Origin of the sequence: Campylobacter gastrosuis, assembly GCF_030249845.1 — a bacterium.
GTDB classification, from domain to species: Bacteria; Campylobacterota; Campylobacteria; order Campylobacterales; family Campylobacteraceae; genus Campylobacter_A; species Campylobacter_A gastrosuis.
In genome coordinates, this window is record NZ_JANURM010000002.1 from 1 (window position 1) to 113,925 (window position 113,925).

At 37.7% G+C, this 113,925-nt stretch carries 121 protein-coding genes, 2 tRNA genes and 4 pseudogenes (1 of these 127 only partly in view); 73 read left to right on the forward strand and 54 right to left on the reverse strand.

Annotated features, from left to right (window positions below):
- From NYG85_RS01930 to NYG85_RS01990, 14 genes are all read left to right on the forward strand, one after another.
- A partial coding sequence (locus tag NYG85_RS01930) for a TnsB C-terminal domain-containing protein (RefSeq protein WP_489752956.1) occupies positions 1-1,181 on the forward strand: 1,181 nt, incomplete at its 5' end.
- An 89-nt stretch (positions 1,182-1,270) separates the two neighbouring features.
- Entirely contained in the window at positions 1,271-2,137 is an 867-nt protein-coding gene (locus NYG85_RS01935) for an AAA family ATPase (RefSeq protein WP_284936779.1), read from the forward strand.
- A gap of 3 nt (positions 2,138-2,140) precedes the next feature.
- Entirely contained in the window at positions 2,141-2,329 is a 189-nt protein-coding gene (locus NYG85_RS01940) for a sigma factor-like helix-turn-helix DNA-binding protein (RefSeq protein WP_284936781.1), read from the forward strand.
- A gap of 218 nt (positions 2,330-2,547) precedes the next feature.
- The gene (locus NYG85_RS01945; protein WP_284936783.1) at positions 2,548-2,862 is read left to right on the forward strand and encodes a YfdP family phage-associated protein; all 315 of its coding nucleotides are present in this window, start codon (positions 2,548-2,550) and stop codon (positions 2,860-2,862) included.
- A 16-nt stretch (positions 2,863-2,878) separates the two neighbouring features.
- Positions 2,879-3,649, forward strand: coding sequence for a DUF2303 family protein (locus NYG85_RS01950; protein WP_284936784.1), 771 nt, complete (start codon positions 2,879-2,881; stop codon positions 3,647-3,649).
- Between the two features lie 58 nt (positions 3,650-3,707).
- Complete coding sequence (locus NYG85_RS01955; protein ID WP_284936786.1) at positions 3,708-4,073, forward strand: DUF7768 domain-containing protein; 366 nt, start codon at positions 3,708-3,710, stop codon at positions 4,071-4,073.
- A gap of 132 nt (positions 4,074-4,205) precedes the next feature.
- Positions 4,206-4,691 (forward strand): host-nuclease inhibitor Gam family protein, encoded by a 486-nt coding sequence (locus tag NYG85_RS01960; protein ID WP_284936787.1) that lies wholly within the window; start codon positions 4,206-4,208, stop codon positions 4,689-4,691.
- A gap of 91 nt (positions 4,692-4,782) precedes the next feature.
- Positions 4,783-5,013 carry a transcriptional regulator gene (locus tag NYG85_RS01965; protein WP_284936788.1) on the forward strand — a complete coding sequence of 77 codons (231 nt, stop codon included), beginning with the start codon at positions 4,783-4,785 and terminating at the stop codon, positions 5,011-5,013.
- Between the two features lie 393 nt (positions 5,014-5,406).
- Positions 5,407-6,063, forward strand: coding sequence for a Rha family transcriptional regulator (locus tag NYG85_RS01970; RefSeq protein ID WP_284936790.1), 657 nt, complete (start codon positions 5,407-5,409; stop codon positions 6,061-6,063).
- Positions 6,060-6,269 carry a hypothetical protein gene (locus NYG85_RS01975; RefSeq protein ID WP_284936792.1) on the forward strand — a complete coding sequence of 70 codons (210 nt, stop codon included), beginning with the start codon at positions 6,060-6,062 and terminating at the stop codon, positions 6,267-6,269. The genes NYG85_RS01970 and NYG85_RS01975 overlap by 4 nt, the downstream gene beginning before the upstream one ends.
- 64 nt (positions 6,270-6,333) lie before the next feature.
- On the forward strand, positions 6,334-6,549 hold the full coding sequence (locus tag NYG85_RS01980; RefSeq protein ID WP_284936794.1) for a hypothetical protein: 216 nt from the start codon (positions 6,334-6,336) through the stop codon (positions 6,547-6,549).
- Positions 6,550-6,999 (forward strand): phage protein GemA/Gp16 family protein, encoded by a 450-nt coding sequence (locus NYG85_RS01985; RefSeq protein WP_284936796.1) that lies wholly within the window; start codon positions 6,550-6,552, stop codon positions 6,997-6,999. It begins immediately after the preceding gene.
- A 52-nt stretch (positions 7,000-7,051) separates the two neighbouring features.
- The gene (locus tag NYG85_RS12095) at positions 7,052-7,246 is read left to right on the forward strand and encodes an NrdR family transcriptional regulator (RefSeq protein ID WP_432264838.1); all 195 of its coding nucleotides are present in this window, start codon (positions 7,052-7,054) and stop codon (positions 7,244-7,246) included.
- Positions 7,218-7,688 carry a phage virion morphogenesis protein gene (locus NYG85_RS01990; RefSeq protein ID WP_284936797.1) on the forward strand — a complete coding sequence of 157 codons (471 nt, stop codon included), beginning with the start codon at positions 7,218-7,220 and terminating at the stop codon, positions 7,686-7,688. Before NYG85_RS12095 ends, NYG85_RS01990 begins: the two co-directional genes overlap by 29 nt.
- Before the next feature lie 665 nt (positions 7,689-8,353).
- Here NYG85_RS01990 and NYG85_RS01995 read toward each other — a convergent pair.
- The 4 genes from NYG85_RS01995 to NYG85_RS02010 form a co-directional block, all read right to left on the reverse strand.
- Positions 8,354-9,547 carry a phage head morphogenesis protein gene (locus tag NYG85_RS01995; protein ID WP_284936798.1) on the reverse strand — a complete coding sequence of 398 codons (1,194 nt, stop codon included), beginning with the start codon at positions 9,545-9,547 and terminating at the stop codon, positions 8,354-8,356.
- Positions 9,537-10,937, reverse strand: a complete 1,401-nt coding sequence (locus tag NYG85_RS02000; RefSeq protein WP_284936799.1) for a phage portal protein family protein — start codon at positions 10,935-10,937, stop codon at positions 9,537-9,539. The genes NYG85_RS01995 and NYG85_RS02000 overlap by 11 nt, the downstream gene beginning before the upstream one ends.
- Positions 10,937-12,484, reverse strand: a complete 1,548-nt coding sequence (gene terL, locus NYG85_RS02005) for a phage terminase large subunit (protein WP_284936801.1) — start codon at positions 12,482-12,484, stop codon at positions 10,937-10,939. The genes NYG85_RS02000 and terL overlap by 1 nt, the downstream gene beginning before the upstream one ends.
- Before the next feature lie 121 nt (positions 12,485-12,605).
- Positions 12,606-13,076 carry a DUF1804 family protein gene (locus NYG85_RS02010; protein ID WP_284936802.1) on the reverse strand — a complete coding sequence of 157 codons (471 nt, stop codon included), beginning with the start codon at positions 13,074-13,076 and terminating at the stop codon, positions 12,606-12,608.
- A gap of 260 nt (positions 13,077-13,336) precedes the next feature.
- On the opposite strand from NYG85_RS02010, the gene NYG85_RS02015 reads away from it, so the two are divergent.
- The 8 genes from NYG85_RS02015 (at position 13,337) to NYG85_RS02050 (ending at position 17,344) form a co-directional block, all read left to right on the forward strand.
- The gene (locus tag NYG85_RS02015) at positions 13,337-14,140 is read left to right on the forward strand and encodes a phage protease (protein WP_284936803.1); all 804 of its coding nucleotides are present in this window, start codon (positions 13,337-13,339) and stop codon (positions 14,138-14,140) included.
- 48 nt (positions 14,141-14,188) lie between these two features.
- Positions 14,189-15,076, forward strand: a complete 888-nt coding sequence (locus NYG85_RS02020) for a Mu-like prophage major head subunit gpT family protein (protein WP_284936804.1) — start codon at positions 14,189-14,191, stop codon at positions 15,074-15,076.
- A gap of 8 nt (positions 15,077-15,084) precedes the next feature.
- Positions 15,085-15,336, forward strand: coding sequence for a hypothetical protein (locus NYG85_RS02025; RefSeq protein ID WP_284936805.1), 252 nt, complete (start codon positions 15,085-15,087; stop codon positions 15,334-15,336).
- Complete coding sequence (locus tag NYG85_RS02030; protein ID WP_284936806.1) at positions 15,266-15,595, forward strand: hypothetical protein; 330 nt, start codon at positions 15,266-15,268, stop codon at positions 15,593-15,595. The genes NYG85_RS02025 and NYG85_RS02030 overlap by 71 nt, the downstream gene beginning before the upstream one ends.
- Entirely contained in the window at positions 15,592-15,936 is a 345-nt protein-coding gene (locus tag NYG85_RS02035) for a hypothetical protein (RefSeq protein WP_284936808.1), read from the forward strand. Before NYG85_RS02030 ends, NYG85_RS02035 begins: the two co-directional genes overlap by 4 nt.
- A gap of 9 nt (positions 15,937-15,945) precedes the next feature.
- The gene (locus tag NYG85_RS02040; RefSeq protein WP_284936810.1) at positions 15,946-16,638 is read left to right on the forward strand and encodes a hypothetical protein; all 693 of its coding nucleotides are present in this window, start codon (positions 15,946-15,948) and stop codon (positions 16,636-16,638) included.
- Positions 16,635-17,099: a hypothetical protein gene (locus NYG85_RS02045; RefSeq protein WP_284936811.1), complete on the forward strand. Its 465-nt coding sequence runs from the start codon at positions 16,635-16,637 to the stop codon at positions 17,097-17,099. The genes NYG85_RS02040 and NYG85_RS02045 overlap by 4 nt, the downstream gene beginning before the upstream one ends.
- Before the next feature lie 74 nt (positions 17,100-17,173).
- Positions 17,174-17,344, forward strand: coding sequence for a hypothetical protein (locus NYG85_RS02050; RefSeq protein ID WP_284936813.1), 171 nt, complete (start codon positions 17,174-17,176; stop codon positions 17,342-17,344).
- On the opposite strand, the gene NYG85_RS02055 is transcribed toward NYG85_RS02050, so the two are convergent.
- Positions 17,341-17,526 carry a hypothetical protein gene (locus tag NYG85_RS02055; RefSeq protein ID WP_284936814.1) on the reverse strand — a complete coding sequence of 62 codons (186 nt, stop codon included), beginning with the start codon at positions 17,524-17,526 and terminating at the stop codon, positions 17,341-17,343. The two genes, NYG85_RS02050 and NYG85_RS02055, sit on opposite strands and share 4 nt — an antisense overlap.
- Before the next feature lie 172 nt (positions 17,527-17,698).
- Here NYG85_RS02055 and NYG85_RS02060 point away from each other — a divergent pair, with 172 nt between their 5' ends.
- The 17 genes and pseudogenes from NYG85_RS02060 to NYG85_RS02140 all read left to right on the forward strand — a co-directional run bounded on the left by NYG85_RS02060 (position 17,699) and on the right by NYG85_RS02140 (position 31,771).
- Positions 17,699-20,392 (forward strand): hypothetical protein, encoded by a 2,694-nt coding sequence (locus NYG85_RS02060; protein WP_284936815.1) that lies wholly within the window; start codon positions 17,699-17,701, stop codon positions 20,390-20,392.
- Positions 20,389-20,757, forward strand: coding sequence for a hypothetical protein (locus NYG85_RS02065; protein ID WP_284936817.1), 369 nt, complete (start codon positions 20,389-20,391; stop codon positions 20,755-20,757). Before NYG85_RS02060 ends, NYG85_RS02065 begins: the two co-directional genes overlap by 4 nt.
- Positions 20,738-21,073 carry a hypothetical protein gene (locus NYG85_RS02070; protein ID WP_284936818.1) on the forward strand — a complete coding sequence of 112 codons (336 nt, stop codon included), beginning with the start codon at positions 20,738-20,740 and terminating at the stop codon, positions 21,071-21,073. Before NYG85_RS02065 ends, NYG85_RS02070 begins: the two co-directional genes overlap by 20 nt.
- On the forward strand, positions 21,070-21,687 hold the full coding sequence (locus NYG85_RS02075; protein ID WP_284936819.1) for a DUF1833 family protein: 618 nt from the start codon (positions 21,070-21,072) through the stop codon (positions 21,685-21,687). The genes NYG85_RS02070 and NYG85_RS02075 overlap by 4 nt, the downstream gene beginning before the upstream one ends.
- Positions 21,684-25,385, forward strand: a complete 3,702-nt coding sequence (gene gpJ, locus NYG85_RS02080) for a TipJ family phage tail tip protein (RefSeq protein ID WP_284936821.1) — start codon at positions 21,684-21,686, stop codon at positions 25,383-25,385. The genes NYG85_RS02075 and gpJ overlap by 4 nt, the downstream gene beginning before the upstream one ends.
- A 1-nt stretch (position 25,386) precedes the next feature.
- Entirely contained in the window at positions 25,387-26,319 is a 933-nt protein-coding gene (locus tag NYG85_RS02085; RefSeq protein WP_284936822.1) for a hypothetical protein, read from the forward strand.
- 77 nt (positions 26,320-26,396) lie between these two features.
- A complete protein-coding gene (locus NYG85_RS02090) occupies positions 26,397-26,633 on the forward strand; it encodes a hypothetical protein (RefSeq protein WP_284936823.1) in 237 nt (78 codons plus the stop codon).
- Positions 26,634-26,643: 10 nt separating this feature from the next.
- Entirely contained in the window at positions 26,644-27,150 is a 507-nt protein-coding gene (locus NYG85_RS02095; RefSeq protein ID WP_284936825.1) for a hypothetical protein, read from the forward strand.
- Between the two features lie 117 nt (positions 27,151-27,267).
- Entirely contained in the window at positions 27,268-27,630 is a 363-nt protein-coding gene (locus NYG85_RS02100) for a DUF1353 domain-containing protein (protein WP_284936827.1), read from the forward strand.
- Positions 27,631-27,651: 21 nt separating this feature from the next.
- On the forward strand, positions 27,652-28,005 hold the full coding sequence (locus NYG85_RS02105; RefSeq protein ID WP_284936829.1) for a hypothetical protein: 354 nt from the start codon (positions 27,652-27,654) through the stop codon (positions 28,003-28,005).
- A 77-nt stretch (positions 28,006-28,082) separates the two neighbouring features.
- Positions 28,083-28,232, forward strand: coding sequence for a hypothetical protein (locus NYG85_RS02110; protein WP_284936830.1), 150 nt, complete (start codon positions 28,083-28,085; stop codon positions 28,230-28,232).
- Positions 28,225-28,383: a hypothetical protein gene (locus tag NYG85_RS02115; protein ID WP_284936831.1), complete on the forward strand. Its 159-nt coding sequence runs from the start codon at positions 28,225-28,227 to the stop codon at positions 28,381-28,383. Before NYG85_RS02110 ends, NYG85_RS02115 begins: the two co-directional genes overlap by 8 nt.
- Positions 28,380-28,730 (forward strand): phage holin family protein, encoded by a 351-nt coding sequence (locus NYG85_RS02120; RefSeq protein ID WP_284936833.1) that lies wholly within the window; start codon positions 28,380-28,382, stop codon positions 28,728-28,730. Before NYG85_RS02115 ends, NYG85_RS02120 begins: the two co-directional genes overlap by 4 nt.
- Positions 28,705-29,127: a DUF5675 family protein gene (locus NYG85_RS02125; protein WP_284936834.1), complete on the forward strand. Its 423-nt coding sequence runs from the start codon at positions 28,705-28,707 to the stop codon at positions 29,125-29,127. Before NYG85_RS02120 ends, NYG85_RS02125 begins: the two co-directional genes overlap by 26 nt.
- Before the next feature lie 95 nt (positions 29,128-29,222).
- Positions 29,223-30,046, forward strand: a pseudogene (locus NYG85_RS02130) (DNA adenine methylase).
- Between the two features lie 96 nt (positions 30,047-30,142).
- The gene (locus NYG85_RS02135) at positions 30,143-30,799 is read left to right on the forward strand and encodes a S24 family peptidase (RefSeq protein ID WP_284936835.1); all 657 of its coding nucleotides are present in this window, start codon (positions 30,143-30,145) and stop codon (positions 30,797-30,799) included.
- Positions 30,800-30,913: 114 nt separating this feature from the next.
- The gene (locus tag NYG85_RS02140; protein WP_284937133.1) at positions 30,914-31,771 is read left to right on the forward strand and encodes a DUF8810 domain-containing protein; all 858 of its coding nucleotides are present in this window, start codon (positions 30,914-30,916) and stop codon (positions 31,769-31,771) included.
- A 63-nt stretch (positions 31,772-31,834) separates the two neighbouring features.
- Here the strand turns inward: NYG85_RS02140 and NYG85_RS02145 are convergent.
- From NYG85_RS02145 to NYG85_RS02155, 3 genes are all read right to left on the reverse strand, one after another.
- Positions 31,835-31,921, reverse strand: a tRNA-Leu gene (locus NYG85_RS02145).
- Positions 31,922-31,960: 39 nt separating this feature from the next.
- Positions 31,961-32,263, reverse strand: a complete 303-nt coding sequence (locus NYG85_RS02150; RefSeq protein WP_284936836.1) for an HU family DNA-binding protein — start codon at positions 32,261-32,263, stop codon at positions 31,961-31,963.
- A gap of 112 nt (positions 32,264-32,375) precedes the next feature.
- Positions 32,376-33,107 carry a YaaA family protein gene (locus NYG85_RS02155; protein WP_284936837.1) on the reverse strand — a complete coding sequence of 244 codons (732 nt, stop codon included), beginning with the start codon at positions 33,105-33,107 and terminating at the stop codon, positions 32,376-32,378.
- A 108-nt stretch (positions 33,108-33,215) separates the two neighbouring features.
- Between NYG85_RS02155 and NYG85_RS02160 the strand changes: the two genes are divergently transcribed.
- Together NYG85_RS02160 and NYG85_RS02165 are read left to right on the forward strand one after the other, a co-directional pair.
- Positions 33,216-35,609 carry a flagellin N-terminal helical domain-containing protein gene (locus NYG85_RS02160; protein WP_284936838.1) on the forward strand — a complete coding sequence of 798 codons (2,394 nt, stop codon included), beginning with the start codon at positions 33,216-33,218 and terminating at the stop codon, positions 35,607-35,609.
- A 722-nt stretch (positions 35,610-36,331) separates the two neighbouring features.
- Positions 36,332-37,795: pseudogene (locus NYG85_RS02165) on the forward strand (DNA translocase FtsK); the annotation flags it as partial.
- 14 nt (positions 37,796-37,809) lie between these two features.
- On the opposite strand, the gene NYG85_RS02170 reads toward NYG85_RS02165, so the two are convergent.
- Complete coding sequence (locus tag NYG85_RS02170; RefSeq protein WP_284936840.1) at positions 37,810-38,019, reverse strand: hypothetical protein; 210 nt, start codon at positions 38,017-38,019, stop codon at positions 37,810-37,812.
- 145 nt (positions 38,020-38,164) lie between these two features.
- Between NYG85_RS02170 and NYG85_RS02175 the strand changes: the two genes are divergently transcribed.
- The 9 genes from NYG85_RS02175 to NYG85_RS02215 are packed head-to-tail and all read left to right on the forward strand — an operon-like array spanning position 38,165 to position 43,039.
- Positions 38,165-38,482: an HMA2 domain-containing protein gene (locus tag NYG85_RS02175; RefSeq protein ID WP_284936841.1), complete on the forward strand. Its 318-nt coding sequence runs from the start codon at positions 38,165-38,167 to the stop codon at positions 38,480-38,482.
- Positions 38,479-39,069, forward strand: a complete 591-nt coding sequence (locus NYG85_RS02180) for a ferritin-like domain-containing protein (RefSeq protein WP_284936842.1) — start codon at positions 38,479-38,481, stop codon at positions 39,067-39,069. Before NYG85_RS02175 ends, NYG85_RS02180 begins: the two co-directional genes overlap by 4 nt.
- Positions 39,059-39,346, forward strand: coding sequence for a hypothetical protein (locus NYG85_RS02185; protein WP_284936843.1), 288 nt, complete (start codon positions 39,059-39,061; stop codon positions 39,344-39,346). The genes NYG85_RS02180 and NYG85_RS02185 overlap by 11 nt, the downstream gene beginning before the upstream one ends.
- 2 nt (positions 39,347-39,348) lie before the next feature.
- Positions 39,349-39,636 carry a Cys/Met metabolism pyridoxal-phosphate-dependent enzyme gene (locus tag NYG85_RS02190; RefSeq protein ID WP_284936844.1) on the forward strand — a complete coding sequence of 96 codons (288 nt, stop codon included), beginning with the start codon at positions 39,349-39,351 and terminating at the stop codon, positions 39,634-39,636.
- Positions 39,637-39,644: 8 nt separating this feature from the next.
- Positions 39,645-39,929 carry a YtxH domain-containing protein gene (locus NYG85_RS02195; protein ID WP_284936845.1) on the forward strand — a complete coding sequence of 95 codons (285 nt, stop codon included), beginning with the start codon at positions 39,645-39,647 and terminating at the stop codon, positions 39,927-39,929.
- Complete coding sequence (locus NYG85_RS02200; RefSeq protein ID WP_284936846.1) at positions 39,913-41,982, forward strand: heavy metal translocating P-type ATPase; 2,070 nt, start codon at positions 39,913-39,915, stop codon at positions 41,980-41,982. The genes NYG85_RS02195 and NYG85_RS02200 overlap by 17 nt, the downstream gene beginning before the upstream one ends.
- Positions 41,972-42,232 carry a helicase gene (locus NYG85_RS02205; protein ID WP_284936847.1) on the forward strand — a complete coding sequence of 87 codons (261 nt, stop codon included), beginning with the start codon at positions 41,972-41,974 and terminating at the stop codon, positions 42,230-42,232. Before NYG85_RS02200 ends, NYG85_RS02205 begins: the two co-directional genes overlap by 11 nt.
- Positions 42,222-42,560 carry a beta/alpha barrel domain-containing protein gene (locus NYG85_RS02210; RefSeq protein WP_284936848.1) on the forward strand — a complete coding sequence of 113 codons (339 nt, stop codon included), beginning with the start codon at positions 42,222-42,224 and terminating at the stop codon, positions 42,558-42,560. The genes NYG85_RS02205 and NYG85_RS02210 overlap by 11 nt, the downstream gene beginning before the upstream one ends.
- 11 nt (positions 42,561-42,571) lie before the next feature.
- Positions 42,572-43,039: a beta/alpha barrel domain-containing protein gene (locus tag NYG85_RS02215; protein WP_284937134.1), complete on the forward strand. Its 468-nt coding sequence runs from the start codon at positions 42,572-42,574 to the stop codon at positions 43,037-43,039.
- A 141-nt stretch (positions 43,040-43,180) separates the two neighbouring features.
- Here NYG85_RS02215 and NYG85_RS02220 read toward each other — a convergent pair whose 3' ends face one another.
- Complete coding sequence (locus NYG85_RS02220) at positions 43,181-45,217, reverse strand: ATP-dependent helicase (RefSeq protein ID WP_284936849.1); 2,037 nt, start codon at positions 45,215-45,217, stop codon at positions 43,181-43,183.
- A gap of 78 nt (positions 45,218-45,295) precedes the next feature.
- Here NYG85_RS02220 and pbpC point away from each other — a divergent pair, with 78 nt between their 5' ends.
- The gene (gene pbpC, locus NYG85_RS02225) at positions 45,296-47,440 is read left to right on the forward strand and encodes a penicillin-binding protein 1C (protein WP_284936850.1); all 2,145 of its coding nucleotides are present in this window, start codon (positions 45,296-45,298) and stop codon (positions 47,438-47,440) included.
- Position 47,441: 1 nt separating this feature from the next.
- Complete coding sequence (locus NYG85_RS02230; protein WP_284936851.1) at positions 47,442-52,211, forward strand: alpha-2-macroglobulin family protein; 4,770 nt, start codon at positions 47,442-47,444, stop codon at positions 52,209-52,211.
- A gap of 23 nt (positions 52,212-52,234) precedes the next feature.
- On the opposite strand, the gene argJ is transcribed toward NYG85_RS02230, so the two are convergent.
- From argJ to rpmB, 3 genes are read right to left on the reverse strand one after another with little or no spacing between them, the layout of a single operon-like run.
- Positions 52,235-53,419: a bifunctional glutamate N-acetyltransferase/amino-acid acetyltransferase ArgJ gene (argJ, locus tag NYG85_RS02235; RefSeq protein ID WP_284936852.1), complete on the reverse strand. Its 1,185-nt coding sequence runs from the start codon at positions 53,417-53,419 to the stop codon at positions 52,235-52,237.
- Positions 53,412-54,542 carry a potassium channel family protein gene (locus NYG85_RS02240; RefSeq protein WP_284936853.1) on the reverse strand — a complete coding sequence of 377 codons (1,131 nt, stop codon included), beginning with the start codon at positions 54,540-54,542 and terminating at the stop codon, positions 53,412-53,414. The genes argJ and NYG85_RS02240 overlap by 8 nt, the downstream gene beginning before the upstream one ends.
- Positions 54,543-54,563: 21 nt before the next feature.
- The gene (rpmB, locus tag NYG85_RS02245) at positions 54,564-54,755 is read right to left on the reverse strand and encodes a 50S ribosomal protein L28 (protein ID WP_284936854.1); all 192 of its coding nucleotides are present in this window, start codon (positions 54,753-54,755) and stop codon (positions 54,564-54,566) included.
- 134 nt (positions 54,756-54,889) lie between these two features.
- On the opposite strand from rpmB, the gene NYG85_RS02250 reads away from it, so the two are divergent.
- Genes NYG85_RS02250 through NYG85_RS02260 form a run of 3 tightly spaced genes read left to right on the forward strand, consistent with a single transcriptional unit; the run spans position 54,890 to position 57,661 of the window.
- Positions 54,890-56,224, forward strand: a complete 1,335-nt coding sequence (locus NYG85_RS02250; protein WP_284936855.1) for a hypothetical protein — start codon at positions 54,890-54,892, stop codon at positions 56,222-56,224.
- 7 nt (positions 56,225-56,231) lie between these two features.
- A complete protein-coding gene (rpe, locus tag NYG85_RS02255; protein WP_284936856.1) occupies positions 56,232-56,879 on the forward strand; it encodes a ribulose-phosphate 3-epimerase in 648 nt (215 codons plus the stop codon).
- Positions 56,873-57,661 carry a 3'-5' exonuclease gene (locus NYG85_RS02260; protein WP_284937135.1) on the forward strand — a complete coding sequence of 263 codons (789 nt, stop codon included), beginning with the start codon at positions 56,873-56,875 and terminating at the stop codon, positions 57,659-57,661. The genes rpe and NYG85_RS02260 overlap by 7 nt, the downstream gene beginning before the upstream one ends.
- Before the next feature lie 36 nt (positions 57,662-57,697).
- Here NYG85_RS02260 and ppk2 read toward each other — a convergent pair whose 3' ends face one another.
- Positions 57,698-58,495, reverse strand: coding sequence for a polyphosphate kinase 2 (gene ppk2, locus NYG85_RS02265; protein WP_284936857.1), 798 nt, complete (start codon positions 58,493-58,495; stop codon positions 57,698-57,700).
- A gap of 89 nt (positions 58,496-58,584) precedes the next feature.
- On the opposite strand from ppk2, the gene dsbD reads away from it, so the two are divergent.
- The 4 genes from dsbD (at position 58,585) to NYG85_RS02285 (ending at position 63,115) form a co-directional block, all read left to right on the forward strand.
- Complete coding sequence (gene dsbD / locus NYG85_RS02270) at positions 58,585-60,291, forward strand: protein-disulfide reductase DsbD (protein ID WP_284936858.1); 1,707 nt, start codon at positions 58,585-58,587, stop codon at positions 60,289-60,291.
- Between the two features lie 103 nt (positions 60,292-60,394).
- Complete coding sequence (gene aldA, locus NYG85_RS02275) at positions 60,395-61,834, forward strand: aldehyde dehydrogenase (protein WP_284936859.1); 1,440 nt, start codon at positions 60,395-60,397, stop codon at positions 61,832-61,834.
- Between the two features lie 131 nt (positions 61,835-61,965).
- Entirely contained in the window at positions 61,966-62,535 is a 570-nt protein-coding gene (locus tag NYG85_RS02280; protein WP_284936860.1) for an outer membrane beta-barrel protein, read from the forward strand.
- 244 nt (positions 62,536-62,779) lie between these two features.
- Positions 62,780-63,115: an SMR family transporter gene (locus NYG85_RS02285; RefSeq protein WP_284936861.1), complete on the forward strand. Its 336-nt coding sequence runs from the start codon at positions 62,780-62,782 to the stop codon at positions 63,113-63,115.
- Between the two features lie 27 nt (positions 63,116-63,142).
- On the opposite strand, the gene NYG85_RS02290 is transcribed toward NYG85_RS02285, so the two are convergent.
- Complete coding sequence (locus NYG85_RS02290) at positions 63,143-64,204, reverse strand: tyrosine-type recombinase/integrase (RefSeq protein WP_284936862.1); 1,062 nt, start codon at positions 64,202-64,204, stop codon at positions 63,143-63,145.
- 75 nt (positions 64,205-64,279) lie between these two features.
- Here NYG85_RS02290 and murI point away from each other — a divergent pair, with 75 nt between their 5' ends.
- Positions 64,280-65,044 carry a glutamate racemase gene (gene murI / locus NYG85_RS02295; protein WP_284936863.1) on the forward strand — a complete coding sequence of 255 codons (765 nt, stop codon included), beginning with the start codon at positions 64,280-64,282 and terminating at the stop codon, positions 65,042-65,044.
- Complete coding sequence (locus NYG85_RS02300; protein ID WP_284936864.1) at positions 65,041-65,916, forward strand: hypothetical protein; 876 nt, start codon at positions 65,041-65,043, stop codon at positions 65,914-65,916. Before murI ends, NYG85_RS02300 begins: the two co-directional genes overlap by 4 nt.
- On the opposite strand, the gene NYG85_RS02305 is transcribed toward NYG85_RS02300, so the two are convergent.
- Genes NYG85_RS02305 through NYG85_RS02330 form a run of 6 tightly spaced genes read right to left on the reverse strand, consistent with a single transcriptional unit; the run spans position 65,906 to position 70,707 of the window.
- A complete protein-coding gene (locus NYG85_RS02305; protein WP_284936865.1) occupies positions 65,906-66,577 on the reverse strand; it encodes a lysophospholipid acyltransferase family protein in 672 nt (223 codons plus the stop codon). The two genes, NYG85_RS02300 and NYG85_RS02305, sit on opposite strands and share 11 nt — an antisense overlap.
- The gene (locus NYG85_RS02310; RefSeq protein ID WP_284936866.1) at positions 66,558-67,799 is read right to left on the reverse strand and encodes an SH3 domain-containing protein; all 1,242 of its coding nucleotides are present in this window, start codon (positions 67,797-67,799) and stop codon (positions 66,558-66,560) included. Before NYG85_RS02310 ends, NYG85_RS02305 begins: the two co-directional genes overlap by 20 nt.
- A complete protein-coding gene (purQ, locus tag NYG85_RS02315) occupies positions 67,793-68,458 on the reverse strand; it encodes a phosphoribosylformylglycinamidine synthase I (protein WP_284936867.1) in 666 nt (221 codons plus the stop codon). Before purQ ends, NYG85_RS02310 begins: the two co-directional genes overlap by 7 nt.
- Complete coding sequence (gene purS, locus NYG85_RS02320; RefSeq protein ID WP_284936868.1) at positions 68,455-68,691, reverse strand: phosphoribosylformylglycinamidine synthase subunit PurS; 237 nt, start codon at positions 68,689-68,691, stop codon at positions 68,455-68,457. Before purS ends, purQ begins: the two co-directional genes overlap by 4 nt.
- A gap of 8 nt (positions 68,692-68,699) precedes the next feature.
- A complete protein-coding gene (gene purC / locus NYG85_RS02325; RefSeq protein WP_284936869.1) occupies positions 68,700-69,410 on the reverse strand; it encodes a phosphoribosylaminoimidazolesuccinocarboxamide synthase in 711 nt (236 codons plus the stop codon).
- Position 69,411: 1 nt separating this feature from the next.
- Positions 69,412-70,707, reverse strand: coding sequence for a S41 family peptidase (locus NYG85_RS02330; RefSeq protein ID WP_284936870.1), 1,296 nt, complete (start codon positions 70,705-70,707; stop codon positions 69,412-69,414).
- 177 nt (positions 70,708-70,884) lie between these two features.
- On the opposite strand from NYG85_RS02330, the gene NYG85_RS02335 reads away from it, so the two are divergent.
- A complete protein-coding gene (locus NYG85_RS02335) occupies positions 70,885-73,458 on the forward strand; it encodes an ATP-dependent Clp protease ATP-binding subunit (RefSeq protein WP_284936871.1) in 2,574 nt (857 codons plus the stop codon).
- 10 nt (positions 73,459-73,468) lie between these two features.
- Here the strand turns inward: NYG85_RS02335 and NYG85_RS02340 are convergent, their stop codons facing one another.
- From NYG85_RS02340 to pta, 4 genes are all read right to left on the reverse strand, one after another.
- Positions 73,469-74,479 (reverse strand): UDP-N-acetylglucosamine--N-acetylmuramyl-(pentapeptide) pyrophosphoryl-undecaprenol N-acetylglucosamine transferase, encoded by a 1,011-nt coding sequence (locus NYG85_RS02340; protein WP_284936872.1) that lies wholly within the window; start codon positions 74,477-74,479, stop codon positions 73,469-73,471.
- Positions 74,476-75,636: an FtsW/RodA/SpoVE family cell cycle protein gene (locus tag NYG85_RS02345; RefSeq protein ID WP_284936873.1), complete on the reverse strand. Its 1,161-nt coding sequence runs from the start codon at positions 75,634-75,636 to the stop codon at positions 74,476-74,478. Before NYG85_RS02345 ends, NYG85_RS02340 begins: the two co-directional genes overlap by 4 nt.
- 85 nt (positions 75,637-75,721) lie before the next feature.
- The gene (locus tag NYG85_RS02350; protein ID WP_284936874.1) at positions 75,722-76,912 is read right to left on the reverse strand and encodes an acetate kinase; all 1,191 of its coding nucleotides are present in this window, start codon (positions 76,910-76,912) and stop codon (positions 75,722-75,724) included.
- 3 nt (positions 76,913-76,915) lie between these two features.
- Complete coding sequence (pta, locus tag NYG85_RS02355; RefSeq protein ID WP_284936875.1) at positions 76,916-78,283, reverse strand: phosphate acetyltransferase; 1,368 nt, start codon at positions 78,281-78,283, stop codon at positions 76,916-76,918.
- 67 nt (positions 78,284-78,350) lie between these two features.
- On the opposite strand from pta, the gene flgH reads away from it, so the two are divergent.
- The 4 genes from flgH (at position 78,351) to lpxD (ending at position 82,276) form a co-directional block, all read left to right on the forward strand.
- A complete protein-coding gene (gene flgH / locus NYG85_RS02360) occupies positions 78,351-79,058 on the forward strand; it encodes a flagellar basal body L-ring protein FlgH (protein ID WP_284936876.1) in 708 nt (235 codons plus the stop codon).
- Positions 79,059-79,171: 113 nt separating this feature from the next.
- A complete protein-coding gene (locus tag NYG85_RS02365) occupies positions 79,172-80,851 on the forward strand; it encodes an acetolactate synthase large subunit (protein ID WP_284936877.1) in 1,680 nt (559 codons plus the stop codon).
- Between the two features lie 7 nt (positions 80,852-80,858).
- Positions 80,859-81,320, forward strand: a complete 462-nt coding sequence (gene ilvN / locus NYG85_RS02370; RefSeq protein WP_284936878.1) for an acetolactate synthase small subunit — start codon at positions 80,859-80,861, stop codon at positions 81,318-81,320.
- Positions 81,320-82,276, forward strand: a complete 957-nt coding sequence (gene lpxD, locus NYG85_RS02375) for a UDP-3-O-(3-hydroxymyristoyl)glucosamine N-acyltransferase (protein WP_284936879.1) — start codon at positions 81,320-81,322, stop codon at positions 82,274-82,276. Before ilvN ends, lpxD begins: the two co-directional genes overlap by 1 nt.
- A gap of 14 nt (positions 82,277-82,290) precedes the next feature.
- On the opposite strand, the gene NYG85_RS02380 is transcribed toward lpxD, so the two are convergent.
- Entirely contained in the window at positions 82,291-82,809 is a 519-nt protein-coding gene (locus NYG85_RS02380; protein WP_284936880.1) for a DUF1523 family protein, read from the reverse strand.
- 63 nt (positions 82,810-82,872) lie between these two features.
- Here NYG85_RS02380 and NYG85_RS02385 point away from each other — a divergent pair, with 63 nt between their 5' ends.
- Complete coding sequence (locus NYG85_RS02385) at positions 82,873-83,433, forward strand: LemA family protein (protein WP_284936881.1); 561 nt, start codon at positions 82,873-82,875, stop codon at positions 83,431-83,433.
- Positions 83,433-84,311 (forward strand): DUF3137 domain-containing protein, encoded by an 879-nt coding sequence (locus tag NYG85_RS02390; RefSeq protein ID WP_284936882.1) that lies wholly within the window; start codon positions 83,433-83,435, stop codon positions 84,309-84,311. Before NYG85_RS02385 ends, NYG85_RS02390 begins: the two co-directional genes overlap by 1 nt.
- Before the next feature lies 1 nt (position 84,312).
- On the opposite strand, the gene NYG85_RS02395 is transcribed toward NYG85_RS02390, so the two are convergent.
- The 3 genes from NYG85_RS02395 to NYG85_RS02405 are packed head-to-tail and all read right to left on the reverse strand — an operon-like array spanning position 84,313 to position 86,119.
- Positions 84,313-84,603, reverse strand: coding sequence for a metal-sulfur cluster assembly factor (locus NYG85_RS02395; protein WP_284936883.1), 291 nt, complete (start codon positions 84,601-84,603; stop codon positions 84,313-84,315).
- Positions 84,581-85,771, reverse strand: coding sequence for a peptidase M50 (locus tag NYG85_RS02400; RefSeq protein ID WP_284936884.1), 1,191 nt, complete (start codon positions 85,769-85,771; stop codon positions 84,581-84,583). Before NYG85_RS02400 ends, NYG85_RS02395 begins: the two co-directional genes overlap by 23 nt.
- Positions 85,772-85,774: 3 nt before the next feature.
- On the reverse strand, positions 85,775-86,119 hold the full coding sequence (locus tag NYG85_RS02405; protein WP_284936885.1) for a hypothetical protein: 345 nt from the start codon (positions 86,117-86,119) through the stop codon (positions 85,775-85,777).
- Positions 86,120-86,756: 637 nt separating this feature from the next.
- On the opposite strand from NYG85_RS02405, the pseudogene NYG85_RS12100 reads away from it, so the two are divergent.
- Both NYG85_RS12100 and NYG85_RS12105 read left to right on the forward strand, forming a co-directional pair.
- A pseudogene (locus NYG85_RS12100) lies at positions 86,757-87,014 on the forward strand (HAMP domain-containing protein); the annotation flags it as partial.
- Between the two features lie 363 nt (positions 87,015-87,377).
- Positions 87,378-87,507: pseudogene (locus NYG85_RS12105) on the forward strand (methyl-accepting chemotaxis protein); the annotation flags it as partial.
- Positions 87,508-87,882: 375 nt separating this feature from the next.
- On the opposite strand, the gene NYG85_RS02415 reads toward NYG85_RS12105, so the two are convergent.
- The 19 genes from NYG85_RS02415 to murA all read right to left on the reverse strand — a co-directional run bounded on the left by NYG85_RS02415 (position 87,883) and on the right by murA (position 106,853).
- A complete protein-coding gene (locus tag NYG85_RS02415) occupies positions 87,883-89,289 on the reverse strand; it encodes a hypothetical protein (protein ID WP_284936887.1) in 1,407 nt (468 codons plus the stop codon).
- Between the two features lie 67 nt (positions 89,290-89,356).
- Entirely contained in the window at positions 89,357-89,896 is a 540-nt protein-coding gene (locus NYG85_RS02420; RefSeq protein ID WP_284936888.1) for a HyaD/HybD family hydrogenase maturation endopeptidase, read from the reverse strand.
- Positions 89,893-90,579, reverse strand: a complete 687-nt coding sequence (gene cybH / locus NYG85_RS02425) for a Ni/Fe-hydrogenase, b-type cytochrome subunit (protein ID WP_284936889.1) — start codon at positions 90,577-90,579, stop codon at positions 89,893-89,895. Before cybH ends, NYG85_RS02420 begins: the two co-directional genes overlap by 4 nt.
- Before the next feature lie 10 nt (positions 90,580-90,589).
- The gene (locus NYG85_RS02430) at positions 90,590-92,308 is read right to left on the reverse strand and encodes a nickel-dependent hydrogenase large subunit (RefSeq protein ID WP_284936890.1); all 1,719 of its coding nucleotides are present in this window, start codon (positions 92,306-92,308) and stop codon (positions 90,590-90,592) included.
- A gap of 1 nt (position 92,309) precedes the next feature.
- Positions 92,310-93,458, reverse strand: a complete 1,149-nt coding sequence (locus tag NYG85_RS02435; RefSeq protein WP_284936891.1) for a hydrogenase small subunit — start codon at positions 93,456-93,458, stop codon at positions 92,310-92,312.
- A gap of 205 nt (positions 93,459-93,663) precedes the next feature.
- Positions 93,664-94,632 carry a putative transporter gene (locus tag NYG85_RS02440; protein WP_284936892.1) on the reverse strand — a complete coding sequence of 323 codons (969 nt, stop codon included), beginning with the start codon at positions 94,630-94,632 and terminating at the stop codon, positions 93,664-93,666.
- A gap of 66 nt (positions 94,633-94,698) precedes the next feature.
- Positions 94,699-95,544 (reverse strand): sulfur carrier protein ThiS adenylyltransferase ThiF, encoded by an 846-nt coding sequence (thiF, locus tag NYG85_RS02445; protein WP_284936893.1) that lies wholly within the window; start codon positions 95,542-95,544, stop codon positions 94,699-94,701.
- A complete protein-coding gene (locus NYG85_RS02450) occupies positions 95,541-96,710 on the reverse strand; it encodes a pyridoxal phosphate-dependent aminotransferase (RefSeq protein ID WP_284936894.1) in 1,170 nt (389 codons plus the stop codon). The genes thiF and NYG85_RS02450 overlap by 4 nt, the downstream gene beginning before the upstream one ends.
- 105 nt (positions 96,711-96,815) lie before the next feature.
- Positions 96,816-98,699: a biosynthetic arginine decarboxylase gene (speA, locus tag NYG85_RS02455; RefSeq protein WP_284937136.1), complete on the reverse strand. Its 1,884-nt coding sequence runs from the start codon at positions 98,697-98,699 to the stop codon at positions 96,816-96,818.
- The gene (locus NYG85_RS02460) at positions 98,683-99,558 is read right to left on the reverse strand and encodes a DNA-methyltransferase (protein ID WP_284936895.1); all 876 of its coding nucleotides are present in this window, start codon (positions 99,556-99,558) and stop codon (positions 98,683-98,685) included. The genes speA and NYG85_RS02460 overlap by 17 nt, the downstream gene beginning before the upstream one ends.
- On the reverse strand, positions 99,555-100,403 hold the full coding sequence (locus NYG85_RS02465; protein WP_284936896.1) for a hypothetical protein: 849 nt from the start codon (positions 100,401-100,403) through the stop codon (positions 99,555-99,557). The genes NYG85_RS02460 and NYG85_RS02465 overlap by 4 nt, the downstream gene beginning before the upstream one ends.
- Before the next feature lies 1 nt (position 100,404).
- The gene (hisS, locus tag NYG85_RS02470) at positions 100,405-101,640 is read right to left on the reverse strand and encodes a histidine--tRNA ligase (protein WP_284936897.1); all 1,236 of its coding nucleotides are present in this window, start codon (positions 101,638-101,640) and stop codon (positions 100,405-100,407) included.
- 2 nt (positions 101,641-101,642) lie between these two features.
- Entirely contained in the window at positions 101,643-102,218 is a 576-nt protein-coding gene (tmk, locus tag NYG85_RS02475; protein WP_284936898.1) for a dTMP kinase, read from the reverse strand.
- Positions 102,202-102,690, reverse strand: coding sequence for a pantetheine-phosphate adenylyltransferase (gene coaD, locus NYG85_RS02480; protein WP_284937137.1), 489 nt, complete (start codon positions 102,688-102,690; stop codon positions 102,202-102,204). The genes tmk and coaD overlap by 17 nt, the downstream gene beginning before the upstream one ends.
- 122 nt (positions 102,691-102,812) lie before the next feature.
- On the reverse strand, positions 102,813-103,460 hold the full coding sequence (locus tag NYG85_RS02485) for a UbiX family flavin prenyltransferase (RefSeq protein WP_284936899.1): 648 nt from the start codon (positions 103,458-103,460) through the stop codon (positions 102,813-102,815).
- Positions 103,457-104,260, reverse strand: a complete 804-nt coding sequence (gene flgA / locus NYG85_RS02490) for a flagellar basal body P-ring formation chaperone FlgA (protein WP_284936900.1) — start codon at positions 104,258-104,260, stop codon at positions 103,457-103,459. The genes NYG85_RS02485 and flgA overlap by 4 nt, the downstream gene beginning before the upstream one ends.
- Before the next feature lie 56 nt (positions 104,261-104,316).
- Positions 104,317-104,391, reverse strand: a tRNA-Gly gene (locus tag NYG85_RS02495).
- A 43-nt stretch (positions 104,392-104,434) separates the two neighbouring features.
- On the reverse strand, positions 104,435-105,592 hold the full coding sequence (locus tag NYG85_RS02500; protein ID WP_284936901.1) for a molybdopterin molybdotransferase MoeA: 1,158 nt from the start codon (positions 105,590-105,592) through the stop codon (positions 104,435-104,437).
- Entirely contained in the window at positions 105,585-106,853 is a 1,269-nt protein-coding gene (gene murA, locus NYG85_RS02505; protein WP_284936902.1) for a UDP-N-acetylglucosamine 1-carboxyvinyltransferase, read from the reverse strand. The genes NYG85_RS02500 and murA overlap by 8 nt, the downstream gene beginning before the upstream one ends.
- Positions 106,854-106,952: 99 nt before the next feature.
- Between murA and NYG85_RS02510 the strand changes: the two genes are divergently transcribed.
- Genes NYG85_RS02510 through NYG85_RS02520 form a run of 3 tightly spaced genes read left to right on the forward strand, consistent with a single transcriptional unit; the run spans position 106,953 to position 108,900 of the window.
- Positions 106,953-107,609, forward strand: coding sequence for an NlpC/P60 family protein (locus NYG85_RS02510; protein WP_284936903.1), 657 nt, complete (start codon positions 106,953-106,955; stop codon positions 107,607-107,609).
- Positions 107,609-108,418 (forward strand): ferritin-like domain-containing protein, encoded by an 810-nt coding sequence (locus NYG85_RS02515; protein WP_284936904.1) that lies wholly within the window; start codon positions 107,609-107,611, stop codon positions 108,416-108,418. The genes NYG85_RS02510 and NYG85_RS02515 overlap by 1 nt, the downstream gene beginning before the upstream one ends.
- Positions 108,415-108,900 (forward strand): SixA phosphatase family protein, encoded by a 486-nt coding sequence (locus tag NYG85_RS02520; RefSeq protein WP_284936905.1) that lies wholly within the window; start codon positions 108,415-108,417, stop codon positions 108,898-108,900. Before NYG85_RS02515 ends, NYG85_RS02520 begins: the two co-directional genes overlap by 4 nt.
- A gap of 260 nt (positions 108,901-109,160) precedes the next feature.
- Here NYG85_RS02520 and NYG85_RS02525 read toward each other — a convergent pair whose 3' ends face one another.
- From NYG85_RS02525 to NYG85_RS02550, 6 genes are all read right to left on the reverse strand, one after another.
- A complete protein-coding gene (locus tag NYG85_RS02525) occupies positions 109,161-109,397 on the reverse strand; it encodes a hypothetical protein (RefSeq protein ID WP_284936906.1) in 237 nt (78 codons plus the stop codon).
- Positions 109,398-109,406: 9 nt separating this feature from the next.
- Positions 109,407-111,122, reverse strand: a complete 1,716-nt coding sequence (locus NYG85_RS02530; protein WP_284936907.1) for an N-6 DNA methylase — start codon at positions 111,120-111,122, stop codon at positions 109,407-109,409.
- 164 nt (positions 111,123-111,286) lie between these two features.
- Positions 111,287-111,841, reverse strand: a complete 555-nt coding sequence (locus tag NYG85_RS02535) for a 2-oxoglutarate:acceptor oxidoreductase subunit OorC (RefSeq protein ID WP_284936908.1) — start codon at positions 111,839-111,841, stop codon at positions 111,287-111,289.
- Positions 111,838-112,683 (reverse strand): 2-oxoglutarate ferredoxin oxidoreductase subunit beta, encoded by an 846-nt coding sequence (locus NYG85_RS02540; RefSeq protein ID WP_284936909.1) that lies wholly within the window; start codon positions 112,681-112,683, stop codon positions 111,838-111,840. The genes NYG85_RS02535 and NYG85_RS02540 overlap by 4 nt, the downstream gene beginning before the upstream one ends.
- A complete protein-coding gene (locus tag NYG85_RS02545) occupies positions 112,673-113,803 on the reverse strand; it encodes a 2-oxoglutarate synthase subunit alpha (RefSeq protein ID WP_284936910.1) in 1,131 nt (376 codons plus the stop codon). The genes NYG85_RS02540 and NYG85_RS02545 overlap by 11 nt, the downstream gene beginning before the upstream one ends.
- A gap of 10 nt (positions 113,804-113,813) precedes the next feature.
- Positions 113,814-113,925: the 3' end of a 4Fe-4S dicluster domain-containing protein gene (locus NYG85_RS02550; RefSeq protein WP_284936911.1), read on the reverse strand. It continues 179 nt past the right edge of the window; the window shows 112 of its 291 coding nt (coding positions 180-291); its start codon lies off the right edge, out of view; its stop codon occupies positions 113,814-113,816.

Consider the following 113,925-nt stretch of genomic DNA (forward strand, 5'->3'; position numbering starts at 1 on the left):
ATTTGATTTGTAGTGCAAGTGATATTTGCGAAATGATAGGTTTTAAGGCCGTAAATAACATATTTAAAGATAAAGAGGAGTTTGAAAGCTATGTTAAAGAGTGGCAAAAACGCTACACGATAATCGCTCTAATTGATACCTATTCGGGCGTGGCGACATTTCATATAACAGACACCGAAAACTCTGTCGGCATAGCAAGAGCGGTGGCTAAATATATCCTAAGATACGGCAAACCGCAAGTAATCAAAGGCGATAACGGCAAGGCGTTTAAGAGCGAATATATAAATAGCGTGATGAATGCGCTTGAGATTGAATACAGAGCCGTAAGGGCTTATAGCGGATGGCTCAAACCTTACGTGGAGCGAAATTTTAGAACACTTCAACATAACTTTACCGCAAATTTAGCCGGCTTTATCGGTCATAACATCACGCAAAGACAAGCCATTGAGTTTTTCTACTCTAAAAAGGAAAGACGCCTTAAAAAGGGCTATAAAACCAATTTAAGAGAGCTTAAAAATTTAAAGCAAGTGCAAAAACTAATGGACCTTTACGCTGAGAAATTTTTAAATACTCGCTATTTGGAGCGTTTAGAAATGAGCGTGGCGGAGGCTTATAATCAAAAAGCTAACGAAGCGGTGGCGATGGACGCACTAAGCCTAAGCGCAAGGCTTGGCAAAAGAGAGCTAAAAAGCGTAAGTAAAAAAGGTATAAGCGTGGGCGGCATCTGGTATCAAAACATCACAATGCACGGATATAACAACGTCTATGCAAATTTAAACATCAACAATCAAAGCGAGTGCTTTTTATGGAACGAAAAGGGCGAATTTATAGATGTAGCCGTAGCAATTGACGATAAGACGAGAACAAGCGTAGAAGTTGCAAAAGCATCACAAAAGCTCTTTAACAGAAGAGTAAAAGAGACTAAGGGGGCTATGCAGATAGCTAGAAGAGAGAGTGAGGCTAGGTTTGAGAGCTTTGTAAGAAGCGTGGAGGCTAGTGGTGCTGCGTGCCCTAAGATAGAGGCGGTAAATGGTGAGGGTATGATGATAAATAGGGCTTTAAAAGTGGCTGGAGGAGTTATGAAAAACGAGGCAATAAGTGATGAGGCTTTAAAAGTGGCTGGAAGTGATATAAAAAGAGGCAAAAAACATAAAGGATGGGAGCATTTCGGAGCTAAATAAAAAGCCTTTTAAAAGCGTATTAAACGGCATTTAAACGCATTTAAACATTTTTAAAAGTCTTTAAAATAAATCAAAAAAGGACAAAAAATATGCAAGAGATCATAGTTAAACTCAATGAGTTTTTAAAAGATACGGGGATAAGTGCTTCGGCACTTGCTCGTGCGATAGGTGTTAGCGGTGCTGTGATAAGTCAGTTTAGGCAGGGTGCATATAAGGGTGATGCTAAAAGCGTTGCTACAAAGATAGAAAAATACATAAGCAACTACCAAAACAAGAGCGAGACAAAAAGTGCCGTGCTAAAAGATGAAGTGTATGCTAGTAAAGATGCAAAGATGGCAAAGTTTGTCATAAGTGAGGCTATAAATGAGCGTGAGATAGCTCTGATATACGGTAGTGCTGGGACTGGAAAGACAACTATACTTAAAGAATTTGCCAAAAATAGCCCAAATGCAGTGCTAATAGAGGCTACTTGTCATACTACGGCTAAGGTGCTTTTAGAGGAGCTTTGTGAGGCGTTAAAGATAGATGGTGTAAGTAGTATCAATGCGAAATTAAAGGCTGTGGCTAGGTTTTTAAAAGATAATGACAAGATAATCTTAATAGATGAAGCAGAGCATCTGCCTTTAAGGGCTTTGGAGGATTTAAGGCGGATATATGACTTTTCTCACACTACGATGGTGCTTTGTGGGACTGAGATACTGCTAAATAACCTAATGGGTAAGAATAAGGAGCTAAGGCAACTTTACTCACGCATATGCGGTAAGTGGTGCATGCAAGGACTGAGCGAGGCGGAGTGTGAGGGCTTTTTCGGTACGGGAATATATGAGTATAGCAAAGGCAACTTTAGAAGTTCTGCAAAGCTATATAAAAAGGCACTAAGACTTGCAGAGCTAAATGGTTGTGAGCTTGATGATGAAATTATCGCAAATGCAACTCAGATGGTAATACTAGGATAAGCGATGACACACGCTGCGATAGCTAAAATTTTAGGACTTAGCACCGAGCGAGTAAGACAGATAGAAAAGCGTGCTATCGCAAAACTCTCTCATCCTAGAAACAAGCAAGCGTGGGAGAGAATAAGGGAAATTTTACAAGAGATAGAGGATGAAAGAGCCAAAAGAGATAGTGAAAGTGAGGTGGTGGGATGATACGAGGGCTAAACGGATTTTATTCACGCAAATTTTATGAGCTTGATGGCGAGTTTATATGCTTTAAAGGCTCTAAGAAAGCCGTTGATACGATAAAAATTTAAGTGTTTAATAAGCCGCTTATGGGCGGTTTAATTAAGTGCTTAATGACGTCAAAAAGACTTAAAAAGAGTGGCGGTGGGATTAAAAATCCCTAAAAACAAAAAAAAGGATAAAAAATGACACAAACAGTAGTAAATAGCGACATAGATGTCTTAATAGATGCTTTAAGAAGCTTAGGTGGTGGAGCTTTTTTAAGCGAAACCTCAAAAAATCTAAAACAAGCAATAAATTCAGTTGTTCAGACCCAAAAGTCAGCAAATGTAACTCTAAAACTAATCATAAAGCCAGACCAGCACGAAAGTGGTCAAATAGTAGTGTTTGGCTCAAACAGCGTAAATCTGCCAAAAGAGCCTATAAAGACTAGATTTTACGTTAGTAACGAGATGTTGCCTAGCAGAAACGCACCAGATCAGCTGGTGTTTGATTTTTAAAAATAAAGGATAAAAAATGCAAAGAGAAAACGAATACATAGTGCCAAGCATAGAGATAGATAGCGATAAAAGAGCCGTCATAGTGCATAAAGACTATATATTAAGAGGCGAGTTGCTTAAAGAGCCTCTAAGAAACAGCTACGACATAAACGCACTTGACGTAGATAGCTTCGTAGGGCTAGTAAATGAGTATAAAGAGCCAAACTCAAAGCTATTTTTTGATGATAAAAGCATAAAGTGCATAGTGGATTTTAACACCAAAGACAGAGCGGAGTTTTGCGAAAAACGCATAGGGCTAAACCTAGCTTATACGCCATTTTATTATAGCTTTAACGAACACTTAGGCGTAAATTTATCACAAAGAGATTTTGTATTTTTACTTAAATCTCTGTTTATGTATATAACCAATATAGACGGCAAACCAAACGACAATATGGACGTAATAGAGCTAGCCCAGAGCCTGCAGGCAGTAAAGAAATTTGACAGCGTGCAAAAGAACACAAGCTCAAAGATAAGCCTTGATGTAGAGATAAAATCGGGTGCGAAAGAGAACTTAACCCTGCCAAACAAGATAACCTTTAAGTTGCCTATTTATGAAGCCGACGTTAGGCTCATGGGCGAGTTTGAAGTAGAACTATTTGTAGATATTAAAAACGATAGCGAGTTTAATATAAGACTTGTGTGTTATACGGCAGAAGCGGTAAGGCGAGAGGTTTTAAACGAACTTGTAAAAAACATACAAGAGCGGTGCGATGAAGTAACGGCTTATAAAGCTAGTTTAAATTGATTTTACAGGGGGCTAAAATTAGCCTCCGATAAAGTTAAATTTTAAGAAAGGAGAAACGATGAGTAAAACGACTATGAGACTTGTCTATGTTGCTACGCCTTATGCGGGATTGCGCGGTGTAAGCGAATCAAATCGCCCATTTTTAGCAAAACGCATAGCTAAAGATACTTGCAAAAGAGTAAAAGAAGCTGGATATACGCCTATTAGCCCCATACTGGCTTTTAGCGAGATATTTGACGAGCAAAAAGATAGAGAGCGTGTGCTTGAAGCTGGACTTGAGCTACTTAGCCACTGCTCTTATGCGTATTTTTACGACTTACACCCGGATAGTCATCTTAGCGAAGGTATGAAAAAAGAGCGAGAATACGCAAGAGAGCTTGGCATAACCGAGCTTGATTTAGACGGCGGATTGTGGATTGATTAATGCCACTACATATCGTAAGAAAAGCTAGTAAGTCTAAGTCCAAAAAAGATAAAGACTACGCCATAGGCTTTCTTTACGGATACGTTTGCAAGCTCAAATTCGCGATGAAATTTAAAATCTTAGGAGGAAAATATGCAAATAAATAGTTTTAGCGATGTTGATGTCGCTTTAAAAAGACTTTGTGAGCTAAGTGTAGGGATTGAGAAAATCAACGGCGAAGTAACGATTGAATGCAACCGCATAAAAGAGGCACGCAAAAGTGAAGTTGAGCGTTTAGAGAGTGAAAAGAACTTTATAGAGCAGCAAATAACGCTATTTTGCGAGGATAATAAGGCTGAGTTTGCTGAGAAGCGAAGCAAAGAATTTACCTTTGGCGAGATAGGCTACCGCATAAGCAAGAGTGTGAGCATACCAAGAGTAAAAGCAAAACTTGAAAGCCTAATAAGCTCAATAAAGGCATTTGGACTAGCCAAAGAGTGCATAACATATACGGAAACACCAAATAAAGAAGCCTTAGCTGAGCTAAAAGATGAAGATTTAGTAAAACTGGGGCTTAAAAGGGTGGTAAAGGATAATTTTAGAATTGTGCCAAAAATTGAGAGTTTAGAGATGAGCTAAACTTTAACAAAAAGCCCTAAAAATGGGCTTTTGATTAAGGTTTTTAAAAGTGGTTTTTAGGTAGAATATCACATCTTTTAAAGGGGAATTTATGGCAAACGACAATCTTATCAAACAAACCTGCAAAGAGCTTGGTTTAACATATAAGCAACTTGGGGAGTTGATAGGGTATAGTGAGAGTGCGTTAAACAACGCTTCAAGGCAAGATAAGATTAGCGAACCGCTAAAATTTGCCATAATGTTATATCTTGAAAATTTAAAGCTCAAAGAGGAGCTTGAAGATTTTAGGACTTTAAAAGCCATATTATCAAAAACACTTTAAAAGTGTTAATTTTCTACATAAAAACACAAAATATAACTTTAAAACCTTGACAATAACACAATAAAAGTGGTATAATCCTTTTATCAAACACAAATAAAGTGTTTGATAGAAAGGAGAGCGAAACGATGGAAAACGCAGAGCAAATCATCAACTTGACCACTGCGGTTGTAGTTTTGATAACGGCAATTATCAAACTATTAAGCCAAAGGCGTTAAAATGTGAGCTAAGGGGGCGGTCGCCCCAACCACCTTGCGTATCGTTTCGCTTGCCTTTATTATATCATAAAGGGGCTATTATGTTACAAAGTGTTTTAACGCTAATTTTAGCGGTGTCTGTTTTAGGTTTGACGATTGAAGTCATCAAAATAAAAAAAGAGATTAAGGAGCTTAAAAAATGAGTGTTTTAATCCCTATAAATAACGTAAATGTAGTTTTTGAAGTGGTTGGCGATGAAATATTCGCCACTTCATTGCAAGTTGCAGAAGTTTTCGAAAAAAGACACACTCATATTTTAGATATTATTAAAGACTATCCAAGCGATGATTTCCGTGAGCTAAATTTTCGGCTCACGGAGCGAACCGCCAAATTTGGGGCTGTCGTGCGAAGTGAGCCGTATTATAAAATTTCACGTGACGGCTTTTCGCTTTTGGTTATGGGCTTTACTGGCGAGAAGGCTTACAGGTGGAAAATAGAGTTTATTGCCGCCTTTAATAAAATGGAGGCGATGATAAAAAATGGCAGCATAGCAAACGATAAATTTACCGAAGTCCTAACCGCTCTAAAAGACAAATCAACCGAAGCAGATAATGCTAAGCTTGAAATTTTAACCCTAAAAGATGAACTTATATCAACTCAAAGAAAGCTTATAGAAAAGCTAGAAAATACAAAAAATAACGAGCTACAAACGATTAAAAAATCTACCCGCCTAAATAAAAGCGAAAAAGACGAAATAGTAAGGCTGTATAAAAGTGGGCTATCTCAGGGTGAAATTTGCCGAAGGATGGATAGAAGTCGCGATGCTGTAAGAAATGCTATAAGGGGTGTGCTATGAAAGAGGTTAGTGTATTTTTCTTAGATGAGGTAGATAATGCCAAAGATCTTTTACTTGGACTTAGCGTTTTACTTGAAGGACTTGGTAGGATTTGTAATGATGACGGAAGCGTAAAAGGATTAACACAGGCTTTATATCTGCTCGATGATGTGTGCTTTGATATGGCTAAAAAGTTGCAAGACACACCGATATACAAAAAAACCTAATAATCAAATAGGGGCGTAAGCCCTTTTTAAAGTATCTTTAAAGATATTTTAAAAAGGATTTAAAATGGCAAAAAAATTAACGACTAAGCAAAGAATTCACATATCTAATTTAGCGGCTATAAAAAGGGCTACCTATAAAGCAAGGCTTGAAGATGTGATAAATTACGACCTAAGCTTTTACCGATTTAAAAACGGAAAGCTAAATCTCTCAAAAATGGCTAGATGCACCGGTTTAAGTTGGGGTTTTTTGCATAAATACTTATGGTTTAAGGGGCTATAAATGACCAAGGCTCAAGAGATTTATAGAAAGCAATTGCTAACCCGCATACATACTCATCCGCAGTATAAAATCATCAAAGAAAATGAGGCTTGGAGCGAGTGGCTAGAGCTTAGATTTGGCGTGAGTAGCAGTAAGGAGCTAAGCATAAAAGAGCTAAATATTGTTATAGACATATTAAATCAAAGATGTAATGATGAAATTGATATAAAGCCTGACTATGCCGGACGAAACATACTAAATCCGGCTAAAATAACCGCCAAACAGATAGAAAAAATCAAAGTCTTAGCTAGTAAGCTCGGCTGGGACGATGCTAGACTAATGAAATTTATAAATAGACAGTGTAAGGCTCTGTTGCTTTATAGTTCATACTTAAATAAATTAAGCAAGAAGCAAGCCACAAGCGTGATAACGGGACTAAATGCTGTCTTAAAAGACAAAGCAAAAGCCTAGAGTATGAAAAAAATTAAAAAAGTGGTAGAATGGGCAAAAAACAGGAGTAAAGATGTTTTGTCCTTACTGCGGATATGAGAAGACTAAGGTGGGAGCTACCATAAAAGGCCTTGAAACTATACGCTTTAGAAAGTGTGATAACTGCAAACAGACTTGGACTACCATAGAGAGTGTAAAGCCAAATGATGAGTATCTTGAAAACTTCATAAAGATTAGATATGAGTGTAATCATAAAAGAGCTAACTAGCCTTGAAGCAAGACTAAAAAATATAGAAAGCAATACCCTTAAAAAGAGTCTATTTGATGATATAGGAAATATGACATCAAATACTATAAAAGATGCCTTTGTAGATGAGAGTTCGCCGTTTGGCGATAAGTGGCAAGAGCTAAGCAATAAGACAAAAGAGTATAAAAAGAAAAAAGGTAAATCAAGTAAAATTTTAAGAGATAGCGGCAACCTATACTCAAAATGGGAAGTAAGAAGCACTGCAAATAGTGTAACCGTATCAAACAACTCACAAAATAACGACTTTGCATACGGTTTATCTCATCAATACGGCTCTAACAAAAGAAATATCCCCGCACGTCCTTTTTTGCCTGTGGATAAAAGCGGAAATTTAGAGAAAAAACTAAAATCAAATATCAAAAAACTAATCATATCAAGAACTACAAAAGAGCTAAATAGATAAAAACGTGGTATATTATGCAGATAAGTTGGGGTGAAGATTGCTAAGTCTTATGACGGGTAATAGCGTGAGGCACATAGTGCTCTTTATGTTGTGGGCTTAAATCCTACCCACCCCTTTTAAATATTAAGGTCAAGTAGCTATGCACCAGTATAAGGCAGGTGAGTGATTTACACGTATGGCGGTTTAAGTCCGCACTGCTTGAATATGTAGGGCAGATGGCAGCAGAGAGTGTAGCTGGACGTCGCCACTAGATGGAACAACGGCGGTTATCGTGGGTTCAAGTCCCACCGCCCTACTTAACCTTTTTAATCTCACCATTTTTTAGTAATGTAAAAAATTCTTGCCTAAAAAACTTATCAAGCGTTATCACGTAATTTTTTACCTTAAATTTTTTATGCATTTTTGAAATTTCTAGTGGGGGCTTTTGTGTAACTAATCATTTTTATTCCTTTTTTTAAATTTTGCTAATTTTTGTTTTTTTGATATAATTCCGCAATAGGTCAAGTAGCTATGCGCCAGTATAAGGTAGGCGAGTGGCTTTACACATATGGCGGTTCGAGTCCGCACTACTTGATTTTTTTTTAAAATGAGACAATAGATGCAACAGAGAGGGCAGTTGGCAGCCAAAAGGGTGTGGATGGTGGATTTCGATTTCCAACGTTGTCTCATTTTATTTTTTCATATCTCTTTTTGTTTTTTAAAATCCCTTTGTAATTAATAATAGGCATTTTGCTAATTGTTGCAATAAAGTTATCTGTTCTAAATTTTTCTAATACATAATTTAGATGTATCGCTGTGTAATTTATCATTTTATCGTCTTGTAAAGAACCATAAAAATATAATAACCTTTTTTCATCTGTATCATAAAACACGTGCTTAGCTTCATCAAATACACCAACAACGCCCCTTATTTCAGCCACGTTTGGCTTTTTATTTTTTGGCTTAGTATCACGCATAATGTGTGAAATGGTGTTTTGATAAATGGCAATACTGCTAGCTTTTAACGCCACGCCTTGCTTGGCTAGGGTGTCTTTGATATTTGGTTTAACTTCGCCAATCTGTGCGATTTGGTAGGCTTTGTTTTTAATGATATTGCCACTAAGCACAGCGTTTAACATATCATCAAGTCCCCTTTGCCAAGTCTTGATTTTTATGGCTTTAAAATCATCAGCGCCGCCGCCTTTTTTTATAAGCAAATCTTGCAAATTTTGGCTTTCATCTTTAAAAGAATACGCCCAGTCAGCGGTGGCTATGTTTGGCAGGGTTTTAATGTTTGTAACGTGATAGCCTTTGCTTTTAATCTCAAATTCGTTTAAAACCTGCACTTCACACCGACAGCCCCAGTCATTTGGCGGATAGTTTTTATCCCAAAATTTATGTGTTTTTGGCAGGATTAAGCCGTGAAGTTTAGCGTGTGTAGGACGCGTCTTACTATCAAGCACTGCAATATAGCGAAAATACTCACCAGTAGCGTTCATCTGGCTTTCATATCTAGATTTTGCATAGCTTACACGCATATTGGTTTCATAAATTCTTTTTAAGCGTTTAGCTCCTACATAAATTTCTTTTACTTCGCCACTTTTTGGATTTGTTACGCTGACATTGCCTAGCCAGCCTTTTTTTGCCAAAGTAGGCTTTAAACTCTCGCTCCACTCTTTAAAGCCTTGTCCATTTTTAAGTGCTATTTCTAAGCTTTGCTTTATGTCATCAAGCAAATCAAGCCTTGTTATTTTTGCTATCGTAAAGGCTCTTAAATGAGCCTCGTGTATAATTTCATCATAATCAAAATGTAGCTCACTTTTTCGCCCAGCTAAAACGTTTAAAGTGTTTATTGGCTTATCAAAAAAATTAATTTTCATAGCCTAAAATCTCGCTGTTTGCAATGGCGTTTATTAAATACGCTTCTAATTTTTCTAATGGGATATCGGTTTTTAACTCATTTAATTTTTTAAAAGCCTCTTCAAAGGTAAAGCTATCTTTTAAAATCTCATTTAACACGCCTTCAATCTCTGTTAAAACGCTTTTTTCTGCGTTTTGATAATCGGTGCTTTGCAGTGCTAAGTCAAACTTATCCAGCGCTAAATTTTGCTTAGTGCTGTTAAGTTCTAAAATGGTGCTTTTATTGTTTTCTTGCTTGTTTTGCTTTAATTTTAACCCCTTAATTTTAAAGGTTTGTTCTAAAAATTCAGCCGGAATTTCATAACCCATATTATTTATCCGCTCATAAACTAGCGATAAAAGCTCCTCATCAGTTTCAAGTCCTGCATCAAGTGCCACCTTAAAAGGTTTAACATTGCTAAAATTTAGACTTAGTATGGCATAAACTAGCTCTTTTAGGCTAGCTGACATTACTCCAGCATCAAAGCGTAAAATATCTTGCCTTACTTCGTTATGCACACGCCCTAGTGCTTGTGTGCCGTTTGTTTGGGAGTTACCAGCTAGAATCTGCCCTGTGATAGACTTTGATATAGCTTCATCGCAGTATCTTATAAAGTCTAAGAAAGTACCTTTATCAACATTACCATTTATAAGATTGACTAAGTCGTCTTTGCCAAATAGTCCAACTCCATTGGCTCTTAAATTTACGGCTGCTTCTATGATGGCTTCACTTTGGTTTTCGTCAGCCACTGCATCTGAGTTTATAACTAGCGGTGGAACAGAGAGTGCGTCAAAGTAGCTCATATACTTTGATATAACTAGATGTTTTAGTGCAGCTATGGTTACTATGCGATACATTAAACTTTGAGTGATTATATCTCCACTATCGGTTGGGTGGTAGTGCAACCAAAAAAGCTCACTATCATCATCAACAAAAACCCTATCAAAGCTCTGTTTTAGATATAGTCTATCATCTTTGTCAGTGTTAAAGTATCTTGGCTCAATGTATTTAAAGTCAGGTAATATCTTGCCGTCATCGTTTTTATACTGCTTTAAAAAAGGTGCAAAACCATAAGCGATAGCTGAGCTCATATCAAAAAGTAGTCTTTTAAATTTAGCATTTTCTAAATAGTTAGATATAAACTCGTTTTGTGTTTTATCTTCACTCTCATAAAAAAGTGGTAAAGAGCAGACATACACTCTTCTTTTAAAAATTTCAGAGCCTATCTGTGTATCGGTGGTCTTAAAATACTCATAAACCTTTACTAAACTTTCTAAATTTTGACCTGTTATAGCTGTTTTTACCAAATCATAACTTACAGAGCCTAGAATATCAGCCTTATCGGTTCGTTTTAAAACTATTTTTTTCATTAACTATACCTTTGTTTTATTGATTTTATTATATTTTTGCTTTTCTTTGTTAGTCTATTTAATGCCCTATAATCAGCCACTCCAACTGATGAGGCTATCCTAAATGCCATTTCAGAAGCGTCTAATAAATCATCGTGCGGCGCTTTTGGATATGTATCAAGCTCCTCAATAAGCAGTGTGTTATCTACACATACCATAATCGTGCCGTCCGTAACATAAGGGGCAAATGAGTCTAGGCGAAGCTCTTTTGCGACTGAGTTTTTAAGCTCACAAACACTTAATGTTATGCCCTTTTTGGCACACTCCTCTTTTAGCTTATCCTTAAAAAACTCTTGAAATGCAATAGTTTCAATTGCGATTTTTATTGGCTTACCTAGCATTAAAAGTCCTAAGTAGAGCTGCATTATCTTTGTTATCATAATATCAGGCTTTAACTTATAGCCCTTTGTGTCTAGATAATACTGCTTATCTTTTTTGCCAAGCAAGGCAACACCAAAATAATCGCCCCTAGTTTTGCCAAGTGCTGGGTCAATGCCTATGTAATAAGCATCGCAAACTGGCATAACGTCAAATGTTTTATACTCGCTAAAAATAGCTCCGTCTTTGCTTAACGGCTCGTTTTGATACTCTGAATAAAAGCTCTCTTTATCATCTAAAAAGTCGGTTAAAATAGCCCTTTTATCAAGGCTCTCATCATCAAGCACCATATTTATAATCTTGGCTTTTTTAATATTGTCTTTATTTAGCTCATCAATATTATCTGGAAATTTAACAACTAATGGGAAGTTAAAGCTAATAAATGAGTTTAGCCGTTTAATCCTAGCAAGTAAGCCGTCGTGATGAAGCCTTGTGCCAACGACGATAATATTATAGGTGCTATCGTGTCTGCTAGGTAGCTTTAAAACAGCTTTTCTAAACCATTTATAGAGCTTTTCACGCTGTTTTAAAGACTCCACGTTTTCATCATTTTCTATATCGTCAGCAATGATGATATCAGGGCGTTTGCCTAAAAAATTCGTGCCTCTTATCTTTTTGCCAGAACCAAAAAATTTAATCTTTTTAGGGGTGCTGTTTGTTAAAAATATAAACTCATCGCCACGCCATTTCTCGCCTAGGCTTATTTTAAAATCGTTAATTAGCTTTGAGTTGTTTTCAAGCTCCACTTTTATCGTGTCTGCACTTTCGGTGGCAATATCAAGCGTTGAGCTTACGACTATGGCGTAATTTTTACGATTTGTAAGCAAAAGCCATAAGGTGTGAAGTCTTGTAATAAGCGTGGTTTTTGCCCCACCCCTGTAAGCTTCTATTAAAATATGCCTGTTTTTTTGGCAGGTTTTTTCAAGCTCGTTATAAACAAATAGCCTAAATTTACTCTGCTCTTTAAAGCTATCTACATTAAAACCGCTCTGTAATCCTAGCTGGTGGCTAAAATATTCAAGCACGAAAAATTTAAAATCATCACAGGCTCTTTTATATCTTAAATCGCCATTGCCATCAAGGATGTTTGGCAGCGATTTTAAATAATTTTCTAATTCTTTAATATTCATCACTCAAAAACCCCTTTTAAAAATGTTTAAACCCCTTTTAAAAACGTTTAAATCCCTTTTGGTAATATCAGAGTATAGGCAAGAGCTAAAACGCTTTAAAATGGCTTGTTTTTGCAAGTTTTTAATTTTTATCACTTTTAACCACTTTTAAGATGATAGCTTCGGCGTTTTGGCTTAGCCAGTTAGCCACTTCGTTTTGTTTGTGAGAAATAGCAAGTTCTGCTATGCTTTTAATGGTAAGCTTTGCTGTTTTTAGCTCAATCTCTTTTTGATTTATTTGGCGTGGAGCTTTTATAGACCAGTATGTTTTTGCAAATTTATGTAGATTTTCTATGTGCTCAGGCGATAGCGTCCCGGCTTCTTGTAAAAATTTCTCGTAATTTTGTATTAGGCTATTTACAAACAACGCCTCTTTATTTTCAAGCTCCTCTTCGCTTCTTAAATTTGAAAGCTTTAAAGCGTCCCAGTCAATGCCTCTTTTAAAATCAGCCTTTTTGTGATAGTAAAATGTTTGCCTTGATATATTTAAAGCAGTGCAAAGCTCATCTATGCTTTTTCCACTTACATATAAATCTTTTACACTATCTTTCATATTTATGGCTTGTCTTTTCGGTGCTTTTTGCGGAGCTAGTTAAAATTTAACTCGATAGACAAAACGTCTTATCTCGCTAAATTTTAACGTCGCAACCACCAAAAATTCTTGAAAATACTTCGCCTTCTCCTTTCTTTTAAATTCATATTTACCAAACAACACTTTAACAGAAATATTTTTTTATCTCACTCTAAATAGCGGTTATTTAGAGTGGATTTATTTTTAAAAATTCTTACAATTGGCAAAACGAAAGGTGAGATATGAAACTTGAAAAAGGCTTATGTTTAGAACTAAATAGCATAAAGGACAATGAGAAGATAAAAATTAGTCCAGTAGGCGAACAGGTGCTTGGGTATGACGGCAGAGTTTTTAAGATAGATGCAAATTTTGTCCTAGCAAATACCAAAGCTGGTGGTGTGGATATCTTGCTTGATAAAGACCATAGAGATAGTGAGGCTATGGGGTGGTTTGATATAAATAGCCTTGAAGCAAGAGATGATGGAATATATGCAAAGCTAGACTATACAGATGTAGGAAAGGAGCTTGTTGATAAAAGGCTTTTTAGGTATCTAAGCCCAGCCTATGAGATAAATTATAGAGATAACGGAGTAAGAGAGGTTGTAAGGATTGCAAGTGTTGGGCTAGTAAATCGCCCAAATTTGCTAAATAAATCACTAAATAAAGAGGAGATAAAAGTGCCAAACGAAGATAAAAACAAAGAGTTAGAGCTTTCAAAACAGCTTAATGATAGCCTTAGCGAAAACAGCAGACTAAAAGGTGAGATTGAAGTGTTAAAAGCTGAAAATGAGAATTTAAAAACTGCTTTAAAAACCGAACAAAACAACTCAAAAGTAGAACGTATAGAAAGTGCTATTAAAAATGGTGAGATGCTACCAAGTCGCAAAGAGACAGCTTTGGGACTTGAAGCAAATGCCCTTAATAGCTACTTAGAAGTTTGTAAGAGCGAAGCAGCAAGTGTGCTAAAAGAGAAAAACATAGAGAAAAATAGCAAGAGCGAAACCGAGAATATAGATCCATCTGTTAAAGCTCAGCTGGGACTATAAGTAAAACGTTCGGCGATAGCCAAAACATATAAAGAAGGAGAATAATAAATGCCAAAAAGAACACTAGATACAGCATATATGAAAGAGGTTTCAAAAGGCTTTAAAGCGGTTTTTAACAACGCTTTAGAAAGCATAAACAACGACTATACTAAGGTTGCAACTGAGATAAAAGCAAACACTATTACAGTTAATTACTCGTGGCTTGCTGATCTTCCTAGTATGAGGGAGTGGGTAGGCGATAGAACACTTAATGAACTTGCGGCTTGGAATTATGCTATTAGTAAAAAAGATTGGGAAGCTAGCATAAAAGTGCATCGCGATGTTATAGAGTATGATAATTTAGGTATTGTAAAACCTCGGATACAAGACTTAGCCTCTGCTGTGCCAGAGCATTATAATACTATGGTGTTTGGACTGCTTGAAAAAAATGGCGACTGCTATGATGGTAAGAAATTCTTTGCAAAAGACCACGAGATAAAGGGTGCAAATTTTTCAAATCTAGCAGAGCTTGAGCTTACTGCACAAAACTATCTAAAAACAAAAGCAGAGATGGGACGGCTCATAAAAGATAATGGCTCACCACTTAGGGTGCGTCCTACGCTTATAGTTGTTCCACCTGAGTTAGAAGCAACGGCAAAAGAGCTATTTTTAGCTGAAAAAAATGAAAACGGAGCAACAAACACACTCTATAAAGATGTTGAAGTCTTAGTTTGCTATGAACTTACCAAGAAAAAGGCGTGGTATCTACTTGATACTTCAAGAGCTATTAAGCCACTGATACTTCAAATTAACAAAAGTGCTGAATTTGTAGCTCAAGATAGCCTAGAAGATGAGGCAGCGTTTATGCGTAAAGAGTTTAGGTATGGTGTAGATACTGAGGATAATGCAGGCTATGGTTTGTGGCAACAAGCATACGCAAACATACCTAGCGAATAGGATAAAAAATGGGTAACTATGAGAGCTTTTTAAAGGCAAGGGGTTTAAGCAAAGATGAAAGTGCTGCGAGTGAAGAAAAGCCTTTGAGTGATGAGGAAAAGCAAGCTGGCGGCGAAATAGAGCTAAGTGATAGCGACAAACCACAAGAAGTGGTATCGCCACCCAATGAGATAAAAGAGAGCGATAAAGATGTCAAAGATGATGGAGCTAGCAAACAAACTACAAGCAAGGGCAAAACAGGCATTAAAAAACCAAAGTGAGATAACAAGCGATCTTTGCGAACGTTGTGCGAGTGATGCCTTAGAGGCTTGTGGTGGTAGGCTGGTGGCTTACTATGTTATGGAGGATTTTGCATACTATCGTTTAAAGCTTTATCTAAAAATAGAGCCAAGCGAAGAGGATATGAAGCTTTATGATATGGCTTTAAAAGCTATACAAAATTCTCCTTTTGTAAAAGAAAGTGGAGATATCAGCTCTGCTAAATTTTATAAGAGCAGAGCAAGAAAAGAGGTTTTATGAGCCTAAACGAGCTTGCTTCGTGTTTAGTTAATGAGTTTGGGCTAATAAGCATAGGCGAATACTCCCAAATAGACCAAAACGGTAACTATCTTATGTTTGATGGACTAAGTCGTCTAAATGATAGCACTGACACTGCTAATTTTAGTATCGTAGTCGCTCACAACTCTTTAAACGGCGATACTAGCTCGTTGCTTGAAGAGCTAGATGAGCTTAGAAAAAAGCTTTTTGACTTTGGTGCGGCAAGAGCAGAACGTATAACAGCAGATGTAAAAACTGCTTTTATCTCAAACTCTCTTTACTGTGCCAAGATAGAGCTTAGGTTTAAAGTTAAAAATTATTAAGGAGTAAGGATGAAACAAGAAAAACTAGCAAGGTTGTCTAGTGGCGAGGTTAGATTTACGCCTATAAATTCAAATGGCGAGTATGGAGAAGAGATAATACTTGGCTACAACCAAAAGGTTAGCCTAAACAGAAGCTCGGAGGTAAAAGAGCTTTTAAGTAACGATACAAGCCTTGGGGCTACGGCATCTGAGATAGAAACTAAGACGACTTATGAGTTTAGCACTGAAATTGGCGATTTAAGCCTTGCAAATTTAGCACTGGCGTTTAAAGGGCTTGTAAAGGATAAGACTTACTCGGTGGGAGATAGGTTTATAAACGGCAAGGCTATACTTGATGGTAGTGCAAATGTAAGTGGCAAGGTAGGTGATGCGGTGCTAAAGGATGGCAAAATCTATATCCTTACTGAAAATGCTACAAATGAAGAGTTTGACGCACTAAGCCTAGCTAGTAAAACATACCCATCAAGGGTAAAAATACTAAATCCAGAAAGCAGAAGCAATAATATGGGTCGCATAGTAGTCGATGGTATAAACCTAGCCACTGGCAAAGCACAAATCCTAATCATACCAAAGGTAAATCTGCGTTATGAGGGGGAGTTTGGACTTGTGGGAGATGACTTTATAAAACTTGCTCTAAGTGGGAAGGCTATAAAGGTGGATGATGAGGATATATTTACACTAATTGACGGAGTGGATGAATGAGAACTAAATTTCCTTTTACGCTAGAGGTTGATGAGGCTAAATTTAAGCTTGTCTATAAAGACCCAAACAAAAAGCAAAGTGATGAGTTTTTGTCTGACTTTAAGACATTAAAGGCTGATATGGACTCATATGATGAGCTAAGGGGCGAGATAGAGCTACTTAATGAGAAAAAAGAGCTTAAAAAAGAGCTTGTAAAAGAGTTAAGTGGCAATGAAAAAAGAGAGCTTACAAATGAGATATTTGCCTTACTTGATGAGATAGCGGATAAAAAAAGCAAGCTAAAAGAGTTTGATGATAAAAGCGTGGATTTAGAGGCTGTGGCTATGAAAAGGTTTGAGCTTTGCGTAGAGGGCGAGGACAAGGACAAACTAAAAGAGTATGTAGCACGAGAGGGCATAAGCTACCACTCTCTTTTGCAAGCAATAGATAGAGCTGTGGGGGTGGAGCGTGAAAAAAAGTAGAGAGGCTTAGGGCTTTTGTAGCCCTTAAAAATCTAAGTCTTGATGAATTTGGGCTTGATGAGTTTGAGAGGGTAATGTATCAAGGCTTTAACCTAGCACTAAATACAAGAAGTGGAATAAAGAGCGTGGAGTATAGCCTTGATAGCTTGGTGCTTAAAGAGTTTTGCAAAGAGTGCGAAATAGATTTTTTGTGGTTTTATGGAGTTTGTAAGCAGTTGATTTTTGGCTTACAAAGCAATGATTAAAGGATGGATGTGCGTTTTTTAGCTTTTTTATTGTCTATAATCTGTGCTATGGCTACAAAGATAGCAGCTACTATGAGCAGTAAAAATCCGTCAAAGTCAGTGGCGATAATATCTACAAACATAAAGAGTATGATGGGTGCAAAAAAGGCTATAAGCAGACATTTTATAAAAAACCAAATCATATTAACTCCTGTGTTTTTTCTACTATTTTACCATAAAAGGCTAGAAATAGAAAGTTTGCTACCGCTAACTACATTATGGCGTAGCGGGGTCGTAGAAGCTAAAGCTTCATACTTCCCCTTTTCGCTCAACCACGAACGCGAAGCAGTTCGCGTTCTCTAAAGGGTTTTGCTCATGGCAAATAACGATGTAAATATAAAAATCGTCATCGGAGCTAGTACTTACGAGGTAAAGGCAGCTAGAAAGGATGTAAATGAGCTGGGTAAAAGCCTAAGCAACACAGACACTATCGCAAATGCGTTAAATAGCAGTTTTGGCAAGATAGCCCTTAGTTTAGGTGTTTTTACCGGTGCTGCTATCAAGATAAAAGATATAGCAAAGAGCGGTATAGAGGCTAACAGGGTATTTGAAAATCTAAAAATCCAACTAACGGGGCTAATAGCTGCAAACTCATCAAACATAAGCACTCTAGGTAATGCCATAAACACACAGCAAAAATGGAGAATGGGCTTAAAAGAGAGCGAGAAGATATTAAAAGAGTTAAACACTACTAATCAAAGGACTAAATTTAGCCTTAGCGAGATAGCTGAGTCTTTTAATATGTTTTACGCAACTTCAGCCAATCAAGGAGATAAAGATAAAGCCGTAGTGGCTATGGACAGCATAGCATTAGCCGCACAGGCTGTTGGTAAAGACTTAAAAGCACTTACGCCTATGATGGATAGCTTAGCTACTGGCACAGTTGTAGCAGCTTCTGAGATGGGAAGCTTTATGAAGATAGTGGGACTTACAAATGAGGAGCTTAAAAAGGCAAATGAGAGTGGCAAGCTATATGACTACCTAATAGAAAAACTAGCAAATTTTAAAGAGCTATCAGGCGAGGCAGCTAAAAGCTATGATGTGGCACTGGGTGGGCTTAAAAATGAGTTAAGTGATATCTTAAAAGAGCTATCTAAACCGCTGTTTGACCGTATCACTAGCTCATTAAGTGATTTTACAAATTTTATCAAAGAAAACAGAGAGTGGCTCACCAAGTATTTTAGACATATAACTGATGGTATAGAGGTGCTAGCTAAACTCGCACTAGCCTTTGGGGCGGTAAAACTTAGTGCTTTTGCTCTTAGCGGTATGGGAGTGGTTATAGCTGGGTTTAAGACGGTCTTTGTAAATTCTCTCACGGCTTCACTGGTGGCTACTGCTGCTTTAAGTAGGGGTTTAAATATACTTAATACAGCGTTTAAAACTCTTTTACCAACGGCTACTATCTATCTTATATACGAGGCAAAAGATGCTATAAAGGCACTAAATAAAGGGCTTGATAGCGGAGCGCAGAAGCTAAATAGCGTGCAACAATGGATATATAGATTTTTAGATGCTTTTGCCACACAGCTACAAATAGCACAGGTTAAAATTTATCAGTTTATAAACGACATAAAGATATCAGGGCTAAAAGCAAAGGAGTTTTTTGCGGAGCTAAACGATAGCTACAATATCTTTTCAAGTGGGGACTCTGCTAAGGGCATCAAAAAACAAATAAACCTACTAACTAGTGAAAACGAAGCACTGCAAGGACTTATAGAAGGATATAAAAAGGCTAGCGTGGAGCGTGAACTTAGCTTGCAGGGCTTTAAAAATGAGCCAAAAGAGCTAGAAAGTGATGGGTTAAAAGATACGATCAAACCAAATCCAGTAGGAGTAGATCAAGGCAATGTAGGCAAAACAAAAGATATCCTAAAACTACAACAAGGCATATATAAGGACTATTACGAGCAAATAGGAGATTATGGCAAGGCTTGGGCTATAAGGGAGCTTGAGCTAAGAGAGCAGCTTAAAAATGCAAATATAAATGCGTTTGATACAAGTAGCATTATAAATTTAAATAAAGATGAGTATTTTAAAAGAGTAAATGAGGAGAGGAAACAAAAGGCGATAGAGGCTCTAAATAAAGAGCTTGAGCTTGAAGATAGGAAATCCCAGCTAAGACGCCGTGAAGCTGAGCTGATAGATACAAATACCACAAAAACACAAACACTGCTAAGTATAGAGTATGAAAAGACACTTATGCAGTATAACGCTATGCTTGAGCGAGAACAGATAACACAAGAATACTACGATAAAGCCATAGCACTAGAAGAGCAACTATATCAAAAACAGCTATTTGATGCCTCAAGTTGGGGGCAAGTGATGCAAAGCGGGCTTAGTAGCTTAGAGAGTTCTATGATGAGCTTTTTTGACTACTCAAGTGATAGGTTTTTAAAATTTGGAGATGTTGCAAAGAGTGTGTTAAACGATATTTATAAGGCTTTGGTTAGGGAGCTTATAATATCTCAAATCATCTCAGCAATACGCGGTGCAATAGGTGGGATGATGGGTGGTGGTGCAAATGAGGCTCTACCAGCTGGAGGTATGCCACAAGTATTAAATTCATCCGCTCAAAACACAAACTATGTTTCAGGCTCTGGGCTGTTTGCTGGGACAAGTTTTGCCAATAGGTTTGCCACTGGAGGTATTTTAAATAGTCCTGATTTGCACCAATACGTAAATAAGGTAGTAAGTAAGCCAACCTACTTTAAATTTGCCAGTGGTGGTGTGCCAAGTCTTGGCGTAATGGGTGAGAAAAACGGCGGAAGCCCAGAAGCCATAATGCCGCTAACTCGCACAAAAAACGGCGACTTAGGTGTAAGAGTGCAAAATGAAAACACTCCAAACAACGTAAAGATAGAGGTAATAAATCAAACCAAAGAGGATGTAAAGGTAACAAACGTGCAAACAAGACAAAATTTAGAAGAGCAAGTAATATCTATAGTGATAAATGCTGTAACAACAAACAAAAGTGGAATGCGTGACATTATGGGAGGTAGTAGATGATATTAAGGGACTTGGTTGGCACTCCGTTTTTTGAACTTGACTGCTTTGCTTTGGTACGCAAGGCATACGAAATAGACCGCGGTATCATCATACCACCAGCTAAAGCGCAGGCGGAGCGTTCGGGTGCAGTGTTTAGTGAGTTTTTGGCTGAAATCTCAACCAACTGGCAAAGGGTGGAGCGACAAAAGGGCGTATGTGTAGCTATAAAATACGACACAAACCACCCTAAAATCGTTACTCACTTTGGGTATATGATAGATGAAAACCACGTTTTACACACGACAAAGGACACCGGAGCAATAGTAGAACCATTTAGAAATTTAGAAAGACTTGTGGAGGGGTTTTATGAATACATATCCAACTAAACCGCCTATGTTTTTAGGCCCTACACGCACGACCATAAACCCAACACAAAGAAGCGAGAGTGAGGCTGGATATATCTTTGCAAGAAAAAAATATACAAGAGATAAGAGCAAATATAGCCTAAACTACCCAAGTTTAACATATGATGAATTTAACATCTTGAATGAGTTTTTTAAAACAAACCAAGGCGAAAAATTTTATTTCACACACCCCATAGAAAACATCCGCAAGGTTTGTGTGTTTGCTATGGATGAGCTAGTGGCAAATGATGATTTTAGCGGACATTGTAGCACCAAAGTGGAGCTTATAGAAATATGAGTTTAAATTTAACAACCATAAAAGATCTAAATAGCCTAGATAGCAAAGGCGTTATACTTGTAGCACTTGAGATATTTTTACCCAGCGGTGAGGTTATCAGAGTAGTCGCCAACAATGAAAATATAACTTTTAAAGGCTATGAATTTATAGCATTTCCGTTTAATATATCAGAGATAACTACCGCAAAAGGAGAAATACCAAAATTTACTCTAAATATAGACAATACAAGTCGCGCTATGCAAAGATATATCTTAGAGTATGATGAGTATGTAAAACGAAGCGGTAGCCAAAATGTGGCCATAGAGGCTAAAGCCTACGTGTTAAACACACTTGATCTAAACTCTGCTATACTTGAAGAGTTCTTTGAGCTTAGTGATTTTAGTTCAAACTCCAAATTTGTAACTTTTAACCTAGGCACCCAAAGCCTATTTAACCTAAGCTATCCACCGCGTAAGATGTATAAGGACTTTTGCTCTTTTAAATTTAAAGATGAGTGCTGTGGATATAAAGGGAGTGATACTACTTGTGATAAGAGCTTAAACGACTGCAGACTAAAGAATAACTCTGTTAGGTTTGGTGGATTTTTAGGTATAAGTGGGGGCTATAAAAAATGAAAAACCAAACAAAAGTAGTAACCTATAACAATGTATTAAATCCACTTGATAGAGTCATAAAAACTAGCGGAAGCTATAAAAATATCGATGAGCTTTTAAGAGATTTAAAATATGACAATACTATTTATGACTTAGTGATTTCAAAAAATAGTGTCATTATGGATGGTTTTTTTGAAATAGATGATGGAGATATAATCAACATAACCATAGTTCCAAAAGGTGGCGGTGGTGGCGGTAAAAATATACTTGGACTAATAGCTATGGTGGTTGTTACCATAGTGAGTTATGGTGCGGCTACTGCGTTTGCTGGGAGTGCTATGGCGGCCAGTATGAGTGCTACTGCTGTAGCTATGACGCAAGGTGCTATTATGGCTGGTATTATGATAACTGGAAGCCTACTTGTAAATGCTATCTTTCCACCGCAAACACCAAGCCTTGATCTAAACAAACAAGACTTTAAAAACTCGCAAACCTACGGCTGGGGAGTGGCTACAAACCACGCCAAGCAAGCACAGGTTATACCTAAAATTTATGGCACCCATAAGATAACACCGCCACTCATCGCTAGCTACATACAAACAAATGGCGACAAGCAGTACTTTAACGGACTGTATGCCCTAAATGATGGCGAGATAAAGAGCGTTAGCGACATACGTATAAATAAAGATGATATTAAAAATTTTAAAGAGGTAAAGTATGAGGTAAGAAACGGCACTACCACGCAAAAGATAATACCTAGCTTTAATGATACACACTATGATAAACCAGTAAATAAAAAACTCTCTGCTAATCAAAGTTATAGTATAAGCGAAACGGACGGCAACGCAGTAAGCAGCCTAAGTGTAACTTTGCTTATGTCAAGGGGTCTATACTATGCAAACGATAAAGGCGCATTAGATAACTACTCTATAAGCGTTAGCATAGAGTACTCGCTTGATAATAAAACGTGGCTAAGCTTTACAGGTATGCCAACTAGCATAAGTGCGGCTTCAACATCGGCATTTAGAAAAACCTATAAGATGGATAATCTATATCCAGCTAAGTACTACATAAGGGCAAGATTTAATAGCACTCCTGCTACTTCAAGTAGATATGGTAGTGAGTGTGTGCTTGAATATATCACGGAAACCACAAAGGATGACTTTGTATATCCAAACACTGCACTTTTAGCCGTGCGTGCTATGGCAACAGATCAGCTAAACGGCGGAGCACCAATCATAACTTGTGTGGTTAGTGCAAACTCAGATAATCCAGCTTATGTGTGTAAACAGATACTAAAAGATAGCGGAGTAAGTGAGGATAGAATAAGCTCAAACTTTAACGAGTGGGCTAAATTTTGCGATGATAAAAATTTAAAGTGCAACATAGTCTTTGATAGTGAGATGAGTGTTAAAAAGGCACTTGATATGGTAAGCACGTTAGGACGTGCTAGTGTTGTTCAAATGGGCTCACGCTTTGACGTGATAGTGGATAAAGCAGAGCTTATACCAGTTCAAAGTTTTATGTTTGGTATGGGTAACATCCTAAAAGATAGCTTCAAACAGACCTTTTTACCACTTATTGATAGGGCAAATTTTCTTGAAATAACCTACTACGATAAAGATAAAGACTATGAGCCGAGCATAGTTTCACTTATGGCACACAACTACAACAAAAGCAGGGTAAGTAATAAAACATCTATAACCTTACCGGGCTGTACAGACGAAGCACAAGCTAGAGCTTATGGTAGGTTTTTACTAAACTGCAACCGTTACTTAACGCAAACAGTGGAGTTTGAAGCCGACAAAGATAGTCTAGTGTGTAGATACGGCGATATCATTAGAGTTAGCCACGACGTGCCGGAGTATGGTTTTAGCGGAAGGCTTGTAGATGTTAGTAGTACGGGTGTGATTACGCTTGATAGAGAGATAGATTTTAGGGACTTTACAGGATATGCCTTGCAACTTAAAAATGATCTAAATGAGGTTAAAGAGTATATGGTGCTTGACATCATAGCACCAAATAAAATAAGAGTAGAGCTAAACGGCGAAAGCTACAAGATGTATGATAACTACGCCATAGGTGAGATAAATAAGATAAGTAAGCTCTATCGCATCATAAAAATATCAACTAGCGGAGAATTTACACGCCATATAACCGCACTTGAATATAACGAGGATGTCTATAACGATAGTGAGCTTATCTCTTCGCAAAATAGTTCAAGTTTGAGTATTAGCAACCTACGTATAAACGAGAGTTTAAGACTTGAAGCAAATAAAAACATTCAAACATATCTAAATTTAGCATGGCGTGGCTCGGCTCTTAGCTATAACGTCCGTCTAAAAGAGATAAAGAGCGGTAAGGTATCTACTGCAATTGTAAATGATAGCTTCTTAGAGATAGCGGTAAAAGACGGGTCGGAGTATGAGATAAGCATAAGCGATAGCTTTGGAAGCAGAATCGATAAAACCCATAAAGTAGTAGGCAAACTATCCCCTCCACCACCGGTAACAAACCTAGCTATGGCTGAGTTTTTAGACGAGTATGAGCTAAGCTGGAGCTATGACGATAAGCCTATCGACTTTAAACACTATGAAATTTATAAAAACGGCTATTTAGTAGATACCACCACAAATCTAAGCACAAAGATAAAAAAAGATGAGGAGCTAAGCTATATAAGTGTCATAGCCGTAGACACAAGCAGCATAAAGAGTAAGCAAGAAAAAATCACTCTAAAAGCGTCGCCGCCAAAAGAGGTAAGGGGTTTTAGCACTATTTATAAAGACAATAAGCTTTATGGCTACTGGGAGAGCAGCGGTAAGGCTTTAGGCTATGAGATACGAAAGGGCGAGGACTGGGAGCTTGGATATAAGGTGGCAGATACAGCACAGCTAACGGCTGGATTAAATTTTAACGGCACGTATCTAATAAAGTCTTACTATGAAAATAGCTACGGACTTAAAATTTACTCAGGACTTGCTACTCGTCTTGTAGTAGATGAGAGTAGGCTTGACGTAAATGTGATGGAGTATATCTCGCACCCGGCTTGGGACGGAGGACATAATAATACTCAGGTGTCAAATAACGGACTATGTCTTTTGGGTGAGTATGAAGAGGCGGATATAAGCAAAAGAAAGCTAAGCACACTTAATGGTATTTATGATATTAAAAAGGTGATTAGGCTAAGTAGAGAAAAGGTGTGTAACATAAATGCCTTTATGGATGTTAGCGGTCTGGTGCTAAACTCAAACTTTGACACGTTTAAAAATATAGACTTAGTAGAAAATATAGACGGCGCTAACGAAAACGACTACATAGCAAGGCTTGAGATTTCAACCTCAAAAGACGGCGTAAGTTGGAGTGAATTTAAGATGTTTGAAAGTGGCGAGTATATCGCTAAGGAGTTTAAATTTAGAGTAGTTATGAGTGCAAAAAATGAGCTTATAACGCCGTTTATAAACGCTTTAAACATACTTGTAGATATGCCTGACGTGATAGAGAGCGAGAGTAGCACAAGTAGCACCACCGGAGAGATAAGCATAAGATACAAAAATGATTTTAGTATAGCCCCAAAGGTGCAAATAACTATCATAAACGCAAAAAGCGGAGATGATGCGGTGCTAACAAACCAAACAAACAAAGGATTTAGTATAAAAATAATAGATAAAAACGGAGTAAGCGTGAAAAGAGAATTTAACTATATAGCAAAGGGGTATTAATATGGCACAGGTATCAAATTTTAACATACCAGCAAATCTAAGCGGAACTGCTTTTAGAGCACAAACTATAAAAAAACTAACAGCTCTGCTTACACAAAATAGTGGGGCTACTGAGCCACCAAATCCACAAGGTGGGATGATATGGCTTGACACTGCGGATACAAAAACACACTATCTAAAACTAAGAAATTCAGAAAATAATGCTTGGGGAGTAATATGTGAGATAGATGTAGGCACAGGAGCTATAAAAAATGGCTACTCAACAAAAGAGATAGATACACTTTTAAAATCAAAACTAAGTAGTAATGATATAGAAACTTCAAACGTGATAAACAAGGGTGTAAAGCGTGATGGTAGTGGTAGAATTTGGACTGGCTACATAAATACAACCATAAATAATGATAGTGCGTCAGCTAGCACCAGTTCGTTCCTGATTTTTAGAAACGCAGATGGCTACTTACGCCAAATGAATCAGGCTAAACTTCGTGAAGTTTTAAATGTGTATACAAAAGCGGAAGTAGACAGCCTAACTGCTAATACAGCTAAAACTAACGAAACAAACACTTTTAGAGTAGCGCAAATCTTTAACGGCGAGCTAAGTGGCTCAGCTCTTAGCAGTGTAAATGGTGCAAACAAGGTAGTAAAACGTGATGCTAACGGCGACTTTGCAGGGCGTCATATAACAGCTAATCACTTTAATATGACACAAGCCGTGCAGGATAGCTTGGCTAACGTAAGCTCTCAGCTAATATTTAAAAATACGGATAACTATCTTAGGGCGATGACACTGAGCAAGTTAAAGGAATTTATAACTGCATCACTGCAGTCATCGGATGGAGTGTTGCTTTTTAGGACGGCATCTTTTCGTGCGGCAGCTGGTACTGCACGTGGAAGCGGAACTAGAAAAAAACTACTGCGGCAACAACTAGGATAGCTTTTGCAAAAGCTTTTCCTACAGCTTGCATAGGATACTGTTTTTTAAGCCTTAATGGTGTTTCACAAAACATATTTGTGCAAGATATTATCACAACAAATGTTACAGAAAACGGGTTTGGAACAGGGTCTAGCTCACTTATGGATGTTTCTACTGGCGCCACAGACCGTGATGGGAGCACAATATATACTTCGGTTGGTTTTAATAATGTAGTAAGAGTGTTTTATAAAGCAAATATGGATAATGCTGGTTTTAGCTTTATAAATACTATGGACTCAACCGTGTCTGGTGTATATTTTGCAATAGGTTATTAAAGGATAAAAAATGAAAGTTCACTATAAACAAGATACGTTAGAAATATGGGGATACTATCCTGAGGGCTACGAAAATATCCCAACACCAAATATGAGTATAAGCGAGAAAGTATGGCAGGAAGCCGTAAAAACACAAGCTACACATATAAATTTAGAAACCAAAGAATTATATAAAAAAGAAGTAGAAGCTACCTTAGAAGAGATGAAGGAAGAGCCACCAAGCATTGGGGAGATTATGATAACTTTAGAATATGAGTTTAAAACCACAGTGCAAAATATCTTAGACACTAAAGCAAAAGAGCGAGGATACGACAACATAGTATCTGCTGTAAGCTATGCAGGATATGAAAACCCATTTAGGGCACAAGCCGAGGCTTACGGAAAATGGAGAGCCAATGTGTGGAGCTGGGGATATGCTCTGCTAGGTAAAATTCAAAGTGGAGAGATAGATATAACAACCCTAAGTATGGATGAAGTGCTAAAAGATATGCCTAAGCTGGAGCTAAGTGATGAGTAAGGCACGAAGTAGGACGATAACTGCTTATCGTCCGTGCCGAAGCGAAAAACCAGGGTATGTCGCCCTGCGATTACGAGCGGTGCTACGCAATAATTTATTTTACGGAGTAAAAGGAATATGAAGATAAGTCGTCCAATACTAAAACCATATGATAAAGATAAATTTGAACTAACGCAGGATTATAAGTATGGTGAGATAATAGTACCTGCTGGATATAAAACAAACGGAGCTAATGTACCACGTCTACTGTGGAGTATCTATCCACCTAATAGCCCTGAATACTTATCGGCGGTAGTCATTCACGACTATCTTTGCGACAAAGAAGAATACAAAAAAGCCGATGAAATTTTAAAAAAGATGATGACGGAACTTGGAGTAGCTAAGTGGAAAATTTACGCTTTTTACTACGCTTGCAGGGTGTATCACCTAATAAGATACGGCGTCGCCGAGAGCGACGGGCTTAGCTCGTTTGCGAAGTAAAAAATATTATGGAGTGTGAAAATGCCATTTTTAAAATCAACTTATGCGTATGTGGCTATGTGTCTTGCTTTTGCTTTGATGGTTGGTCTTTTGTGGTGTATAGATGAGCTTAGAGATGAGATAGCAAGCCTAAAAGACAAGCTAAGCTTACAAAAGGCTAACACTATGCTAGCCCAGGCAAGTGAGGGTGAGTGCAAGTCAAAGATAGAGCTTATAAATTTAAAGCTTGAGAGGATAAGGGCTGATGAGCTAAGAGCAAAAGAGCAGGTAGAGAGCCTAAACGCTAAATTTAAAGCTATAAGCGTGCCTAAAAAAGATGCAAATTGCAGTGCGAAGCTTAGATTTTATGAGGAGCTTTTAGGAGGTAAGAGATGAAGCGTATTTTATTATTTGCAGTGGTTGGGTTGTTTTTTACGGGGTGTAATACAAAGCAAGAGCTGATAACTAAAACAGTGTATCAAGACGTATACATACCTGTAAAATGTCTTGATACTATGCCTGTTAAGCCTGTGTATGATAGTGAAAATTTAGAGAGTGCAAAGGACTTAATGAGATACTACGAAGAGGTGGAGATACTTCTAAAAGGGTGTGTTGATGAGTGAAGTCATTTATAAAACGCTCACTGCTGGGAGGGCGTGGCCAAACGTTCTGTTTGCAGTTACGAGCGTAAGCGAATTAAAAAAGGGGAAGTATGAAGACTCAGCTTCTACAACCCAGCTACGCAATAATTTATTTTACGGAGTTAAAAAATGAGTGATAGAGTTCTTGAGGAGCTATTTAAAATTTCAGTACCTTTGTATGTTATCGTGCTTAGCATATGGGCTGGAACAGTCTATACAGTAAAGAGAGTTAAAAATAAAGAGCTTCCATACTTCTCACTTCGTGAGTGGGTGGGGGACATAGTCATAAGCTCATTCATAGGTATTATAACCTATCTATTATGTAAGTGGGCTAACATAGATGACCTGCTAGGAGCTGTATGTATAGCCATATCAGCACATATGGGGACAAGGGCTATAACTTTGTTTGAAAATTTATTTATAAAAAGAGTAATGAAACTAGCAGGAGAGAAAGATGAAACTAATAATAACGAGGTTTAGAGATATACACGACGGAACTTTGGGGCGGTTTACGCTAATGGACGGCAAAAAGGAGCTTTTAAAGGGTTTTAGTCTTGAGCCAGCCGGAAAGGACGAAGTACGGCGTGGTCTAGATAGACGTGTGCCTGTGGGAGTGTATGATGTGGCGTGGCATAATAGCCCTAAATTTAAACGCTTATTGCCACTTTTGCATAATGAAAATGTGCCTAAAAATAGGTATATCCTAATCCACCACGGCAACTTCCCAAAAGATACCGAGGGGTGTATACTGCTTGGTGGTAGCTTTGATAATAAGGGCGTGTATAACTCAAAGGATATGCTGGATAGATTTTTAGGTTTAACTATAAACCAAAAGCTAACAGTTGAGATAAAAAGTGGGATTTTAAAAGGCGAATAAACGCCTTTTAAACCATCTTTACAGATAAGCAACGTGTGATTATATAACCCTTTACAGATAGGCAACAAATTTATTTTATTCTGTAAGGAGTTTATATGAAACAGACAAAACTAAAAGCACCATTTGGCTGGGTAGGTGGTAAAAGCTTACTAGCTAAGCACATCATCCCTCTTATGTCACCTCACGTAAGATACGTAGAGGTATTTGGTGGAGCATTATCTGTATTCTACCAGAAAGAGCCGTCAAAAGTAGAGATCGTAAATGACATTAATGGTGATCTTATCAATCTACACCGCATCATAAAAACTAAACCGCAGAGCTTATCGGCTGAGTTAAATACAATGCTTAGAAGTAGGGAGTTATTTTATCTCGTAAAACAAGGCAAAATAAAACCAAGAAACGATATACAAAGAGCAGCTTTTTATTTTTATCTGCTTGCTACTAGCTTTTCCAGTTACGCTTCGCTTCACCTAGAAACCTGCCTAACGGCACCGCTGTGCTGGTTTTGGTGCAAAAGGAGATCATTTTGCTATGGGAAAAAGCAGAAGTGGTAAGAGTATTTATAGGGATTTTATAGCTCACTCAAAGAGATTAAAGCGTGCTTTGATTAAAAACCTAAGCTATGAAAAGCTTATTAAAGAGTATGATAGCAATGAAACGCTCTTTTACGTTGATCCGCCTTATGTAGGCACTGAAAACTACTATAAGATGATAAATGGCTTTACTATGATAGATCACGAAAACTTAGCTAAAATTTTAAAGAGCATAAAGGGTAAGTTTATGCTTAGCTATAACGACTGTGAGGTGGTAAGGCATCTATACGGGGGGCTTTAAATTTAAGGAGCTATCAGTAAACTACAGCTTAAACGCAAAGTCAAGCGATAGAGTAAAGAGTGAGCTTTTGATAATGAACTTCTAGGCGGTTAACTCCGCCTTATTACAAAATAAAATAATTTTACGTTTTTAAAGATATTTGGCTAAATTTGCTTATATTTTATAATCAAAGGAAGTTAAAATGGATATGAACGAGATAAATGAGAAGCTAAAGGATATACTAGCAACGGAAGGCAAAAAGAGTATAAAAGACGCAGACGTAGCAAGAGAGCTTGGCATTACTCCAAATGCCTATACTCAAATGAAATTTAGAAACTCAGTCCCATATAAGGAGATTATGGATTTTCTATCAAAGCGTAAAATCTCAATAAATCTATTTTTCTATAATCAGCAAGGAGAGAGTCTTGAAGAGGCAGAGCGCAGATATAAGACACTTAGGTTGTTTAACGCAAAGGCTAGTCTTGGCGGAGGAGCTAATAATGACGAAGAAGAGTTTGACGAGGTGGTGATAGATAAGAGGCTTTTAAGACACTTTGGTAGAGGAAACGCTGGCGAGATGTATCCTGCTGATATAATCTCATGTATGGGTGATAGCATGGAGCCTCATATAATGGAAGGTGATTTATGCATGATAGGTATAAGTATGCCATATAAGGACGGCGAAATATATGCCATAAATACGCCTGATGGGCTTGTGATAAAGGAGTGTTATAAGCAAGGAGATGAGTTTATGTTGGTGTCTTATAATCCTTTATATACACCTATTAGATACTATGCGTGTGAGTGCAAGATAGTGGGTAAGTTTATCGGACTTATGAGGGATGTAAATTGGCTTTAAAGGGTGTTTAAAATATGTAAATTTTGGGTTAGAAATCAAAGTGAGAAAATGCTGCTTTTAACCCACTTTGATTTTAAGCATAAAATGACTTTGATTTGAAAAGCGGTTTTACATATTCAGAGATATTATTTAAATGATAAAAAAGAGTATATCATATATCCTTATGAACTTATAAACGATAAAACACAGCTTATAGATGAGCAAACAATGCAGAAAAATTTTCCACTAACCTACAACGCATTAAGTCAAATTCGCGACCGACTTTTGGCTCGTGGCTCGGCAAATATGGCGTATCCGAGTTGGTATTCGCTATGGAATTTCAGAAATATTAAAAATTTGGGTGCTAAAAAACTATTAACGCCAGATGTTTGCTATGGCTCATCAATGTGCTTTGATGAAAACGGCGATTTTTATCACAACGACACTTCATACGCTCTAATTTTAAAAGAAAATTACAGGCAAGGTTATAAATTTTATTTGTCAATTCTAAACTCATCTCTTATGTGGTTTTTTATTAAAAATACAGGCTCTGAACTTCGTGGAGAATATTTTAGGTTTAAAACGAAATTTATTGAGCCATTTGGTTTGCCAAAGCTTGAAAATTTAGCCGATCAAGAGCCGTTTATCAAAATCGCTGATGAGCTAATATCCTTAAACAAGTCGCTACAAAGGCAGATAGATGACTTCACTCGTGAGCTTGGACTTGATAAGCTACCTACGAAGTTAGCGAAATTTTACGAGCTTGGCTTTGATGAGTTTATTAAGGAGTTTGCTAAGGCTAAGGGGTTGAAATTTAAAGACAAGCTAGATGAGAGGACGTTTAAAAACGAGTGGAGAGCGATTTTTGAAAACGACACGGCTGAAATTTCACGCTTAAAAGCTAGTATCGCAAAATTTGAAAATGAGCTAGATGATATGGTCTTTTTACTTTACGGACTAAGCGATGATGAAATCGCTATCGTAAAAGGTTAATGAAAATTTATTAAAACAAGTCGGAGCGATTTAAAAACGTTTGATTAAAACAATAAATAAAAATGGTGCCTGAGGTCGGACTCGAACCGACACAAGGTCGCCCTTACCAGATTTTGAGTCTGGCGCGTCTACCAGTTTCACCACTCAGGCACAAGGTTCGCCAAGCGACGAACCTAAATGTGCTAAAAATTACTTTTTCTTAGATTTTTTAGCGTTTGTAGCAGCAACAGCTTCTTTAAGCTTTTTGCCTACTTTAAATTTCACAGCTTTGCTTGCTGGGACATCAATAGTTTTGTTTGTACCCGGCACTCTTGCTTTTCTAGCGGCTCTATCAGCAGTGCTAAATGTGCCAAAACCAATAAAGCTAATGCTATCACCCTTAATAAGTGCAGCAGAGATCGCTTCTAGCGTAGCATCAACAGCTTTTGTTGAGTCTTTTTTTGAAAGTCCAGCCTTCTCAGCAACAGCTTGAATAAAATCAGCCTTTTTCATTGTAAATATCCTTTAAAAGAAGTAATGTAGGGGCTATTCTACAATTTTTTTTAAAAAAACACAATAGATTTTTACGAATTTTTGCAAAAAAACGCCAAAAATTCGCTATTTATCAAAAAATTTCAAACAAAAGCTCGTTTTTTAAGCCAATTTTTTTAATATCAACGAGCTTTAAGCCGTCTATTTGTAGTGCTAAAAGCTCATCTTTGTTTGAGATTAAGCTGTTTGCGACGCATTTTAAAACCAATCCACGATAGGCTTTTGCGTAGTGGCTTACGACTTTTTTATTTTTTGTGAATTTAAAGGCAAAATGCTCCTGTTTTAGCGTGTAAAATTTCTCGTAAAAACTCGCCCTTAAATCCAAAACAAGCTCATCTTTTAAAAATTCATCAATTTTATGACTAAAATTTTCTTTATAAAATTTTTCTATATCAAAATTTTTAATTTTTTCGCCCTGTTTTAGTTTGTATTCTGGGATTAAATCCTTTGCTAAAATAGCTCCAAAGAGATTTGAGAAAATCAGCACATTTTCATCTATGAAATTTTTAGCATTTTGGCTTAAATCATCGTATTTTAGGTGCGAGTAAGCCACGCCAGTGTAGCGTCTAATCGCCTTTATGCAACCCTTTTTAAACAGACTAACTCTAAAATTTTCATCATAATTTTTCACGCCAAAAAGGGCTAAAATCTCATCATTGCTTGCATTTTGTAAAAATTCATCGTATAAATTTATAATGTTTAGGCGTTTTTGGTATAAATCGCTAAATGTAAAATTCTTGCTACTTAGCAAAATATCGCTACTTAAACTGCTTTTTGCTTCGCTTGGCGAAAATAAAATTTTCATTTTTACCCCTTTTTAAATCTGATTATAGTATAAATTTTTATCCATTTTGTCCGATATTAGCACAAGTGGAACTTTTTTTGCTAGTTTTATGAAAATTTAGGGGTTAAGATGAGAATAACAAATCAATGGAAATACGCTCAAACTATGTATGATTATCAGCGTGGTATGCAGGGCGTTCAAAAGCACAATATGCAAATTTCAAGCGGTTTAAAGATACAAAATTCATTTGAAAATGCAAGTATTTATAACGACGCTATGAGACTTGATTATGAGATCACTTCGCTTGATCAGGTGGTTACTGCTACTTCAAAATCTCAAAATTTTGCAAAAAATAGCGATAAATCATTGCAAGAATTTAGCAAACAGCTTGAAAATTTTAAGGTAAAGCTAGTCCAAGCTGCAAGCGACGTGCATAACACGACCTCTCTTGGTGCTATCGCAAACGACTTAGAGGGCATAAAAGATCACCTAATGAATATCGCAAACACATCGCTAAATGGGCAGTTTTTATTCTCTGGTTCAGCCGTTGATACAAAGCCGATTAGCCAAAATGGCAGCTACAATGGCAACAAAGAGCAGATGAGAACGATCGCTGGCTCAAAGGTAGAAATCCCATATAATTTAAATGGATATGACCTATTTTTAGGCAAAGATGATGATTATAATAAGGTTTTAACAACCAACGTAAAGCTAACCGACAACACTCGCCAAGACCCAGATGCACCAGAGAAAATTTTAACCGAAGAGAGCAAAATCAAGCATTTAGTCGGACTTGATTATGTCCAAAATAAGGCTAGTTTAAACTCTGATTATGATTTTTTGGATAATTCAGATGTAAAATACCCCGATACTTACTTTTATATGCAGGGCAAAAAGAGCGACGGCACGAGCTTTACGTCAAAATTTAAACTCACGGCTGATACGACAATTCGTGGCTTAATGGATAAAATCGGCATAGAATTTGGCAACACAACACGCACAAAGGTTGTTGATGTAAATATCAACAACGACGGACAAATCGTGGTAAAGGATCTGACAAAGGGTGCTCAGGTGCTTGATTTTAGTTTAGTTGGTGCGACTGAGAAGGTGCTAAATAGAAATTTAATAAACAACACCAATGCAAATCCGCCATCAAGTGTAAGCAGTCTAGCCGACCTTGAAAACGCTGCAAATCCAGCCGTAGCAATCCCAGCAGGTAAATTGCCAGTGCATATTACAACTTTTACAAAAAACAAATATACCGATATAAACGGCGAAATGGTAAATCCATTTGATTATGATAAGGTGCAGTTTAGTGCCAAAGATAACACCCTAAGCTCAAACGTTTCGCAAGTGGTAAGAAAAACTGGCGAATATGCGACTGAAAACACAAGACTAAGCGAAGTAGCAGGCACAAGAGCGGTGCAAAAGACCATAAACGGACAGGTGCAATACGTAAAAGACACGTATGATGTGAATTTTTACCCAAAGGGGATTGACCCAAAAGATCACGATTTGTATAACATTGATAATCAAACAATCTCAATGAAGGTAAAATCAAAGCTCGGCACGACTTATGAAATAGATGTAAAAATGGGCACTCACAATCCAAACGCCCCAGTTAGCTTTTCAATAAAAGGCACAAATGCCGACGGCACACCGACCTATCCAGGATATGCTAATCAAACTAGAACGCTAACCGTTTATAACGCCGATGAGCACGGCGAATACCGCACAAGAACGCCTGATTTTAGCTACCGACAGCTAATGGATATAGTCGCAATGGCAGCTAGTGATAATATCCCAAATCCGCCTCACGCCGAGGGGAATTTCGTCCCAGTCGGTGGCGGTGCAGCAGTATCAATAGATAGCGACCACCCAGAGGCGATAGAAAAAAGACGCCAAAACTACGAGGCGTATAAAACTGCTATTGATAAGTCAAAGGGTGCGATTGAGGTAAATTTAAATCATAGAGGGCAAATTGAGCTAACTGATAAGATGTCATCTGTTACAAATGTAGAGCTTACGATGTATGATAAAGCAAATAATGGCGGTCAGTTTTTAGGCGATAGCACTGGCACGACAGCGGCTACAAGGCAAGGCAACGGCTCGGTGTTTAGCTTTATGGAGAATAACGCAATAGCCATTGATGAGCCAAGCATTGATCTTTTTAGCGACCTTACTAAGATGATAGAGGCTGTTAGAAACGGCTATTTTAGGACAGAAGCCGATAGTGCTGACCCTAGAAATACGGGAATTCAAGGCGGTATTGAAAGAATTGATCACTTAATGGATCACATAAATAAAGAGAAGGTAAAAATCGGCTCATATACAAACCTGCTTGAAGATACAAACAACAGAGCAAGGCTGATGAAAGTAAATGTTGAGAGCGTAAAAAGCGACGTTATAAACGCTGATTACGCCGAGAGCTATTTAAGCCTGATGCAAAATATGATGAGCTATCAAGCAATGCTTCAAGCCACCTCAAAAATCAACCAGCTAAGCCTTCTTAACTATATGTAAGCCTAAGTTTTCTTAGGCTTTTTTTAACCCTTACGTGCTATAATCCTGATTTTAAATTAATTAAAGGATCTGAAATTTTACGTCATTGTTTGTTTGTTTTTGCTATGTGTGTTTTAGTATTTTTTGGCTTATGCACATTTTTACCAAATGCCGATTTTGTCGGCTCTGTCGGTAAATTTCTAGGTAGTTTTAATCTTAAATTTTTTGGCTTTTTTGCCTACATTTATCCATTTTTTATGCTCGTGCTTTTAGCGAGTGGATTTTATAAATTTAGGGGATTTACGAGTGAGTTTGCCGAGGGTGGCTTTGGTGTTTTGCTTCTGTTTTTTTCGCTTTTGATGTTTCAGGCAATGGCATTAAGTGGGCTAAATTCTGGGCTTGTTGGCAGTAGCATAAATAGCGTTTTAAACGGCTTTATCGGTAAATTTGGCACATTTATTGTAGCACTTGGATTTTTTGTAATGTCGCTTGGGCTGATTTTTAGGGATAATGTTATTGTTTTGTTTAAAAAAGCCTTTTTTGAGCCGAGCAAAAATTTCACAAAAGAGCCTGAAATCACGCCAAAAAAAGCAAAGCGAATTGAGCTTAAAAAGCAAAAAGATGAGATTATTGACACGCAAATTATTGATGAAAATTTAGATCTAAAAGCAAACGAGCCTGAAATTTCAGAGCCAAAAGAGCAGCCGATTGAGCTAAAAAATGCAAATGTTGAAATTTTAAGCGAGGTAGCTGAAAATAAAAAACTGCTTGATGAGATAGAAAAGGGCAAACTTGAAAAACCAAAGGATTTTACGCTCCCACCGCTAAAATTCCTAGCCGACCCACCAAAACGCCAAAATCACATAAACGAGGCTGAGATAGACCAAAAAATCTCTGATTTGCTTGATAAACTTCGTAAATTTAAAATTAACGGCGATGTCGTTAGGACATACACCGGTCCTATCGTTACGACATTTGAGTTTCGTCCAGCGCCAGACGTCAAGGTAAGTAAAATTTTAACGCTTCAAGATGATTTAGCAATGGCGCTAAAAGCCCAAACGATACGTATCCAAGCCCCAATCCCTGGCAAAGATGTAGTCGGCATTGAGGTGCCAAATCAAAATACAGAAACGATCTATCTAAAAGAAATTTTAGATAGCGAAATTTTTAAAAACGCTTCAAGTCCGCTAACAATGGCACTTGGCAAGGATATTGTAGGTACTCCGTTTGTTACCGACCTTAAAAAACTACCGCACTTGCTAATCGCTGGCACAACCGGCTCTGGCAAAAGCGTGGGCATAAACGCTATGCTGTTAAGCCTACTTTATCGCAACAGCCCACAGACTTTACGCCTTATGATGATTGACCCAAAGATGCTTGAATTTAGCATTTACAACGACATACCGCACCTCTTAACGCCAGTCATCACACAGGCAAAACAGGCTATCACGGCGCTATCAAATATGGTCGCTGAAATGGAGCGAAGATACACGATAATGAGCCATACTCGCACGAAAAACATTGAAAGCTATAACGAAAAGATGAAAGCCGAGGGTGGGGAGCAGCTACCTTACATTGTGGTTATTATTGATGAGCTTGCTGATTTGATGATGACAAGCGGTAAGGACGTGGAGCTTTATATCGGACGCCTAGCGCAAATGGCAAGGGCTAGCGGCATACACCTAATAGTCGCCACACAACGCCCAAGCGTGGATGTCGTAACTGGGCTAATTAAAGCGAATTTGCCAAGCCGTGTGAGTTACAGGGTAGGGCAGAGAGTTGATAGTAAGGTGATTTTAGATCAAATGGGAGCTGAAAGCCTTTTAGGGCGTGGCGATATGCTATTTACTCCGCCGGGCAGTCCCGGCATTATAAGACTTCACGCACCATTTGCTAGTGAGAAAGAGATAGAAAATATCGTTGAGTTTTTAAAATCACAGCAAGAGGTCGTTTATGATGAGAAATTTTTAGCCGAAAGTGGCAGTGGTGGCAGCGAAAATGGCGAGGTGGCTTTAAGTGCTGGTGAGCTTGACCCGCTTTATAATGAGGCAAAAGAGATAGTTTTAAGTGAGCAAAAGACCTCAATTAGCTACTTACAGCGAAGACTTGGCGTGGGATATAATCGCTCGGCAAATATACTTGAACAAATGGAGAAAATGGGCGTCGTAAGTCCAGTAAATTCAAAAGGTCAAAGGGAGATATTGTAGGTTTAGCAAAAGTGCTAAACCATAAAAAGTGAAACGAAGCGTTTCTTTGGGATCGGAGAGAACTGCGTCATATACTCAAACGCCTCCTCCACGTCCCCGTCAGTATATCCAGCTATTTGCTCAATTAGCTCGTATAGCTCCTCATCATCAAGTGAATCAAAGCTACCGCGATTTTCTAAAACTTCAAGCAAAACAGCGTCTAATTCTAACTCGTCGTATGTCATAAACGTCCTTTTGTGCTTTAAAAAATTGCGAAACTATACCAAAAGAACCTTATATTATGCTTTATTTAAGTTTTTTGTGATAGAATTGCCAACGTTTGTTTTATCAAAATGATATACAAAATGATAAAAAGATAGGGAATTTTTAATGAGTATAACACCAGAAATTTTAATAAAGATTATCTCTTATTTTACACCAATTAGCCACACAGAAGGCAGATTAAGAGTGCGTGTAAGCCCCAAAATCAGGGAGCTTTCAGGCGAAGTTGAGCTAAATAATATTGATAATTTAATATCAAAAATAAATGGGATAAAAAGCGTAAAATTTAATAAAATAATAGGTTCGGTTACGATACAATACGATAATTTGATTTTTAAAAAATCTGAGTGGGACGAGCTTTTAGCTGGTAAAAACTTAGAAATTTTAAGCCAAAAAATAAACGATATTTCAAAGGATATTTTATGAAAGAGAGCCTAGAAATCGCATATATTGCCGAAGTTAGTGGCATTAAAATGTATGAAAATTTAAGCAGTTATTCTGAAATTTTTACTCAAATATGCCAAATTAGAAAAAATGGCTTAACGCTTTTAGAAAATTTCGCAAAAGCAAACGAAATTGAGCTAAAAATCGGCGATGATTTGCCTAGTTTTTATCCAAAAAATTTAGATGACGCACTAATTTTTGCGATAAATTACGAAAATTCACTCTGCTACACTTACGAAAATTTAACCGATGAGCTAAAAAACGATGAGCTAAAAGATATCATTTTTAGACTTTGGGCGACTTCAAATAACGAATATATCGTGGCTTTAAAGGAGCAGTTAAAGTCGTGTTTATCGCAAGAAAGCACTACAAATTTTATAGAAAAAAGCCAAAAAGATTTTGCTAATATCACACAAAATTTACAAGATATAATCTCTGGCAAAGCCGATAAAAACGCAATCTCAAACGTCCTAAATCATCCGCAGTTTTCGTTTTTTTCTGGACTTGCCTTGGGTGCTTTTGGTGCTAGTTTGATAGCTAAAAATTTAGAGGACAAAAATGAAAAATAATACAAATTTCAAAGGAGCAAATATGTTACCATTTATCGCAGGTATCGCAGCTGGCGCGTTAGCTGTAGTTGCGTGGAGTAAAAAAGATGAGCTAAAAGATTTAGCGACAAATAGCCTAAATCGCGGCAAAGAGTTAGCACTTAGCGGACTTGATGAGCTAAAAGGCACTAGAAAAAGACGCACTAGAAAAAGTGAGCCAAAAGAGGCTGTGGTGGCTAAAAAACCTAGAAAAAAACGTGCCGTAAAAAAGGTAGTTACGCCAGAGATTGAGGGCTAAAAATGCAGACAAGTTTAACTAAATTTTCAACCACAAGATTACCAGCAGATCACCTTTTAAGCGGTGCATTGCTTGGTGGCATTACGACACTTGGATATGATTTATCGCAAAATTTAGAAACGACGCAAATTGTAAAAAATGTCGTTAAAAACGCAATTTCAGGCGGTATCGCAACAGCAAGCGTGATAAATGCCTCAAATTCACTAGTGCAAGGACGCTACGCAAACGCCGCTATTAGCGTTGCTGTGGGCATTGCTGGTGTCTATTTAGCACAAAAAATCATCAAATAAGGATAGTAATGAAAAATCCATACATAAATCAACAAAATCAGCCAAGCGCGGTAGATAACGCAATAAACGAAGTGGCACAAAATTTGCCTTTCGTGCCTGAGAATTTTAACGCTGCTGGGTTTGTCAAAGGTGCTCTAATCGGTGCTGTCGCTGCCTACGTGCTAAGCAATCCAAAGGCACAAGAGAGCTTATTTAAAGCCATAATTAAAGGCTCAAATTTAATAAACGCTGGCATTGAAGAGCTAAAAGAGCGTTTTGAAGATGTTAAGGCTGAGCTTGAAGCACAAAAATAGCGTTAAAATTTTGCACCAAACGCCAAATCGTGTGCGTTTTGGCGTGGCAGAAATTTCAGATTTAAGCGACATTAGCCACATTGAAGCAAGTATTAGCGAATTTAGCGGTGTAAATAGCGTTAGGGTTAATAAATCCGCAAAAAGTATCATCATTACTCACGATACAAATGCTGATAAAATCGTAAAATTCATTGAGAATTTAGAGCTAAAAACAAAGCCAAAAACGCACGGCATTAGCAAAGCTGAAATTTACAAATCAGCCCTTACGCTAGTCGCCTCGCCCCTTGTTTCAAACCAAAAAGCCAAAATGGCACTTAGCCTTTATGCTGGATTTAATCTGCTAAAAGATGGCGTTTTGGAGCTAAAAAACGATGGGCTAACCTCAAAGGTGCTTGAAGCTATGGCTGTTGGCGTAAGCATTGCTAGAAGCGATTTTACAGCGGCAAATAGCACGAATTTAATGCTAAGCCTTGGCGAGTATATGGAGGAGAGTGCCGTTCATAGAAGCGATGATTTGATTAAAGAGTTAGCCAAGCCAAACATTGAAGAGGTCTGGGTTGAGATAAATCAAAATGGGGAGAAAATTTTAAACAGAGTTAAAACAGCAACCCTTAAAAAAGGCGATATCGTAGTGGTCGGAGCTGGCGAAAATATCGGCGTTGATGGCTATATTGTTGAGGGCGAGGCAAGTGTAAATCAAGTTTCAATGACTGGCGAGGCTGAGCCGGTTATAAAACAGCGTGGTGACAGGGTCATAAGCGGGACGATTGTAGAAGAGGGCAGGATTAAAATTTGGTCTGAAAATGTCGGTGCTGATACGGCAACAGCAAGGATAAAAGAGTATATCCAAAGCTCTTTAAACGAAAAGTCAAGCATCGGCTTAAAGGCTACAAAACTAGCCGATAGCCTAGTGCCAGTCACGCTCTCGCTAGCTGGTGTTAGCTACGTGATAAATAAAAATATGGATAGCGTGGCGTCCGTTTTACAGGCTGATTACTCGTGTGCTTTAAAATTAGCCACGCCGGTGGCTTTTAAATCAAGCATTTCAAAGGCTGGGCGAAATGGAATTTTAATCAAAGGTGCAAAGGCGATTGAAGCCCTAAATAACGCTGATACTTTTGTTTTTGATAAGACCGGCACACTTACAAAAGGGCAGTTAAGCGTGGTTGAAATTTACTCATTTAAAGATGATATGAGCCAAAATGACTTGCTAAATTTAACCGCAAGTGCCGAAGAGCATTACTTTCATCCAGTAGCAGAAGCGATAGTTGATGCAGCCAGAAAGCGTGGATTTGATCACATTCATCACGATGAAGTTGAGTTTATCGTAGCTCACGGCGTAAAAACCTCAATGAACGGCAAAGAGGTCGTCATCGGCTCTCGCCACTTTTTAGAAGATGACGAGATGATTGACTTCTCCTTGCACGAGCAAACTATCAGCAAAGCCCTAAACAGCGGACTTACGTTACTTTATATCGGCTATGACAGGGAGCTTGTTGGCGTGATTGCTATGAAAGATGAGATGAGAGAAAACGCCAAAGATATGCTAAATCGGCTTAGAAATTTAGGCGTAAAAGAGCTTGTTATGCTTAGTGGCGATATTAAAGAAAAAGCTGAGCAGGTCGCAGCGGAGCTTGGGATTGATAAGGTCTTTGCTAATTGTCTGCCTACCGATAAATCACGCATCATTGAGGAGCTTAAAGCAAATGGTGCAAACGTGGCATTTGTCGGAGATGGCATAAATGACGCTCCAAGCCTTACAAAGGCAAATGTCGGCATTAGTATGCATAAAGGTGCTGATATTGCAAAGGCTACGGCTGATATTAGTCTGCTTAAAGATGACATTATGAGTGTGGCTGTGGCAAAGGAGATGGCGGTTAAGACAATGAAACTGATTGATACGAATTTTAAAGCGACCGTTGGCATAAACTCAGCCATATTAGGTGCTGCCACGCTTGGGTTTTTAAACCCTATCGCAACGGCTGTGCTTCACAATGGCACGACAATTTGGCTACTTTTAAACTCAATGAAAGGCATCAAAATTGAAAAGTAAATTAAGTGGCAAACTCTTTGATATACCAACTCACAGACAGGTGGCAAAGGCTGGTATGACCGCTTCACTTGCGGTTTTGACAATCACTGCTTTTAATATGAAAAATAGGGCTTTTAAAAGGGCTCACATAGTCGCTGGTGTCGCTATGGTGGCGTTTAGTGTGTATCACGCCGGGCTTTATGATAATGGAATTTTTAAGAAATTCTTGCAAAAACAAGCCCAAAAGGCAAGGCTAAAAAGTGATAATTAGCGATGATGTGGGGCTAATTGATCTTACGACAGAGCTTTTGGGCGATGATTTTAACCTACAAACGCCAAGCATTTTGAGAATTTTCACACGAGAAAATATCGTTTTTAGTGGCGAAAATTTCATAAAAGATATAGCTAGGCGTTTGGAGTGTGAGGTCTTAAAACTTGGCAAAAATGGGCAAAATTTTAGCCAAAATAGCGAAATTTGTCTTTTAAAAGGTAGCTTTTTAAATATCCACAAGGCGTGGAAGGTGTCACAAATTTTGCTTGAATACTCGGTTAAAATCTCAACCTACACAAATCAAATGGCACAAAAATCAAAGCCGTAAATAAAAACTGCATCCTAGCCACGACAAGAAAACACCACCCCTTTGCAAAAGAGCTCTGCGTAAAAGCCGTAATAGCAGGCGGTGGGACTATCCACAGGCTAGGGCTTTTTGATAGTGTTTTGTTTTTTAAAAATCACACAATTGTTTATGAAAATTTTGCAAAGTTTTGCGAGAAAATCCCAGTTTTTAAAGCCAAAATGCCAGAGAAAAAGATTATGGTGGAGTGTGAGGGTTTGGATGAATTTTACGAGCTTTTAAAGCACTGCCCAGATGTCGTAGTTTGCGATAAATTCACGCCATTAATGATAGATGAGTGCCTAAAAATTCGCAACGATAGCTTTAAAAATTTAATCATCGCCGCCGCTGGTGGCATTAGCCTAAAAAACTGCGATGAGTTTGCAAAAAGCGACATTATCATCACGTCAGCACCATACACACAAGGTGTTTGTGATTTAGGCTCAAAGATAGAATTTGCATAAAATTTTACTAAATATTTTAAGTATTATTTTATGAGATATTTTACATAAAATTTTACTAAAAATCGTAAATTCCATTGTCTTAGCGACATAAATTCCTATTTAAAACTGCCACAATTACAAATTTTAAAAGCGATAAATTTACTAAAAATCGCCGACTTTTGCCATACCGGCCTCAACCAAAAAGCAACTTGGCTGGTAATTTACCTTTTTTAGCTTGTCAAATTTTGCGTAGCTTAAATAAAGCTCGTCCTTTGCTCTTGTTACAGCGACATAAAAGAGCCGTCTCTCCTCTTCAAGACTACCACCCATTGACATTAGCTTTAAATTTGGGAAGCGATTTTGTGCTAAATCCACGACAAAAACCTGCGAAAATTCAAGTCCCTTACTTGCGTGCACGCTTAAAAGGCTAATCCCCTCTCCCTCGCTCATCTCGTTGCTACCAAGCGTTAAAAAATTATAAAATTTATGCGTATCTGAGTAGTTTTTACTCATATTTACAAGCATTAAAGCCTTTCTTTCAATGCGTTCTGTCGCCTCATTTTTAAGCGAAATATCCACGTTGCCACTTTTTAGAGTTGCCCTTTTTGTGGCTAGATTATCAACAATCAGGCTAAAAATTTTGCTATTTTTTATCTCATCTACCATTTGACTTGGGCGGTTTATGTGCTTTAAATTTGCCATTAAATTATAAATTTCATACAAAAACAAAGCCCCATTTTCGCTTAACTTCTCCTTTTTTAGTATCGGATGAGCTAGAAAATTCTGGCTAAATCCAAGCGTTTTAAACCTAGTAACTTCGCTAAAATCGTCAAAATCATCAAAAAGCCCAAGCTGGTAATTTTGCCTTTTTACACCCTTGATATTCACGCTCTCATCAGGCGATAAAAGCCCCTTTATGATATCGCCGTGCCCAAGCTTTAAAAGTGCGTCAAAAATCTCCTTGCTCATCGCGGCCCCAACGCCTTTTGCATATTCGCAAACGTGAATAAACGCCATAATATCCTTTGGATTTACATAAATTCCAAGCAAGTCAATCATCGCCTTAATCTCTCGGCTCTCAAAAAAACTAACGCCACCCTTTCGTTTTGAGGCGATACCACGCTCACGAAGTGCTACTTCTAGCCCGTCAGCCGATGAGTTGTTACGAAAGATTATGGCGATATTTTCTCTATTAAATGGCGAAAGCGAGATGATATCAGCGATATTTGCATATTGGTCAAAAAGCTCGTTATACACAAGCAGGGTCGGGTTTTTAAACTTGCCTTCACGGCTTACGATTAGGTTTTTTGGATAAAGGCGTGGGTTGTTTGCTATGACCTTATTTGCTAGGGCTAGGATTTGTCCGCTTGAACGATAATTTACATTTAGTGCGTAAATTCTAGCGTCCTTAAATCTATCCTTAAACGAGCCGATAATCTCAATATTTGCACCATTAAACGCATAAATGCTCTGGTCAAAATCGCCTACGCAAAATAGACTTTTTGTGCTAAAAGCGTCTATTAGCGAGCCTTGAAGCGTGTTTGTATCTTGATACTCATCAATTAAAATTTCATCAAATTTCACATCAGCACCGCCCTTTAACGCCTCTCTCATCTTGATTAAAAGGTCGTTAAAATCAGCATATCCAAACTGGCTTTTTTGCTCCTCAAACTCCTTTAAAACATCCTCGTAAATTTCAGCATAAATGGCTTGTTCTTCATTTCTAGCACAAAAATATTCGTAAAAATTCTCATTAACCGCACTATTTTGATAGAGTGAATAGACGTCATAAAGGTAAGCCCCACCATAAGGTTTAAGGTCGCTTAAATGGTGGAATTTTCGCCTATCAATTAGGCTTTTAAGCAGAGTTTTTAGCTCACTTGGCTGTTTTAGCGTGATATTTATGCCAAGCTTTTTAAGTAGCATATATGAAACAGCGTGAAAGGTCCCAGCCGTGATATTTTGCGTGATTTTTTTATCAAAAAAGCGGTTTAGTCGCTCTATCATCTCGCTAGCGGCTTTGTTTGTAAATGTAAGAAGCAAAATTTTATCAGGGCTCGTGCCTAAATTTAATAAATGCGCTATCCTTGCAACAATCGTGCTAGTTTTACCAGTGCCAGCACTAGCGATGACTAGGCTGTGTCCGGCTGGGGCAGTTGCTGCGGTGTATTGCTCTTTATTTAGCTTTGAAAGTGGCATAAAAACTCCTAAAAAATCGCAGATTATATCAAAATAATTTTTAGTGTATAATTAGAAAATTTTTTTGAAAGCTGACTTTTGAAACGCAAAATTTTTATATTTTTTATGCTAATTTTTAGCTCATTTTTTATCGCTGACTTTTTTTATCCGCTTGATTTAAACGCCTTAAAACCGGCACAAAGTCCGATTTTATACGATAAAAACGGCGAGATTATGACGATTAGATTAAATGAAAATGGCGATTTTATGATTTATGCAAAAAATGTGCCTGAAATTTTAAAAAAAAGCGTTTTATACTTTGAAGACCGCTATTTTTATTATCATTTTGGCGTAAATCCGCTCTCAATTTTTAGGGCGTTTTTTCATAATTTAACGCACGAAAATCGCATTGGTGCCTCAACAATCACAATGCAGGTTGCACGAATGATTAGCAAAAATGAGCGAACTTATGCGAATAAATTTATTGAAATTTTTAGGGCTTTACAGCTTGAAATGCATTTTAGCAAAGATGAAATTTTAAACATTTACTTTAATTTAGCACCCTATGGTGGTAACCTTTCTGGCGTGGCAAGTGCGGCTAAATTTTATTTTAATAAGGATTTGGATAAATTAAGCTACTCGCAAATGGCACTTTTAGCCACAATACCAAAAAATCCAAACAAAAATCGCCTTGATAAAAATGGCGATACAGCCCTAAAAAACAGCGTTTTAAAAAGGCTCTATCAGGCAAAAATAATAGATTTTAACACCTATAAACGCTCAAAAAATGAGCCGTTTGTTAAACAGCGTTTAAACGCAATTTACAATGCACCAGAATTTTCAAAAATCGCCATAAAAAATGGGATAAAAAATAGCCAATACGAGCTTGAAATTCACAAAAATTTACTAAATTTATTAAGAGTAAAAATGCGTGAGCTAAACGACAAAAAGGCGTTTAATGCTGCTGGTGTGGTTATTGATAATAAAACAATGCAGGTTATTAGCTTTATTGGCTCACACGACCAAAATGCAAAGGACGGCAAAAACTCAGCCCTAAAAATGAAACGAAATGTCGGTAGCACCTTAAAGCCGTTTATCTATGCTTTGGCGTTAGAAAATGGGCTAATTACGCCACGAAAAAAGCTAGTAGATACTCAAATTTATATCGGTAATTATGCCCCACAAAACTATATAGGGCAGTTTTATGGTGTTTTAAGGGCTAGTGATGCCTTAGCGTTTAGCCTAAATATCCCGTTTGTAGCGTTAAATGAAAAATTAGGGCAAAACTCGCTTTATGAGCTTTTAAAAAAGGCAAATTTAGTGGATAAAAATGCCGATTTTTACGGAGCTAGCATAGCACTTGGCAGCGCTGAGATTAGCCTTTTAAACCTAGCTCATCTTTATACTATTTTTGCAAATAATGGCGTTTTAAAACCACTAAAAATGGCAGGGGATTTTGTAAATAATCAAACGGACGAGATTGCTTTGCTAACGCCACAAAGTGCCTATTTAACGGCAAAAGCTCTCTCAAACGCAACTCGTGCAAATCTAAAAAATGCGTGGGAATTTGCAAAAAATTCGCCAAAAATCGCCTTTAAAACCGGCACGAGTTATGGTAGCAGGGATTTATACGCCATTGGTGTAAATCAAAACTACACAATAGCTGTCTGGGTGGGTAATTTTAACGCTTTAAAAACTGAGAGTTTAACCGGGCTAAACGATGTTTCAAGTGTCGTTTTTGAGATGTTTAAACTGCTCTCGTTTAGTAAAAAAATGGAGTTTTTTACCCAGCCAAATGGTATTAGTTATCAAAAAACCTGCGTTGATGAGTTTGTATTTAATGAGTGTAAAAGCTATGAAAACGATGAGCAAATTTTAGGAGTAAGTCCCATAAATTCGTGCGAAAGTATAAGGGGCGAGGAGCTTGATTTTATGCTTAAAAATGCGATCATCACCCAAGATGATGTGGCAAAAAGTCCGTGCGATTTTAAAAATAAAAAGCCATTAATTGCAAGTCCAGCACAAAATTCACAAATCCAAACCGATACAAACCAGAGCAAAATTATGATAAAATGCTACTCGTTTTTTGGCAAAAATATCCACGTAAAAATCAACGATGAGCCTTATTTTAACGCTACAAGTGGCGATGAAATTTTAAAAATTTTACCGCTTGGAGAGCATTTAGTTAGCTGTCTTGATGAGGGCTCAAATTTTAGCCAAGTAGATTTTAAAATAAGGAGATAGCTTGAAAAAACTGCTTTTTTTAGCCCTTTTAGCACTAAATTTAAACGCCGTTGAGATAGATAAAATCTCAAAGGTTGATAATGCAAATTTTATAATCGGATTTTCTGATGAGCTAAATGCTAGTTTTGTTGATACTAATTTAAAAATTAAGGGCATAAATTTTAAAACTGAGCCGTTAAAAAATGGCGATTTTTTGCTAAATTTTGATAAAAACAGCTCAAATCCACTTTTTGTAATCGGCGATTTTAAACTAAAATACAAGGAGAATTTTAACAACAAAAAAGCCGTTTTTGATGAAAAAGCCTACCAAAAAGCAAAGACAATAACCCTAAACAGCCCAGAATTTAAAGCCCTTGATGACGGAGTTTTGGCGTTTAGACTATATTTGCCAAGCTATCTTAATGATGATTTAAAGCAGTTTGTAAAAATTTCAAACATAAATCGTTTTAGTATCTCAAATGTAAATTACGAATACGACAAAACTAGCGAAATTTACAGGTCTTATGTGGATATTTCTAGCGATGAGTTTAAGCCAAATAGCGAATATGAGATTGCGATTTTAAAGGGCTTTGGCGATAGCTATAATGTCGTAAGAGAGCCTTTAAATTTTAGGGTAAAAACGGGCGATTACGCCCCATTTGTGGCGTTTATTGATGATAAGCCATATCTTTCAAATGTTGGCGAGATAGGCATAAAAAGCACGAATTTAAACAAAGTAGAAATTTTTGTAGATAAGCTAAGCGAGCAAAATTACCGCTATTTTTTAAATTTAGACAATGAAAGCCTGCAAACCCTAGTAACAAGAGTAGCACAAAAAAGCTACGATGTGGGTGGCGTTAAAAACGAGATAAAAGAGCAGGGCATTAGGCTAAATTTAGGCACAAATAACGATGGCGTATATCTAATCACGGCTAGTTTTAATGACAAAAACGTTACAAAAGCGGTCTATTTAAGCGACATTGCAATAAACGCAAAGGTGGCAAGGGACGAGATTTTCATCTTTGCAAACAGACTTAGTCAAAATGTGATGCTTGGTGGTGCAAATGTGAAAATTTACAATGACAAAAACGAGCTAATCGCAAATGGTGCTACAAACGATGAGGGCGTTTTTAATTTTAGCCAAAAAGGGCTTTACAAGTCGGTAAAATCAGTCGTTGTAAGTCTTGCAAATGAGCAAAATTTTCTCATTTTAAACGAAGATGAGAGGCTAAACGAGGATGCATTTTACGAAAATGGCAGTAAAAATCCTAGCACCTTTATCTACTTTGCAAGCGCTCTAATCCGCCCAAATGAGCCGATAAAAGGTGTGATTTATCTAAGAGATGATGAGTTTTTAGCGGTTAAAAATATGCCAGTTAAGCTGGTTTTTAAAGACCCAAGGGGCAAAATTTTAAGTCAAATTAACAAAAACACAGATGATTTGGGGATTTTAGATTTTAATGTGGATTTAAATAGCGATTTAAGCGGTGCTTTTTTGCTTGAAGTGGTTTTTGAAAGTAGGGTGATAAAGTCGGAGAAATTTCAAGTTGAAAGCTTTGTGCCAGCTCGTTTAAAAAACGATATAAGCCTTAAAAAAACGAGCTTTACGCTTGATGAAAGCATAAAAGCAAAGCTAAGCAGTAGCTATCTTTTTGGAGTGCCTGCAAGTGGATTTAATGCCGATGTTGAGCTTATGCTTTTTGATAACGAATACAAAGATGAGCGGTATAAAGGCTATAAATTTATAAATGAAACAATCCCAAATTTAAACATAAATAGTAGCTTAGAAAGTATTGTGCTTGATGAGAATGGCACGGCTATGATGAGCTATGATTTAGATATTAAAAACGAGATAAAAAGTGTTATTAAGGGTGTCATCAGACTTGATATTAACGATGATGGCAAAATGGTAAGCGGGTCAAAATCCTTTGAAATTTTACCTTTTGATACGCTTGTTGGCGTTAGGGCAAGTAGCGATTTTATCGCACCAAACGATGAGATTAAGATAAGCTCTGTCGTGCTTAATGCAAAGAGTAAAGCACCACAAAATACACTTTTAAAATTTGAGATAAAACAGCTAAAATGGGACTATTTAAGGGAGTTTTCACACTCAAATTACGAGTTAAAGTGGTTTAAAAGCTATGAAAAAATTGATGAGTTTTACAAAAAAGATGAGCCGTTTTCATATAAATTTAGCAAAAGTGGCGAGTATGTAATAATCGCAACCGACATAAAAAGCGGTGCAAGTGCCAGTTTTGGCGTGAGTGTGAGCGGTTTTGATAGCTCAACCCTAAGTCCGCTAAAAGAGCAAAGTCGCATAAATATCAAATTAAATGCAAACGCATATCAAAAAGGCGATGAGATAAGTGCCGATATAAGCTCAATGATAAAAGAGGGTTTGGGGCTTATCACGCTTGAAGCAAACGGTGTTAGGGCGTATAAGTTAGTGCAGATTAAAAACTACTCGGCAAACGTGAAATTTAAGCTTGATTTTGACTTTTTTGGCGGATATATCGGTGCAAATATCTATCAAAACGCCACTTTTAGCCCAGCTCGTGCATATTCTAAAATTTATGTAAATCCAAAATTTGAAGCCAGAAAGATAAATGTAGAGTTAATAAATAGTAAAACAGCAAAGAGCAACGAGAGCTTTAAAATAGATATAAAAACCGAGCCAAATGCCGATATTTCGCTATTTGTCGTAGATATTGGTGTGCTAAATATCATAAATCAAAAAAGCCCAAATCCGCTTGCAATTTTTAACAAAAAGTTAAATGACGGCGTGTTTGATTACGATATTTATTCAAAGCTAACTGGCATTAAAAAATACAGCTCTGTGCTAAATTTTGGCGGCGATATGCTTATGGCGATGATTTTAAAGCACGAAAGCCCAGTTGATGATAAAAATGCGCTAAATTTCATAAATCAAATAAGGCTAAAAGCCGATAACAACGGCACGGCGACCTTTATGCTAAAAATTCCAAACGCATTTAATTCAGCCCTTAGAATTGACGCTATTGCCTCAAATGAGCGTGGTTTTGGCGTGGCAAGTAGCGAGGTGGCAGTAAAAGATGACGTGGTAATAAAGCCAACAAAGCTACTTTATCTACTAAAAGATGATGAAGTAAAAACAAAGCTAAGGCTGATAAACACGACCCAAAACGATAAAAATGTAAGCCTTGAAATTTCATCAAGCGAGCTTATAAAGACCGATTTAGCAGATTTAAATATCAGCCTAAAACCGTTTGAAAATAGGCTCTTAGACCTTAAAATTTTAGCCAAAAATAGTGGCAAAGCGGAGCTAAAAATAGTGGCAAAAACAGATGATTATAGCTATCTTAACGCCCTAAATTTTGATATTTTAAGCCCATATCCAAAAAGCACTTACGCAAAGAGCATAACGCTAAAATCGCCACTAAACATAAAGCTACCAAATGGCTATGAGAGCGTTAAAATTGATGCTTCAAATTCGCCAAAATCACTGCTTGATTCTGCATTAAATGAGCTTATCTCATACCCTTATGGTTGCGTTGAGCAACGCTCATCAAGGCTTTTTGCTATGCTTTATCTAAATCCACAAAATAAAGATGAGATAGCTGATAAAGAGCGATTTTTAGGGCTTGGCGTAGATGAAATTTCAAAAATGCAAAAGCAAAACGGCACGTTTGGCTACTGGGATGAGTTCTCAAATGTCAATGAATTTGCAAGCATTTATGCCACTCATCTGCTCTTAACGCTAAATGATAACGGCTATAAAATTTCAAATGTAGTTAAAAATCGCGCCCTAAATGCCCTAAAAAACACAAATTACGAAAGCCAGTTAAACGAGCTTTATGCACTCTATCTTTTAAGCCTTTATAACAGAGCCGAGCCTTCGTTAATAAATAGCATTTACGAGCGAAAAATTTATGAAAATAGCCTTTTAAAGAGTTATTTAATGGCTAGCTCGCTTAAAATTTCTGGGCTTGATGAGGAGGTAAAAGCGGTGCTAAAATCGGCAAAAAATATCAAAAATGAGAGTTATGATAGCCGTGATTTTGGCTCGGCGTTAAGAGATATGGCGTTTGTATTGTTTTTACACGCAAAACACTTTAAAAAAGATAGCTTTTCTGATGAGCTAGCTAGCCAGATAATTAAGAGCGTAAATAGCGTTAATTCAACACAAGAGCGTGCGTTTATGATAATGGCAATTAGCGAGTATTTTAAGAACACTTCGCAAAATGCCGAGTTTAAAATCCAAAATGGCACCGAAATTTTAACGACAAAAAATTTCACGCCAAAAAACGGCGAGTTTAAGATAATCCCAAGTGGCGAAATTTTCATTAACATTAGCTCAATCGCAAACGCACCACTAAAAATTAAACACCAAAAAGAGCCAAAACCGCTTGATATTTACCGCTCTTTTGTTGATAAAAACGGCAAAGAAATAAGCATAAATGCCCTAAAAAACGGCGATTTAATCTACTCAAAAATTTCACTTAGTGCGAAAAATCACATTGAAGTTGGAGTTATAAATGAGATGATTAGTCCGTGTTTTGAAGCGGTAAATGAAGATATTGTCGGCTTAAAACGCACCGAAGCGGTAAAAAATAGCGTAAATTTAAGCTATAAAACGATAAAAGATGATAGGGTTTTAAGCTTTTTTGACTTAGAACAAAGTGGCGAAATTTTCACGCCTTACAGGGTGGTTTTAAGCGGCAAGTGCGTCCTACCAGCGGTAATAGCCCAAAATATGTATAACGAAGCACAAAGCGATTATGATTTAGAAGCACAAAGCTTTGTTGTAAAGTAATTTTGCCTAAATTTTAGGCAAAATTATGAGCGATAGTCGGCATTTATACTTACGTATTTATGCCCTAAATCGCAGCCAAAAGCACTAAATTTAGCATCCCCAGCACGAAGATCACAGCTGATTTTGTAGCTTGGCTTTTTCATCACTTCGTGTGCTTTTTGCTCTCTAATCTCATCAAGCTCTTTGTGATTTTTATCATAAACTAGAACGTCATCATAATGTATCACAAGCTCGTTTTCATCGCACTTTACACCACTTGCACCGATTGTTGAGGCGATTCGCCCCCAGTTTGGGTCTTCGCCAAAAATGGCAGTTTTAACCAAAAGCGAGTTTGAAAGTGCCTTGGCTGCTTTTTGTGCCTCTTCTAAATTTAGGGCGTTTTTAACCTCAAATTCCACCACTTTTGTTGAGCCTTCGCCGTCTTTTACGAGCATTAAAGCGAGTTTTTTTGTGATTAAATCAAGCCCAGCTTTAAAGGCATTTTTATCATAAACACCGCTTGTTTTTGAAGCTAAAAGCATTAAAGTGTCGTTTGTTGATGTGTCGCCATCAACGCTAACGGCATTAAAGCTTTGCTGTGCTGAAAGCTCTAAAAGCTCGTCCATATCGGCTTTTGGTATATTTGCGTCTGTTAAAACAAAGCAGAGCATTGTAGCAAGGCAGGGGTTTATCATACCAGCACCCTTGCAAATGGCTGCTATTTTAAAGCACTCGCCGTTTTCTAGCGTAATTTTGCAGGCTAACTCTTTTTTAAAGCTATCTGTTGTCATTATCGCTGTTACAACAGCATTTGAGTCGCGTGAGTTTAGGTTAAAATTCCTAGCGGCACTTATGATTTTGTCCTTTTTTAAGCGGTAGCCAATCACGCCAGTTGAGCTCATTATCGGATTTATTAGCTTTAAATTTTGGCTTAAATTAGCAAAAATTTCATCAATATCAGCCACTCCATCATCGCCAGTCATTGCGTTTGCGTTTTTAGAATTTAGCAGGATAAAATTGGTTTTAAAATCACGCTCGTATCTTAAAAAGTGGCGAATTGGTGCGGCTTTAAAGCGATTTTGTGTAAAAACAGCACTCACATCAACCGCCTCGTCGCTTCTAATAAACCCAAGGTCGTTTGCGTCCTTTTTAAAGCCCGCATTTACGCCACCAAAGTAAAATCCGCTGATATTTTCTAGCCCATTTTCTAGCCATTCAATCTTATGCATTTTTAAATTCCTCTTGTCTATGTCTGCTTTTTATCACTCTTTTTGTTAGGATTATGCCGTGTGCCGTGCCGATTACTAGCAGTTTTGAGCCGGTGCCTATCATCGTATCGCCACTTGGCATAGCTGTGAATTTGCCGTTGCTGTCTAAAATTCCAACGACATCACAGCCAGTGATATTTCTTAAATTTGTCTCTTTTAGTCGCTTAAACCTCACCCACGAATACTCTGGCACTAAAATTTCTTCAATGTCAATTGGCGAGTCTTTTTTGTATAAAAACTGCTCTAAAAGGTTCTCCATATCGGGTCTTACGCTCATTGCGCTTAGGCGTTGAGCGACCAGTTTTGACGGACTTACGACATTATCAGCACCTAGTTTTTTAAGCCTTTCGGTATCATCATCGTTATCTGAGTTTGTCATTATAAAGTAGGGCTTTTGTCTGCCAATCTCCTTTTCATAAAGCCTAACAGAGGCGATTAGGGCGATATTATCAGCGATATTTGAGCTAATTGCAATCACACCCTTTGCACTTGAAAGGTGCGTTTTTAAAAAAGCCACCTGCGTGTGTGGGGCAGCCTTTATGTAGTAAGGATACTTGTATTTTTCGGCTATTTGAGCGATATCTTCCCTGCTATCAACGACTACAAATGGGATATGATTTTCTCTAAATTGAGCTGATAACTCAATCGTGTAAAGGTTGTGATAGCAGATTACAAAGTGATTTTTTAGCCTTGCGATTTTATAAAGCATACGCCTCTCCTTTAAAATGGCAATGAGTGAGCCACGTTTTAGCACCTCAACAACGATACCTATTGAGAATGTAAATACAGCAAATCCAAGCAGAATAAATGTAATGGTAAAAATTCTACCAGCGGTTGAAATTTTAGCAACTTCGGTAAATCCAACCGTTGTAAAGGTCATACCGGCTTGATAAATTCCGTCAATTAGTGAGAAATCATCAATGATAACGTAGCCAAGTGTGCCAAACATCATCATCAACACCACTGATATTAGTGGCAGTCTAAATGGTCTTAGCTGTTCGTAGAGTTCGGTGTTTAGGTTGATTTGTGGTTTTTGAGATTTTTGCCAGTTGAGGAATTTTAAAAGCCTTAAAAAAAAAGACATAAATTCCTCTTTAAATTTGCATTATTTTGACTGCTTTTTCATAGTTCTAAGCGTAGAAGCAGCGACTTTTATCTTCATCGTAGAGCCATCTTCAAGTGAAATTCTGATAGTTCTAAGATTTGGTAAAAATCTTCTTTTGGTTTTGTTGTTAGCGTGGCTTACATTATGTCCTACCATAACGCCTTTACCAGTAATAGCACATCTTCTTGACATATCTTATCCTTAAAAACAAAATTTAGTCTGCGATGATACCTAAAAAAAACAAAAAAGACGCTTAAACGAACTCTTTTTAAATGATTTTTAAAACAAAGATAGATAAAATCAGCCAAAAAATTTAGAGGTAAAATTTGATTAGCGTTGTCATTGACGAAATTTTAAGCATTTGTTATCTGCCTGAAAATTTAGATATAAATTTTAGTATCAGCCAAGATGACGCACAAAAAATTTATATCTCAAAGACAAAATGCATACTTTTTTCGTTTAAAAACACAAAAAACATAAATCTCATCGGACTTGAACAAGCGGTTAGATTTTTAGAATTTTTAGGTAAAAAAACGCAAAAACAGATAGGATTTTGTGAATATGATAAGGATGTTTTTAATTTTATTTTAAAAAATAGAAAAATCCTGAATTTTTCGCTATTTCAGAGTGAGAAAATCGCTCGGCTATTTTTTGAAAATTTAGCAAAAAGGGTCGCCGTTTTAGAGCCAAAAAAAGAGCTAAGAGATGAGATATTTTTAACGCTTTCATCGCGTCAAAAGTGCGTTTATGCACCAAAAAATCCAAAAAATTTTAATAAAAACATTGAAAATTTTAGCGACACGATAACACCGCTTACTATTTTAAATACACAAAAATTTGATGAAATTTATGAGCGAGATACGGCTGTGATTTACAGCGTAAAGGGGCTTATAGATAGCGATTTTGTCGCTAGTTTTAGCTACAAGCACTACACGGCTTTAATCCACGCTGGGTTTAGATTTTTTGCGTTTGATGTTGAGTGTTCGGGTGCTTTTGGGCTAAGTGCTGCAAAATTTTTAAGCAAAATCTCATCAATCGGGCGAGAATACGGCGTTTTAATTAGCGTTTGTGGGGTTAAAAAGCTAAATATTTCGGCAAAAATTTATAAAATTTTAACCGATTTACACATATTTTTTTACCCAAGCTTAGATGCGTTTTTAAACGATGACAGCGTGGTTTATGTAGATGAGAAGGTGGATTTTAGCCCAAAACACATAACAAAACAGCTTGGACTTTTTGTGCCAAAAATCATCAAAGAGAGCGTAAATTCGCTTGATTTTGTCTTTAATAAAGAGGTCTTTTACGAACAAATCAAAGTTTCAAACTACGAAATTAACCAAGATTTAGAAATTTCTAGCGGTGTTTTATCATTTTACGGCGATATTGATTTTAGGCTTGTTTTAAGCCTTGATAAGGCACTTTTAGACGAGCTTTCAAAGGGATTTTTTGATGATGAGAGCGAGCATATGCTCTCGCTTTATGGACTTTTAAACATAATTTCAAGTAAAATCACGGCACTTTTTGCGTCTAAAAATTTAAATTTAGAAGTGGCAATGCCAAAATTTTACCTTGGCGAAAATTACTTTGATACGACTAGCGTTGGGGCTTTGGTGGATTTTTTCATAGATGAAAAGGCTGGGGCGATATTCGTTAGCAGTTAGGATTAAAATGTATGTAGCACCGAGTATTTTATCGGCAGATTTTGGGAATTTAAGGGCTGAGATAGAGGCGGTTTGTGAGGCTGGGGCTGACCTTATTCACGTTGATGTTATGGATGGGCATTTTGTGCCAAATATCACGATTGGTCCAGTTGTGGTAAATGCCGTAGCAAAGGCTTCAACAAAGCCACTTGATATTCATTTAATGGTAGAAAATAACACATTTTTTGCCGAGCTTTTTTTGCCTTTAAAGCCAAAATTTCTAACCTTTCACATTGAAGAAGAAAAGCACCCTTTACGCCTAATTGATTACATTAGAAAAAACGGCGTAAGTCCTGGCATCGTGCTAAATCCACACACGCCAGTTAGCACGCTTGAATACATTATAAACGAGGTTGATATGGTGCTATTAATGAGTGTAAATCCAGGCTTTGGCGGACAGAGCTTCATATCTAGTGTTTTGCCTAAAATTCGTGCTTTAAGAGAGATGATTGACGCAAAAAATGCAAAGTGCTTAATTGAGGTTGATGGCGGTGTAAATGGGCTAAATGCACCAGATTTAGAAGAGGCTGGGGCTGATATTTTAGTCGCTGGTAGCTACGTTTTTTCATCAAATTCTTACAAAACCGCAATCAACTCATTAAAGCTTGAATTTTGAAAAATCTTGAAAACCTGCTAAATCTCTTATCAAATAAAAATTTAAGCTATTACGAGTTTATCTTAAAGGCAAATCAAATCGCCGAGCTTAGGGATTTTTTTGATATTAAAGATATTGATAACTGGCGAATTTTGGGGCTTGATATTGTTAAAAACATTGATAAAATTGAGCTAAAAACACGCACAAGGCAGATAGATCAGCAGGAATTTTGCATTGTTGATATTGAAACGAGCGGTGGCATAAATAGCGGTCAAATCATAGAAATTGGCGCAATTAAGGTCAAGAACGACACGATTATCTCAAAATTTGAGAGCTTTGCCTACGCTGATTTTGTGCCTGAGAGCATTACGGAGCTAACTGGTATAAGCACGGCTGATTTAAAAAACGCACCGCCATTAAATCACGTTTTAGAGCAGTTTAAGCAGTTTTTGGGCGTGAGTGTTTTTGTCGCTCACAATGTAAATTTTGACTATAATTTCATATCCACCAGCCTATCTCGTGCTGGTTTTGGTCTGCTTTTAAACCGCAAAATTTGCACGATTGAGCTTGCTAGGCGAACGATAGTTTCGCCAAAATATGGGCTTGGCTCACTAAAAGAGCTTTTAGGGATTAAAAGCACTCATCACAGGGCGTTAAGCGACGCCTTAGCAGCATTTGAAATTTTTAAAATCTCGCTTGATAACCTACCGCCAAGCCTTAATCACGTAGAAGAGCTGATAAAATTTAGCAAAACCGCAAACCGCCTGTATCAAAACATAAAACAGCAAAGTGCCTTGCTTTAATGGCGTTTGTTACTTTTCGTAACACACGCCAAAAATTTAGTTTATACTTTTTAGACCCTCTTTGTTTAGTCCGCTCTCAATTCTCTTAATCTCCGTTTCGCCACTTCTAACAAGCGTTTGGTCGTAGGCTAGGGCTTTTTTGTCAATCTTATTTGGATAATCAACATTTGAAAGAATGTATTTAAAAATGTTTATCCTAGCCTTTTTCTTATCATCAGATGTGATGATAGTCCAAGGCGCAATCGGCGTGTTTGATGAGAGTAGCATTGAGTATTTTGCCACCGAGTATTGATCCCAAAGCTCTTGCGATTTCTTATCTACTGGCGAAATTTTAAACTGCTTTAACGGATCTGTTAGACGCTCTTTAAAGCGTTTTTTCTGCTCCTCTTTGCTTACAGAGAGATAAAATTTAAAGAATTTAATCCCAGAATCAATTATCATCTCTTCAAATTTTGGCACCTCTCTTAAAAACTGCTTATGCTCTTCTTGTGAGCAAAATCCCATAACTGGCTCAACACCAGCTCTGTTATACCAGCTTCTATCAAAAATCACGATCTCGCCAGCACTTGGCAGGTGTGCTACGTAGCGTTGAAAATACCACTGAGTTTTTTCAACATCGCTTGGCTTTTCAAGTGCGACGACACGACATCCACGTGGGTTTAAATGCTCAATCAAACGCTTAATGCATCCGCCCTTACCAGCAGCATCTCTGCCCTCCATTATAATTAGCACACGAAGCCCTTTTTCTTTTACGTAGTTTTGAAATTTCAAAAGCTCAATTTGAAGCAAAGCAAGCTCTCGCTGATATTCTGATTTGTAAGTTTTGTTTGACATTTTGCCTCCTGTTTAAAAAGTGTTTTAAAATATTACAATAAATTTAATAAAAATTAGTAGAATTAAACTTTTTTGAAAGGAATTTTTATATGTTTAAGCGAATTTTGTTACCATTTTTCATATTTTTGGCATTTTCATTTGGTACTGTTTTAAATTTGGACGAGGCGTTTGATATCAAAACTAAGACCGATAGCCACGGCATTGAGATTAGCTACAATTTGGGCGAAAATATCTATATTTATAAAGACACTTTTTTTGTAAAACTTGGCAAAGAGAGCATAAATCATCTACTAAATATGCCACGCCCAACAAACTCAAACGGCTATGAAATTTTTATGCAAAATTTTAAAATTTTTATCCCCATAAATCTGCTAAAAGAACGCATATCTCAGGGCATAAATGAGCTTAATTTAGAGTATCAAGGGTGTGCCAAAAACGGCATTTGTTACAGACCGCAATTTAAGAAATTTCACTTAACAATGGGGCTAAATGGCGTAAATTTAAAAGAGATAAAGATTAAAAAAACAGATGAACTCTCAGAGGAGCAAAGCATAGCTTATGAGCTGGTAAATAGCGGATTTTTCATATCACTGGCTACTTTTTTTGGCTTTGGTGTGCTTTTATCACTCACGCCTTGCGTATTCCCGATGATACCGATTCTTTCAAGTATAATTGTTTCAAAAGGTAACACCCTAAACACAAAGCGTGGATTTTTGCTCTCGCTTGTTTATGTTTTAGCGATGAGCCTTGCTTATGCTGGGGCTGGAATTTTGGCTAGTTTGCTTGGGTTTGGCATTGGTGGAGTGCTTCAAAATCCATATATTTTAGCCGTGTTTAGTGCCGTTTTTATCGCACTTGCGTTTAGTATGTTTGGATTTTATGAGATTAAAATTCCAAGCCGTTTTACAAACGCAATCAATAAAAAAGGCACGAAAAATAGCGGTTATTTTGGCGTTTTTGTTATGGGATTTTTATCGGCTCTTATCGTTTCGCCCTGCGTTGCTGCACCACTTGCTGGGGCTTTGCTTTATATTTCGCAAAGCGGGAATTTAGTCTATGGTGGCATTATGCTTTTTGTTATGGGGCTTGGTATGGGGCTGCCACTGCTTGTGATTGGGGCTAGTTCTGGTAGGCTTTTACCGCGTCCGGGGGCGTGGATGGACGGGGTTAAAAATAGCTTTGGATTTTTAATGCTTTTAATGGCGCTCTGGCTTAGCTCGCGAATTTTTGGTGCTATGTTTGAGTTTATTGGATATGGCGTTGTAGGCGTGGTTTGGGCTGTGTTTTTGGGTGCTTTTGAGAGTGCAAATAACGGAATTTTAAGGCTAAAAAAATCATTTGCCATTTTGATTTTTATCTACTCGGTTATGCTAATTGTCGGCGGATTTATCGGCTCAAAAGACCCGCTTAGTCCGCTTGAAAATTTTGGCGTCAAAACGCAAAATGAGAGCGTGAAATTTCAAAAAATCACGACTTTAAACGAGCTAAATGAGATCATAAAAGGCTCACAAAAGCCAGTTTTGGTTGATTTTTGGGCTAGTTGGTGTGCTAGTTGTTTAGAGCTTGATAATAAGACCTTTAAAGATGAGCGTGTGATTAGTGAGCTTAAAAATTTCACGCTAATTAAGATTGATGTTACAAAAGGTAACGATGAAGATAGAAAAATTTTAAGTGAGTTTTCGCTCATTGACCCACCAGCACTTTTGTTTTTTAAAAATGGTAGCGAAGTGGCTTCTAAACGTATTATCGGCTACATTTCTGCTGACGATTTTTTAAAAAAGATAGATGATATTTAGTTACCAAACGTAACAATGTTTAGGCAAAATTTGCACTTTTTTGCCTAAAACGCTCAAATTTGTTATAAATTTTTATTAACAAAAACCCAACAAAGGAGAGCAAATGCAAGTGTATCACAACTTCATTGATGGACGTTTTGTCCCAGATAATGGCGAATTTATAAGCGTCATAAACCCAGCCACAAAAGAGGTCATTTCACAGGTTGCAACGGCGAGTTTAGAGCAAACCAAAGAGGCGATAATGGCTGCAAAAAAGGCTCAAAAATCGTGGGAGGCACTGCCAGCTATCGCTAGGGCAAATCACCTAAGAGAGCTAGCAAATCTAATCAGAGCCAACGCAAAGCACCTAACCGACGTGCTTATGGCAGAACAGGGCAAAGTTAGGGCGTTAGCGCAAATTGAGATAAATTTCACAGCCGATTACATTGACTATACGGCTGAGTGGGCTAGGAGATATGAGGGCGAGATAATCCAAAGCGACAGACCAAACGAAAATATCTACCTTTACCGCACGGCTATCGGCGTTGTTGGCGGAATTTTGCCGTGGAATTTCCCGTTTTTCTTAATTGCTAGAAAACTAGCTCCAGCACTGCTAACTGGCAACACAATCGTAATCAAACCAAGCTCACAAACGCCAAATAACGCCTTTGAATTTGCAAAACTCGTTGAAAAAAGTAGCCTACCAAATGGTGTGTTTAACCTAGTCGCTGGCAGCGGAGCTATCGTAGGCAATGAGCTTTCAAGTAACGAAAATATCGGCATTGTTAGCCTTACTGGTAGCGTTGATGCTGGTGTAAAAGTAATGCAAGCGGCTGCAAAAAATATCATAAAAGTATCACTTGAACTAGGTGGCAAAGCCCCTGCTATCGTGTGTAAAGACGCCGATATTGACCTAGCGGTTAGGGCGATTAAGGCAAGTAGGATTTGCAATAACGGACAGGTTTGTAATTGTGCTGAGCGTGCTTATGTGCATAAAGATGTCTATGATGAGTTTGTGGATAAATTTGTAAAAGAGATGTCAAAGGTTACTTTTGGTAACACATTAAAGGGCGATTTTGATATGGGACCGCTTGTAAATGCCGATGGCGTCGCAAATGCAAAGGCTATGCTAGAAAGAGCTGTGAGTGCTGGTGGCGTGGTAGAATGTGGCGGTAAAGTAACAGATGATAGTGGATTTTACTTCCCAGCCACGGTCGTAACTGGGGTAAAACACAGCGATGAGATAATGCAAAAAGAGATCTTCGCTCCGATTTTGCCGATCGCAAAATTTGAAACACTTGATGAAGCCATAGATATGGCAAATGACTGCGAATACGGACTTACAAGCTCAATTTATACGCAAAATTTAGACATAGCAATGAGAGCTAGCAAAGAGATAAAATTTGGCGAAACCTACATAAATAGAGAGAATTTTGAAGCTATGCAGGGCTTTCACGCTGGATTTAGAAAGAGCGGTATTGGCGGAGCCGACGGCAAACACGGACTTTATGAGTATCTTGCTACACACGTTGTCTATTTACAATACAACACAAACAAACAATAACCCACAAAGTGCTACCAAAAGTAGCACTTTTTTCACAAAAAATTACAACAAATTCTAAATATTTTTCAAATTTTAAGTTTACTTTTATAGGGAGGGGTATAATGGCATTACTTTTTTTGAAAGGATAATGTATGAAAAAAGAGCTATGTTTATTGGCAGCTTCTGCCATTTTTGTCTGTGCAAACGCCGCTGAAAGTGGTGCTTTTGTTGGCTTTGAAGCCGATTATTCGTTTAACACACAGCTAGATGACAAGGCTGGTAGAGATGATGAGAAATTTAAAGGCAAGAATTTAGGGCTTGGCGTTAAGGGCGGTTATGACTTTGGCGTGGCACGAATTTATGGTGCTTTAAGCCAAGATTCTAAGGCAAAGGATAAGGGTATTAACTGGCGAACAACCAAGCTTTACACCGGTGCTGACTGGACACCGGAATTTTCTAGCGGTGTAAGGGGCGTTTTGGGCGGATTTTTAGGCTATGCCTACATAAAAGACACAAACCCAAAATACTCAAATAGCGGCGGTGGCGGCTTTATGTATGGTGCAAAAGTTGGTCTGCTTTTTGATATAGACACTCACAACTCATTTGAAATGGGTTATAAATGCAACATTGCAAAATTTGGCGTAGATGACGGCGAAGAGGTAAATTTTGATTTAACACAAAAACAACACAGCGTCTATGCTGGATACAACTACAAATTCTAAACAAAAACGCACGTAATTCGTGCGTTTTTATCTTATATTGCAAATTTACAAATCGCCATAAATTAGAAAGTAATAAAAATATGTGCATAATGCAAACCTATATCAATTTATCCAGTTATTATCAATATAAAATTTTTAAGATTAGTATGTTTTATATAAAAAAATAAATTATTAAAATTTCGTTAATTTTTGCGTTTAAAAAACTTTCTTATAATTCGCCAAAATTTTAAAACAAGGAGTAAAAATGGTAAAGTATTACGCACTTTTGGGCGTTACAATCGTGCTTGAAACACTAGGTACCACACTTTTAAAGCTTAGCGATGGTTTTAATAAGCCAATTTATGGCGTTTTATCGCTTGTGGCATTTGGACTGCTTTTTTATCTGTTTTCGTTTGTGATTAGGCATATCCCTATCGGCGTTGCGTATGCGATTTGGTCGGCACTTGGCATTGTTTTAATCTCGCTTGTTGGCTGGATTTTTATGGGTCAAAAGCTAGATTTACCTGCGATTTTAGGAATTTTACTTATTATTGGTGGAGTTGTGACAATCCAACTTTTCTCAAAAAGCATCTCTCATTAAAATTTAGCCATTTTAAAAATGGCTAAATCATTCACTTAAATCCTCTGCTACTTTTGCGGCTAATTTTAGCTTATCATTATCAAAATGCGTGTAAATTCTAGACGTGTTTAAACTAGCGTGTCCGAGTGCTTCTTGCACCAGCACGATGTCCTTTTGCTTTTTATAAAGCATTGTCGCAAAGGTGTGGCGAAGCATATGAGCGCCGTTTTTTTCTTTGCGAATTCCAGCCTTAAATAAAATCTGCTCCACTATTCGGCTAACGTAAGCTTGGGTTAGCCTTTCGCCCTTTTTGTTGATGAAAAGATAGCCCTCTTTATTGATATAGCTTATCGCTATTGCGTCTAAAAATTTCTCAATTAAATGGCGTTTTATCATCACAATTCTATATTTATTACCCTTGCCACGTATGCGTATAACGTATAAATCGCCATCTTCGGTTATATCTTTTCGCTTTAAATTTAGAGCTTCGCTTACACGAATTCCAGTGAAAATTATGAGTTTGATTATTAACTTATTGCGATTTTCATTGCTCTTAAAATCAGCCTCGTCAATTGCTGTTAAAAACCGCTTAACCTCTTCTTCGCTCATAAATTCAGGCAGTTTTTGCCCTCTGTTGCCACTTACACCGCCCCAATTTTTAAGCTCAATGTCAAAGACGTGAGCCTTGCCATCCTCTTCGTTTTGCTTATCTAAAAATGCAAAAAAGTTAATCACTGAAATTCGGTAATTTTTCTTACTTGCGTCACTTAGCCCACCAGTGACACTGGCTAAAATTTCGCTAAGTAGCTCCTCGTCAATCTGTTTAAGACTAGAAAGCCCATAAAAACAGAGCGTTTCATAAATCTTTTTAAGCGGATTAAAATATGTATTTATGCCAGTAAGTCCGGCGTTTCTAGCCATTTTCACAAGTCCGTCAAGCACGTCAATACTGCTTACCTGCCTGTTTAGCTGATAATTTACAGATGCTAGAATTTGCGGATTTCTAAGCTCTTTGTTTGAGAGAGAGCTAAGCTTAAATTTCACGTAGCGAGTGAGCCAAAAAAGCAGTGAAAGCTCAAAGGTTTCTTTATTATCAAGTGGGTATTTCAAAATTTATCCTTTAATTTAAGCAGATTATAGCTATAAATTTATATAATTTTGCTTTTGATTTTAAGGATTTTGGCGATGAAAGTGGCATTTTTTGACTCTGGTTTTGGCGGACTTAGCGTTTTAAGCGAGGCGCTTGGTAGGTTTAAGGGCTGTGAGTTTATCTATTTTGCCGATACAAAAAACGTCCCTTACGGCGTAAAAAGCGTGGAGCAAATCACCAAACTTTCGCTTAGAGCGTGTGAGTTTTTGGCTTCTTTAAATGTTAAAGCCATTATCATTGCTTGCAATACCGCAACAAGTGCCGCCGTAGCCGAGCTTAGAGCAAATTTAGACGTGCCAATAATCGGTATGGAGCCAGCGGTAAAACAAGCCCTAAAAACATCCACAAACTGCATACTTACTGCTACAAATGCCACGATAAATGGCACTAAGCTTGATAATCTCATAAGCACCCTAAACGCTCACGAAAGGGTGGCAAAACTAGCACTACCTAGGCTTGTAGAGTTTGCTGAAAATTTGGAGTTTGAGAGCCAAAATGTGCGTGAATATTTAGAGCGTGAGCTTAGCGGATTTGATTTAAGCAAGTATGGCTCACTCGTGCTTGGCTGCACGCATTTTAACTATTTTAAGGACACAATGCGTGAAATTTTGCCAAAAAATGTGGAGTTTATTGACGGGATTGACGGCACTTTAAGGCGTTTGTGCGAAATTTTACCAGCTATAAAAACAGGGCAGGGCGAAAATCAAACAAGCTACTTTTGCTCGTATGAAAAGTGTGAGAAAGACGAAAAAATCGCCACGCTTTTAGCTAGACTTGAAGTAATGAGAGGGATAAAATGAGCGAGTATTTAGACGAGGTTAAAAAGGAATTTAACGAGTATTTACAAAAGAGCGGCGGAGATAGGGTTTTGTTTTTACAAAGCTTAATTGGGGCGATGAGTTATCGCATTATAGGGCTTGATAAAAGTTGGACGGCTGAGTGTTTTAGCACTAACGACTACGAAAAACACTTAGATCTTATCTATCAGGCGAATAGATTTTTGCTAATGCCTAGCTGTTCTGGCGGATATGATCACTCTATGAACACCTTTGCGATTTTTCGCTCGTTTTACTGCAATGATTTAGGCGTGATTGAGCGTATTTTACCGCACGAACTTGGGATTTGTAAAAACGGCTATCCTTTTTATCTTGCGTTTTGCAACCTTTTTATGGGGCTTTGGTATAAAGATGAGAAAATTTTAGACTACGCCGTGCCAAAGGCTGTGAAATTTAGCGAGAGTAAAAAACCGCTTTGGGAGAGAAGCGCCGTGAGATTTTTGCTTGGAATTTATGAAAAGGACGCTGAAATTTTAAGCGAGAGTTTTAAAGAAATTTGCACTTTAATCTCACGAATTGATATAAACGAATATGATAAAATCGCCGCTCCACACGGATTTTACGCTATGGCTTTATGTTTTGGATTTGATGATTTTACCCTGCCAGATTGTAAAAATTTTAGCATTGATTTTGCAAAATGGCAAAGGCAAAATTTGGGTTACAAACCAAAGCTTTATTTTAAATTTCAGGGCGAATTAGAGCTTTTAAACACCATTTTAACCCACGATGTGGCAAAAAGCATAATTAGAAAGCCATACGAAAATGATAAGAAATTTTATTTAGACGAAGACGAAATGGCAAAAAATATGGCAAGAGAGCTTGATGCTACTTTCTAGCCTCATCAAGCGTTTTTTGCATATTCGCCCTAGCGGTTTCAAGCCAGTTTTCATCGCTTCTATCAACTGGCGGTAAGAAAATGACCTTTATAGTGCCGTTTTTAAAGCTGAAATTTTTAACATCTAAGATTTGTGAATTTACAATCACAACTGGCTGAACGACCAAATTTAGCTTATCAGCCACCATTTTAGCACCACTTTGAAATTTCAAAAGTCGCTCGCCCTTAGCTCTCGTGCCTTCTGGGAAAATGGCAATAACTCGCCCATTTTTAACCCTGTCCTTTACCTCTTTTATGAGATTAACAAGTGCTCTTGGGCTTTGCCTGTCAATGGGGATCATCTTTGGGATTGATAAAATTTTGCCGATTATGGGTATTTCGCCTATCTCTTTTTTAGCCACCCACGCTAAATTTTTTGGATAAATCTCCTCCATTACGACAATGTCAAGCATACTTTTATGATTTATAATTAGCATATTTGCTGGTGCTATCTTACCGATGACTTCAAGCTTATAAAAGCCTAAAATTCGCTGCGATTTTGCCCAAAATCTGCGGACTGGGTGTATAAATTTTGGCAAAAGCCACATAAAAAATATAACAATTAAAACGCTTAAAACAAACTCAACGGCGTAATAACCGCCCTTAATTCTTGATAATATCATCTTTTTTTACCCAGCCTATCTTGCCGTCATTAAATAAAATTTTAACATATTCGTTTCGCTCATTTAAAATTTCAATGCCCTCTTTGGTTTTTGAGATATAAAATATCGTTGAATTTGTAGTTGGTAGGATTTTTACACTTACATCTTGCTTTAAAGTCGCTTTTCTAAATGGATTGTAGGTGTAAATTCCAAGTGCGACAAGTAAGCCAACGGCGATAAAATAGCTAATCTTTCGCCTAAAAATTCCAAGCACAAAGAGTAAAATGGCAAGTGAGTAAATCGTAACATTTTTATATGTTGCGATATCGCTTTGCTTTGGATTTAGCCCCACGTGAGTGCTTATCTCGTCATCTTCAACGCTAACTGGCAGCGAAAAGCTCTCAAATTTCTCTTTTTGCAGGTTGTAGTAGCTAAAATCAAGTGAGCGTTTGTTTGGCTTAAATACGGCAAAATAATATGCACTTTGGCTGCCAAAGTCCCCATTTATCGTATCTACGCCCTGTTTTATCAGAGTGCGGTCGTTTATGAAAAACGAAGCCAAATCAACATTTTTGCCAGAAATTTCAACAATCATAATGTTGCTTAAATCATCAAATTTTGTTGTCTTAAATTTCTTAACTTCAAGGCTATTTGCAACGATATTGTTGTAGTTATTTGGTGCTTTTAACTCTTTGATTTTTGGTAAAAATATATTTATGCTACTCTTTTGATACTCGGTTCTGTTGTGCTTTAAGTTTAGTGTAAAATTCACGCTCTTTGTCGTGGAATTTTTGGCTTGTAGATACAGCGTCGCCGTGTATGTCGTGTCGTTTTGCGATTTGACCCACTGGATAAATTTACTATTTACCCACTTGATATTTCTCTCATCAAGGGTGCTTTCAAACTCAAAATCAAGCTCACTTTGCGGATTTGCCGTAATTTCAACCTTAAAAATTTCGCCAACAACCACGTTTTTTGGCATATTTTGCACTTTTAAGATTAAATCACGCTTTTTAATCGTGTCATAAAGTGAGCTATCAGGTATGCTTAAATCTGGCTCGTCGGTAGGCATAATGTTTTTTATATCATCAGCCTTGATACTCTCTTTTTTAGGCGTAAGTCTGCTTTTATCCACCAAATTATCGCTCTTGCCACGCTCTAACATATCAAAAACGCTAGGCTCGTTTAGGCTAGTCGCTCCTAAATTTATGGCGAGTAAAAACAGAAGTAGCTTTTTTACCAAACTAGCCCTTTTAGCATTTTTAGCCCGTCATCTGTGCCTAAAATTTTCTCACAAGCGCGTTCAGGGTGGGGCATAAGTCCGAAAATTTTCTTATCTTTATCACAAATTCCAGCAATGCCATCAACCGAGCCGTTTGGATTTAGCTCAGCTCCGTTTTTATCGCAGTATTTAAGCAAAACTTGCTCGTTTTCATAAAGCGTTCTTAGCGTGTTTTCATCGGTGAAATAATTACCCTCGCCGTGAGCGATAGGGATATTTACTATCTCATTTACGCTTAAATTTGATAAAAATTTATTGCTATTTGCGATGACTTTTAGATGATGATACTTTGAGATAAAGCTCATACTTTCGTTTCTGCGCATAGCGCCGGGCAGAAGTCCTAGCTCTAAGAGCATTTGAAAGCCGTTGCAAATTCCAAGCACATATCCGCCAGCCTTTGCGTGAGCCAAGACTGCTTTCATCGCTGGGCTAAATTTCGCAATGGCAGCCGTCCTTAAATAATCGCCATAGCTAAAACCGCCCGGCAATACGACCAAATCGGCATTAAAGCTGTCTTGCTTGTGCCAGATGATTTGCGTATCACAGCCTAGAAGTTTAAATGCGTATTCGGTGTCTTTCTCGCAGTTCGTGCCGGGAAATAAAACGATAGCGACTTTCATAACACTATCTCGTAATCTTCAATAACGGTGTTTGCCAAAAGCTCCTCGCACATAACTTCAAGCTGTTTTTTGGCTTCATTTTTATCGTTTGAGTCAATGTCAAGGACGATTTGTTTGCCAATTCTTACGTTGCTAACATTTGCAAAGCCAAGTGAGCCAAGTGCGTGCTCTGTTGCCTTACCAGCTGGGTCTAAAACGCCGTTTTTTAGCGCTATATTTATAACTGCTCTCATTTTGTGCCTTACGATAAAATTCTTCTTAGAACTTCTTCATAAGCGACTTTTACTTCGCCAATGCCCTGTCTAAATCTGTCTTTATCAAGCTTTTCATTTGTTTTAGCGTCCCAAAATCTGCAACTATCAGGGCTAATTTCATCAGCTAAAATTATATTGCCATCTTTATCAACACCAAATTCTACTTTAAAATCTACGAGTTTTAACCCTTTTTCTTCAAAGAATTTAAACAAAATTGAGTTAATCTCGCGCCCTAAATGGCGTAAAATTTGTAAATCTTTCTCGCTTTTTACTAAATTCATCACAATACAATGCTCATCATTTACAAGCGGATCGTTTAAATCATCATTTTTGTAATAAAACTCAACCAAAGTCAGCGGTAGAATCGTGCCTTCAACGATACCAAGACGCTTTGTGAGCGAACCAGTGGCGATATTTCTTACGACCACTTCAAGTGGGATAATATCTACCTTTTTAATAACCTGCTCGGTTTCGCTAATCGTATCAACTAGGTGTGTTTGTATGCCGTGCTCTTTTAGCAGTCTAAAAATTTGAGTGCTAATTTTATTATTTAAAGCACCCTTGCCAGCCTCGCTACCCCTTTTTTGTGCGTTAAAGGCTGTTAAATCATCTTTAAATTCAGCTATTAGCAGGTTTTCATCATCTGTTTTGTATAGCTTTTTGCCCTTGCCCTCGTAAAGCAACTCACCCTTTTTCATTCTAGCTCCTTATGTTGGTTTTTAATACTTTTATCACATCAATTGCTGTTTTTAGCTGGATATCATCATCTACTTTTTGCTTTGTGATGATATTTTTTTGCGTTGTGTTTGTGTCTTTTATCTCATCTTTTTTGCCATCAATCTTTTCAAGTTCGCCCTGCAAATGTGCCTTTAACTCGCTCTCTTTGATAGAAAATGCGCTGTTTTCATCTTGTGGGACCTTGCCTTGATGAACGACAACATCAGGAGTTACACCAACGGCTTGAACCGCCTTGCCACTTGGCAAATAATATCTTGCTATTGTTAGCTTTATCGCCTCTTTATTTTCAATAGGCAATACAACCTGAACGCTACCCTTGCCAAAGGTGTTTTCGCCAACTATCACGGCACGTTTTGAGTCTTGAAGTGAGCCGCTTACTATCTCGCTAGCACTTGCACTACCGCCATTTACTAAGACCACAAGCGGTAGCTTTGTGATTGTAGCGCCTTTACTTGCCTTGTATTCGCTATTTTCGCTTGGGTTTCGCCCCTTTTGCGATACGATAATGCCGTTATCAACAAACAAATCCACAAGTCCGACCGCTTGGTTTAAAAGTCCGCCCGGATTGTTTCTTAAATCTAAAATTATCCCATTTACATTTTGGTTTTGTTTAATGGCTTCTTTTACCTTATTTACGACATTTTTATCAAAGCTTGTAACCCTAACGTAAAGGATATTGTCATCTTTTATGAGTTTTGAATATACAGACTCAACATTTATCACATCTCGCACGATTTTTAAATCAAATGGTTTTGGTTCGCCCTTTCTTACGATTGTGATAGTTATTGGAGTTTTTGGCTCGCCGCGCATTTTGCTAACCGCCTCATCAATGGTCGTGCCTAGCGTTGCGTTGCCGTCAATTCGTAAGATAATATCGCCAGATTTTACCCCAGCCTTGTCCGCTGGTGTGCCTTCAATTGGCGAAACGACCGTTAAAGCGCCGTCTTTAATGCTAACCGTGATCCCAAGTCCGCCAAACTGACCGCTTGTATCTGCTTGCATATTTTTAAACGCCTTTTCGTTTAAAAATGCACTGTGAGCATCTAAATTTTGCATAAGTCCAGTTATGGCTTTATCAACAATCTCTTTTATTTTAATATCATCAACATAATACTCCTCAATAACGCTTATCGCCTTTGTAAGCTTTGAGAGTGCCTCGTGTCTGTCTTTTAAATTATCATCTTTTGCGTTTAAATTTGTGCTAAAAATTGCAGAAGCTAAAACAGCTGAAAACAGAAAAATTCTACCCTTATTCAAAAAATTCTCCTCAACTTTAAATAAGGCATAATTTTAATGAAAATTGCCTAAAAATAGGATAAATTTTAAAAATTTTATCAGCTTAAAATTTGAAAATTTAAAAATTTTATTCAATAAACTTGACAATAACCGACTAAATATATATAATACGCTCATTATAAATATAAGGAGAAAAATATGGCAAATATAGAAAATCAACTAACTGCACAGATGAGCGAGGCTCTGCAAAGTGGTGCGAGTTTGGCACTTCACGCTAAAAACCCAGAGGTCTTGCCTTTGCACGTTTTTTGGGGACTCGTGGCTGATAGTGGCTCAATCTTAAATCAGGTTTTTAACAAAATGAGCGTGAGCCGTGAGGCGATTGAGCTTGAAGTAAAATCGCAAATTTCAAGCCTACCAACAAGCTCAAATGTAAGTCAGCAAAATCTGAAATTTTCAAGCGAAATTTTAAGCTCACTTGAAAACGCAAAGGGGCTAATGACAAGCTTAGGAGATAGCTTTATCGCCGTTGATACGTGGATTTTAGCAAATTTAAGCACCAAGCCGATTAAGGAGATTTTATCAAAATTTAGCGATTTAACCGAGATTAGAAAAAATTTTGAAGCCATTCGCGCTGGGCGAAAGATAGACAGCCAAACGGCTGATGAAACGCTTGATAGCTTAGAGAAATTTGGCATTGATCTAACCAAAAAGGCGGCAAATGGCGAGCTTGATCCGGTTATTGGGCGAGATGAAGAGATTACTAGAATGATGCAAATTCTAATAAGAAAGAGCAAAAATAATCCAATATTGCTAGGTGAGCCGGGCGTGGGTAAAACGGCGATAGTTGAGGGTTTGGCTCAAAAAATTATCGCAAAAGATGTTCCGACTAGCCTTTTTAATAAACGTGTCATTGCCCTTGATATGAGCGCCTTAATCGCTGGTGCGAAATATCGTGGCGAGTTTGAAGATAGGCTAAAAGCGGTCATTGATGAAGTCAAGAGTGCCGGTAATATCGTGCTTTTTATAGATGAAATTCACACGATTGTAGGAGCTGGGGCGAGCGAGGGCAGTATGGACGCTGCAAATATCCTAAAACCAGCCCTTGCACGTGGGGAGCTTCACGCCGTGGGTGCAACGACGCTAAAAGAATACCGCAAGTATTTTGAAAAAGATGCGGCTTTGCAACGCCGTTTTCAGCCAATTGACGTAAAAGAGCCAAGCGTAAATGAGGCTTTGCAAATTTTGCGTGGCATAAAAGAGCGCCTTGAAGTTCATCACAACGTAACGATAACCGATAGCGCCTTAGTCGCAGCCGCAAAGCTTTCAGACCGCTATATTTCGGGCAGGTTTTTGCCTGATAAGGCGATTGATTTAATAGATGAAGCAGCGGCTGAGCTAAAAATGCAAATTGAGAGCGAGCCTTTTGAGCTGGCTAGAATTAAGCGCGAGATAGTAACTCTTGAAGTTGAAAAAGAGGCGCTTAAAATGGAGAATGATGAGAAAAATGCCGGGCGTTTAGCGGATATAGAAAAAGAAAGGGCGGATTTAGTTGAGCAAAAAAATGGTTTGGAAGCGAAATTTGAGAACGAAAAGGGCGTTTTTAATGCGATTTCAAACACCAAAAAGAGAATTGACAGCCTAAAAAACGAGGCTGAGTTCGCTCGTAGAAATGGCGATTTTAACAAGGCTGCCGAGATTGAATACGGCAAAATTTTAGAGGCGCAAAAGGAGCAAACCGAGCTTGAAAGCAAGTGGGAGGCGATGAAAAAAGAGGGCGTGTTGCTTAAAAATAGCGTTGATGAGGAGCTTGTGGCTGGAATTTTAAGCAAATGGACGGGAATTTCAGTTAGCAAAATGCTAACTAGCGAAAAGCAGAAATTCTTGCACATTGAGGAGCATTTAAAACAAAGCGTCGTGGGGCAAGACGCCGCACTTCACGCATTAGCACGTGCGATTAAGCGAAATAAGGCTGGGCTAAATGAGGGCAAAAGACCGATCGGCTCGTTTTTATTTCTTGGCCCTACTGGCGTTGGTAAAACGCAGTCGGCAAAGGCTTTGGCGAAATTTTTATTTGATGATGAAAGGGCACTCATACGCTTTGATATGAGCGAATATATGGAAAAACACAGCGTATCAAGGCTACTTGGAGCGCCTCCGGGATATGTCGGATACGATGAGGGCGGTCAGCTCACAGAAGCCGTGAGGCGAAAGCCATATAGCGTGATACTTTTTGATGAGATTGAAAAGGCTCACAAGGACGTATTTAACGTGCTTTTAGGGATTTTAGATGATGGACGCGCCACTGATAATAAGGGTGTAACGGTGGATTTTAAAAACACGATCATTATTCTAACCTCAAATATCGCTTCAAATTTCATTATGGATTTAGAGGGAGCCGAGCGTGAAAATGCCGTTAAAAACGAGCTAAAAAACTACTTTAAGCCGGAATTTTTAAACCGCCTTGATGATACGATAATCTTTAATCCGCTAAATGAAAATGGGCTGATTGAGATCGTTGAGATTATGTTTAAAGAGCTAAAAAACGTGCTTTTAGGGCGTGGCATAAAGGCAAGTTTAAGCATAGAGGCTAAAAAGCTAATCGCCGGCGCTGGATTTGACGTAACTTACGGCGCTAGACCGCTTAGAAGGGCGCTTTATGAGCTTGTTGAGGATAAGATTGCCGATATGATTTTAAAAGATGAGCTTGAAAGTGGCGATGAGATTGAAATTTTAGCTACAAACGGCGAGATACAAATCGCTAAAAAATAGTTTAAGGGGGCTAACCCCTTAAAATTTCATCAATTATTTGAGCGGTTTTTTGCTCATCTATCTCGTTTAAAAGTGCGTTTGAAACGCCGTTGATATCGTAATTTTCTATCATTTTTAAAATTTCATCTACATTTGCTTTTTCGCCGTTTTGGAGTGAAATTTTTGCTAGATTTTTATCGGCTAGAAATTTTGCGTTAAAAAACTGATGATTTTTTGCAGCAAATGGATAGGGCACAAAAATCGCTGGTAGGGCGTTTGCCGTGATCTCCCAAAGTGAGCTAGCACCAGCTCTACAAATAGCTAAATCTGCCGTTTGCATTTTTAGCTCTATGGCTTTATCAAAGTCAAAAACATCGGCGTTTATTGCTAAATTTTCGTATCGTTTTTTTATTTTATCGGCTTCTTTGCCACATTGATGAATGATTTTTATACCCATTTGATCTAGTTTTGGGGCTAAATTTATGGCTAAATCATTTATAGCAGCCGCGCCTTGTGAGCCACCTAAAAAGATTATAGTTTTTAGCTCATCTCTAACTCGCCTAGCCTTAAAAAATCTAGCACCCACTGGATAGACAAATGGCGGATTTTGATACGAGCTAAAAAATCCTTTGCAAAATGGCTTTAAAATTGAGTTTAATTTGCCATTAATCGCATTTTGTTCGTGGATAAAAAGTGGCACTCTTGCCCACAAAGCCCCAAAAGAAGCCGCTGCTGCTGAATATCCGCCGACGCTAATTACTGCTTTTACATTGTTTTGTTTTAAAATTTTTGCCGTTTTAAATGATAAATTTATAATGTTTAAAAGCGATTTTATCTTATTAATACCGCTTTTATTTACCACGCCAGAGCTTGTTAAGAAGTGCTTTTGACTAAAATTTTCATCATTTTCAAACCACATTTTATCAAGACCACTAGTTGAGCCAATAAACATCGTCTTAATCCCACGCTCGTTTAGCTGGGCATTAAATGTCCTTGCAATCGCCAAATGTCCGCCAGTGCCTCCGCCAGTTATTGCTATCATAAATTCGCCTTTTTACTTATCATTAAAACCATACCGATACCCACGCAGGTCGCTAGTATTGAGCTACCGCCGTAGCTTAAAAACGGCACGGCAATGCCTTTAATTGGAGTTATTGAGGTAATGCCATAGCTATTCATTATAAATGAAAACGAGATTAAAAGCCCAATGCCAAGCGTAAAGAGATGAAAGCACCTATCCTCGCTACGTGATGAGATGAGAAAAATTCTATAAAGTAGCGTGATAAGTAGCCCTACAATCACGATAATGCCCACTACACCAGCCTCTTCTGCAATGCCCGCTAAAACAAAGTCGGTATGAACCTCGCTAAGATAGCCAAGCTTAACCACACCAGCACCAAGCCCCTCGCCAAAAATTTCGCCGTGGCGTATCGCATTTAGCGAGTGTCCGATTTGATACGGCTCTGGGGCGTCATCTACTCTTAAAACGTTTGCCATACTATCGGGGAAAATTTTTAAGACCATATCTTGGATATTGCCCCACCACGACTTTATGCGTAAAATTCTATGCTCTGAGCTTACAATAGCTCCAAAGGCAACAAGTATCGCTCCAAACGAGCCTATGCTAAAAATTTTAAAGCTAGTCCCAGCAAAAAGTGCCATCATAATAAGCGTGGCAGCTAGGACGATAACCTGTCCTAAGTCGTTTTGCAAAACGGCGATTAGGTAGATAACAATGCCAAAAATTCCCAAATATGGCAGTAAAATTTTAAGCTCATCTTTTAGTGTTTTTTTGGAGTTATCTATCTTTCTAGAAAAGCTTAAAGCCAAAAAATAGACAAAGCCGATCTTAAAAAACTCAACTGGTGCTAGTGAAAATCCGGGGAATTTTATCCATCTTTTTGCTCCGCCGACCTCTGTAACGATAGAACTTGGCAAAAAATACATAAGTCCCATTAAGATAAGTGAGCCAAGAAGTAGTCCAGTGCCTATGAATTTTAGAGTTTTATTTGCGTCTAGAAGCGAGATAGACCACATTAAAAAAATGCCTAAAATACAAACGACAAACTGCCTAATAAAAAAGTGAAATTCCGAATAATCAAAGAGTAGGGTAACAAAAACTGGCAGTGAAAATGAGAAAATCACGCCTATGGTAAGCAGTGTGACGCTTAAATAAAACAGGCTTTTATCAGCTGACAAAGATACGCTCCAAGTAAAATTTAAATGGCAATTCTACTTAAAAAGGTTTTAAATTTAGATGAAAAGGGGCGATTTGCCCCTTTGATTATTTTTTGATAAGTTTTAGCGTTTCTGTCGCTATCATCAGCTCTTCGTTTGTTGGGATTACAAGAGTTTTTATCGTAGCACCGCTAGCATCAAGGCACCTGTCGCCCTTGTTGCTTCTATCTTTATTTAAATTTGCGTCAATTTTAATGCCAAAGTGAGCTAACTCATCGCAAACTTTTTGACGCATATCTTGGTCATTCTCGCCGATACCGCCAGTAAAGATGATAGCGTCAACCTTACCGATAACTGCATAATAAGCACCGATATATTTTTTAAGGCGGTGAGCAAACATATCAAAGGCTAATTTTGCTCTTTCATCGCCCTTTTCTATCCTTTCTTCAACGTCACGCATATCGTTTGTACCACAAATTCCTAAAAGTCCGCTTTTTTTGTTTAAAAACGTATCAATCTCATCGGCTTTTAACTCGCCCTGACGCATTAAATACGTAATCACAGCTGGGTCAATATCGCCACTTCTAGTGCCCATAATTAGCCCTTCAAGCGGAGTTAAACCCATTGAAGTTTCAACGCATTTGCCGTTTTTAACCGCACAAACAGAAGCACCATTGCCAAGATGAAGCGTAATGGCGTTAAAATTCTCATAAGGTATGCCTAGAAATTTCGCACCCTGCATACTTACATAGTGATGAGATGTGCCGTGAGCACCATATCTTCTAACGTGCTGTTTTTTGGCTAAATCGTAAGGTATAGCATAGCGGTAGGCGTATTCTGGCATTGTTTGATGAAACACTGTGTCAAAAACGACTACGTGAGGCACATCGCCACTTTGGCTCATTGCTGTTTTAATACCAGCTAGGTGACCCGGATTATGAAGTGGGGCTAAAACCACGGCATCTTCAATTTTTTTAATAACATCTGGCGTTACAAGAGCTGAGCTTTTAAAGCTCTCGCCGCCGTGAACTATCCTGTGTCCTATGCCGTCAAGCTCTTTTAAATCGTGTAAAACGCCACTCTCCCTAAAAAGCTCGTTCATAATATCAAGCCCAACGTGGTGGTCTTTAATCTGGACAAACTTCTCGTATTTCTCGCCATTTGCCTTTAAGACTGCGTGTCCATTTTCTTGACCGATTTGCTCAATCAAACCACTTGCTATGCTCTCGTTTTTATCCATTAAAAATAGTTGAAATTTAATAGAACTTGAACCTGAGTTTAAAACCAAAATTTTCATATATTACTCTCCTGCTTGAATTGCACTTATTATTATTGTATTTACGACATCTTCAACCAAACAACCACGGCTTAGGTCATTTACTGGCTTTCTTAGCCCTTGAAGCACTGGGCCAATGGCTAGGGCGTTTGCCGTTCTTTGGACTGCTTTGTAGCAGATATTGCCGGTATTTAGGCTAGGGAATACAAATACATTTGCACGTCCAGCTACCTCATTACCCGGCATTTTTTTAGTGCCTACGCTTAAATCAGCAGCGGCATCGTATTGAATAGGCGCTGCAAATTTTAAGTTAGCGTCTTTTTCTTTTAAAATTCTAGCCGCCTCTTTAATCGCATCAACATCAACCCCAGAGCCACTCTCGCCAGTTGAGTAGCTTAAAAGTGCCACTCGTGGGTCAATGCCAAACGCCTTTGCACTATCTGCTGTGCTAATTGCAATACTTGCAATCGCCTCTGGGTCCGGATTTGGCGTAATAGCACAATCAGCATACAAAAGCACCTCTTCATCAAGCGACATAAAAAATAGTCCAGATACAATTGAAACGCCCGGTTTTGTCTTAATCAGCTGTAAAGCAGGGCGAATGGTCTCAGCCGTAGTCGTGCTAGCACCGCTTACCATAGCGTCAGCAAGTCCAAGCTCAACAAGCATCGTGCCAAAATAAGTCCTATCGGTGGCTAGTTTTTTGGCGTTTTCTTCGCTCATACCTTTTGCTTTTCTTCGCTCAAAAATTTCACTCCAAATTTTATCGTGTAAATCGCTATTTTTTGGATCAATAATTTTAGCCTTGCCTAGATCAAGTCCAAGCTCGCTAGCCCTTTTATTTACAGCACTTTCATCGCCTAAAAGCGTGATTGAGACGATCTCTTTTTTAAGCAAAATATCACTTGCTTTTAAAATTCTATCATCATCGCTTTCTGGTAAAACTATCGTTTTTTTCGCATTTTTTGCACGATTTGTTAGGATATTTTCAAATCTGTAAGGTGTGCAAATTTCTTGATTTGAGTTTAAAATTTCAGATAAATCATCAGTGATTAGAAGTTTTGAGTTTTTATTTAAAGAGCGTAAATCATCTAAATTTTTACACTCAAAAACTGGCGTGTTTAGGTTTTTTGCGATTTTTAAATTTAGCTCATATTTGCCAAAAACGCCAAAGCCATCACAGCCTAAAACTACGACAAAATCGTGGCTTTGTTTGAAATTTTCAAACCTAGAAATAAGTTCTATGAAAAATTCTTTCTCATTTTTAGCATAAAGCTCCTGCTCTTTTTGAGATAAACTAATCTCAAAAACACCGATATTACTAAATTCCTTGCTTAAAGTCGCCTTTAAATTTACAAGACTTTCAGCACAATTTAGATATAAAGACCTCATTTATTCTCCTTGTGTGAGATTTAAAAAGTTTAATTCTATCATAAAAATTTATATTAAAGGTCTTTTTATGAAATTTAGAGCAAAATATGGCGTTTTTGCACTTTTTATTTTTATGGCAGGCTGCACACCAAGTGCTGACCCACACATAAATATGAAGCCACCAGCTTATGTTGAACAGCTCCCAGCAAAAGAGCAAAATAGCGGTGTAACAAACACTGGCAGTCTTTATGGGCGTGGCGAAAATCCGCTTTTTTCAGATAGAAAAGCGATGAATGTAAATGATATCGTAACAATCGTAATCTCAGAAACTGCCTCACAAACTTCAAGTGGCAACAAAAACACGACTAAAAACACCACCACTTCGCTTGGCGGAGGCGTCATCACAGCTGGTGCTGCTCCGTTTTCAACGTTAGCAAATCAGTTAAACAAATACGCAAATATCGGCTTTGAAGCTGGGGGTGAAAATAGCTTTACTGGCAGTGGCTCAACAAGCAGAAACGAGCGGTTTAACACGACAATTTCGGCTAGAATTGTTAAAATTTTAAACAACGGCAACTACTTTATTGAGGGCAACAGAGAGCTGTTAATTAACGGCGAAAAGCAGATTATTCAAGTAACTGGCGTGATTCGCCCATATGATATCTCTCAAACAAACGAGATTGACTCAAAATACATAGCTGACGCTAAAATTTTATATAAAACCGAGGGCGATTTAGAAAAATCAACCAAAAAACCTTGGGGCACTAGACTGCTTGAAGCGGTTTGGCCGTTTTAATTTTGTTAAAATTTTACACACAAAGGGTTAAAAAACCTAAATTTTGTGCGAAAATTTAGGCAAATCATTGCCAAAAAGCTATAATTGATAAAATTTTTAAGAAAGGTTGTTTTATGAAAGAGTTAAACGGCTCACAAATGATAAGCGAAGCACTAAAAGCCGAGGGCGTTGAAGTGGTCTTTGGCTACCCGGGCGGTGCTGCTTTAAATATTTATGATGAAACATATAAACAAACATATTTTACTCACGTTTTAACACGCCACGAACAAGCAGCACTTCACGCCGCTGATGGCTACGCTAGGGCTAGTGGCAAGGTCGGCGTGGCTTTTGTTACTTCTGGTCCCGGCTTTACAAACGCTGTTACTGGATTAGCCACCGCTTATAGCGATAGCGTCCCACTTGTTTTAATAAGCGGTCAAGTCGCAACATCGCTAATTGGCACGGACGCATTTCAGGAGATTGACGCCGTTGGAATTTCACGTCCTTGTGTAAAACACAACTACTTGGTTAAAAACATTGATGAGTTACCGCGAATTTTAAAAGAGGCGTTTTATATCGCAAGGACTGGCAGACCAGGACCCGTGCATATTGATATCCCAAAGGATATAACAGCAGCCATTGGTAAATTTGAGTATCCAAGCGAGATAAATATGCCAACCTATCGCCCAACCTACAAAGGCAACTCAAAACAAATAAAAAAGGCAGCCGAAGCGATAGAGAGCTCAGAACGACCGCTTGTTTATATCGGTGGCGGTGCGATTAGCTCAAATGCTAGCGTGCTTGTTAGAAAATTTGTAAAAGATAACGCAATACCAGCAGTATCAACCCTAATGGCACTTGGCGTTTTAGACAGCACCGACCCACTAAATTTAGGTATGGCAGGTATGCACGGCAGCTACACGGCAAATATGGCTTTAAGCGAGGCTGATTTAATCATCGCTTTGGGTGCTAGATTTGATGATAGAATCACTGGCAGACTTGATGAATTTGCAAAAAATGCAAAGATAATCCACGTTGATATTGATCCAAGCTCAATCTCAAAAATCGTAAATGCACACTATCCGATTGTTGGCGATTTAAAAAATGTCCTTGAAGAGCTAACCCAAAGAGTAAGCCTTGGCGAGGCGAAATTTAGCCAGTGGCGAGGGCAGTTAGCAAATTACACAAAGCTCTATCCGCTAAAATTCCAAGATAGCGATAAGGTTTTAAAACCGCAATGGGTGATTAAGAAAACGGCTGAAATTTTAGGCGATGAGGCTTATATCGCTACTGATGTCGGACAGCACCAAATGTGGGTAGCGCAGTTTTATCCGTTTAAATTCCCACGCCAGTTAATCACAAGCGGAGGGCAAGGCACAATGGGCTTTGGATTGCCATCAGCAATGGGTGTTAAGTGGTTTGCAAACGACAAAGCGGTTGTAAATTTCACCGGCGATGGCTCAATTTTAATGAATATCCAAGAGCTAATGACCTGTGTAGTAACCGACAAACCAGTTATAAACATTATTTTAAACAACAATTTCTTAGGTATGGTTCGCCAGTGGCAGAGCTTCTTTTATGGCGAGAGATTTTCAAATACCGATTTAAGCGTCCAGCCAGATTTTGTAAAACTTGCAGAGAGTTTTGGCGGTGTTGGATTTAGAGTAAGCACAAAAGATGAGTTTGAAAACGCCCTAAAAATGGCGATAGAGAGCAAAAAGGTCGCACTCATTGATGTTGTCATTGACCGCTTTGAAAACGTCCTACCTATGGTGCCAGCTGGTGCTGCTATATATAATATGATAATTGAGTGAGGTAAAAATGAGAAGAGTAATATCTGTTATTGTATTAAACGAACACGGCGTTTTATCGCGAATTTCTGGGCTTTTTTCGGGGCGTGGATATAACATTGACAGCCTAACGGTCGCCCCGATCCCTGATAGCAACTTCTCTCGTGTAAGTATCGTTACAAACGGCGATGAGCGTGTTTTTGAGCAGATTGTAAAACAGCTTCACAAACTAATCCCAACCTACAAAGTCATTGAAACTGGCGATTTTGTGGAGAAAGAAATGGTGCTTGTAAAAATTTCAACAAACGAGCGACTTGCCGATTTTGAGGCGATTTTAAAGAGCTATCATGGACTAATTGCAAACGCAAACGAAAATTTTGTCATCGGTATGATAGCTGATGATGCTAGGCGAGTTGAGTGTTTTTTGAAAATCGCAAAGAAATTTAACCCAATTGAGATCGTCCGTGGCGGCTCGGTTTTAATGGATATATGATGAAACTTAGTGAAATTTTAAAGCACATAGAGGGCGAAATTTTAGGCGATGATATTGAAATTTTAGCGTTAAACTCGCTAAAAAATGCAAAGGCAAACGAGCTAACATATTGTGACGGCGAAAAAAATGCAAAATTTATAGCCCAAACAAAGGCTGGGGCGATTATTTTAAATAAAAAATTCGCCCAAAACGCCCCAAAAAACGCAAATTTAATCATTTGTGAAAATCCACACTTAGCCTTTGCCATTTTAAGTAAAATTTTTTCAAAACCGCTTTTTAACACCGAATCAAAACCAGCCATAATCGCACCAACTGCAAAGATTATGCCAAACACGCATATCGGCAGTAACGCTATAATCGGGCAAAATTCGCTAATTATGCACGGAGCATTCATCGGCGAGAATGTAAAAATCGGCAAAAATTGCATAATCTACCCAAATGTTGTGATTTATAACGACACAATCATCGGCGATGAGTGCATTATCCACGCAAACGCTGTCATCGGCTCAGACGGCTTTGGCTACGCTCACACGAAGCTTGGCGAGCACGTTAAAATTTACCACAACGGCAATGTCGTGCTTGAAGATTTTGTTGAGATTGGGGCTTGTTCTACCATTGATAGAGGCGTTTTTGAAAGCACGATAATTAAGCGTGGCACGAAAATTGATAACCTAGTGCAAATCGGACACAACTCTGAACTAGGCGAGGGCTGTATCATCGTATCTCAGACCGGACTTGCTGGCTCAACAAAGCTTGGGCGAAATGTCGTAATGGGCGGTCAAAGTGGCTCGGCTGGACACGTAAAAGTCGGCGACTTCGCACAAATCGCCGCACGTGGTGGGGTCAGCAAAGACCTTGAAGGCTCTAAAAACTACGCCGGGGCGTATCCGATAATGGAGCTTGGAGAATTCTTTAAATTTCAAGCTAAAATTATGAGATTTTTTAAGAAAAAGTAGCGATTTTGCTACTTTTAAAATCTCTTTTTAACCTGAAAAAATAGCGTTAAAAACGAGATGAAAACCAAAATATAAAGCCCAAAGCTAACATACGGCACAGCCAAATCGCTCTGGTTTTGTAGCTTTTTTAGCGAGATTACATTTGCAAATTCATTTAAAATTTGCACCCTGTAACCATAATACTTAACCTGAACCAACGCATTTTCTTGCAAAAACGCAGTCGCCTTTGCCTGAATATCAGCGGAGTTAAATTTAAAATAAAATGGATAGCCCCACCTAGTATCTTCGTTTCTAAACACTACGATTTTATCATCGCTGTTTGGCTTTTTTGCGTAGATAAAATAGATATCTCGGACGATTTTATCCTTTGGCAACTCGTCGCTAATCACACCCTTTTCATCAACCCTTTTAACCTCTGCTCCCACGATATTTAGGGCTTTGTAGCTTGGCATTGAGTAGTTTATGAAAAAGGCTAGGAGTGCGTGAAGCACAAAAACTAGCACAAAGAGTGCGTTTTTTACAATTTTTTTCATACAAGTCCTTTAAAATTTCTATTTTTTTAATTATAATAACAAAAACACAACAAAGGACAAACGATGAGTAGTGGCTTACTTGCACTTTTGGCGATGATTTTTACACTGATTTTATGGGCGATTTACACCTACAACAGCCTAATTTCAAAGCAAAATGATGTAAAAAATATCCGTTCAAGCGTTGATGTTTGGCTTAAAAAGCGTTACGATTTAATACCAAATTTAGTTTTATCAGTAAAAGAGTATATGGTTTTTGAAAAAGAGACACTAAGTAAAATCACGGAGCTAAGAAGCCTAGCAATGAGTGCAAAAAATGGCGAAAGTTTTGAACTAAATAGCGAAATTTCAAGCCTTTTAAACGGCATAAAGGTCGCTTTTGAAAACTACCCAGAGCTAAAAGCAAACGAAAATTTTCTCCACCTGCAAAAATCTTTAAACGAGATTGAAGAGCAACTAAGTGCGGCAAGAAGAGCATATAACGCAAGTGTGATGATTTATAATAACTACACTCAAATGCTACCAAGTGGGTTAATTGCTAATCTTTTTAATTTCAAAAAAGAGTCGTTTTTTGAAATTTTAAGCAACGAGCGAGAAAATCCGAATGTAAAAGATCTGTTTAGATAATGGATATCATAAATTTAGAGCTAGAACGACAAAAAATCAAAAAAAGATTAGACTTTGTTACCACGCTTTTTGTTATCATTTTTGCACTCTCTTTGATAGTAGTTTTTTTAAATAAAAGCTCTGAATTTTTTAATTTTTTAATATCTGGTGTCGCCTTTTTAACCACAATTTTTGGACTTTATCGTGGGTTTTTAACAAAAGAATTTAACGATAATTTTAAGGATTTAGTAATTACTAAAATCATAAAAGAGCTAGATGAAAATTTAAGCTATAACAAAAATGGATTTTTATCAAAATCCGAGTTTTTATCTACAAAAATTTATGATAATAATTTGCATAAATTTAGCGGTAATGACCTAATTAGTGGCAAGGTTGATAGCGTGATGATAAAATTTAGCGATATAAAAGCCACAAAAATTTTTTACAATGGCGAAAAAGAGCAAGAAAAGTCCGTTTTTTATGGGATTTTTTTCATCGCTGAGTTTAACAAAAATATAAAATCACAAACTTATATAATTGATAAAAAATCACTAAATGCCCAAAAAATCGGCGAAAGAGCGTATATGGATGATGTTGAGTTTGAGCGGATTTTTGATGTTTTTTGCAAAGACCAAATTAATACAAGGTATCTTTTGACGCCAAAATTTATGCAAGATTTTACAAAATTACGCCAAAATTTTAAATGCCCAATAAATGCTTGTTTAATGGATAGCAAAATTTTCATTTACATTGAGCGTGGATTTGATAGCTTTGAGCCAAATTTAAAAGAGCCGTTAGCCGGCAAAGGTAAAAATTTAGAAATTTATGCCAGTGAGTTAAAAGGCTGTTTAGATTTAGTTAAAATTCTAAACCTAAACAACGACCTTTTTAAGTCATAAATCACGCTCCAAGTGCCTTTTTGACCTCATCACTTGCCATTAAAATATTCCACTCAGGCTCCCAAACCAAGTCAATCACGCACTCTTTAACGCCATCAACACGCATTACAGCGTCCTTAACCCAGCCTAAAATCAGCTCGTGAAGTGGACACGACCTAGTTGAAAGTGTCATCGTTATGACCGCCTTTTGCTCGCTAAAATAGACGTCATAAATCAGCCCAAGCGAAACAATATCAAATCCGACCTCTGGATCAACAATTGTTCTTAACTCATTGTAAATTTTCTCTACCATTTTTCTCTCCAAATTTTGTGAATTTAAAAAAGTGTAACATATTAAAACTAAGCAAAATCACGCTTAAAAATATGCAAAAAATGCCAAATTTTGTAAAAAATGCGTAGCTTAAAATGGCTATGAAATTTAGCAAAATTTCAGCATAAGCGACCTTTTTTAGCACCATTTCATCAAGCAAAGGCACCTTTTGTTTGCCAACAAAGGGTGAAATGTAGTTATACCAGATTAAAAATGGGGCGATTTTGTAAAGATGAGCGACTATAAACGGATATAAAAATCCGTAAAATAGGTAAAAAATCGCTAAATTTTTATCATCAAACAGGTAAAAAATAGCACCCAAAATCGCACCAATAAACGAAAGGTAAATGTTTAAATTCCAGTAATCATACGCCTTTCGTATGCGTTTTTTAAGCGTCAAACCAGCGTCAAAAATAAACAAAACTACACACAAAACGCCAAGTAAAATCGCAAAAATTTTACTAAAATATAGCGTAATACCAAGCAAAAAGTAGCAGGCTAGGGCGATTTTGCTAAGCAAAAATTTATTGCCGTGAGATAGGCTAAACATCGGCAGTAAAACGCTAGAAACTCCAACGATGATAAAAAATACAAAACCAAATACAAAGTAAATGTGATATTTTAATAAAAGCTCAAAATCAGCCGCAAAAATGCCGTTTAAAACAAGCACAAGCAAAGCTCCAAGCGTGATACCAACGATAAAAAACAAAGATGATACAAAAATCGCAAAGGTCGCTAAATTTTGTGTTTGTGCTTTAAAAAAGCTAAACATAAAATTAACACCAAAAAACGATAATGCAAAAAACAAAACAGCACCGCCAAAAAGCATAAGATTAAAATTCTCAAAAATCATCGCAAATGATAAAATCAAGGCCCCAGCTAAGAAAACAAAAAGGTTAAAAAACGCACCTTTTATGCTAAAAAAGGGCTTTTGAAGTATCACTGATGTGAGCTGATAAAGCGAGCCGATGATAATGCTTATTACAAATCCAAGTGCAAAAATGTGGATAAATCCAGCCGTTTTTAGAGCAAAAATCGCACTAAAATCGGCTAAAAAATAGGCAAAAATGCTTAAAATCAAGCAGAAAATTCCGCCTAAAAAGTATCCGCCAACAAGCCTAAATGGCGGTGCAAAGGTGTTTAAAAGCATATTTTATCCGTGGCAGGTGTCGTTTGCGTTAAAATTACTTAAATCAGCATTTGGCTTTAAGCTAAACGTTAGCTTTACCGCTCCATCATCTAAATTTTGAGTGTCTATATCAAAAAACGGCTCAACTTTTGGGATTAGTCCGGCTGGGAATTTATGATTTATCATCACGACTTTAACACTGCTATCTTTTACGAGATTTAGGGCAGTTAGGGCGTTTATCATCGGCTCTGGTGGGACTGATTTAGTGCTATCAAATCCGATAAAATTAACGCCATTTTCACTAAATTTATAAAAATCAAGCGTGGCATTTTCAACGCTAAATTTTTGCCAGTTTAAAAAGTAACTCATTGTTTATCCTTTAAAAAATTTCGGAGTATGATACTCTTAAATAAAATCTCTTTCATTGATATATCTCAACACAAAATTTACACCAAAAATATACAATTACTCTCTATTTTTAAGTATTATTTGTTACAATCACGTAACTATTTTACAATTAGGGGAATTTATGTTTAGAAATTTAAGTGTTGGTAAGAAGGTCGTATTTTGCGTCATCTCTCTTTTACTCGTGATTTTTACAATACTTCAAGCAGTAATTATTAAAGAATTTAAAAACTCATCTGAAAATTTAGCCACAAACAGCCTTGATATGCTTAGTCAGTCGGTATTTTTCTCACTTCGTGCAGCGATGAATTTAGGCGACGCCCAAGCGATAAAAAACGCACTTGAACTAAACTCAAAAATAGATAACATAAAATATCTAAAACTCTATCGAGCCGATGAGATCAGCGATATGTATGGTTTAGAGCGTGAAAAAATTGATGATAGCACGATAAAAGAGCAGTTTGTAAAGCCAGTAAATAAAAATTTAGAAAGCTACGATGATGGACATTACATTAGGCTTATTAAACCGCTAAAAGCGGATGCCGAGTGCCTTGCTTGTCACGCCACTTCAAGCGAAGGCTCGGTGCTTGGAGTTATGGATATGGGCTACACGCTTAACAATATTGATGAGAATTTAACCACCCAAAGCTTTAAATTTCTATTTATTTTCATCGCATTTTTAATCTTAACCTCGGCTGTTGTTATCTTTACGCTTAATAAAATTGTCATAAAACGCATTGAGGCCTTGCGATACAGGACAAAGGATTTAGCCGACGGCGACTGCGATTTATCAGCTAGGCTCGTGGTTAGAAGTGAGGATGAAATAAGCAAGGTCGGCAAAAACGTAAATAGTTTTATTGAGAAAATTCAAAACACAATCAAAAGCATTCAGCTTAGCTCAAACGACATCACAAGGCAGATTGAGGCACTAAGGACAAACTCATCAAATCTCACACAAAGCTCACAAGATGGCAAAAAACAAGCCGATTTATCGTATAAATTTACAAAGCAAATTGACGATGACTTTATCTTTACAAAGCAAATGGCACAAAATGCCGTAAGCCTTTCAAGCAACTCAAACGAGAAGCTAGATAGCGTGATTTTAACGCTAAAAAGTGTCGTTGATAACATAAACACAGCCAGCTCAAACGAGCAAGCCTTAGCCCTAAAAACCAAAGAAGTGGCGACACAAAGCGAAAATATAAGCAAAATTTTAAGCATCATTGATGATATTGCTGATCAAACAAACCTGCTTGCACTAAATGCTGCTATTGAAGCAGCCAGAGCTGGCGAGCACGGCAGGGGCTTTGCCGTGGTGGCAGAAGAGGTAAGAAAACTAGCCGAGCAAACCAGCTCACAGCTTGAAGATATCGCAATAAACTCAAAAAATATCATCACAAGCGTGGCTGAGTTAAGCAGTGCTTTAAAGCAAAACTCATCAAACATACTTGATTTAAGCACGAGAGCAAATAGCCTGATGAACCTAGCTTACGAAGCACAAGCGACAAACAACTCATCAATTAAAATCACAAAAGACGTGCAAACACGCACAGATGACACGCTTTCTAGCCTTGAAAATCTGCTAAAAGATACCGAAAAATCGGTGCAAATCGCTGATAATAACGAGAGAATTTCAGCCGAGCTTTTAAATATAGCAAAAGTGCTTGATACCGTTTCAATCAGCTTAAAAGAGAACTTAAATAACTTTAAAATTTAGCCAAGTTTGGCTAAATTTTAATAAAATCGCCAAAAGCGGTGTTGAAATTTGGCTCTAAATGCTTTAAAAATAGCTCGGATACGACCTTGCTTTTAAACAAATCGCCGCAAAAACTAATGCTATCAAAGCCAAGCTCACGCCCATAATCGTAACAAAAATCGCTAAAAAATAGCGCCAAAGACTGCACACAGCCAAAGCTGATATTATGCACACCAGCCCCAGCTAGATAAAAACTCATCGCTGATTTTATAAATTTTAGTGCGTTAAACTCATTTTTGCTCCGCCCGCACTCAATGCTAACGCCCTTTTTGACACTAAAATCAAGGGCATTTAAAAGCAAAATCTCCCCAGCTCTCTTTGGCTCATCGCTAAGTCCGATTAAGACCCCAACAATGCAAAAAAGCGAGAAAAAACTAGCAGGTAGGTTTAAATTTTGATTTGAAATTTCATATGTTTTGGTAAAATTTTGCATAAATTGCTCGCCACTTGGTAGCTCTTTAATAAGCGTAAAAATCTCATCAAAACTGCTAAATTTTGGCACAAATAAAAGCTCTACACCTTTAAAATTCACACTATCATCGCCAGATTTTTTAAACTCTAACACCAGCGATTTTTTATCTAAAATTTCATTTTTTTGGCTAAAAAGTATATTGTTTTCTAAAATCATCGCCTCGTTTTGGTTTGTAAAATTTTCTAACCCAACAAAGCTCACGCCACGCTTAAAAAGCTCATCGCAAAATGCATAAAAAAATAGATCTTTTGGGGCTTTGACACTATAAAATTTCTGTGCGTCATCGTGATTTTGGCGAAATAGTGCAGTGGTTTTTAGCAAAATCGTGGGCTTGTCAAAACTGGCAAGGGCGACTTGTTCTTGCTCGGCTGCTATAAACATTTTTGGTAGATTTTTTAGATTTGTTGGCACGATAGTTTTTGCGTTTTTGCTGTTTAAAACTAAAAATTCTCCATTTTTATCTGCCATTTTTAGCTCATTTTTTAAGATAAACTCATCAACGGCTCTTTTTAAAAGCTCGTTAAAATTAAGCTCATTTACGGCTTCGTTAAAGATAAAAATTTCGCTTAAAACACCAAACTCATTTTTGATGATTTTGCCGTTTTTGTAGGCATTTATCACGCTTGGCGTGATAGCGTTTGTCTTTGGATTTGATATATTTAGGCTATTTTGTGGCAAATTTTCAGCCAAAAAAACTCTCGTGTCTTGTAAGAATATTGAGTGGGGTAGATTTTGACTTAGAGTGGTTGAAAAGCTAGAAATTTCATCATCACTCCCACTTGCAAAAAGTGTGATATATTCGCCATTTTGCGTGATTTTATGCTCAATATTTTCTGAAATTTTTGATAATAAATAGCAAAAATCAGCACTAAAACAAGCCATTTTAAACTCAAATGCAATAATCATAAAAAGCCTTTAAAATTTTAACTAAAAACTTGAAAAAATTTATAGGTAAAATTTTGATTTTTAGGGCTTAAAGCCCCTTTTTTGCGTAAATGTCAGCCATATCTTGTGGGCTAATCTCAGCTATTTTTTCACACTTAAAGCCAAGCTCACTTAGATGATTTATTAGCGTCTTTTCTGCCACTTTTGAGCCGTTTAAAATTTGCTCTGAGAGCTTAAAGCTCATTGGCAAAATTCTGCTTGGCACAAGTCCTAAAATTTTGCCTTTTGGGCGGTCGCCACTAAGTGCCATAAGTTCAAGAGTTTGTAGCATTTCAACCTCGTGAGCCGAGCCGTCCCAGCGAATTTTTTGTGGCATATTATCAATGTCAAAAAAATAGACATCGCCGACACTAGCGTCATCACAGCTAACGCAGTCAATGACTATTAAATAATCGCAATCTGCAATTATGGGCGTAAGAGCGACGGCAAGTGTGCCACCGTCAATAAATTTAAGGCTATGGTTAGCAGAGCTAAATTTATAACTCCGCTCAACCGCCATAGCCAAATGAACGCCAATGCCCTCATCGCCAAACATCACATTGCCAATGCCAAGCACTAAAACTCTCAATGTTTTGCGTCCTCTTTTACGTATTTATAGCCACTAATGATAGCGTCCATCGCTCCGTCCTTGCCTTTTACGGCGTTAAAAATCGCCATATAGACGTGAATTACAACAAAAACCATTATAACCCACATACAAATTCTATGTATCGTCCTAACGTTTGCAAGTCCGCCCATCATCGCCTCAAAGCCACGCATACTCTCATAAATTAGCCCACCAAAACCATCGTGATAAACGTGAGCGTAAAGCACAAGTCCAGTTAGGCAAATAAGCACCAAAATAGCGTAAAAAAACAGATACGAAGCAAACTGCAAAGGGTTATAAACGCCCTTTAAATGCGGGTGTTCGCCCATAAAAAGGTAGTATTTTATCTGCTTAATCCACACGATTGGATTGATAAAATCAAGTATGCTTCTCCACTCTTTACGGCTGTGTTTATCAAATAAAAATAGGTAAATTTTAAAGATTAAACAGCCAATTAGCACAAATCCGGCGATTTGGTGTGCCATACGCCACTTTGCATTCATAAAAAGCGTAGGTTCGCTTGAAATTTCAGGCGACATAAATACATAGCTAATGTAATAACCGCTAAAAATCAAAAACGCAATAGATATAGCCCTAATCCAGTGAGTTAGTCTAAGACCGATTGAAAATTCATAAACGCCATAACGTTTCATCTCTTTTGCCATAGCACACCCCTTACAAATTTGGATTTATCTTATACTCGCTTAGCGTGTTGCCACTCATATCCATTACGTGAACAGCACAAGCAATACAAGGGTCGTATGAGTGAATTTTGCGGATTATTTCAAGTGGCTGGGTCAAATCAGCTAACTTCGTGCCAATCAAACACGCCTCGTAGCTACCCATTTGACCTTTGCTATCTTTTGGCGAGGCATTCCACGTGCTTGGCACGACTGCTTGCCAGTTTTCTATCACGCCGTTTTTAATCCTGCACCAGTGACTAAGTGTGCCTCTTGGGACGTGTCCCATATAAAATCCGCGATACTCTTTATCCTTGTCTATCACGTATTTAGCGCAAGTTTCGCTATCAACTTTTAAATTTTCAACCAAAGCGTTAAAGGCTAAAATGGTATTATCAGCGACGATTTTTGCTTCAAGCATTCTAGTTGCTGTTCTACCTAGCGTTGAAAATACCGCACTTACAGGTAGCCCAGTATCAGCTAGGAATTTATCCACAAGTGGGACTACGTATTTATTGCCCTTTGCGTAATTTACCACGATATTTGCAAGAGGTCCTACTTGAAGTGGCTCTCCGCCGTATCTAGGCGATTTTATCCAGCTGTATTTGCCCTTTGTGTTAAAAATTTTAGAGTGAGCCATTTGCCCCTTGTCATCTACGCTCTCGCCGTCAATTAGCCCAGTGTAGTTTGGCTCGGTTTGTCCATCATATGGGTGAAGTGGCGCTGGGTTTTGATACCACGAGTGCGTCGCCTCTTCGGTAATTTTATCAGTCTGGACTTCATAAACCTTGCTTATATCGCCGTTTTTAATGATACCGCTATCAAAGAGCCACTCGTTTGCTCCGATTTGAAATTCTCTGTAAGTGTATAAATTTGCCACGCCGACATCGCCAACTACGCTTGGCTCGTTTGCATAAGCACGACCAGCCATAACGAGATCTGGATAGTAAGCCCTATCAATAAATTCCTGACACTCTTTAAGTTTTGTTAGGTATTCGCCAAGTCTTGCTGGGCTTTGAAGATCCATAACGCAAGTAACTCCGCCAACGGTTAGGCTTTGTGGGTGCGGATTTTTAGAGCCAAAAATCGCCATCATCTGAGCGACTATGCGTTGAATTCTAAGGCACTCTAAGTAGTGAGATAGGACGATTAAATTTTGCTCTGGCGTTAGCTTGTAGGTTGGGTGTCCCCAGTATGCGTTTGCAAATGGTCCAAGATTGCCCTTTTTAGCAAATGTTGCTACTCTATCTTGCACCTCTTTTAGCTTATCAGCACCACAAGCATAAGGCGTGTCGGTGTATTTAAATGCCTCCTCACTTGCCTTTTTTGGATCAGCCTTAAGTGCCGAAACCACATCAGCCCAATCAACGCCGTGAAGATGATAAAAATGCACGATATGGTCGTGGATAAAAAGCGCTGTATTCATCAGCGTCCTAGTTAGCTGTGCATTTAGCGGTGGCTTAATGCCAAGTGCGTTCTCAACGGCAACAATACCAGCTTTGTAGTGTGAAAATGTGCAAACTCCACAAATTCTCTGCGTAAAAAAGCCGACATCTCTTGGGTCGCGGTTTCGCACGATTTGCTCAATCCCGCGCCAAAGCGTTGAGCCAGAATACGCCTCTTTTACGACATTATTATCATCAACGACAACCTCAATGCGAAGATGCCCCTCAATACGTGTTATCGGATCTATTACTACTCTTTTATCGCTCATTTTACACCTCGCTATCTTTTCTAGTTGCCGCTATTAGTGCGTGTGCGGCAATGCCAATGCCTGTTAGGGCTAAAATTCCTATGCCGATTTTATCACTTACGTTATCAGCGCCAAGCCCTAAAACCGTGTTGTAAAGTCTATCGCCCATTGGCTCTTCAAATGGTCCCATATTATCCCAAAAATCAGGCTCAGAACAGCCTATACAGCCGTGTCCAGCTTGGACTGGCCAGCTTGTGTGCGAGTTAAAACGCTCACGTGAGCAGTTATTAAACGTATAAGGTCCTTTACAGCCGACTTTGTATAAGCAGTAGCCATTTTTTGCACCCTCATCGCCAAAATTTTGCACGAATTCGCCAGCGTCAAAATGCCCACGCCTTTCGCAAAGGTCGTGAATTCTAAGCCCGTAAGCCCATTTTGGGCGGTTAAACACGTCAAGTGCTGGTAGTGTGCCAAATAGTAAGAAATGAAGCACGTTGCCGACTATGTTTTTCTCGCTTGGCGGACAGCCCGGGACGTTTATGACCTTTTTATCGGTTACTTTTGATAGGCTAACCGCATTTGACGGATTTGGACGTGCTGCTTGGATACCGCCAAAGCTAGAACAGGTGCCGATCGCAAAAATGGCAGCGGCGTTTTCGCTTGCTTTTACCGCACTTTGTTTGCCGGTGGTGCCGTGAGCACCGATTGTTAGGTAGTGCTCGGTATCGCCGGTTGGAATTCCGCCCTCAACCATTAAAACATACTGACCTTTGTATTTTTCAATCGCACTTTCAAGGTTATGCTCGGCCTGCCAGCCAGCAGCTGCCATTAGCGTTTCGTGGTATTCAAGGCTAATGTAGTCAAAAATCAGGCTATCAATCGTAGGCGTATCAGAGCGAAGCAAACTCTCAGAACAGCCCGTGCATTCAGCCATATGAAGCCAAATAACTGGCAATCTATCGGCTAACTCAGTAGCTCTTGCCACAGCAGGTGCAAAACTAGCAGGTAGTGCCATAAATGCAGTCATCGCGCCAGCCCACTTCATAAAATCACGCCTTGAAAAGCCATTTTTTTCAAGGGCGTTTGAGATGGTTTCATCTTTGTTTAGTTTTTTTAACTTTGCTAGTTCATCAAGTCTTTGATAGACGCTAGAAAGATCATTAAACGACATAGTAACTCCTTGTAAATAAAAGTTAATATTTACGAAATGCTACAATCTTTTTAACAAAAAGAATATTAAATTTTAAATTAATATTTTTATTTTAATTTAGTTTAAAAATAGTGTGAAAAATGGCAATTTGGTATTATTCTTTAAGGGCATATTTGTGTAAATTTATAAATTTCGGACAAAAAATGGGTAAATTTCACAAAAAAGCTTAAATTTTATAGCCGATATTTATCTCAAACTCTTTTAAACGCTTGTGAATTGAGCGAAGTTCGGTGATTGTAGTCCAGTTGTTAATGAAAATTGAGAATGAATTTCTAACCTGAGCAAAGGCGTTATTTACCTGCATCATCACTCCAAGTGTGATAAGCCCTGAAAATAGCCCGGGTCCCATTATCAAAATCGGCACGATAATCATTAACTGAGAGAAAAAATTTATCCACAAATCAAAATATCCGTAGTGTAGAAATAGGCGGTTGTAGTTAAATTTTAGCCCAGTAAAAAGCTCGGTTAGGGTAGGGATTTGAGCAAAATTTTCTTTATTATCCTCGCCATAAACTAGCTCTTTTCTAAATGCCGCTTCAACTTTTTGGTTGTTGTATTCAAGTCCGGGCAACATAATGCCAACAAACCACGAAATAACAAGCCCTCCAATGCTAACAAGCAGAGCAACCCAAACAAGCGAGCCTTCAAAATCCTTTAAAATAGGGATATTTACGCCACTGCTTAGCTCCCAAAGTATAGGCAAAAATGCAAAAAGCTTCATTAAAGCACTTGCTACTTGAAGTCCAAGACTCTCAACGATTTTTGCAAAGCGGTAGATATCTTCTTGGATACGCTGTGAGCTACCTTCAATCTCGTTTTTAACATTTCGCCAATATTTAATGTAAGTAAAAGTCATCGCCTCACGCCACTTAAACGCCCAAATTCTCGTAAAATATCCAGTAATTGTAGCTAAAAAAACGTATGGGAAGGCGATTTTGGCAAACTCAACCATACTCGCCCAAAAATCATCAATGCTGTGCTGTGAAACGTTTTGGACAATGTCGTAAAATTTTCTATACCACTCGTTTATATCAACGGTGAATTTTGTCTGAAAATACAAAGATAAAAGCAAAAACAACGCCCCAAGATACGCCCACAAAGCCCACTTTTTAGAAGCAAAAAACGATGAAAACAAAAAATCCCCTTTAAAATTTTAGCGATGATAGCTAAAAAAATGTAAAAATTTCATAAACGTTTTTACTTAAACGCTTTCGCCCATTAGCAGTCTTAGGACTAGGTTTGCTTGGTGGTTTGCACACACAGCAACCCTAGGCGCCATAAGTCCTTGACCTATTTTTGCTTCGTTTGAAAAATCTCCACAAAGGTATAAATTTTTTGCAAATTTTATCGTTTTTATGAGATTTGAACTATAAAATCCAGCCATACCAGAGGCACAAATCACGCTTTTATCAGCCAAACTAGCCCCAGCTTCGCCTAAAATCATCTTTTTGCTAGGCACGTTATCAAAGGCCTCGCAAATGATAGAACAAGGCGCGAAAATTTCAGCTATATTTTTAGCGTCTAAATATATCTCGTGAGTGATGACTTCTACAAAGGGATTTATATCTGCAATCAGCGATTTTAACGCCTCTGTCTTTTGCATACCGATGTGGCGGACGTAGTATTGTTGGCGGTTTAGGTTGCTTGGCTCAACGATATCAAAATCAACCAAAACCAACCTAGCCACGCCCACACGAGCAAGGCTAATGGCGATATTTGAGCCAAGTCCGCCAAGCCCAGCCACGCCGACACAGGCGTTTTTTAGGGCATTGTTTAGCTCTGGTGTGTTTCTAGCTTCTATCATCGGCTTTAAAATTTCAAGGTTAGGCATTACACCACGCCTAATTAGCGTGATTTTGTCGTTTTCGTTTAACGCAAAATTCTCCTTAATTGCAAAGCCATTTAAGATAAAAATATCGGCGTTAATTAGCTCGTTTTTATCCAAAAATTCATAAAAGTGCGAATTTTTATCTAAAAATTCACGCCTTAACTCATCGGTACTTGTTGCGTTGGTGCTAAAATTTACGCCGTTAATCGTGATATTCATCTGTAATTTTTCACAAATTCAGCAATTCTAGCAATGCCCTTTTTTAGGCTCTCTTTATCGGTTGCAAAGCTTATTCTAAAATAGCCGTCCATACCAAATCCAACGCCCGGCACACAGGCGACATTTGCCTCTTCAAGCAATCTTGTGCAAAATTTCATTGAATCTGGCTCAACCGCCTTGCAATTTACAAACAGATAAAACGCTCCATCTGGCGTAGGCACACTAAGCCCCTTAATCTTATTGATTAGCTGGACTGCCAAATCTCGCCTTGATTTATACTCATTTTTCATAAACTCAATATCAGCGTCGCTTTGCCCTAAAAGCGAAGCGATAGCACCACATTGAACTAGCGAGGCGATGTTGCTCGTGCTTTGGCTTTGTAGCTTTTTAACAGCAGAATTTAGCTCATCAATCGCACTTGCCATATAGCCAAAACGCCAGCCGGGCATAGCGCCACACTTGCTTAGTCCATTAATCGTAATAGTCCTTTTAAACATATCATCGCTCACGCTAGCCACAGCGACAAATTCGCCGTTGTATGTTAGTTTCTCGTAAATTTCATCGCTAACGACTAAAATTTCAGTGCCTTTTAAAACTTTGCCAAAGGCTAAAAGCTCATCTTTTGTGTAAATCGCACCGCTTGGGTTATTTGGGTGGTTTAGGCATAAAATTTTTGTTTTTGGCGTGATTTTAGCCCTTAACTGCTCGGCTGAAATTTTAAATCCAGTCGTGTCATCAGCCTCAATAAAAACTGGCACACCACCGCTAAATTTTACCATTTCAGGGTAGCTTACCCAGTATGGACTTGGGATGATAACCTCGTCGCCGTCGTTTAAAACCGCTTGAAAGATATTAAAAAGCGAGTGCTTTGCACCGACATTTGTGATGATTTGACTTGGTTTGTAATCAAGATTATTATCTCGTTTAAGTTTTGTTGCGATTGCCTTTAAAACCTCTGGGTCGCCCGGTATTGGCGTGTATTTGCCACAGCCCTTATCAAGTGCCTTTTTTACGGCATCTTTTATCACCTCTGGGGTGTCAAAATCAGGCTCGCCAGCCGAAAAGCTAATGACATCTCTGCCTTGCTGTTTCATCTCTTTTGCCTTCGTGCTTATGGCGATTGTTAGGGACTCACTTAGAGCTTGCATTCTTTTTGATAAAATCATAGGCTATCCTTTTAAAATTTTTAAGTATTTTATAATAATAAAAAGCAAAGCAAACAAAATTTTTACTTTTACGCCTTGCTTTTTAAAATTTGTTTCAATTTGTAACTAATTTATCGTTTTTAAATAGCTATTGTCATTTAAAAACAGATAAAGCTCACCTAAAATTTGCTTTTTTTGCGTCTCATTTATGAGTTTTGACTTCTCTAAACGCTCATTTAAGCTATCTTGTATCTCATAAATATCATAATCCATATCCTCCATAATATCAAGGATAGACTGGCTTTCAAGTAGGTGCTTAATCTCATAACCGCTCTCGGTAATCTCAATTGTTGCTTCGGTTGGATGAGTAAAGAGATTATGCTTCATACCAAGCACCTCTTGATAAGCACCGACTAAGAAAAAGCCCAAAAAATACTCCTCTTTTTCAACATCAACATCGTGTAAAAATAGCTGATTAGCATCTTCTGTGTAGCTTATCTCGCCGTCGCTATCGCAGGTAATATCCCAGATGCAAGCTGGCAGAGTAGGGCGGATATCAAGGCGGTCAAGTGGCATAATCGGGAAATTTTGCTTTAATCCCCAAAAATCTGGCAGGGATTGAAACATTGAAAAATTTACCAAATATCGTTCTTTTATCTCTTCTTGAATTTTTACTAAATCTGCTGTGCTATTTTTACTCCCAAGCATTACAACTGCTTTTTTGCTAATTAACTGCACCAAAACTTCGGCATTTGAGCGGTCTTGCAAATCAACATAGCCAAGGTCAAAAAGCGTCAAAACGCTCTCCATATGATGAATGCTATCGTGCAGGTATTCAAGGGCGTTTGAGGGTTTTATTGAGTTATAAAGGTCGTAAAGTTCGGTTATTAGCGGTGGATTTGATTTTTTTAAATTTAGCTTTTCTTCGGTGTGGTCTTGACTAAAAAGCTCTAAAACTGGGGCGACTAAGAGTGCGTGAGATGCTGAAATAAAGCGTCCGCTCTCAATGAAAATATCTGGTTCTTGCTCCTTTTTTTGCCCTGCTATGCTTTTTAGTAGATAAACGACGTCGTTTGCATATTCGTTTAGGGTGTAGTTTCGGCTTGTTGTTTGCTTAAATTGCGAGTATTCAATGGCAAGTCCGCCACCTAAATTTATGGCTTTTAGGTTATTTGCGCCCATTTTTCTAAGCTCGGCGTAGATGTTACCAGCCTCGGTTAGGGCTTTTTTTAGCGGATGAATTTCGGTGATTTGTGAGCCGATATGAAAGTGTATCATCGTAAAATGATCCAGCAAATTCGCCTTTTTAAGCATATTTATGGCTTCAATGAGCTCGGTTGAAGTTAGTCCGAATTTTGAGTAAATTCCGCCACTTTTTGCCCAAATGCCAGAGCCAGTTGAGTGAAGGCGGATTCTAAGACCGATATTTGGCTTTGGGGCAAATCGCTCTTTTGCAGTGGCGATTATCGCTTCAAGCTCGTTTAAGCCTTCAATCGTTAGCGTGATATTATGCCCCATTTCAGCGGCGATAAAGCCGATATTTATTAGCTCTTTATCCTTAAAGCCATTAACTGTTATTGGGGCGCCGTCGTTGTTGTAAGCCATTGTTAGCAGTAGCTCGGCCTTTGAGCCAGCTTCAAGTCCGTAATTATAGGGTTTGCCAAGTGCTACTAAATTTTTAACAAAGCCCGGATATTGATTTACTTTTAGCGGATAGACGGCACTAAAATTGCCCTTGTAATCAAACTCTTTTTTTGCCTTTGAAAAGCTTGAATAAATCTGCTCAATCTGCTTTTTAATCAAGTGTGGGAAGCGTAAAAGTAGCGGTCCTCGGTAGCCTTCGTTTCGTATATCTTTGACAATGTCAAGGATAGCTGGCTTGCTCTTTTTGTTTATGCAAACCTTGCCGTTTTCAATGATGAAGTTATTATCTCCCCAAATGTTTAAGCCATAGTCGTTCATTTTTGTCCTTTTAAAATTTGTTTTTGTTTTTTTAAAATAAACCTTTATGGTTTTTGATTTTTGAATTAGCTAGTTTTACATACTCATCATTTATCTCATAGCCAACAAAATTTCTTTTTAAATCTATTGCAGCCAAAGCAGTAGTTCCACTGCCAATAAATGGGTCTAAAACAATATCGTTTTCAAAACTATAAAATTCAATCAATCTTCTTGGTAGCTCAATAGGAAATGGAGCAGGGTGTCCGACTTTTTTTGCGCTAACTGCACCAAAACGCCAAATTGACTTACTCCACTCCATAAAATTTTCTTTGTTAATACTATCTAACTTATCTCTCTTTTCTCTTTTAAAATCGCCTTTTGAAAATACCAAAATATATTCGTGTGTATCTCTTAAAACTGGATTTGACGCGCTTTTAAAACTCCCCCAAGCAAGACTTACTCCACTACTAGCACTTTTATCCCAAATAATTTCTCCACGCATTAAAAATCCAAGCTCAATCATTATCTGATTTACATACATAGTTAGTGGGATATATGGTTTTCTGCCTATATTTGCAATATTTATACAAACTCTACCGCCATTTACAAGCACTCTTTTTGTCTCTTTAAAAACAGATTTTAGTAATTTTAAATACTCATCTAGTGTTAAATTCTCGTCATAATCCTTGCTTACATTGTATGGTGGAGATGTTAGCATTAAATGAACACTATTATCTGGCAATTCGCTCATATTCTCACTGCTTTTGCAGAATATTTTATTTAAATTTTTCTCTAAAATAGGATTTTCTTTACCGCCTTTTTTGATATCAAAATATAAATTTTCATATAATTTTGAGTTATAAAATTTTGAAGAATCGTGTCCTATTCTAGCACTAACACCAAATGATGAAGTTGCAGAATTTTTCATTGTTCGCCTTTAATAAGTTGTAAAAAATTTTCTGCTATTTCTAGCTCATTTTGGTATTTTGCAGATTTTTTTATGATTTCTGCAAGCTTTTTCTTTTCTAACATAGCTGAAAAATAGTATCGCTCACTATTTAAAATTTCAGATATTATTATTTCTAGGTCATCTAAATTTCTTGGTGTTTGAAAATATTTTAATGGCGATTTGTCTAAATTTAATTGTGGATTTAAAGATAAAATTTTTTGCAAAACTCCATACTGCCCTAAATGGTCTATTTTTGAAAGATAATTGCTACTAATATTTGTATTGCCTAGTATAATTATTGGTATTTTTCTAGCATTTTCTGAGCTGACTCTAATATTAATCGCCTTGCCAATCGCTTTTAAAACACTATCACTTCTCATTAGTGAGGGCATAGCTTTATGCGTTTTATAATCACCTAAAAAGACCACTTTTTCATCTATAAATTCGTAATTATTTACTATGCTCATTTTTATCTCAAAGATTAGTTTTATATTTTTAGCGGTTTGTTCTGTTTGATTTGTTGTGCAAAAAGCCAAATCAGCCCTTGAACTTTTAATCAGACCAAGCTCATTACAAACCACACCATTTACAGCATATAGACCAAATTTTTTAGCTATTGGTTCTAAAATTTTTTGACACCAAGTCTCAGTATATGAGCCTATGAGTGAATTTCTTGATTGTAAAGTTGGTATATTTTTTTTACACTCTTTTGGTATGTAGGCTAAAAATTTATTATCAATTTCGTAAAAAATATCTTGTTTTGTGGCAAAATTTGCCATTATAGCATTTTGAAAAAAATTAATTTCGTCTTTTATATCCCACATTTTATAAGCTTTCTATTTTAAAAATCTCATCAATTTTTATCGTTTTTTCATCTTTATTTTCTAAATTTTTATACCAAATTTCGCCATTTTTGCGTTCGTTTTCGCCAATGCAAAGAAAAATTTTTGTGTTGATTTTATCGGCATCTTGCAGGTGTTTGGCTAGTTTTTTGGCTTTGTAGCTTATTTGTGTCTTAAAATTTTTACGTAATTTAATGCCTAAATCAAAGACAAAATCCACATTTTGCTCATCCAACGCACAAAGATAGACCCCGTCACGTGCGTTTTTGCTCTCTCTTTCACCCAAAATCTCCATAATTCGCTCAATACCCATAGCAAAACCCACGCCAAAACTCGCCTTGCCACCAAGATACTCAACAAGCCTGTCGTAGCGACCTCCACCAGCGACAGCACTTTGAGAGCCGATCTCATCACTAACAAACTCAAAAGCGGTCTTACAATAATAATCAAGCCCACGCACAAGCCTTGCGTCTATCTCGTAGCTCACGCCGTTTTTGGCTAAAATTTCTTGTAATTTTGCAAAATCAGCCGCTGCCTCGTCGCCTAAATTTTCAATCATCAGCGGTGCATTTTTGTAAATTTCTTGACAGCTTTCGTTTTTACAATCAAGCACACGAATTGGATTTAACGCCTTTCTACGTTTGCAATCATCGCAAATAAACGCTTCGTTTTGCTCTAAAAATTTCACCAGCTTTTGTCTATAAAGCCCCATACTATCGGCGTCGCCTAGCGAATTTATTTTTAGCGTAGTTTTTATTTGCAATCTATTTAAAATTTCAGCTATCATTAAAATAACGCTAGCGTCCTCACGGACATCGCTCTCACCAAAACACTCCACGCCAAACTGATGAAACTCACGCAAACGCCCTTTTTGTGGGCGTTCGTAGCGAAACATTGAGCCGTGATAAAAATATCTATAAACTCCACCAGCCCTGTCTAGCTTACTCTCAATAAAGGCACGAACGACCCCAGCAGTGCCTTCTGGGCGAAGACAGACGTCATTTTCGCCCTTGTCAATAAATTGATACATTTCTTTGCCGACTATATCGCTACTTTCGCCCACGCTTCGTTTAAAAAGTGTTGTTTGTTCTAGGTGTGGAGTTTTTATTAAAGTGTAGCCATAATTTTTTGCCACAGCTTCACAAACGCCGATTATTTGCTCGTAAAGTCCGCTTTTTTGGGGCATTATATCTTTCATACCGCGAAGTGCCGTTATCATTTTTAGTCCTTTATGAATTTTTCTATCTCTTTTGTTATTTGATTTTTGTTTAAACTAGCGTCAATTATTAACGTATTTAAATTTAAAAGCTCACAAGCCTCTCTCATCGCATCTTGAACGCCTAAAAGATACTCAACGCCCCTTTTTTCAATGCTATCAAATCCGCCACGCCCATTTAAACGGCTTAAAATAAGCTCCTTTGTGGCATAAAAAAGCACGACCTTATCTGGCAGAAGTCCATTTAGGGCAAATTTGTTTAAAAAAACAAGCTCATTTATGTCAAAATCGCCGTTTTTTAGAGCGTAAGCAATGCCTGAAATAAGCCCACGATCTGAGATTACAAAGCTATTTTTGCTTAAAATTTTATCCATTGTTTCGGCTCTGTCGGCTAAAAAAAGCAAAATTTCAGCTCGTTTGCTAAGGCTAAATTTACCGCCGAGCAAAATTTCTCGTAAAATCTCGCCAAATGCCGTCCCGCCGGGCTCTTTTGTGATAAAAGCATCTTTAAAAATTTGCGAAACGCACTCAATTTGCGTGCTTTTACCCACGCCGTCAATGCCCTCAAATAGAATATACATTTTCACTCTTTAAAAATGGCAAAATTTCGTTTGGCACGAGCTTTGAAACGTCGCCGTTGTGGCTTAAAACCGAGCGAACGATAGAGCTTGAAATGAAGGCATTTTCAAGACTTGGCATAAGATAAATCGTCTCAAAATCGCTCCAAAGTGTGGCGTTTGCGTAGCCGATTTGTAGCTCGTATTCAAAGTCGCTCACGGCACGAAGCCCACGAATCGTGGTCGTAATGCCCTGCGATTTTGCAAAATCAACAAGCAGTCCAAAAAATGGTGTAACCTCTAAATTTTGAATATTTTTTGTAGCGATTTTTACCATTTCAATGCGTCTATTTAGCTCAAACATCGGCTTTTTGTTGTCGTTTTTAGCCACCGCAACAATGACTTTATCAAAGAGTTTTGACGCCCTTTTAATAACATCAACGTGCCCATTTGTAATCGGATCAAAAGTGCCCGGATATATACAAGCTTTCAAAATTTTGCCTTAAATTTAAATTTAAAGCTGACATTTTACAATTTTTTTGCTTATAGTTAAATTTTTGATTTTATGTATAAAAATATGTAAAATAATTCATAAAATAATACGAAAAATTTTATGAATTACTCCCATTTTTTGTAAATTTTATGCTCAATTTCAAGTAAATCAAGCCACTTACCAACTATAAAATCACTCATTTGCTCAACGCTTTTTGCCTTTGAGTAAAAGCCAAAAACTGGCGGTGCTATCGCCACTCCAAGCAAGGCTAAATCGCTCATTTGACGAAGTGAAATAGCAGAAAAAGGCATCTCTCTAACGCCTAAAATCAGCCGTTTTTGCTCTTTTAGAGCAACAGCTGCTGCTCTTGTGATTAGCGTGTCTGAAATGCCGTTTGAAATTTTTGCCAAAGTGTTAATGGAGCAGGGCGAAATTATGCTTTTATCAATCCCAAAGGAGCCAGATGAGATTGAAGCACCTAAATTTTTATCATCAAAAAATGTGATATTTTGATAATTTATATCATCAGTTTTTATAAAATTTTTGATATTATTTATCGGTTTTTTATCACTTTTAAAACCTTTAAAAGTTGAGCCATTTTGCAAACAAAATTTTATAAAATCATCGGCTTTTATGCCGTTTTCAAGCTCTAATGCTAATTTTGCGCCACTGCTAATTACGGCAAAAACCTCCGCTTTTTGGCTTAAAATTCCTAAAAGTTTAAAGCCCAAAACCACACCACTAGCACCACTAATACCGATAAATATTCTCATCTTATAATCACCTGATTTTTTGAAACGACACTCGCCTTTAAGCTCTTTTTGTCGTGAGTTTTTACCATTATGTCATCGCCTAAATTTGCATTTTCAAGTGCGATGACCTCAATTATCACGCTTAAACCACTCTCGTTTAAGATTGCATTTAGTTTATCGCCCTTTTTTATGAGTGAAATTTCAAGAAAATAGTTTTTTAAAAGCACATCGCCTGAGCTGATTTTTGACTTTGCCATAAGTTTTGAGCTGATATTTTTTAGCGAATTTTTGTTAAATTTATCAAAATCAATGTAACTTTTTTGATAATCAGTCGCTTTTAAAACCGAGCCGATTTCTATCTCGTTTAGGGCGATTAAAACTGGCATATCAGCTGTGAAATTGTAGCGAAAATATAAATTTTTAATGTTTATATTATCGGCTTTAAAACTAACTCTAAATGTGCCGTGAGAGCCTAAACTTGGGGTTAAAAATAGATTTATGATTTTGTAATCTTTAAAATTTTCTGGTAGTTTTGCCTGTGAGATTATGTTTAGTTTTTTAACGCTAATGCCCTCAAATTCATCGCTGATTGCCATTAAAAATTTAGCCTGAATTTCATCAAAAATTGAGCAGTTTTTCACAAAAGCCACGCTGCCACCGCTTTTGTCTTTAAATGCCTTAAAATTTGAGCTTAAAATTTCAAAAAGCTCTTTTGAGTTGATTTTTGCCGCTCTTTGTGTTTCTAAGTTTAAAATTTCATTATCTTCGCCACTAAAACCAAAGGTTTTAAGCGAGATAACATTACTATTTAAACAATACATTGGGTAAATGCTGACATCTTTTGCAAATAAAAAAAGTGGGAGAAGTAAGAAAAAAATGGAGCGGGAAACGAGATTCGAACTCGCGACCCTAACCTTGGCAAGGTTATGCTCTACCCCTGAGCTATTCCCGCAATCAAAAAGAAGTCGGCATTTTAGCAAAATAAACTTCATTTGTCAAGATAGCCTTAAAATAAAAATTTCGCTACCTTCTAAAATCTCGCTCTCATCGGACTTTGAAAGATAAATTGCGTTTGAATTTACAAGTGGTGTTATCATACCTGAGCCGTATTTATTGTCGTTTAAAACGTTAAAAACGCCATTTTTAAACTCGCCAAGCACGACATTTATACGACCGCTTTTTAATTTTAGGCTGTTTTTTAGCGTGGCTTTTGTTAGTTCGTGTTTAGTTTTTGTTAAAAATGGCACGATTAGCAAAAATGCCATTAAAAAGGCTGCCATTGGGTTACCAGCTAGGACAAATGCGATTTTGTTGCCGTTTTTAAACGCCTTGCTTGGAGCACCCGGACGGATATTTACGTGGCTAAAAATTTCAGTAAAACCAAGCGAGAGCAGGGCGTCTTTCATATAGTCAGCATCGCCCTTGCTAGCGCCACCAGAGCAGATTATGACGTCAAAATTCATAGCGCTTTTAAGTGCGTTTTTTGTCGCTTCAAAACTATCTTTTATCGTGCCAAGATAGGAGCTTTTAAAGCCGTTTTGCAAAAGTAGGGCAGATATGCCGTGCGCGTTTGCGTTGTAAATTTCATCATCATCAGCCCTTTGCCACGGCTCACGAAGCTCATTGCCACTTGAAAAAATGGCGATTTTTGGCAGGGTTTTTACAAAAACCTCGTTTATGCCCTGAGAGGCAAGTAGCATTAGGTGAGCTGGTGTTAATTTTGTGCCGTTTTTTATTAAAATTTCGCCACTTTTTACCTCTTCACCCCTTAGTCTATGTGCCTCACCTTTTTTGAGCGACTTAGCATAAATTAAGCCATCCTTTTCATAGCTATCTTCAAGGCGTAAAATCGTATCGGCACCGCTTGGGAATTTCGCCCCAGTCATTATCCTAATGCACTCGTTGTCTTTTATCTCTAAATTTCGCTTATCTCCGGCTAAAATTGTGTCTTTTAGCACATATCCGCTCTGTTTATACTCAAATTTTAAGGCGTAGCCATCAAGTGCTGAGTTATCAAAGCAAGGTAGGTCTTTTGTGCTAAAAATATCATCTATTAGCTCTCTATTAAGTGCGTTTTTTACATTTACAAACTCGCCTGTAAAGTCCAAATTTATGGCGTTTAATGCTTCGTTAGCTTCGCTTAAACTAGCCATCATTTCGCCTTAAAACATCAGCACCAAGTGCCTTAAATTTCTCCTCTAAATTCTCATAACCCCTATCAAGATGATAAATTCTATGCACTTTGCTTGTGCCACTAGCAACAAGTGCGGCTAAAACCAGTGCCGAACTCGCCCTTAAATCGGTCGCCATAACATCAGCTGAATTTAGCGGTTTGCCACCATAAACGCTTGCGATATGCCCATTTAAGCGTATATCAGCACCCATACGTGCTAGCTCGCTAACGTGCATAAAGCGGTTTTCAAATAGTCTTTCATCAATCACGCTAACGCCGTCTGCAACGAGCGAAAGTGCCATAAATTGTGCTTGCATATCGGTAGGAAAGCCCGGATATTCAGTTGTTACAATCTCGCAAGGCTTTATCGTTTTAGCTGGTAAAAGTGTGATTTTTTCATCTGAAATTTCAAAGCCAAAGCCCATTTGTTCAAGCTTTAAAAGCACAGCACTAAGGTGCTGGGCATTTGCATTTTTGATGCTAATTTTTGAATTTGTAATCGCGCCCGCACAAAGATACGTCCCAGCCTCAATCCTATCGCTAATAACGCTAAAATCGCTCACATTTAAAAGCTCTCTGTCTGTGCCTTCTATGATTAGCTCATCTGTGCCAATGCCTGAAATTTTCACCCCAGCAGCAGCTAAAACTTCGCAAACCTGCACAACCTCTGGCTCTTTTGCTACATTTATTAAATGCGTTTGCCCCTTTGCAAGAGCGGCTGCCATTACAATATTTTCGCTACCAGTAACAGTGATTTTATCAAATACGATTTTTGCGCCTTTTAGCCCATTTTTTGCGGTTGCGACAACATAGCCTTGTTTGATTGAGATGTTAGCACCCATCTTTTCAAGTGCCGATAAATGCAGGTCAATCGGACGCTGACCGATAGCACAACCGCCCGGCAAACTTACCTCACAATGCCCAAAACGAGAAAGAAGCGGCCCAAGCACTAAAATTGAAGCACGCATTTTTCGCACGATGTCGTAGTTTGCCATTGTTGAATGCACCTTGCTCGTGTCAATTTTAAGCTCATTTTTGCCTAAAAATTCGCAAGTTGAGCCTAAATTTTCAAGCAATTTTGATAGAGTTTTAATATCAGCCACATCTGGTATATTTTTTAAATTCACGCTGTTTTTTGAGAGCAGGGTAAGTGCAATCAACGGCAACGCCGCATTTTTAGCACCGCTAATGCTAACCTCGCCACTTAATTTTTTACCGCCATTTATCTGTAAATATTGCATTTTTTGCCTTATTTTGTTAAAAATTTAGCTTAAATTATAATTATTTTTTGCTTAGAAAACAAAATTTTGCTAAAATGTGGATTTTAAAAATGGAGAAATATGAATAAAAAGTTAATACTTACATCTTTAATGGGAATTTTAATCTCTGGCTGTTTTTATCAAACGCCAAAAATTCCAAGCCAAAAAATTGATACAAATGGCTCAATTTTAAGCGATTTAAACGCAACACAAGAAGTAAAAGAAGCTCCAAAATTCATAAAAGATTTTAGTGCCTTAGATAAATATTTAGGCAAAAATGCCGGTAAAGACTGCTCTGGATTTGTATTTTTGGCAAATAAAGAGTATGAAAATTTCTTTTTTGAGCCAGAAGATGTTTCAAAAAACTACGATAAAAAGGGCAGACGTTCAAAGGCTATTTATAATCTATTTAAAAGAAATGACAAAATCAGTCAAAATTTTGCAAAATCTGGCGATTTGATATTCTTTGCAAACACGCTTGGCAGGGGAGCGCAGTCTAATAAAGATAAAGAAAATATCACGCACGTGGGCATTATTACGCAGGTTTTTAAAAGCGGACGGGTTGAGTTTATTCACAATCTAAACGGCGTGATTAAAAAAGGCTATATGAATTTAGGCGAAAAAAATAGACACAAAAAGGACGGCAAGGTGCAAAATAGCTATATTATCAAATGCAAAAAAGGTGTGTCAAACTGCCTGACATCACAGCGTTTTGCTGGCTTTGGCGAGGTTTGGTGATGGAGTTTTTTGATGAAATTTTAAGCATCATAAACGAGAGTGATTTGGAGCTAAAATTTAGCAAATTTGCCCTGTTTTATGAGAATTTTAAAGCCAACAAAGAGCTAGATTTTAAGCGAAAAACGCCTTTAAAACCACTAGAAAAACCCTGCTATGAGAAATTTTGCAATGTAGTTGCAATGCGTGATTTAAACAAAAAAATCGCCCCAAAAGATAAAAATATCCACTTTATCCACTCCGTCGCTCACATTGAGTTTAGTGCCATTGACATTGCACTTGACGCTGCTTACCGATTTGACGGGCTACCAAGGGCGTATTATGAGGACTGGCTTGAAGTGGCTAGCGATGAGATTAGGCATTTTTTGATGATAAGCGAAATTTTAGCCAAAAACGGCGTAAAATATGGCGATTTTACCGTGCATAATGGGCTTTTTATTGCACTTACAAAGACCCAAAATAGCCTAATTGAGCGTATGGCACTCCTGCCACGATATATGGAGGCAAACGGGCTTGACGCAAACGCTCATATCATCAAAAAACTAAAAGAGCAGGGCGGTAACGATGAGCTTATTTTGGCACTTGAAGTGATTTTGCGTGAAGAAATTTCACACGTTAGCAAGGGCGATAGGTGGTTTAAATTCGCTTGTGAGCGTGAAAAAATAGAGCCAAGCGAGTATATAAATATCGTTAGAAATTTATATCCAAATTCATTTTCTAGCATTAGGACGTTAAATGAGAGCGACCGATTAAAGGCTGGTTTTAGCCAAAATGAGCTTGAAGAAATCAAAAATTTAGCGAGAATATCTTGAAAATATTTATCATTAGACACGCAAAGGCTGAAATTTTAGCTCAATCAGGGCAAGATTTTGAGCGAAATCTCTCAGAAAAAGGCAAAAACGACATAAAAATAATGGCAAAAATTTTAAAGAGCAGGGGTTTTAAGCCAGATTTGGTCTTTTCAAGCAGTGCAAATCGCTGTAAAGATACGGCAAAAAGACTCTTTGAAGCCCTAAATATCAAGCAAAACATAAAACTAAGACAAAAACTTTACGACGCTAATTTAAATTACATCTTAAAATTTTTAAAAGATATAAAAAATGCAAACAGCGTCGCCTTAGTGCTTCACAATCCACTTGCAACCGAGCTTTGTGAGTATCTTAGCGACTGCGTGATACAAAATTTACCAACTTGTGGCGTTTTTTGTTTAGAAAACGAAGATGAGTTTTTAAATCCGACAAAGGCAAATTTCAAAGCCACATTTTTTGAATATCCAAAAAAATATACAAAATAAAAAAACAGCTTTTAAAAATACGTAAAACTATCTGCGTTAAGGTAAAATACAAACTATTTTATATCTTTTGTATTGAAAACTGCAATTTTCAGAGATTTATTTTTAAATATCCTAAAACTACTTCAAAGCCCGTATTTTAGGCTTTATCTTTTGGCAATTTCTAATTTATCCATAAAGTTTTATTGATTATTTTACGTGTTTTATTGCTTAAAATTTTTAGCACACGATTTTTCTCGTGTGCTATGTTTATGCCCTACTTTTTAGATTTTTGGAGGCAAAATTAGATTTATGAAATTTTTATTTTCTTTGCTAAAAAGTAAAATATTGCCAAGATTATCTTTTAAGGGTTTGTAGCTTAAAAGGTCTTTAATATCCCTATCGCTTAAAGTTCTGTTGAAATTTTGAATATTTCTTGAAATCTCAAACTCACAACTTGTGCAAAAAACTTTCGTATCGCTTGTTTTTAGTGTGCCATTTTGACAAATTAAACAGGTCATTTTTATCCTTTAAATGAAATTTTTATGAAGCAAATCTATTTTGCTTTTTAGCTCGTTTAGCTCGTTAAATAGCGAAATTTCAGCGTTAAAATTTCGCACCAACGCCTCTATTTGCTCTGGCGAAAAAATCGGCACTTTTAGCTCTTTGATATCTTTTATCAAAAGCTGCGGCATAAGTGTGCCGTTTTGTAAATTTCTAAACACACTTTGGGCAATTTCTGACTTTAAAAACATATAAAGTGCGATGGCTTCATCTTTATTTTGGCTGTTTAGCCTAATTATTTGCGTGGCTTGCGAGGCAAAGACATTGTCTGAAATTTCGCCTAAAATAGCGACTTTACCGATGTTGCCACGCACACATAAAAGCAAATCGTAAGGTTTTAAGGCGTAGGTTTTTAGCCTTGTGTCGTTTTTATCTGCTAGTTTTTGTTTGCTAAAATTTTGCGTAAATCCGGCTTCGCTAAAATCGCTTGGCAGGATTTCATAGACCAAATCGCCCTCCTCGCTTTGATTTATGAGCTGTGATTTTTTAGTTTGAGCTATCTTTTCAAGCGTGGTTAGGTTGAAATTTTTAAGGCGATTTTGTGCCGATTTTAACTCATTATTTATGATAAAACGCTCGGCTGAAAGCGTGTAATCTTGGCTTTTTAGCTCACTAATTTGCACGTTTTGAGAGAGTTTATCTACATTTTTTTTGTAATTTTTTAGGATAAAATCGGTGTTTGTTAGGCTAAATTTTCTGCCATCTTTTTTAACAAAATCGCCATTTTTTAAGTCAATAAACCAAACAAAATCATCGCTTTTTTGCTTGTTAAAAATTAGTAAAACTAGATCGGCTAATACGCCATTTACGAGATTTCGTGGCAGTGAGATGACGGCTTCAATGTGGTTTTGCTCAATTAAAAATTTACGAAAATCATAAACTAAACCGCTTTTAAACGTAAAATTATTTAGCGTAAAAACGGCAGATTTTTTGCTAGTTTGAGCCAAAATATGCTCTAAGAGCGTGATCTCTTGCGTGTGTTTTGTGGTTTGAAAACTAAATCTGTTAAATTTATCTTCGCTTGGGTCGTAATCTGGGAGTTTTTTAATCGGCAAAAATGATAATGAATAATCAAATTGCCTTAAAATATGCGGTGCATTTTCGTTTGTAAATTTTGGCTGTGTTAAAGCGTTTGTTTGATAAAAATTTACCTTTGTGCCATCAATAACATTTGCAAGTTCGGCGATAATCTCGTTTTTATCATAATCTGCGTAAAAATTTGCATCAGAAACGTAAGCATAAGAAAATCCATTTACAAACGGCACATAAATATTATTTAAATCAGCACCTAAAATTTCAAGTGCAAATTTCGCCAAATCATCATTTAAAAGCTCCCTATTTTGAAAAAAAGCTACATTTACGCTAGGTAAATTTTTATCTTTTACGTAGTTTAGAATTTGCACCAACTCGCTATCATTTATCTTTTCAAGTGTGTAAAGCCTGAAAATTTTAAACTCGCCAAGCTTGGCAAAAATGCTAGATAGCTCCTTAAAGCTAACTTTTTTTGAGTAAAAATTTTCAAAACTTAGCTCATTTGGCAGTTTTGATGATAAGACCTGCCACGCCTTTAAAACATAGCAAAGCGTCAATCTATCATCGCCCCCTACTCTTTTTAAAAATGATAGTAGCTCATTTAGACTTTTTTGTTCATCTAAATTTTTATAGTTCAATGCTGTTTGCATACTAGCTCCTTTTTGATTATTTTATAGTAATATCTTTACTACTTTGAGAATTGTATCAAAAAAGAGTTAAAAATGTCAAGTATTTTTACTAGATTTAGAAGCTAATAATAACAATACTATTTTTTAGTCTGGATAAAAAAGTGCGATTTAAAACCGCACTAAATTTATGATTTTAACAGCTCTTTTGCGTATTTTAGCCCTAAATCATAGGCTAGATTATTTGCGTCTCTTACCTTTTGTGGCACAGATGAGAGCATATTTTCACGCACGATCTCCTCATCAATGCAGCCACTCATCGCAACTGCAACACCCAGTGCAACAACACTTTGAGTGATGACATTTTTTACTTCATCCTTTGCAATCGTAATAATTGGTATGCTATAAATCGTGAAATTTTTAAGATCATCGCTACTTGGCTTTACTAAATTTGGCTCAATCACGATCACTCCGCCCTTTTTTACGCCGTGTTTGTAGGCGTCAAAGCTACTTTGAGCGGTGGCTAACATAAACTCAATCTCACCCTCGTTTGCATAAGGGTATAAAATTTCATCATCATCAAGAATAATATCAACCTTCGTTGGCCCGCCACGAACCTGCGATGTGTAGGTAGATGCCTTCACGCCGTAACCGCCACTTTTTATCTTTGCACTAGCCAAAATCTCCCCAGCCAAAATCACGCCCTGACCGCCAACGCCAACAAATCTAAGCTCTTTTTTCATCTTATCGCTCCAAAATCTATCGGTTTTTTATCTTTTAAGGCAGTTTTTACAAGCTCGTAAGCCTTTGTGTATTCGGTTTTGCTATCATCAACGTGCAAAATTCCAAGCGGATAAACGCCCTGCTTTTGGCTCTCATCAAGGGCGTTAAATTTAACCAAGCTTAAAGTCCGCTCATCAAGCCAGTCAAGCATTTTTGTCGCTTCTGCCATTTTGTTTTTTCTGCCTAAATTTATGTGGCAATTTGAAAAAACGTCAAAAAATGCGTAGCCGTCGTGCTTAAAGCCCTCTACAAAAAGCTTTGTAAGCTCTTTTGGTGTGGTGATTTTACCGCGTGCTACAAATGTCGCCCCTGCTGCTATTGCTAAATTTGTGGCATTAAAACTTGGGTCAATGTTGCCGTAATTTGCCGTAGCAGTCCAAAATCCGCGAGGCGTGGTCGGACTTGTTTGAGAATTTGTAAGTCCGTAAATGAAGTTGTTTATCAAAATGTGCTTTAAGCCGATATTTCGCCGACAGCCGTGCATAGTGTGGCTAGCACCGATAGCAAGTCCGTCGCCATCGCCGGTGATTACTAAAACGTGCTTGTCTGGATTTGCCATTTTTATGCCAGTGGCGTAAGCGATAGCCCTGCCGTGCGTGGTATGCACGGTGTTGCAGTTTATGTAGCTTGAAATTCTGCCTGAACAGCCAATGCCAGAAACCACGCAAACATCATTCATATCCCAGCCAAGCTCATCAATAGCACGGATAATCGCCTTTAAAACCACGCCGTCCCCACAGCCCCAGCACCAAAGTGTAGGCAGTTTATCGGTCCTTAAATATTTATCATAATCAAACGCCATAATACTCCCCTATTCTCGCTTCAATCTCGCTTGGACTTATCGGTCTGCCGTTTGCTTTAAGAAGCGTTTTTATATCATCTCTAAGCGTTGCTTTTGTGATTTCGCCAAAGTATTGTCCTAAATTTAGCTCACAAATCATCACGTTTTTAAACTTAGTAAGTTCATCGTTTAAAATTTTAGCGTTTAGTGGGAATAGGGTTTTTAGTATAAAAACGCCCACTTTTATGCCGCGTTTTCGCATATTTAGCACAGCAGCCTTTGCACTAAGTGCCACGCTTGTGTAGGCGATAATGCAAATATCAGCGTCATCAAGCATAAATTTCTCGTAGTCAAAAATTTCATCTGATTTTGAGTTGATTTTATTAAACAAACGATTAATGTTAAACTCAACAATTTGTGCATCTTCGGTTGGAAAGCCACTTGCTCCGTGATGAAGTCCGGTTATGTGGTAGCGGTAGCCTTTAAAGAATGGATTTAGCACGGCTGGGCTGTTTTCATCGGCTTTATAAGGTAGATAGTCGCTACTTTTGCCATTAAAAACTGCCCTATTTTGCACCTTAATCTCTGAAATTTCAGGCAAAAACGCCTTGGCTTGCATATGAGCGATACTCTCATCAAGAAGCAAAATCACTGGCGTCATAAAACGCTCGGCTAAATTAAACGCCTCTATCGTTTTTGTGTAGCACTCGTTTAAATTTGAGGGCGTTAAAACTATCATATTTATATCGCCGTGAGTTGGGTTTTTTGCTTGTAAAATATCGCCTTGTGCCACACGTGTTGGCAGTCCAGTGCTTGGTCCTCCACGCATTACATTTACAATTACAAGCGGAATTTCAGCGATAAAGCCAAGTCCGATTTGCTCAGCTTTTAGCGAAATCCCCGGTCCAGAACTAGCTGTCATCGCCTTTTTACCGCTCATTGAAGCACCAAGAGCGGCTGAAATACTAGCTATCTCGTCCTCCATTTGCATAAAAACACCGCCATTTTTTGGCAAAAGTGTGCTTAGCTCGTGAGCGATTTCGCTACTTGGCGTGATAGGATAGCCGCCAAAAAACTCGCACCCAGCGTCAATCGCACCCATTGCGACAAGCTCATTACCAGTGGCTATAATCTCTCTCATTAAAATTCCTTTAAATTTTATAAAAGCCGTTTTCTTTGATTTTTTGCGAAATTTCTCTGCTTTCTTGGCTTAATTTTGCAAATTTATACCCCTTATCGGCTACAAAAATCGCAAAATCTGGA

Excerpts from the sequence above, each read along its gene's own strand:
- NYG85_RS01935 (WP_284936779.1), top strand. The coding sequence starts at position 1,271 with ATGCAAGAGATCATAGTTAAACTCAATGAGTTTTTAAAAGATACGGGG.
- NYG85_RS01940 (WP_284936781.1), top strand. The coding sequence starts at position 2,141 with ATGACACACGCTGCGATAGCTAAAATTTTAGGACTTAGCACCGAGCGA.
- NYG85_RS01945 (WP_284936783.1), top strand. The coding sequence starts at position 2,548 with ATGACACAAACAGTAGTAAATAGCGACATAGATGTCTTAATAGATGCT.
- NYG85_RS01950 (WP_284936784.1), top strand. The coding sequence starts at position 2,879 with ATGCAAAGAGAAAACGAATACATAGTGCCAAGCATAGAGATAGATAGC.
- NYG85_RS01955 (WP_284936786.1), top strand. The coding sequence starts at position 3,708 with ATGAGTAAAACGACTATGAGACTTGTCTATGTTGCTACGCCTTATGCG.
- NYG85_RS01960 (WP_284936787.1), top strand. The coding sequence starts at position 4,206 with ATGCAAATAAATAGTTTTAGCGATGTTGATGTCGCTTTAAAAAGACTT.
- NYG85_RS01965 (WP_284936788.1), top strand. The coding sequence starts at position 4,783 with ATGGCAAACGACAATCTTATCAAACAAACCTGCAAAGAGCTTGGTTTA.
- NYG85_RS01970 (WP_284936790.1), top strand. The coding sequence starts at position 5,407 with ATGAGTGTTTTAATCCCTATAAATAACGTAAATGTAGTTTTTGAAGTG.
- NYG85_RS01975 (WP_284936792.1), top strand. The coding sequence starts at position 6,060 with ATGAAAGAGGTTAGTGTATTTTTCTTAGATGAGGTAGATAATGCCAAA.
- NYG85_RS01980 (WP_284936794.1), top strand. The coding sequence starts at position 6,334 with ATGGCAAAAAAATTAACGACTAAGCAAAGAATTCACATATCTAATTTA.
- NYG85_RS01985 (WP_284936796.1), top strand. The coding sequence starts at position 6,550 with ATGACCAAGGCTCAAGAGATTTATAGAAAGCAATTGCTAACCCGCATA.
- NYG85_RS12095 (WP_432264838.1), top strand. The coding sequence starts at position 7,052 with ATGTTTTGTCCTTACTGCGGATATGAGAAGACTAAGGTGGGAGCTACC.
- NYG85_RS01990 (WP_284936797.1), top strand. The coding sequence starts at position 7,218 with ATGAGTGTAATCATAAAAGAGCTAACTAGCCTTGAAGCAAGACTAAAA.
- NYG85_RS01995 (WP_284936798.1), bottom strand. The coding sequence starts at position 9,547 with ATGAAAATTAATTTTTTTGATAAGCCAATAAACACTTTAAACGTTTTA.
- NYG85_RS02000 (WP_284936799.1), bottom strand. The coding sequence starts at position 10,937 with ATGAAAAAAATAGTTTTAAAACGAACCGATAAGGCTGATATTCTAGGC.
- terL (WP_284936801.1), bottom strand. The coding sequence starts at position 12,484 with ATGAATATTAAAGAATTAGAAAATTATTTAAAATCGCTGCCAAACATC.
- NYG85_RS02010 (WP_284936802.1), bottom strand. The coding sequence starts at position 13,076 with ATGAAAGATAGTGTAAAAGATTTATATGTAAGTGGAAAAAGCATAGAT.
- NYG85_RS02015 (WP_284936803.1), top strand. The coding sequence starts at position 13,337 with ATGAAACTTGAAAAAGGCTTATGTTTAGAACTAAATAGCATAAAGGAC.
- NYG85_RS02020 (WP_284936804.1), top strand. The coding sequence starts at position 14,189 with ATGCCAAAAAGAACACTAGATACAGCATATATGAAAGAGGTTTCAAAA.
- NYG85_RS02025 (WP_284936805.1), top strand. The coding sequence starts at position 15,085 with ATGGGTAACTATGAGAGCTTTTTAAAGGCAAGGGGTTTAAGCAAAGAT.
- NYG85_RS02030 (WP_284936806.1), top strand. The coding sequence starts at position 15,266 with ATGTCAAAGATGATGGAGCTAGCAAACAAACTACAAGCAAGGGCAAAA.
- NYG85_RS02035 (WP_284936808.1), top strand. The coding sequence starts at position 15,592 with ATGAGCCTAAACGAGCTTGCTTCGTGTTTAGTTAATGAGTTTGGGCTA.
- NYG85_RS02040 (WP_284936810.1), top strand. The coding sequence starts at position 15,946 with ATGAAACAAGAAAAACTAGCAAGGTTGTCTAGTGGCGAGGTTAGATTT.
- NYG85_RS02045 (WP_284936811.1), top strand. The coding sequence starts at position 16,635 with ATGAGAACTAAATTTCCTTTTACGCTAGAGGTTGATGAGGCTAAATTT.
- NYG85_RS02050 (WP_284936813.1), top strand. The coding sequence starts at position 17,174 with ATGTATCAAGGCTTTAACCTAGCACTAAATACAAGAAGTGGAATAAAG.
- NYG85_RS02055 (WP_284936814.1), bottom strand. The coding sequence starts at position 17,526 with ATGATTTGGTTTTTTATAAAATGTCTGCTTATAGCCTTTTTTGCACCC.
- NYG85_RS02060 (WP_284936815.1), top strand. The coding sequence starts at position 17,699 with ATGGCAAATAACGATGTAAATATAAAAATCGTCATCGGAGCTAGTACT.
- NYG85_RS02065 (WP_284936817.1), top strand. The coding sequence starts at position 20,389 with ATGATATTAAGGGACTTGGTTGGCACTCCGTTTTTTGAACTTGACTGC.
- NYG85_RS02070 (WP_284936818.1), top strand. The coding sequence starts at position 20,738 with ATGAATACATATCCAACTAAACCGCCTATGTTTTTAGGCCCTACACGC.
- NYG85_RS02075 (WP_284936819.1), top strand. The coding sequence starts at position 21,070 with ATGAGTTTAAATTTAACAACCATAAAAGATCTAAATAGCCTAGATAGC.
- gpJ (WP_284936821.1), top strand. The coding sequence starts at position 21,684 with ATGAAAAACCAAACAAAAGTAGTAACCTATAACAATGTATTAAATCCA.
- NYG85_RS02085 (WP_284936822.1), top strand. The coding sequence starts at position 25,387 with ATGGCACAGGTATCAAATTTTAACATACCAGCAAATCTAAGCGGAACT.
- NYG85_RS02095 (WP_284936825.1), top strand. The coding sequence starts at position 26,644 with ATGAAAGTTCACTATAAACAAGATACGTTAGAAATATGGGGATACTAT.
- NYG85_RS02100 (WP_284936827.1), top strand. The coding sequence starts at position 27,268 with ATGAAGATAAGTCGTCCAATACTAAAACCATATGATAAAGATAAATTT.
- NYG85_RS02105 (WP_284936829.1), top strand. The coding sequence starts at position 27,652 with ATGCCATTTTTAAAATCAACTTATGCGTATGTGGCTATGTGTCTTGCT.
- NYG85_RS02115 (WP_284936831.1), top strand. The coding sequence starts at position 28,225 with ATGAGTGAAGTCATTTATAAAACGCTCACTGCTGGGAGGGCGTGGCCA.
- NYG85_RS02120 (WP_284936833.1), top strand. The coding sequence starts at position 28,380 with ATGAGTGATAGAGTTCTTGAGGAGCTATTTAAAATTTCAGTACCTTTG.
- NYG85_RS02125 (WP_284936834.1), top strand. The coding sequence starts at position 28,705 with ATGAAACTAATAATAACGAGGTTTAGAGATATACACGACGGAACTTTG.
- NYG85_RS02135 (WP_284936835.1), top strand. The coding sequence starts at position 30,143 with ATGGATATGAACGAGATAAATGAGAAGCTAAAGGATATACTAGCAACG.
- NYG85_RS02150 (WP_284936836.1), bottom strand. The coding sequence starts at position 32,263 with ATGAAAAAGGCTGATTTTATTCAAGCTGTTGCTGAGAAGGCTGGACTT.
- NYG85_RS02155 (WP_284936837.1), bottom strand. The coding sequence starts at position 33,107 with ATGAAAATTTTATTTTCGCCAAGCGAAGCAAAAAGCAGTTTAAGTAGC.
- NYG85_RS02160 (WP_284936838.1), top strand. The coding sequence starts at position 33,216 with ATGAGAATAACAAATCAATGGAAATACGCTCAAACTATGTATGATTAT.
- NYG85_RS02170 (WP_284936840.1), bottom strand. The coding sequence starts at position 38,019 with ATGACATACGACGAGTTAGAATTAGACGCTGTTTTGCTTGAAGTTTTA.
- NYG85_RS02175 (WP_284936841.1), top strand. The coding sequence starts at position 38,165 with ATGAGTATAACACCAGAAATTTTAATAAAGATTATCTCTTATTTTACA.
- NYG85_RS02180 (WP_284936842.1), top strand. The coding sequence starts at position 38,479 with ATGAAAGAGAGCCTAGAAATCGCATATATTGCCGAAGTTAGTGGCATT.
- NYG85_RS02185 (WP_284936843.1), top strand. The coding sequence starts at position 39,059 with ATGAAAAATAATACAAATTTCAAAGGAGCAAATATGTTACCATTTATC.
- NYG85_RS02190 (WP_284936844.1), top strand. The coding sequence starts at position 39,349 with ATGCAGACAAGTTTAACTAAATTTTCAACCACAAGATTACCAGCAGAT.
- NYG85_RS02195 (WP_284936845.1), top strand. The coding sequence starts at position 39,645 with ATGAAAAATCCATACATAAATCAACAAAATCAGCCAAGCGCGGTAGAT.
- NYG85_RS02220 (WP_284936849.1), bottom strand. The coding sequence starts at position 45,217 with ATGCCACTTTCAAAGCTAAATAAAGAGCAATACACCGCAGCAACTGCC.
- argJ (WP_284936852.1), bottom strand. The coding sequence starts at position 53,419 with ATGCATAAGATTGAATGGCTAGAAAATGGGCTAGAAAATATCAGCGGA.
- NYG85_RS02240 (WP_284936853.1), bottom strand. The coding sequence starts at position 54,542 with ATGTCTTTTTTTTTAAGGCTTTTAAAATTCCTCAACTGGCAAAAATCT.
- rpmB (WP_284936854.1), bottom strand. The coding sequence starts at position 54,755 with ATGTCAAGAAGATGTGCTATTACTGGTAAAGGCGTTATGGTAGGACAT.
- rpe (WP_284936856.1), top strand. The coding sequence starts at position 56,232 with ATGTATGTAGCACCGAGTATTTTATCGGCAGATTTTGGGAATTTAAGG.
- ppk2 (WP_284936857.1), bottom strand. The coding sequence starts at position 58,495 with ATGTCAAACAAAACTTACAAATCAGAATATCAGCGAGAGCTTGCTTTG.
- dsbD (WP_284936858.1), top strand. The coding sequence starts at position 58,585 with ATGTTTAAGCGAATTTTGTTACCATTTTTCATATTTTTGGCATTTTCA.
- aldA (WP_284936859.1), top strand. The coding sequence starts at position 60,395 with ATGCAAGTGTATCACAACTTCATTGATGGACGTTTTGTCCCAGATAAT.
- NYG85_RS02280 (WP_284936860.1), top strand. The coding sequence starts at position 61,966 with ATGAAAAAAGAGCTATGTTTATTGGCAGCTTCTGCCATTTTTGTCTGT.
- NYG85_RS02285 (WP_284936861.1), top strand. The coding sequence starts at position 62,780 with ATGGTAAAGTATTACGCACTTTTGGGCGTTACAATCGTGCTTGAAACA.
- murI (WP_284936863.1), top strand. The coding sequence starts at position 64,280 with ATGAAAGTGGCATTTTTTGACTCTGGTTTTGGCGGACTTAGCGTTTTA.
- NYG85_RS02300 (WP_284936864.1), top strand. The coding sequence starts at position 65,041 with ATGAGCGAGTATTTAGACGAGGTTAAAAAGGAATTTAACGAGTATTTA.
- NYG85_RS02305 (WP_284936865.1), bottom strand. The coding sequence starts at position 66,577 with ATGATATTATCAAGAATTAAGGGCGGTTATTACGCCGTTGAGTTTGTT.
- purQ (WP_284936867.1), bottom strand. The coding sequence starts at position 68,458 with ATGAAAGTCGCTATCGTTTTATTTCCCGGCACGAACTGCGAGAAAGAC.
- purS (WP_284936868.1), bottom strand. The coding sequence starts at position 68,691 with ATGAGAGCAGTTATAAATATAGCGCTAAAAAACGGCGTTTTAGACCCA.
- purC (WP_284936869.1), bottom strand. The coding sequence starts at position 69,410 with ATGAAAAAGGGTGAGTTGCTTTACGAGGGCAAGGGCAAAAAGCTATAC.
- NYG85_RS02335 (WP_284936871.1), top strand. The coding sequence starts at position 70,885 with ATGGCAAATATAGAAAATCAACTAACTGCACAGATGAGCGAGGCTCTG.
- NYG85_RS02340 (WP_284936872.1), bottom strand. The coding sequence starts at position 74,479 with ATGATAGCAATAACTGGCGGAGGCACTGGCGGACATTTGGCGATTGCA.
- NYG85_RS02350 (WP_284936874.1), bottom strand. The coding sequence starts at position 76,912 with ATGAAAATTTTGGTTTTAAACTCAGGTTCAAGTTCTATTAAATTTCAA.
- pta (WP_284936875.1), bottom strand. The coding sequence starts at position 78,283 with ATGAGGTCTTTATATCTAAATTGTGCTGAAAGTCTTGTAAATTTAAAG.
- flgH (WP_284936876.1), top strand. The coding sequence starts at position 78,351 with ATGAAATTTAGAGCAAAATATGGCGTTTTTGCACTTTTTATTTTTATG.
- NYG85_RS02365 (WP_284936877.1), top strand. The coding sequence starts at position 79,172 with ATGAAAGAGTTAAACGGCTCACAAATGATAAGCGAAGCACTAAAAGCC.
- ilvN (WP_284936878.1), top strand. The coding sequence starts at position 80,859 with ATGAGAAGAGTAATATCTGTTATTGTATTAAACGAACACGGCGTTTTA.
- lpxD (WP_284936879.1), top strand. The coding sequence starts at position 81,320 with ATGAAACTTAGTGAAATTTTAAAGCACATAGAGGGCGAAATTTTAGGC.
- NYG85_RS02380 (WP_284936880.1), bottom strand. The coding sequence starts at position 82,809 with ATGAAAAAAATTGTAAAAAACGCACTCTTTGTGCTAGTTTTTGTGCTT.
- NYG85_RS02385 (WP_284936881.1), top strand. The coding sequence starts at position 82,873 with ATGAGTAGTGGCTTACTTGCACTTTTGGCGATGATTTTTACACTGATT.
- NYG85_RS02390 (WP_284936882.1), top strand. The coding sequence starts at position 83,433 with ATGGATATCATAAATTTAGAGCTAGAACGACAAAAAATCAAAAAAAGA.
- NYG85_RS02395 (WP_284936883.1), bottom strand. The coding sequence starts at position 84,603 with ATGGTAGAGAAAATTTACAATGAGTTAAGAACAATTGTTGATCCAGAG.
- NYG85_RS02400 (WP_284936884.1), bottom strand. The coding sequence starts at position 85,771 with ATGCTTTTAAACACCTTTGCACCGCCATTTAGGCTTGTTGGCGGATAC.
- NYG85_RS02405 (WP_284936885.1), bottom strand. The coding sequence starts at position 86,119 with ATGAGTTACTTTTTAAACTGGCAAAAATTTAGCGTTGAAAATGCCACG.
- NYG85_RS02415 (WP_284936887.1), bottom strand. The coding sequence starts at position 89,289 with ATGATTATTGCATTTGAGTTTAAAATGGCTTGTTTTAGTGCTGATTTT.
- cybH (WP_284936889.1), bottom strand. The coding sequence starts at position 90,579 with ATGGCAAAAGAGATGAAACGTTATGGCGTTTATGAATTTTCAATCGGT.
- NYG85_RS02430 (WP_284936890.1), bottom strand. The coding sequence starts at position 92,308 with ATGAGCGATAAAAGAGTAGTAATAGATCCGATAACACGTATTGAGGGG.
- NYG85_RS02435 (WP_284936891.1), bottom strand. The coding sequence starts at position 93,458 with ATGTCGTTTAATGATCTTTCTAGCGTCTATCAAAGACTTGATGAACTA.
- thiF (WP_284936893.1), bottom strand. The coding sequence starts at position 95,544 with ATGAATATCACGATTAACGGCGTAAATTTTAGCACCAACGCAACAAGT.
- NYG85_RS02450 (WP_284936894.1), bottom strand. The coding sequence starts at position 96,710 with ATGATTTTATCAAAAAGAATGCAAGCTCTAAGTGAGTCCCTAACAATC.
- NYG85_RS02460 (WP_284936895.1), bottom strand. The coding sequence starts at position 99,558 with ATGAAAAATTCTGCAACTTCATCATTTGGTGTTAGTGCTAGAATAGGA.
- NYG85_RS02465 (WP_284936896.1), bottom strand. The coding sequence starts at position 100,403 with ATGTGGGATATAAAAGACGAAATTAATTTTTTTCAAAATGCTATAATG.
- hisS (WP_284936897.1), bottom strand. The coding sequence starts at position 101,640 with ATGATAACGGCACTTCGCGGTATGAAAGATATAATGCCCCAAAAAAGC.
- tmk (WP_284936898.1), bottom strand. The coding sequence starts at position 102,218 with ATGTATATTCTATTTGAGGGCATTGACGGCGTGGGTAAAAGCACGCAA.
- NYG85_RS02485 (WP_284936899.1), bottom strand. The coding sequence starts at position 103,460 with ATGAGAATATTTATCGGTATTAGTGGTGCTAGTGGTGTGGTTTTGGGC.
- flgA (WP_284936900.1), bottom strand. The coding sequence starts at position 104,260 with ATGTATTGTTTAAATAGTAATGTTATCTCGCTTAAAACCTTTGGTTTT.
- NYG85_RS02500 (WP_284936901.1), bottom strand. The coding sequence starts at position 105,592 with ATGGCTAGTTTAAGCGAAGCTAACGAAGCATTAAACGCCATAAATTTG.
- murA (WP_284936902.1), bottom strand. The coding sequence starts at position 106,853 with ATGCAATATTTACAGATAAATGGCGGTAAAAAATTAAGTGGCGAGGTT.
- NYG85_RS02510 (WP_284936903.1), top strand. The coding sequence starts at position 106,953 with ATGAATAAAAAGTTAATACTTACATCTTTAATGGGAATTTTAATCTCT.
- NYG85_RS02515 (WP_284936904.1), top strand. The coding sequence starts at position 107,609 with ATGGAGTTTTTTGATGAAATTTTAAGCATCATAAACGAGAGTGATTTG.
- NYG85_RS02525 (WP_284936906.1), bottom strand. The coding sequence starts at position 109,397 with ATGACCTGTTTAATTTGTCAAAATGGCACACTAAAAACAAGCGATACG.
- NYG85_RS02530 (WP_284936907.1), bottom strand. The coding sequence starts at position 111,122 with ATGCAAACAGCATTGAACTATAAAAATTTAGATGAACAAAAAAGTCTA.
- NYG85_RS02535 (WP_284936908.1), bottom strand. The coding sequence starts at position 111,841 with ATGAAAAAAGAGCTTAGATTTGTTGGCGTTGGCGGTCAGGGCGTGATT.
- NYG85_RS02540 (WP_284936909.1), bottom strand. The coding sequence starts at position 112,683 with ATGGCGTTTGATTATGATAAATATTTAAGGACCGATAAACTGCCTACA.
- NYG85_RS02545 (WP_284936910.1), bottom strand. The coding sequence starts at position 113,803 with ATGAGAGAGATTATAGCCACTGGTAATGAGCTTGTCGCAATGGGTGCG.